Below are 111,971 nucleotides of genomic sequence, written 5' to 3'. Positions count from 1 at the left end.
GGAATCGTTCCTGCCCAGCGCGGCGACAAGGTTCAGGTCCGCGGCGGCCTCGACGGCCTGCACCGCCTCGGCGCCCATGCGCCCGTTCGCGCCCAGCACGGCGACTGCGAGTTGTTCGGTCATGCAATCAACCCTACCGCCGGGGCGGGCGCCGCCTTGAACCGGCGGCCGCGCATGACAACCCCCAGCAGGCCCGCTGCTCGGCGCTGGCGCGCCCTGCTACGGGAGGGCTATTCCCCCGCGCCGACCCACTCGACCGTGCCGTCAGTGAAAAACTGTTCTTTCCAGATGGGAACCTGCGCCTTGATCCGGTCCACCAGTTCCGAGCAGACCGCGAAGGCCTGGCCGCGGTGCGCGGCGGAGACGGCGCAGACCAGGGCGGGATCGCCGATCTCCAGCATCCCGATCCGGTGCGCCGCCCAGATCCGCACCGGCTGTGCTGTGCCGCTGCCGGGCTCTCCCCCGTTCCCGGTGTCAGCGCCGGCTGCCTGTTCGGCGACGAGTTGGGCGACGACGTCGGCCATCACCTGGTGCGCTGTCGGGTGCGCGCTGTAGCTGAGCCGCCGGACCGGTTTGCCGCCGTCGTGGTTCCGGACCACGCCGCTGAAGCTGACCACCGCGCCCGCGGTGTCGGATTCGACGGCGGCGATGGCCTGGTCCACGGCAATGGGCTCGGCGCTCAGGACCGCGTTCACCACGACAAAGTCCGGTTCAAAGGTTGAGTCAGTGGCCATGGCTGCCTTCCAGCTGGTCGCACAGGTGTCCGAGGATGGGATCCAGCACGCTGAGGCCGTCCATCACGCCCTTGGGGGATCCGGGGAGATTGACGATGAAGGTCTGGCCGGCCGCCCCCGCGTGGCCCCGGCTGAGCATCGCCATGGGGGTTTTGGCGGTCCCGGCGCCGCGGATGCCCTCCATGATGCCCGGAATTTCGCGGTCCAGCAGGGGCAGCGTCTGTTCCGGGGTGGCGTCGGTGGGGCTGAGGCCGGTGCCGCCGCTGGTGATAATGACCGCCGGCGCCTGGGTCAGGAGCGCGCGCAGGGCCGCGCCCACCGCTTCGCCGTCGGGGACCACAAGCGCCGGGTAGGGCTCAAAGCCGTGTTCGGTGAGCCAGTCGATGATGACGGGGCCGGTCAGGTCCTCATAGATCCCGGCCGCGGCCCGGGTGGAGGCGATCACGACGCCGGCCTTCCGCCCGGTGGCTTCGCCGTGCCGGTGTGGTTCGGGCATGCTCATAGTGTCCAGTCCCCGCTCTTGCCGCCGCTTTTGGCCAGCACCTTGATGTCGGTCAGCACCGCGTGTTTGTCCACGGCCTTGATCATGTCGTACACGCTGAGGGCGGCCACGGAGGCTGCGGTCAGCGCTTCCATCTCGACGCCGGTGATGCCGCGGGTCTTGACGGTGGCGAAAACCGTCACCGTGGTGGTGTCGAGCTCGAAGTCGACGGTGACCTTGGCGATCGGGAGCGGGTGGCACAGCGGGATCAGCTCCGGGGTCTTCTTCGCGGCCATAATGCCCGCGACCCGGGCCACGGAGAGGGCATCGCCCTTGGGCAGCTCCCCCGCGCCGAGAAGGGCCAGGACCTCGGCGGTGCTGCGGACGGTGGCGGTGGCCGTGGCCTCGCGGGTGCTCTCCGCCTTGTTGGACACGTCCACCATCTGGGCCGTGCCGTCCTGCCGGAGGTGGGTCAGGCGTGGGGTTCCCGTTGCCGGGTTATCTTCGTTCACAGCATCCATACTTCCACTTCGGCGCCCTCCGCGAGCGCGGACGTTCCTTCCGGGATCTGGATCAGCGCGTTGGAGCGGGCCAGGGCACTGACGAGGTGTGATCCTGCGCCGCCTTCCAGCCGGACGGTGCCGTCGGGGAGGGCCGTGCCGCGCCGCACCTGGTGCTTGCCCGGCGGGGACGCCAGCGCCTGGGCCAGCCGGGCCCTCACCACGGGACGCGGCGCGGGCGAGCCGAAGAGGTCGGCCAGGGCGGGCCGGAGGAACATTTCGAAGGAGACGAGGCAGCTCACGGGGTTGCCCGGAAACCCGAGGACCGGGACGCCGTCGAAGGTTCCGACCCCCTGCGGCCCGCCCGGTTGCATCGCGACGCCGAGGAAGTCGACGGCGTGGCCTTCCATCGCCTGCCGGACCACCTCGTAGGCGCCCTTGCTGACTCCGCCGGTGCTGACAATCAGGTCCACGTCCGCCGCATGCCTGCGCAGCAGGGCCGCGAGCTCCTCGGGGCGGTCCGTGGAGATCCCGGTCCGGGTGACGTCGAGGCCGGCCTGGCGCATGGACGATTCCAGCAAGGTGGCGTTGGAGTCGTAGATCTTGCCGGGGCCCAGCGGGCTGCCCGGTTCCACGACCTCATCGCCAGTGGTGACAAGGAGGATCCGCAGCGCTTGGTAGACGGGGACCTCGGTGAATCCCAGAGCGGCCAGGAGTCCCAACTGTCCGGGTCCCAGGAAGGTCCCGGCGGCAAGTGCCAGTGCCCCGCTACGGATGTCGCTGCCCGCGTCGCGGACAAAGTTCCGTGCCGGGGCGGCGGGCAGCCGGACCGTGGCCGGCGTGTCGTGCGCGGGGAAGACCGCTGGCAGGGCCTGTTCGATCGGGACGACGGCGTCCGCTCCGGGCGGCATCATGGCGCCGGTCATGATCGGGGCGGCGGTTCCGGGGGCCAGTTGGGGGGGTGTGGCACCGGCGGGAACGGGGGCGACGACGCGCAGTTCGGCACCGTCGTCGGGCACGTCGGCACTGCGGATCGCGTAGCCGTCCATCTGCGAATTCGGGAACGGGGGCAGGTCCAGCGGAGCCACGACGTCCGCCGCGAGTCCCCTGCCCAGCGCTGCGAGGAGCGGGAGCTGTTCAACCCGGTCCGGGGTGCGGAGCGGAGCCAGGAGCCGGCGGACGGACTCGCGGTGCGCTTCGACGGTGACGTGCCGTGTCTGGGTGCGGTGCATGCGTTGGTAACCCCTCGTCGTGAGCCGGTTACTGAAGGTGCCGGTCCGGCTCCCCGGTCCGGCGCCTTGCCCGGCTGCCTGGCCGGGCGTGTTGGCCCAGTGTATTAGGACTTCACGTCAACTCTAACCGTGTGAAAGCCCGTGGCCCCGCTGGGCACCACCGGCGCCCGGTCCTCCACCTGCGCGGCGCCGGCGAGGTCCGTGGCGCGGACCTGGACCTCGTACTGGCCGGGGGCCAGCGGCAGGGCCAGCTTCCACTGGTACCAGGTGTCCGTGGATATCCCGGGGGCCAGCTCGGCCTGCTGCCACGCCCCGCGGTTTACCCGGAGCTCCACCCGGCCGATCCCGGTGTGCTGGGCCCAGGCCACCCCGCCGAAGGCCACCGTGCCGGCGGGCACGGAGCGGCCGTTGCGGGGCACATCGATGCGGGAGGAGGTCTTGATGGGTCCCCTCTCGCTCCAGCCGCGGGGCGTCCAGTACCCGACGTCGTCCGCGAAGCGCGTCACCTTGAGCTCGGTGACCCACTTGGTCGCGGACACGTAGCCATAGAGCCCGGGCACGATGAGCCGGACCGGGAAGCCATGCTCCAGCGGCAGCGGCTCACCGTTCATCCCGACCGCCAGAAGCGCATCCCGGTTGTCCGTCAGCACCTCGAGCGGGGTGCCGGCGGTCCAGCCGTCAGCGCTGCGGGACAGCACCATGTCCGCGCCCTCCTGCGGGCCGGCGAGGGCCAGCAGGTCCCGGACCGGCCAGCCGAGCCAGCGGGCGTTGCCAATCAGGTCACCGCCCACCTCGTTGGAGACGCAGGCGATGGTGACGTGCCGCTCGACCAGGGGCTTGGCCAGCAGCGTGGCGAAGTCCAGCGAGACCTCGCGCTCCACGAGCCCGGTGACCTTCAGGGTCCACTGACCCGGGTCCAGCACCGGGACGCGCAGGGCGGTGTCGATCCGGTAGAAGTCCTTGTTGGGCGTCACCAGCGGGCCCACCCCGTCCAGCCGCACCTCGGCTCCGGCCGGGATGGGCGGCGCCGGTGACACCGGCGCGGGAAGCACGAGCTTGCTGCGCAGGTCACTCACGACGGCGGCGGCTCCCCGGAACGTCGCGGCGAGCACGCCGGGGGGCGGGGCGGGGGGGGCGGGTTCGCCCGGGAGCGCGGACGCGGGGGGGGGGGAGGCCCCCCCGCGCGGCGGCGCCCCCCGGGAGCGGCGCGGCGTGCACGCGGGGCCCCGCCGCGACGGCGGCCGTTCCGCCGAGCACCTGGAAGAAGCGGCGGCGGGAGGCAGGCTGCGCCGAGGTGGCAGGTTCTTGCGCCGCGGGGGCAGTGTGCTCGGCTGGCGGGGCTGTGCCGTCGGCCGGCGCGGCAGCGTCTCCCACTGCGGGTGCTGTGTCTTCAGCCGGCGGCGCTGTGTCCCCGGCCGGGAGTCCGGCGTCGGTTTGCCAGTCCTCCAGCCTGCGGATCAGCCAGCGCAGCAGGACCATGCCCACCACGGCGGCGAGCAGCGGAACGGGGATCGCGTTCCCGGTCAGTTCGCTGCGGCCCAGCACGGCAGCCAGTCCTGCCACCCCGAAGACGGCGATGATGGCCACCCCGGCGAAGCGGCGCCGCAGCTCCACGATTCCGGCCATGGCGGCCAGCGCGGCGATCACGAGCCCCATGCCGCCGAGCAGGGCGATCTTGTCCGCCGTGCCAAAGAGCGAAATGGCCCAGTCCTTGAGGCCCGGCGGGACCACATCGATCACGGCGCCCCCGACGGCGGTCACCGGCGAGAGTGAGGGACTCACCAGTCCTGCCGCGAGTTCCCCCAGCGCCAGCCCGGTACCGACGGCCACGACTCCGGCCGCGGCCGCCCAGGCAGAGGTTTGCCGGGTCGTCATCCGCGCGACCGGGGTCTGTGGGCCGGGATTTGCAAGGGTGCCCGGCTGCCCGTGCTGGGAGGTGTTCACGCTCCCAGCATAGATTCGCGCCGGCCCCGGCGGCACCGCCCGCCGGGGCCGGCGCAACACGGGACCGGGGCAATACGGCGCCCAACAGGAGTGATGCCGGCGCCGAGGTGGCGTAGCCTGACTCTATGAGTGTTCAGCTTGGTATGCCCCAGCCCCGCGCGGAGGACGGTTCCGGCGCGGGCACTTCCGCCGCGCAGGTGCCCGGGCGCCCGGCCGGGATGCCCGCCGGCCTCGTGGACCGCTACGGCCGCCGCGCCACCGATATGCGGCTTTCCCTGACGGACAAGTGCAATCTGCGCTGCACGTACTGCATGCCGGCCGAGGGCCTGGAGTGGTTGTCCAAGCAGGCTGTGATGTCGGCGGAGGAGATAGTCCGGATCGTGCGGATCGGCGTCGACATGCTGGGAGTTCGGGAACTGCGGCTCACCGGCGGTGAACCGCTGGTGCGGGCCGATCTGATGGACATCATTTCCGCCCTCCGCCACGCCCATCCCGACCTTCCGATTTCCATGACCACGAACGCCGTCGGCCTGGACAAAAAAGCCGCCGGGCTCAAGGCCGCCGGGCTCTCCCGGATCAACGTCTCGCTGGACTCGCTCCATGAGGAAACGTTCACCCAACTGACCCGCCGCCCCTTCCTGAACAAGGTCCTGGCCGGCGTGGATGCCGCCTGGGCCGCCGGCCTTGGCCCCGTGAAGCTCAACGCCGTGCTGATGCGCGGCATCAACGACGCCGAGTCCCCCGCGCTGCTGGCCTGGGCGCTGGACCGCGGCTACGAACTGCGCTTCATCGAGCAGATGCCGCTCGACGCCGACCACGGCTGGACCCGCCGGAACATGATCACCGCCGCGGAGATCCGTGAGCTGCTCTCCGTCGACTACGTGCTCAGCAGCGATCCGCGGGACCGCGACGGCGCCCCGGCCGAACGCTTCGAGGTCCGGGCCCGTGTGCCCGGCACGGCCGACGCCACCGGGCCGGTGCTCGGAACCGTGGGAATCATCGCGTCCGTGACCGAGCCGTTCTGCTCCGACTGCCGCCGCACCCGCATCACGGCCGAGGGCAAGATCATGAGCTGCCTGTTCTCCCGCGAGGAAGTGGACCTGCTGGGGCTGCTCCGCGAGGGCGCCAGCGACGAACAACTCGCGGAGCGCTGGCAGGACGCCATGTGGATCAAGCCCAAGGCCCACGGCATGGACCACGTCGGACTGGACGCCCCGGACTTCGTCCAGCCGGACCGCAGCATGAGCGCCATCGGAGGCTGAACCACCCGTGAACGTACGTTACTTCGCTGCCGCGCGCGCTGCCGCCGGCGCCGACGAGGAACACTTCGACCTCCCCGCCGACGCCACGGTCGATTCGCTGCTGGAGGCCATCCTCGCCGTCGAGCGCCCGGAACCCCCGGCCGGAACACCGCCGCTGGCGCGGCTCCTGTCCCGGAGCAGCTTCCTGCTCAACGAGGTGGCGGTGCGGAACCGTGCGGCGGCGCTGAAGCCGGACGACGTCGTCGACGTCCTTCCGCCGTTCGCCGGCGGATAGGCGAGGCGCCGGAACCCGGCCGCTCCCCCACCAGATGGGGGTACCGCCTACTCCGTGCCGCGCGTAGCTTGGAAGCATCCCTACAACCTGAGCCGGCGCCGGAAGGACCGATGGCGATGTACACCCTTCAGATAGAGCACGCGATCAAGGATTTTGGCATGTGGAAAGCCGCGTTCGACCGCGATCCGGTGAACCGCGCGGCGTCGGGGGTCACCGCGCACCGGATCAGCCGCCCGGTGGACGATCCGAACTACGTGGTGGTCGAACTCGACTTCGAAAGCCGCGACCAGGCCGAAGCGCTGCTGGCGAACCTTCAGGCGAACGTCTGGAATTCCTCCACCGTAGCCCCCGCCCTCCAGGGCGCCCCGAAAACCCGGATCCTCGAGTCGGCGGCGTAAGCCCCCAGCCAGAAACGTGCCGGGCGGGGGCTCACGCAGAGCCAGCTACGCCAGCGCCAGCGCCTCCCGCACGGTGTCCGCGACGGCGGCGGCGCCCGCAGCGCCCATGATGATCGTGTAGTGGTTGACGTCCGGGACCTCGCGCACTGTCAGCGCGGGCAGTTTGTCGGCCCAGGCATCCAGATACCCGGGTGCGTACAGGCCGCCGGGTTCGTCCAGCAGGCCGCGGGGCGCCCGCAGCACCAGGGTCTCCACCGCGAGTTCGTCCAGGGCCTTGAGGAGTGACGGACCGCGGCGCAGTTCGGCGGTGTCGTCCGCCATCGCCTGGTACCGGGTGGCCGGCCGGAGCAGCGGTTCCTCGCCGGTGAGGTCGTAGTCAACGTAGTCCTCCACCAGCGGGCTCCAGTCCGCGCTGAAGGCCGGATGCTGCTTCCAGTAGCTGCGGTACGCCTCCCGGCTGGGGAAGACGGCGTTCAGCCGCTCGGCCGCGGGTCCCAGCACCGCCGCGACAATCTGCTCGTCGCTGAGGTCCGCGGGCACCTGCAACGGCAGTCCGCCGTCCACCAGCACCAGGGACCGCACAAGCTGCGGGAACAGGTTGGCGAGCACCACGGAAACGAAAGCGCCCATCGAATGGCCAACCACAACCACCGGGCCCGTACTCAGCGCGGCAAGCACAGCAGCGAGGTCCTCGGCGTGGGAGGGCATGCCGTACGGCGCGGGCAGGGCGTTGCTGAGCCCCCGGCCGCGCAGGTCCGCGGCAATGATCCTGACGTCCGGCAGGGCTTCAGCCAGCTTCGGCCAGGCCTTGTGGGAGGCCGTCACCCCGTGGACCGCGAGGATGGTCGGCGCGGCCGGGTCCTCGGGGCCCCAGAGGGCGGTATGCAGGGTTCCGCCACGGACGTGGACCTCCGTGGTCCGGTACGTGGAGTTGCCGGCTGGATTGTTGGCGGCTGTGTTACTGGCTGTCTGGTTCACGGGGCTGTCCCTTCCTGGGTAGGGGTGGTGCCGGTAGCGGTGCTTCGCGTCGTGGCTCCCGGTGCGGGGGCGAGTGCGCGTTCGATGAACTGCATCATTTCTTCAAAGACTTCCTCCGGGACGTCCGGCCGGGCGCCCTGCGCGGGTTCGGCGCCTTCCTCGTCCCACAGCACCCAGCGCATGCCGATCAGCTCGCCGATGCCCATCAGCGCCCAGGCCGCCACGGTGGGATCCATGTCCCGGACTTCGCCGCTTAGCTGCGCGGCTTTGAGCCCTTCGATGTAGCCGTTGACGATCCGGGTGTAGTGCAGGCGCAGGGCCCCGGGCGAGACGAACTCGGCCTGCCGGATGATCCGGTACAGCGCGGGGTGTTCCGCCGTGAACTTGAAGAAGGCCCGGAAGCCGGCCCGTTCGGCGTCGAACCGGGTGCCGGCGGAGCGGGCGGCGTCGGTCATGGCGTGCCGGACCCGCCGGTTCAGGTCCTCGACCACCTCATCGAAGATGGTCTGTTTTCCCTCGAAGTACAGGTAGAAGGTGCCCAGGCCGACGCCGGCCTCCTCGGTGATTTTTACGATCGAGGCTTCGTGATAGCCCACGGAGGCGAACACGGTTTCGGCAGCCTGGAGCAGCTTGGCCCGGGTACGGGTGCCCCTCGCGGTGCGCGGCACGGCGCTCACCTCCGGCTCCCGTCAACGGGCAGGGACGCGGCCGCGCCGGCGGGGCGGGCAGCGGTCCCGTTCCCGGCGGGGCGTCCAGCATGCCCGCGCTCGTCCAGCTGCTGCCGCAACCGGGCGCGCAATACCTTGTTCAGCGCCGTGCGCGGCAGCGCGCCCACGGTCTCGATCCGTCCGGGAACCTTGAACCGCGCCAGCCGGGCCCCGCAGTGTTCCAGGAGTTCCTGCTCATCCGTGGCCATGCCGGGGCGGATCACCACAAATGCCACGCCGGTTTCGCCCCAGCGTTCGTCCGCCACGCCGACGACGGCGGCCTGGGCCACCGCCGGATGGGCCAGCAGCGCCGCCTCGACCTCGGCGGGGGCCACGTTTTCGCCACCGGAGATGTAGATGTCCTTGAGCCGGTCCACGACTTTGATGTAGCCCTCGGCGTCGCGCTCCACCAGGTCCCCGGTGCGCAGCCAGTCCCCGGCGAGGACGGCGGCCGTCGCGGCGGGATCGCGGAAGTAGCCCGCGAAGACCCCCGGTCCGCCCACCAGCAGCTCCCCGGAGGCGGCGCCCTCCAGGATTTCCCCGGTGACCGGATCGGCCACCGCGACGGCGACGTGCGGATACGGTTTGCCCGAGTATCCCACCATCCGCAGGGCATCCTCGTTGGCGAGGCAGAGCACGTTGGGCGAGGCCTCGGTCAAGCCGTAGCCCTGACTCAACGCCACACCCCTGCGGTGCCAGATGCGCAGCAGTGCCGCCGGCATGGGTGCCCCGCCCACCACGGCGTGCCGGAGGCTGCCCAGCTCGGCGGTGGCGAAGTCGGGGTGCTCGGCGAGCATCAGGTACTGGGTGGGGACGCCCATGAGCATGGTGACCCTTCGCTCCGCGATCAGCTGCAGGACCCGGCCGGGTTCGAAGCCCCGTTCCAGGACCACCGTGGCGCCGGTCCACCAGGCCAGCAGGGGCTGGATGTTCCAGCCGCCGACGTGAAACTGCGGCAGCACGGCCAGCACCACGTCGGTGCTGCCCAGATCCATCGTCCGGGACAGCGAGAGGTTGGTCCAGAAGCAGTTGGCGTGGGTCAGCACGGCGGCCTTGCTGGCCCCCTCGGTGCCGGACGTGAAGATCATCAGGAGCGGGTCGTCGTCGCGGACTTCCCGCGGCTGCTCAGGCCGGCGATCGTCAGGCCCACGATCGCCCGTCCGGCCGGCGCCCGGAGCGGGCACCGTGGCGGCCAGCGCACGTGACGGCGGCGGCACGGATTTTTCGACCCCGCCGGGACCCAGCGCGGCGGTCCGGGGCCGGTGCGCCAGCAGCGCGCACGCGCCTGCCGCGAGGGAATCCAGTTCGTCCTCGACGAGCAGCAGCTGGGGGTCAGCAAGTTCAAGCTGCGCTGCGAGTTCCCGGGGTGAAAGCCGCCAGGACAGCGGAACGAGGACCAGCCCCGCCTTGGCGCAGGCGAAGAAAACCACCACGTGATCCGAGCTGTTGCCGGTCAGGGTGGCGATCCGGTCCCCCGTCACGTAGCCGGCAGCCGCCAAGCCGGCCGCCAGGCAGGTCGCCCGGCGTTCCAGCTCGCCGTAGCTCAGCGTGCAGCCGCGGTCATCGACGGCGATCCGGTGCGGTGTGGCGTGGCTGCGGTCGGTGGTCCAGCGGCCCAGGGTGTGCAGTCCGTCAGCGGGTGTCATGCCGATTCCTCCAGGATCTCGCGGGACGCCTCAGTCCGGTCATGTCCAGTCCTGTCATGTGCCGTGCTGCCTTCCCCGGTGCGGGCTTCCCCGGCGCCCCGGAGCCGGTTGCGGCGCCGGGCGAGCCGCTGCGCGGTGCCCGTCAGGCCGCCCGGCAAGAACAGCACCACCAGGATGAACAGGGTGCCCAGGATGAACAAGGGTTCAGACAACGGTATCCGCAGGATGTCCGGCAGGGCGTCGATAGCGTCGGAGTTCGCGAGCGTTGTGAGGCGCTGGTCCAGGATGGTGTAGAAAACGCCGCCGATCACGGCGCCCCAGCGGGAGCCGACACCGCCCAGGACCACCATAACGAGCAGGGTGATGGTCAGATCGGCGGAGATGGCCCGCGGGACGGCTCCGCTCTGCAGGAGCAGGAACACCATCCCGATGATGCTGACCAGGACGGCTGAGACGACGAAGATCAGCAGCTTCACAAGGTAGGGCTGCAGGCCCAGGACGCGGACGCGGAGTTCGTTCTCCCGGACCGCGGCGGCGACGTGGCCGGCGCGGGAGGACTGCACCCAGGTGACCACGATGAACACCGCCACAAGCACTGCCAGGGCCAGCCAGTAGAGGTTGCGGGTATTGACCACGCCCACGAGGAAATCGGGCAGGTTCTCGGTGCGCAGCGAGAGGCCTTCGTCTCCGCCTGTGGTGCCGTCCGGGTTGCGCCCCACGATGACGGATCCGGCCTGGGCGAAGGCGAGGGTGACCATGGCAAAGGGGATGCCGCTGACCCGCAGGCTGATGCTGCCTACGACATGGGCCAGCACGATCACAACCAGCAGGGTCAGGCCCATCGCCGGAAGCAGCGGGATGTCCAGGTTCTGCAGGATGATGGCCAGCCCGTAGACGCCGGCGCCGAAGTACAGGGCATGGCCGAAGGAGAGGAGTCCGGCGACGCCCAGCAGCAGGTGGTACGTGAGGGCCGCGGCGGCCATCAGCATGCACATGGCCAGCAACTGCAGGGATCCCGGGGTGTAGGTGGGTCCGGGCAGCACTCCGGGCAGGGACAGGTTGAGCAATGGCAGCAGCACCAGGAGGACTATGCCGGCGAGCCCGGCGGCGGCGCCGACGATCGTCCGGCGGGTCGGGCGCGGCTTGCCGGACGGGGTGGAACGCTGGTCGGGCGCTGTCCGGCGGGGAGCGCCGTCGGCCGTGCCGGACGCCCCCGCGCCGGGGATGTCCTGGCTGTTGGCCCCCGTGCTGTTGGTGCCGGCGGCGTCGGTATCGGTGGTCATGAGGTTCTCCCGAGCAGGCCGGAGGGACGGAACAGCAGCACAAGCGCCAGGGCCAGCACCACAACGAAGTCGCCGGTGCCGCCCAGGTAGAAGTTGGCGAACTGCTGCAGGACAGCCACCGCGACGGCGGCAATGGCCGCCCCGGTCAGCGAGCCCAGTCCGCCGATCACGGTGACGATAAAGGCAAAGATGAGCAGGGAACCGCCCAGCATCGGCGAGACGTAACCGAAGTAGTGCGAGGCCAGGACCCCGCCCAGGCCCGCGGCGGCACCGCCGATGGTAAAGACCAAGGTGAAGGCCTTCCGGACGTCGATGCCGAGGGCCGTCACCATGGAGCGGTTCTCGACGCCGGCCCTGATGATCATGCCGTAGCGGGTGTTCTTCAGGAAGAACACCATGGCCAGCAGTACCAGGACGGCGGCGATGATGCAGACAAACCGGTCGTTGGGAACGCGGGCACCGAGGATCTCGGTGGTGTCCTTGAACCAGGCAGGTCCCTGGATGAACACCGGGTCAGTGCCCCAGATGCCATCAAACAGTGCCACCGCAGCGAGCGAGAGGCCCAGGGTGATGAGAAGCTGCTCGATGTGCCGCTGGTACAGCCGGCGGATCAGCACGAACTCGGTGAAGGCGGCGAAGGCGGCGCCTGCCGCGGCGCCGACCAGCAGGGAGAGCAGGAAGATCCCCCAGTCGTCGGAGCCGGTGCGGCGGGCGACTTCCCAGCCGGCGAACGCCCCGAGGGTCAGGAACGCGCCGTGGGCGAAGTTGAGCACACCCATCAGGCCGTAGATCAGGGACAGCCCGGCGGCCACCAGGAAGTACAGCGCTCCCAGGCCCAGACCGGTGAAAAGGAGCAGGACGACGGTACTCACAGGGCGGCGCCTTTCCCGGCGGGGGCCGCCTCTGTTGTCGCCGGAGTTTTGCCCGTGTTTTCCCGTGCGTTGTCCTGCGAGTTCTCCCGGGCAGGGCCTTCGGCGGCGACGCCCAGCAGCCGCTGGGTCAGCTCGGCGTCGTCGAGGAATCCCAGGGCGCTGCCGGTGTGGACCACCCGGCCTCCGGAGAGGACCACCGAGCCTTCCGCGAGCTGGCGCACGACGTGCAGATTCTGCTCGACCAAGAGGATGGGGACGGTCTTCGCTGCTTCGGCGAGGGTCTCGGCGACTTCGGCCACGATTTTCGGGGCCAGGCCCTTGGTGGGTTCGTCGACGAGCAGGATCTTGTTGGTGTTCAGCAGCGCCCGGGCCAGGGAAACCATCTGCTGCTGGCCGCCGGAGAGGGTCCCGGCCATCTGGGCGGACCGGGCAAGCAGGTCCGGAAAGAGGTCCTCGACCAGCTGGCGCCTGGGTGCGTCGTCGCGTTCGGCGAGCCGGAGGTTTTCCGCCACGGTGAGCTTGGAGAACACTTCGCGGTCCTCGGGTACGTAGCCCACACCGCTGCGGATGATCTTGAAGGTCGGCTCCTTCTCGATCCGCACGCCGTCGAGCTCCACGGCCCCGGTGCGGTCGATCAGGCCGATGATGGCCTTGATGGTGCTGGTCTTTCCGACGCCGTTGCGGCCCAGCAGCGCGGTGATGCCGGTGGCCGGGACGGTGAAGGAGACATCCTCCACCACCTGCTGTCCGGCGATATGGGCGCTGAGACCTTCGATCCTGAGGATGGGTCGGGTTTCCGCTGCGGCGGTCATACGGGTTCTCCCAGGTAGGCACTCTGTACGGTGGGGTCGGACATCACGGCCTCCGGGCTGTCCAGGGCGAGCAGGCTGCCATGATGCATCACGGCCACCCGGTCCACGAGGCCCAAGACCACGTCCATGTGGTGCTCCACCATCATCACGGTGCAGCCGCGGTCCCGGTGCATCCCCCGGATAATGGCGCTGAGGGACGGGACGTCCCCCGACGCCACCCCGGCCATCGGCTCGTCCAGAAGCACGACGGCGGGATTCGTCGCCAGAAGGACGGCGATCTCCACTTTGCGCTTCTCGCCATGCGAGAGGTCCCCCGCCGCCGTCGTGAGCTGGCCGGTAAGGCCGACCTCCTCGATGGTGCTGCGGGCTGTCCGGGTGGCCTCATCGGAGGCGGAGGGAAAGCGCAGGAGGCTGTTGCTCCCGCCAAGTTTCGCCTGTGCGGCAAGCCGGACATTTTCCAGCACGCTGAGGCGGGGAAACAGGTTGGAGGTCTGGAAGGTCCGGCCCAGCCCTGCCTTGGCCCGGCGGTGGATCGGCGCGGACGTAATCTCCCTGCCGTTCAGCGCGATGCTGCCCGTGGTGGGCCGCATGACACCGGAAATCAGGTTGAACAAGGTGGTCTTGCCGGCGCCGTTGGGGCCGATGACGCCGATCATCTCGCCGGTGCCGACAGTGAAGCTCACATCCTGGAGGATGCGGGCACCGCCGATCTGGAGACCGAGGCCGTCCACCGCGAGGGCGGGCAGGGCTGGGGAATTCATTCGGGTCCTTTGTGACTCGCTGGGGCCGTGGGGATGGTGCGCGGCGCTGTGCCGTGTTCCGGTGATAGCCGGTGTTCGGCGGCACAGCGCCCCGACGAGTTACTTCTTTTCCGGCGGTGCGACAGTGTCGCCCGCAACGACGTTGACGAGCTCGGGGCCCCAGCTGCCGTCCTTCTGGACGAGCTTCACCTGGTACATGTCCTGGATGAGGGCATGGTCCGAGGCGCGGACAGTCTGCTTGCCCTTGGGGCCGTCGAAGCTGAAGCCCTCGAGGGCCTTGACCATGGCGTCGGCGTCGGAGCCGCCTTCCTTGATGGCCTGGACGATCATCTGGCCGGCCACGAAGCCGTCAGGGGTGAAGAGGTCCGCCTTCTTGCCGGCTTTCTCGACCGAAGCGATCATCTTCTTCTCCACCTCGGTGCCCGAGGCGCCCGGGAAGTAGTGGTTCAGGAAGCTGATCTTGGAGGTCGCCTCGCCGTAGGCCCCGAAGGTGGCGGCGTCGCCAAGCCCGGTGACCACCGGTGCGACGTCGAAGGCGCCCTGCTGGCTCAGGGTCTGCCACATGGTGCCGGTGGTGGCCCCGGCCCACGCCACGAAGACCATGTCGGGCTTGGCATCGACGAGCTGGCGGGCAAAGGGGGTTAGTTCCTGTCCTTCCGGAACGAGGACTTCCTCAACGGTGGCGCCTTTGGCTCCCAGGACGGCCTTGACCGCGGCAACGTTGCCCTGGCCGAAGGCGTTGTCCTGCGCGAAGACAACCACCTTCTTGCCGTTGGTGTCGATGAAGGAGCCGGCGGTGGCCACATCCTGGAGGCTCTGGCGGCCCGAGCGGAAGGTGTACTTGTTGATTCCCTGGATGGCGTCAGTGGCCGCCGGTCCGGAGATGTACAGGACCTTGTTCTGGGCGGCCTGTTCGGCGAGCTTGAGCGCAATGCCCGAGGCGACCGTCCCGCCGATGATCTTGTAACCCTTGCCGATCATGTCCTTCGCGGCCGTCACGGCCTTGTCCGGATCCCCGCCGTCGTCGGCGTAGGTGAGGTTGATCTTGGCCCCGTTGACGGCCCCGGTCCCGTCGGTGGCGTGGTCGATGCCCGCCTGCAGGCCTTCGTAGTAGGTGGCGCCGTAGGCTGCCAGCGGTCCGGTTTTGGAGTAGATGATGCCGACATTAACAGGCTCGGCGGCCGTGGTGCTGCCCGACTCGGCCGGCGCTGCGGTGCCGGCAGAGGGGGCACAGGCGCTGAGGGCGAGCCCGGTGGCCATGACGGCGGCCATCAGGAACTTCTTTGTATCCTTCACGGGATGCCTTTCTTGAGAAATCCGCGGAATCTGAGCACAGGATCTGACTCGAACTGCACTGAACCTGAAAGGTGATTCAGATTACAGTCAATCTAAAGGCGCAGGTCAGGGCGTGTCAACGGATTTCAAAGGCGGCTTTGCAACGTTATGGCAACGGTTGGCCGCTCCGACGCTCCATCAGCACACGTGAGGGAGGGTCCGACGCTCTATCGCATCAACCGCGGGAGCGTGTGTCAGGCCGGGACGGTCGCATCCTCGTCCACACGACGGCAGACCGAGATCATCAGGGGCGTGAAGTCGGTCGCGGACCCCAGCCGGAGCCCGGCGCTGTGCGTCAGCACGCCGTCGTCCACCCGGAAGGTGTGCCGGGACGTGCCGCGGTCGCTGCGCCGTTCCATGGTGAGCGTGCCCTCCAGCCAGCTGGCGCGCGCGGGCGCCTCCGGGGGCAGCCCCATGCTGTTGACGTGGTACCAGAGGGTGTCCGGACGGTCGGGGTCCACGGTGAAGACGCCGTGGCCTTCGGAGCGGGCGCCGTCGGCCTCCGTGTGCCGGTAGCTGTGCGTGACGGCCAGCCCGGCGGCGGCACGAGCGAAGGTCACTTCGACGGCGGCGACCCGCGCCGGCCCCCAGGATGTGGCCTCCCACTGCGTGGTCCCGGTCCAGTGCCCCAGGAACGCTTCAAGCGCCTCGTGTGCACTGCCTGGCAGCGGCCGGTCCATGTCTTCCTTCCAGGGACCCCTTCTGAGGATTCCTTCCAGGGGCCTCCCGAGTGAGCCCATCCCCATCATCACGCGGCGCCGCTCGCCGTGTCTAGGTGCGGCCGCGGGCGTCAGAGGCCGAAGGTCTCGGATTCCTCGAAGGGGCCCACCACGGTGACGGTCCGCGGAGCGGCCGCCAGTTCGCGGGCGAGTTCCTGGACCTCGGCTGCCGTCACGGCTTTGATCTGGCGCAAAGTTTCGTCGATGTCCTGGTATTCACCGGAGACCAGTTCGGCGCGGCCCAGCCGGGACATCCGGGAGCCGGTGTCCTCCAGCGCCAGCACGATGCCGCCGCAGAGCTGCCCGACTGCCTTGCGGAGTTCCTCGTCCGAGATGCCGCCCTCGGCCAGCTTGTCGAGTTCGGCGCCGAGGAGCTCGAGGACCTGGCGGACCTTCGACGGCGTGCAGCCGGCGTACATGCCGAAGTAGCCGGCGTCGGCGTAAGAGGAGGCGAAAGAGTAGGTCGAGTAGACCAGGCCGCGCTTTTCCCGGACTTCCTGGAACAGCCTGGAGGACATGCCGCCGCCGAGCACCGCGTTGAGCACGCTCATGACGAAGCGGCGGTCGTCGGTGGCGACGATCGTGGGGCAGCCCATGATGATGTTGGCCTGTTCCACGGGACGCTTGACGACGTGCAGGCCGGCGGTGCCGGTGATATCGGCCCGGTCGGTGGAGCGGCGCTGCACCGGGGCGGCGTCGGGCTCGAGACTCCAGCCGGCGGAGTGCAGGGCATCCACCACCAGTCCGCAGACGACGTCGTGGTCCAGTCCCCCGGCGGCGGTGATGACCAGCTCGTCCGGACGGTAGTAGCGGCGGTAGTGGTCCCAGACGGAGTCGCGGGCGACGGCGCGGATGGCGTCCGGGGTGCCGCCGATCGGCCGGCCCAGCGGGTGGGTTCCCAGCACCGCGGCGACGAAGTGTTCGTGGGCCACGTCCGTGGGATCGTCGCTGTCCATCGCGATCTCCTCGAGGATGACGTCGCGTTCCTGCTCCATCTCCTGCGGGTCCAGCACGGCGCCGGTGATCATGTCCGCGATGACGTCGATCGCCATCGGCAGGTCGGTGTCCAGCACGCGGGCGAAGTAGCAGGTGCTTTCCTTCGCCGTCGCGGCGTTGGATTCCCCGCCCACCTCGTCAAAGGCCGAGGCGATCTCCAGCGCGGTGCGGCGCCTGGTGCCCTTGAACAGGAGGTGCTCCAGGAAGTGCGTGGAGCCGTGCTGCCCGGGAGCCTCGTCGCGTGAGCCCACGCCGACCCAGAAGCCGATGGTGGCCGAGCGTTGCCCGGGCATCGCCTCGGTCAGCACGCGGACGCCGCCGGGCAAAACCGAACGGCGCACCTCGGAACCGCCGTCGGCTCCGTGGATGAGGGTGTCAGCGTGCTGGTTCTGCTCAAGCGGCAGGGGGACGACAGTCATTAAGGCCTTTCAGTTAACACATGCCAAATCTGCCTGCCATCCTACCTGCCTTTAACGGCGGCGGGGCCGGTGGACGAATCCACCGGCCCCGCCGCTTGAGTCAGGAAAGACTACTCTGCGGACTCCAGGGAGACCTCAGCGTTGTCAGCGCTCTCGGCGCCTGCCTCTTCAGCCACAACGGGTGAGAGGGAGAGCTTGCCGCGGTCGTCGATCTTGGTGATTTCCACCTGGATCTTCTGGCCGACGGAGACGACGTCGTCGACGTTGTCCACGCGCTTGCCACCGGCGATCTTGCGCAGCTCGGAGATGTGCAGGAGGCCGTCCTTGCCCGGAGTCAGGGAAACGAAGGCGCCGAAGGTGGTGGTCTTGACGACCGTGCCCAGGTAACGCTCGCCGATTTCCGGGATCTGCGGGTTGGCGATGGCGTTGATCGCGGACCGTGCTGCGTCGGCAGACGGGCCGTTCGTGGCGCCAATGTAGACAGTTCCGTCGTCCTCGATCGAGATGTCGGCTCCGGTGTCTTCCTGGATCTGGTTGATCATCTTGCCCTTCGGGCCGATGACCTCGCCGATCTTGTCTACCGGGATCTTGACCGCGATGACGCGCGGCGCGAACTCGGAGAGCTCGTCCGGGGTGTCGATCGCGGAGGTCAGGACGTCCAGGATGTGCAGTCGGGCTTCGCGGGCCTGCTTCAGGGCGGCGGCCAGGACGGACGCCGGGATGCCGTCGAGCTTCGTGTCCAGCTGGATGGCCGTGACGAACTCGGAGGTACCGGCGACCTTGAAGTCCATGTCGCCGAAGGCATCTTCGGCGCCGAGGATATCGGTCAGGGCGGCGTAGCGGGTCTGGCCGTCAACCTGGTCGGAGACCAGGCCCATGGCGATACCGGCAACAGCGGCCTTCAGCGGCACACCTGCGTTGAGCAGGGACAGCGTGGAGGCGCAGACGGAACCCATCGACGTCGAACCGTTGGAGCTGAGAGCCTCAGACACCTGGCGGATGGCGTAGGGGAATTCCTCGCGGGACGGCAGCACCGGCATGATGGCGCGCTCTGCGAGGGCGCCGTGGCCGATTTCGCGGCGCTTCGGGGAGCCGACGCGGCCGGTCTCGCCGGTGGAGTACGGCGGGAAGTTGTAGTTGTGCATGTAGCGCTTGCGCGTCACGGGAGACAGCGAGTCGATCTGCTGTTCCATCTTGAGCATGTTCAGCGTGGTGACACCCATGATCTGGGTCTCGCCGCGTTCGAAGATGGCCGAGCCGTGGACGCGGGGCAGAACCTCAACCTCGGCGGTGAGCTGGCGGATGTCCGTCAGGCCGCGGCCGTCGATGCGGATCTGGTCCTTGAGGATGCGCTGGCGCACAACCTGCTTGGTGACGGAGCGGAAGGCTGCGGACAGCTCCTTCTCGCGGCCTTCGAACTGGCCGGCCAGGGAGGAGGTGACCTCGTCCTTGAGCTCGTCGGAAGCGGTGTCGCGCTCCTGCTTGTCGGCGATCTGGAAGACAGCGGCCAGCTTGTCGGCGGCAGCGGACTCAACAGCGGAGTAGACGTCGTCCTGGTAGTCCAGGAAGACCGGGAACTCGACGGTCGGCTTGGCGGCGCGGGCTGCCAGGTCGGACTGTGCTTCGCAGAGGGCCTTGATGAACGGCTTGGCAGCCTCGAGGCCTTCGGAAACAACCTCTTCGGTGGGGGCGGTGGCGCCCTGTTCCTTGATGAGGTTCCAGGAGTTGTCGGTGGCTTCGGCTTCGACCATCATGATGGCGACGTCGTCACCTGCAACGCGGCCGGCGACGACCATGTTGAAGACGGCGTTCTCCAGCTGGGAGTGCTTCGGGAACGCAACCCACTGCGAGCCGTGCTCGTCGGCGATGAGGGCAACGCGGACGCCGCCGATCGGGCCGGAGAAGGGCAGGCCGGAAAGCTGGGTGGACATCGAGGACGCGTTGATCGCGACGACGTCGTAGAGCTCGTCCGGGTTGATGGACAGCACGGTGACGACGATCTGGACCTCGTTGCGCAGGCCCTTGACGAAGGCGGGGCGCAGCGGGCGGTCCATCAGGCGGCAGGCCAGGATGGCTTCCGTGGAGGGACGGCCTTCGCGGCGGAAGAACGAGCCCGGGATGCGGCCGGCGGCGTACATACGCTCTTCGACGTCGACGGTCAGCGGGAAGAAGTCGAAACCTTCACGCGGGTGCTTGCCGGCGGTGGTTGCGGACAGCAGGGCGGTCTCTTCGTCGATGTAGACCATCGCTGCGCCGGCTGCCTGCTTGGCAAGGCGGCCGGTTTCGAAGCGGATTACGCGCTTGCCGAAGCGGCCATTGTCAATGACTGCTTCTGAGAACTGGATTTCGGGACCCTCCATAGAGAGTCACCTCCGTTTCATGGTTCACGGAGTCCAGCCGCATCAACCCAGCCCAGCATCTGTCTACTGGCCTGCACTGCACCCGGTCATCGATCGAGACCCACGGGCTAAGGCTTCGTTCCTTGAAGCCGTTCCCGGGGATCACTACCGAAGACCGCGAATGCGTGATGCGGTTGATCCTCCTGTTGAGTTTTTTGTTTGAAGAAGGCGGCCCTTTCCGGTCCGGAAGGGGCCGCCCCTTAAAGCTGACTAGCGGCGCAGGCCGAGGCGCTCGATGAGCTTACGGTAGCGGGTGATGTCAGTGTTCTTGAGGTAGGACAGCATGCGCTTGCGACGACCAACCATGGCCAGCAGACCGCGCTGGGTGTGGTAGTCGTGCTTGTGCACCTTCATGTGCTCAGTGAGATCCTTGATCCGCTGAGTCAGGACCGCAACCTGGACCTCCGGCGAACCGGTGTCGCCCTCGGACGTTGCGAAATCCTTGATGATGGACTGCTTTACAGCGGCTTCAAGTGCCACAATAACTCCTAGAGATGTGCCGTGAGGCCCGAATCAGTAACTCACTGCCGGGGGTGCCGCGCCGGATCCGCTCTCCAAAGAAGAGCCTTCCCGTACACAACAAGAGCCAGCCGCCACGGACTGCAGCCGGATCCAACGTTTAGTTTACCGGCACACCGCTAATCTTGTCGAAACGGCCAGCCCTGCTACTCCCCGGAAGGGATCCCTGCCAGCCGTTCCCTGATGGCCGCCATGCCGCGGTACAACTCGGTGAAGGACGTGCTGAGCGGGGACAGTCCGATCCGGATGCCCTGCGGCGCCCGGAAGTCGGGAATGACATCCTGGTCCCACAGCGCGGCGGTCATTTCCCGGAAGGCCGGGTGGTCCACCGTGATGTGGCTGCCGCGCAGCTCCGGATTCCGCGGCGTCGACAGCACGACGCCGGCCGGGGCCAGCCAGGCGTCGTGGAGTTCGACGGCGAACGCGGTCAGCAGGCGGGACTTCTCCCGGACCGCGGCCATGCCCACCTCCTCGAGCAGGTCCAGGGTGCCGCGCATGGCGAGCATCCCGAAGATCGCGGGGGTGCCGCTGAGGAACCCGCGGATTCCGGCGGCGGCTTCATAGCCGGGCCCCATTTCGAAGGCGTCCTTGCGTCCCATCCAGCCCCAGATGGGCTGCTGCAGCCCGGGCAGGTGGCGGGCGTTGACGTAGGCGAAAGCGGGCGAGCCCGGTCCCCCGTTGAGGTACTTGTAAGTGCAGCCGGCGGCGAAGTCGACGCCGGCGGCGTCCAGGGCGATCTCCACCGAACCGGCGGAGTGGCACAGGTCCCACACCACCAGGGCGCCGGCGTCGTGCACGGCCGCGGTGATCCCCGGCAGGTCTGCGAGGAACCCGGAGCGGTAGGCGATCTGGCTCAGGACCACGACGGCGGTGGCCGGGCCGGTGGCGGCCCGCACCTGCTCGACGGTCACACCGGAGGCGGGGTCGGCGTCGATCCAGCGCAGCGTGAGGCCTTCTTCGCGGGCGATGCCCTCGACGAGGTAGCGGTCGGTGGGGAAATTGTCCGTGTCCAGCACGATTTCGGTGCGGGCCGGGTCCGTGACGGCGGCCAGCGCGGCCCGGATCATCTTGTAGAGCACCACTGTGGTGGAATCGGCGATGATGGTCTGCCCGGGCGCGGCGCCAAGGACGGCCCGGCCGAGCTGGTCGCCGATTGCTTGCGGGAGTTCCAGCCATTCCTCGTCCCAGCCGCGGATCAGCCGGCCGCCCCAGCTGTCCTGGATGAAGCTGCTGATGTCTGTGACGGTGCGCTTGAGCGGGCGGCCCAGGGAGTTGCCGTCCAGGTAGGACAGCTCCGTGTCCGTGCCGATGAAGTGCTCCCGGTAGGCGCCGAGCGGGTCGGCGGCGTCCAGTTCCCGGGCTCGCTGCAGGAGTGCTGTGTTGTTGCCGGCGGTGGCCTGCGCCTGGGCGCCCGCGGTTTCCGGCTGCACGGCGCTCACTGGCCGATCTCCGTCCGGACGGCGAAAAGCTCGGGGAAGAAAGTCAGTTCCAGGGCCTTTTGCAGGAACGCCGCGCCGCTGGAGCCGCCGGTCCCGGACTTCATGCCGATGGTGCGCTGCACCGTGCGCAGGTGCCGGAACCGCCAAAGCTGGAAGTTGTCCTCGAGGTCCACGAGTTCCTCGCAGGCCTCGTAGGCGCCCCAGTTGTCAGCCGCGTTCTCGTAGATGTACTTGAACACCGGGACCAGCTCGGCGCAGAATTCGTGGGCCTGGGTGACGTCCCGTTCCAGCAGGGACGCGGGAACGTCGAAGCCCTGGCGCTTGAGGTAGGCGAGGAAGTCGTCGTAGATGCTCGGGGATTCGAGGAGCTCCAGCAGCATCGCGTGGGCCTCGGGGTCGGATTCGAACACCGGCAGCATTTTGCGGTTCTTGTTGCCGAGCAGGAATTCCACCGCACGGTACTGGCTGGACTGGAACCCGGAGGAGTTGCCCAGGAAGCCGCGGAACTGCGAGTACTCAGTGGGCGTCAGGGTGGCCAGCACGGACCACTGCTCGGTCAGGGTCTTCTGGATGTGCTTGACCCGGGCGATCGCCTTCAGCGCCGAGCCGAGATCGTCGGAGCGGAGCCAGGCGGCGGCGCTGCGGAGCTCGTGCAGGACCAGCTTGAGCCACAGCTCCGTGGTCTGGTGCTGGATGATGAACAGCATCTCGTCGTGGTGCTCCGGAGTACTGACCGGCTGCTGGGCGCTGAGGAGCGTCGGCAGCTGCAGGTAGGACGCGTAGCTCATCCGGGAACTGAAGTCCCGGACGATTTCCTTGTCCAGTTCCCGCGTATTCTTCTCAATGGTCACAGTCTTGCCTTCCTTGCCAAATGGCTGTGAGTCTCAGTGCCGACCGGCCGGCGAGCCGCCGGGACCGCTCCGAATCATCTCGGCGGTCCTGTCCGGCAGTTGCGCAGCTGTCCTGCCCAGTGTTTTGCGCGGTTCTTGAGCGCAGTTTCTTAGCGGGCGAACAGGATGTTGTGGGCCTGGACCACGTCCAGGCGCATCTGGTCCACCAAGGCCTCAGGGCCACGGTACGCCACCATCCCCCGCAGCCGGGCGACGAATTCCACCACAACTGTCTGGCCGTACAGATCAAAGTCCTCAACAGCTTCTTCCGGGCGGTCGATGACATGGGCTTCGACCTGCCGGCTGACGCCGTAGAACGTGGGGTTGGAACCGACGGAGATCGCGGCGGGCCAGCGCGTTCCGGCCTGGTCCACGAGCCAGCCGGCGTAGATGCCGTCCGCCGGGATGTAGCCGCTGGCGTCGGCGGCGAGGTTGGCCGTGGGGAAGCCGAGGTCGCGGCCGCGCGCGGCGCCGTGGACCACCTCGCCGCGCATCCGGTGCGCCCGCCCCAGGACGGCGGCGGCCGTGGCCACGTCGCCCTCGCTCAGAGCCTCGCGCACCCAGGTGGAGGAGCAGCGGCGGTCCGTGCCGCCGTCGTCGTGCACGTCGCCGTGCAGCGGGAAGCCTTCCGAGCCGAACTCGCTGATGACCAGCACCTCGAAGCCGAGCTTCCTGCCGAGCTCCTGCATGGTGTCCAGGTCCCCGGAGTTGCCCCGGCCGAACCGGGCGTCGTGGCCGATCACCACGTGGCTGGCCTTGAGGCTGCCGACCAGGATGTCGGCGACGAATTCTTCGGGTGTGAGGCTGGCCAGCTCGAGGGAGTACTTCATCACCAGCACGGCGTCGAGGCCCAGTTCGCCAAGCGCCACCAGCTTGTCCTCCAGGCCCATGATCAGTTCGGGGGCGGATTCGGGGCGGTGGACCTGCGCCGGATGCGGGTCGAAGGTGATGGCGACGGCCTTGGCGTGGTTCAGGCGGGCGACGCGGATGAGCTGCGAGAGCACCTGCTGGTGACCGCGGTGAACGCCATCGAAGTTTCCGAAGGTAACGACGGAAGGACCAAAGTCCGCCGGGACTTCGGACGGATCGTTCCAGATGTGGACCATCAACCTCGCCTTTTGCTTCCTGCCATGTGCTTCTCCGGAGAAACCTGCCCGCTCCGGAACTCTCCTAGATTACCCGCAAACGTGGCAGGTCTCCGACGGCGTTCCCGGCCCCCGGGGGCGTTCTTTCGCGTTCAGGATGCCCGGACTACGATGCAAGGGCAACAGTCCGGCGGCGCCTGCCCTGGCGCCGGTTCCAGCGAAGCCCGCACCGACATGCGGCTGAAGGAGTACCCCATGACCGAGCTCCACGACATCCTGCGGCAGATTCCGGTAGACCAGATTGCCGGCCTGCTCGGCACCGACCAGCAGACCGCCCAGGCCGCGGTGGAGGCCGCCGTGCCCACGCTGCTGGCCGGAATGCAGGTCAACGCGCAGGCTTCCGACGGCGCCGCGTCGCTGGAGTCCGCGCTCGGCCAGCACCAGGACGGGCTGCTGGAGGGCGGCGTCGACGTCGCGCAGGTGGACACGGCCGACGGTGAAAAGATCGTGAGCCACGTCTTCGGCGGGCAGCAGGACCAGGTGGCCAGCCAGCTGGCCGGGACGTCCCAGCTCGGCGGCGTCGGCGGCGACCTGATGAAGAAGCTGCTGCCGATCCTGGCGCCGATCGTGATGTCCTATCTTGCGAACAAGATCCTCGGCGGCCGCGGGCAGTCGGCTGAAGCGGGCGGGTCCGGCGGCGCCGGTGGGTCGGGCGGTCCGGGCGGCATTGACCTCGGCGGAATTCTGGGCGGGATCCTGGGTGGCGGCGCTGCTGCCGGCGGCGCCAGCGGCATGGGCGGGCTGGGCGATCTGCTGGGCGGGATCCTTGGCGGCGGCCAGCCGTCGTCTCAGGCAGCTGCGCCGGAGGCCGGACAGGACTCTCCGCTGGAACCGCAGGCCTTCCCGCAGGGCCAGCCCGCCGGCGGGGCGCCGCGTCCCGGTGAGCTGATCGACGTCGACTTCCCGGAGAGCCAGCCGGTGGAGCGTAAAAACGAGGAAGAGGGGCGCGACGGATCTGGCGGGCTCGGCGGGATCCTGGGCGGCCTGTTCGGTAAGAAGTAGGCCGCGCATCTCGGCGCGGTGGCCGGGCGCGCCGGCGGCGGGGTGACCGGGCGGGCCGGGCGGATGCCAGCTGAACCCTGGCGCTGGCCGCGGCCGGCGTTGCCGGGCGGTCCACCCAGGTCACGGATGTTCCCTACACCTTGGTGCCGCCGGCGGCCCGGTAGTTGCGCCAGTGCAACAGCACGGCGGCGAGGATCAACGGTACGTGGATGCCAGGGAGGTTCCTCGCGAACCACCGCGGCAGATAAATGTCGGTGACAGAGCCCGTCTCGTCGCCCAGGTCCTTCGCCACGGCGGTCAGCGGGCAATGAAATCCGTTGGCGGCAAAGACCAAGGTCTCAGTCGCCACAACGCCAGCGGCCAGGCCCACTTTCCTGTCGGTGCGGCCGCGGGCACCGGCATACAGGACGTAGACCATGCAGGCCTCGATGGTGAACCACGCAAAGGTATGTATTGTTTTCACGGCCCTGAGCAGGGAAGCGCGATCAGCCTCCCGCAGCCCATGCGGGACCTTGAGTTCAGCCATGGGTCCAGCGTAAGCACGTTCCGCCGTTGTTCGGTCAGAGGCCTTCGGCCCGCCCGGACCGCCCGTCCTTGGCGGGCAGCTGCGCGAGCCAGGCGTCAAGCTGCCGGGGATGACGGAAGAGGATCGCCGGCGGCATGGCAGGGTCGGCCTGGAGTCCCCGCATAACCTGGCGTTTCCTGGTGAACGACCGGAAATGCCAGCGGAGAATCGAGTCTTCGACGAAAAGCCGGGCCAGGGTTTCGTGATTGCCGTTGCAGACGGGTTCGCGGGTCAAGGCCCGCCGCAGCGATCGGCGTATCAGCCTGGCCAGCGAGAGCCAGCGCGGATAATCCAGGCCGACGACGAGCTCCGCCCGCGGCACAACAACGTCGCGCCAGACACCGTAGGCGCTGTCCAGCACCCAGCGGTCCTGGGCCGCAATCCCGGCGGCGATGTCCCGTTGCTCCTCCACGGTGCGCTGCTGCCACCCGGGCAGCCAGCCAATGTCATCGTCCGCCGAGAACTCAGGCAGCCCCGTGGCCTTGGCGTAGGCGCGGGCGGCGGACGACTTGCCGCTACCGGTTACTCCGTAGAAGAGGACCCGGGAGGGCGCAGCCGGGGGTGTGTGCGCTGGTGAAGCCCTGGGTGCTGGGGACCCGTCGGCGTCCGCAGCCGCTCCACGATTGTGGCCCGCGGATGAGCTCATAGGTCGTCCCTCCTGGGTTGGCGCCACAGCAGACCCGGACCGCAGCGCACGTTCGGCGATACGCTAACACCTCTTGCCCGGGCCGCGGGGTACGCCGGTGTGCGACACTGTTCCGATGCCTGAGTTCACGGTCCTTGCCGGCACGCCAGTTTCCGACTCCGAGGTGCTGGCGCTGTACCAGTCCGTGGGCTGGACTGCGTATACCCGCGAACCCGGCGTCCTCTCCCGCGCCATCCGCGGCTCTTCCTTCGTTGTCACTGCCCGGACTGGCGGCGGCGGGCTGGTTGGGCTGGCCCGCGCGGTCTCGGACGACGCCACCATCTGTTACGTGCAGGACATCTTGGTGGATCCGGCCTTCCAGAAATCAGGTGCCGGCCGCGCGCTGCTCGACGCCGTGCAGAAGCGTTACGAGCATGTCCGGCAACTGGTGCTGATCACCGACGACGAACCCGGACAACGTGCCTTCTATGAGGCCGTGGGTTTCACGGAAGGCTCGGATTTTCGTCCCGAACCGGTGAGGGTCTTTGCGCAGTTCCGCTAGTTGCGCAGTTGCCTCGCTTGCGCAGTTCCCTCGAAAGCGCGGTGGCGGCAGGCTTCAGCCCCAGCCGTCCAGACAAGTTGCCACGGGAGGTCTTCCGGAAATGACTGGTCGAGGGGCACCAGCCAGCCCTGATCGTCCATTTCCGCCACAGGCCATTCGTGCCGGGCAATGAATTCGTGCCAGTCCGGGAACGGGTCGGGAGGCAGGTCCGGCTCGGGGCCTTCGTCTTTGAGCGGGCCGGGGTCCGGGGGAATGCTTCGGTTCGGTCCGTCATCTATGCGGAGAATGCGGCCTGGCCAGTGGGGTGGTTCCCAGTCCTGGTGTTCGCTGCGATAGTGCCGTCCTGACGGTGAAATCCATCCCGGCGGATGGTCCTTGCTGGCGCCGGTGGGTGTCCAGGCGGAGGTGTGTTTGAGGCGGTGGTGTTTGCGGCAGGGCTGGCCGAGGTTGGAGATTCCGGTGGTGCCTCCGCCGGCCCAGGCCAGCAGGTGGTCTGCCTCGTTGTCGAGGGAGGGGTTGTTGCAGCCCGGGAAGGGACATTTTCCGTCCCGGAGCCGGAGCCATTGCCGCACGGACCTCGGGATGCGGTAGCTGGTCCGGCCGATTTCCAGCGGCGCCCCGTCCCGCGGGTCTATCAGAACCCGGTGGAACGAGTCGGCGCCGTCGGCGATCAGGCGTCTGGCCATGGACGGCGGGATCGGCCCGTACCCGTCCAGCATCGCCGGTTCATCCGTGAGGCCCAGGAGGGACATCACCGGGACGGTGACCAGGACCTGCGCCCGCGGGACCGGCACACCCCCGCAGATCCCCGGTTCGGCCATGCGGCCGGCACTGGCGCCGTCCACCGCGCCGGCTAGCCCCTCCCCGGCCGGGGTTCTTGTCCCGCTGGCTGGGGTTACTGTCACGCTGTCGGCAAGTCCGCTGCTCAGAAGCAGGCTGGCCGCGATGTCGGCTCGGAGCTGGGTCAAAGTCCGGGACTCGCCCGGGCCCTGCAGCGCCCGGGCCCCGGCGGTGGTCCTTTCCCAGATCCCCGCAGCGGTGTCCGCCGGGAGGTAGGAGTTGAGCCAGGCCATGCCGTCGCGGTCCGGGACGAACTCGACCCTCCGGTCCGCCGCACACTTCCTATGGCGTTTTTCGATGCTCACCGGGTGGTGGCGTTCCCGCCACACCCGTGCCTTGGCCCGGAACCGGCCCGGCACCAGCTCCCCGGCCGGACACCCCCGGGCCGGGTCCGATACGTCCGGGTCCAGGAAATGCGCCTCCAGCGCCGCCGCCCCGGCCGCGTCCAGCCCGGCGGTTTCGTCGACCATGATCCGGGCGTGCTGCCACGAAATCGCCCCGGCCTGCAAGGCCCCCAGGGTCAGCGGCAGCGCCGTCGTCAATTCCTGAGCGTCGGACAGGAGGGCGGAGGCAGAACGTTCGCTGACGGTGAGCACACATGCGACCTCGGCCACCACCGCCATGTCCCGGGCAGTACATTCCTGCGGAGACGCCGCCGGGGCCGCCAACGCCGCAGCGGCCGCCGCGTACTCCGCGGCCAGCCGCACCTTCAACGCCGCAGCCCGGGCCTCCAGCCGGCGGACCTCCGCGAACCCTTCCAGACAGGCATCCGCCACATCCCGCAACCGATCAGCCCCCGGCTGATCCTCGACATCCACACCCACACCCACACCAGCAAGAACAGCCAACGCGGCAGCAGACGTGGCAACGGCCTCCGCCGCCTCCCTGAGTTCAACACTCAACGCCGTCCTGTTGTCCACACTCAAATCATCCCGCGAAGCTACGACATTTTTCACCGATCGGGCTGTCACCTGATCTCAGGCACGCAGCATCCCGCGAAGACCTGCACCGCCCCCGGCCCGCGGGGTCACACTTCGGCCGGGGTGAGCAGTCCCGTGGGAAACTGGGGGCATGGACCGCCCAGTCGCCCCCACCTCCAGCTCCGCATACCCCCACAAGGAGCGGCCCGACGACTCGCAGCACGGCGCCGCACCAACCCACGAGCTTCCCTTCGAGCTGCGTCGTCCACTCGGACCCCGCGATCCCGGTGACGCGTGGGTTGAAGGCGACCGTGGCCGGTTCTGGGGGCGCTTCGGCTCGGCAGGGCTGCTGGTTCACGACCCCGCCAAGGGCATCCTGCTGCAGCACCGGGCGCTGTGGAGCGATCAGGGCGGAACGTGGGGACTCCCCGGCGGCGCCCTGCACCAAGGCGAACAGGCAGTCGACGGCGCCCTCCGCGAGGCGAAGGAAGAGGCCGCCGTGCCGCCGCAGAGCGTGCGGGTGCTGTTCACGTCGGTGTTCGACGTCGGCTACTGGACCTACACCACCGTTGCAGTCGACGTTGTGGAGTCGTTTGAACCGGAGATCAGCGACCCGGAAAGCCTGGAGCTGCAGTGGGTGCCGGTCGAGCATGTCGGCGACAAGGAGCTGCATCCCGGATTCTCAGCGGCGTGGCCGGGCCTGCGCCGCAGACTCTTGGGACTCGACGCCGGACCGGACTGAGCCCGCGACGCCGGTCCGGGCGGCAGTAGCGAACAGCAGTGTTCCGCTCTGAATCAGCCCAGATTAGGGTTCGGGTATGACTACCGAAAACCACACCCCGCCTCCTGTCCGGCAACTGCGGCTCGTCGTTGAGACGGAGGATTACGATGCCGCCCTGACCTTTTACCGTGACGTCCTCGGACTCGTGGAACGTGAGACGGTCCCCAGCGAGGGCGAAGCACGCATCACGATCCTGGACGCGGGCCGCGCCACCCTGGAACTCTCCAACCCGGCGCAGGTCAAATACATCGACCAAGTGGAAGCCGACGGTCAGCCGAGCGCCAGAATCCGGGTGGCCTTCGAGGTTGACGACGCGGAAGCGGCCACGCGGGACCTCGTGGAGGCCGGCGGCACCCTCATCGCGGAGCCGCGGGAAACACCGTGGCGCTCCGTGAACTCACGGCTGGACGGCGCGGCCGGGCTCCAGATCACGCTGTTCCAGGAACTGGACCGGCCAGCGGACCCGCCCACGGTCCAGCCTACGGACCAGGACGCGGGCTAAAGCGCTCAGGCCCGGTTCGGCGCCGGACGGCGGCGGTACAGCCAGATCAGGCCCAGGACCGGCAGCAGCAGCGGGATGAATGCGTAGCCCCGGCCAAACAGGGACCAGACGGTCTCGTGCGGGAAGTTGACCGAGTCGAACACGCTGAGCGCCCCGACCACCAGCACACCCACCAATTCCACGAGCACTGCCACGACGGAGACTCTGAACCAGGTGCGGCCGGACTTCGCGAGGGAAACGGTGGCCACGAGGTAGACGACGGCGGCGAACGCCGACAGCAGGTACGCCAACGGGGCCTCGGAGAACTTGGTGAGGATCTGGTATCCCGCCCGGGCCGTCGCCGAGATCGCGAAGACGGCGTACACGGCAATCAGCAGACGGCCGGGACCGGTGTTACGCGTATCCGGCGCCGCCGGCGCCGCCGAAGAATCGCCGGCCGAGGTCTCACCCGCCGGAACGGATCCAGCCGGAACGGAACCGGCCGAGCTGGCGCCTGGCGGAGCAACGCCCGGCGTCGTACCGGTGTCCTCAAGCGAAGGTTTCGCCGTCACGTTCTTTGCCTCTTCCATGTCAGTACCAAATCTGATTCATTCGGGCCGCCATCACCAGCGCGGTGACGCCGACGGCGGCCAGCACGAAGTTGCTCCAGCGGGTGCGTTCCAGGATGGCCCAGTAGACCGCCGCGACCGGCAACAGGAGGGCAGTCAGCAGGTACCCCCAGAACTCCCACGGCTCCCCCGCGATCGGCTCGCCGCCCGCGACCCGCACGATCGAACCGACCAGGTACACCAGCAGGGACAGTTCGACGGCGGCCACCGAGAGGATCGTTGTGTCGTTCGGCGCCTTCTTGAGGATGCCGGCGGTCAGGCAGATAACCGTGGAAACCAGCCCGACCACCATAATGATGTAGAAATACGCGTCCACTACTGCCCGGCCTGCTGTTCCGCCGTCGGCGGCTGCGGTGCCCGCTTCTCATTGTCCGGAGCGAAGACCAGCACCGGCTTGGCGTAGCTGCCGGCGTCGGCCAGCAGCGCCACCAGCGTCCCATCCGGCGAGAAGCCTGCGGCCGGCTTCTCCGGCGTGGCTGCGGAGGGCGTCCCGGCGGCCGCCCCCGCGGCGATCCTGCGGCCGAAGGAAATCTCGGTGGTTTCCTCGTCGGTGAGTTCGCGGTTGGGCATCAGCGCCCGGGCGGCGAGCGACATTTCCAGCACGTCCAGCTCTTCGGCGAGCTGTTCAAGGGTGTGGGCCTGGTCCAGGGTGTAGGGGCCCACCTGGGTCCGGCGCAGCGCCGTCAGGTGACCGCCGACGCCGAGCGCCTCGCCCAGGTCGCGGGCCAGCGCCCGGATGTACGTGCCAGAGGAGCACTCCACGGTGACATCCACATCGAGGACGTCCACGTCCAGAGCCTCGCCGCCACGCGCCGGACGGACCCCGTGGACCTCGAAGCGGTGGATGGTGACGGGACGTGCGGCCAGCTTGACCTCTTCGCCCGAGCGGACCCGCGCGTAGGCGCGTTCCCCGTTGACCTTGATAGCGCTGACGCTGCTGGGAACCTGTTCGATCTCCCCGGTCAAAGCTGCGACGCCGGCCCGGACCGCAGCCTCGGTGACCGAGGCAGCGCTGCGGGTGGCGGTGACCTCACCCTCGGCGTCGTCGGTGACAGTTGATTCGCCCAGCCGGATGGTGGCGGTGTAGGTCTTGGAGGTGCCCACGATGTAGGTGAGCAGCCGGGTGGCCTTGTTGATACCGACCACCAGGACGCCCGTGGCCATGGGGTCCAGCGTTCCGGCGTGGCCCACTTTTCGGGTACCGGCGATCCGCCGCATCCGTCCAACCACATCGTGGCTGGTCCAGCCTTGCGGCTTGTCCACTATTACCAGTCCAGAAAGCACGCTCCCCAGTATATCTGCGCCGGAGCCGCCCCCGGCGCGGGAGCTGCCCGCGACGGCTAGGATGGCAGACATGCCCGAGCTAGCCGCCCACGTCCGCGATGTTCCCATCAACCAGATCCGCGAGATCACCGAGGCGGCCTGGGGAACTCCCGGCGCGATCATCCTGAGTATCGGGGAACCGGGTTTCGCCGTGCCCCGCCATATCCTCGACGCCGGGATGGCCTGCCTGGACCGCGACGAAACCAATTACACCCCCAACGCCGGCATCCCGGCCCTGCGCGAGGCGTTCGCGGCCAGGTTCCGCGAACACAACGCGACGCCGGTCGGGGCGGACCGGGTGTACGTGGTCGACGGCGCCCAGCAGGGCCTGCACTTCACGATGAGCCTGCTGCTCTCCCCCGGCGATGAGATCCTGATCCCCAATCCGGGCTACCCCACGTTCGCGATGACCAGCAGCCTGCTGCACGCCGTCCCCGTCCGGTACCCGCTGTACCCCGAACACGATTTCCAGCCCCGGATCGCGGACATCGAGGAGCTCATCACGCCGCGGACCAAGGTGCTGATCCTCAACTCGCCGTCGAATCCGCTGGGTGCCGTCCTGGGCGAAGAGCTGACCCGTAGCCTCGTGGAACTGGCCGTCCGCCATGACCTGTGGATCATCTCCGACGAATGCTACGAGGCGTTCACCTACGACGTACCGCATGTGAGCCCAGCCCGTTTCGACAGCGACGTCCCCGGCGAAGCCCGCGTGTTCACCTCGCTCACGCTCTCCAAAACCTACGGCCTGACCGGGCTGCGCATCGGCGCCCTGATCTGCCCGCCCGGCCTGGAGCAGCAGATGAACAACGTGATGGAGGCGATCGTGTCCTGCGTTGCCTCCCCCTCGCAGTACGCGGCGCTTGCCGCCCTGACGGGCCCGCAGGACTACGTCAGCCACGCCCACGCGCACTACCGGGCCAACCGGGACGCCGCCTCGGCGGTGTTGGAGGCCAAGGCGATCCCGTTCCTCACCGCGCAGGGGGCCTTCTACCTCTGGGCCGATGTGTCCCACGTCAGCGGCGGGGATGTGCGCTCCTGGGTCCGGCGCTTCCTGGCCGATTCCGGGGTGTCCTTTGCCCCCGGCACCGCGTTCGGCTCGATCGGCGAGGGCTGGATCCGGATTGCGCTGTGTGGCAGCCAGGCTGAACTGGTGGAAGGCCTCGGCCGGCTCCCGGCCCGGCTGGGCTGAGGGCCGCGCGGGCTGAGGGCCGCGCGGGCTGAGCCGTGCGGGCTGAGACCTGCGCCAACGGGTCCCTGTCCCCTACCGCCGGGGGCGGGCAGCGCCTACCCTGAGCGCAACGCATGCTTTCCGCGCGCGTCCCGGGACGTCCGTTTCCGGGTTGGTGGTTCCGTGCCTGGTGTATCCGGGCCCGGTGAGGGAGGTTCACATGTGGTGGCAGGACTTGTTATGGGGCATCTGGAACGGGCTCACGGCGTGGATTGTGCTGATCGTCCACGTCTTCGGGCAATGGAGCGAGTTTCCGTTCTACAACTCGGCCCGTGCCGGAAACTGGTACGACTTCGGCTTCCTGCTGGGGGTCGGCTCGCCGTTCCTGGGCGGCCTGGGCGCCCAGGGTGCGCGGAGCAGGCGCCGCTGAAGCCGCTCACAGCATGATTTCTTCCTCGGGCGCCAGGTGCGCGGCGGGAGCCTGCGTGAAGGACATGGTGACGATGAAGTGGCCCTCGGAGCAGTTCTGCGCAATGATCGCCCCCGCTTCACCGGCCAGCTTCACGCCGAATTGAAGTTCCAGGCGCTCGGCGCCAACTTCCTTGAGGACCTCCGCCGCCGCGTTGGCCGCCGGCCGGATGGCGGAGAGCGCATCTTCCAGCCGCCGCCCGGCGTCCGTAATTCCCTGCTCGTTCCGCGCGGGCCGTTCGACGCCGAAGCTGTTGTCCGCGACCTCCACCAGGACGGTCCCGGATCCCACTTCGTAGCGCACTATCTCGGTCATAGCTTCCTCCGTCTCGCCGTTGGGCCCGTCACGGACGGCCTGCCGCCAACGTCCCGTCGAGCCACTGGCGCAGGGCCGCGGCGGGCGGCGCTCCCGCTTGGCGGGCAACTACTTTGCCGTCCCTGATCAGCAGGATGGTCGGGATCGCCTGGATGCCGAAACGCTGCGAGAGCGCCGGTGACGTGTCGACGTCGACCTTGACGAGTTTGACCTGGCCGGCGCGCTCCTGGGCCAGCTTGTCCAGCACCGGGCTGACCATGCGGCAGGGACCGCACCAGGCAGCCCAGAAGTCGACCAGCGCCGGCGTCGAGGACTGCTCGGCGATAACAGCAAAGTCGGCGTCACCGGCCGCGACGATCCAGGGCAGGTCCTTGCGGCAGTTGCCGCAGCGCGGATGACCGGCAGCCGATGCCGGAATCCGGTTGGTCTTCCCGCAGTGGGGGCACGTAATCAAGCCGGAGCCCACGGCCCACCGCCTTCCCGAGTCCCCGCAGTCATGGTTCCATGGGACTCCCCGGCGCGGAGGGGGCCTAGAGTCCAAAGACCCCCGGGGCCGGGTGCCTTAGTACTCGATGCGGCCCGGGTTCGCGCGCCAGGCCTGGAAAGGAACGTCCGACGCCGGGACGGACGCCTGCCGGACCGGCATGAGTTCCGGCCGGGTTCCGTTGAAGTACTCATAGAACAGCGCGTCGTCGAACCCTGCGGCGGCGGCCGCGTGGCGGTCCGCGGCGAAGTAGACCAGGTCCACCCGGGCCCACAGGGCCGCGGCGAGACACAGCGGACACGGTTCACAACTTGCGTAGAGCACGGCGCCGCTGAGATCGAAGTTGGCGACGGCGGCCGCGGCCGTGCGGATGGCCACCACTTCGGCGTGGGCGGTGGGATCGTTGTCCCGGGTCACCCGGTTGACGCCCGTGTGGACCCGACCGTCGGCCGTTACCACCAGTGCCCCGAACGGTCCGCCGCCGTCGGCCGCGCTCCCGGCGGCGAGCTGGATGGCCTGATCCAGGAATCGGTTGATGTCCGGGGCCGGGGGTGGTGTCAGCATGGTCCGATCATAGCCAGAACCGCCGTCAGCCGCGGAGGATCCCGGCCTGCCGGGAAGTCATCGACTTTGCGGCTCCCGCGGCCTAATATCCGCTGTAGGGGCCGCCTCGAAGAATCGGGCGGCCACTCCACCGGTCTCAATGGTCTCAGCGGTCTCAGTCGTCTGGATAAATCATCACTCGCCTCGGGAGCCAACCATGGGAATGGGATTGTCACTGCTAGCCACGGCCGTCACGGCCGCCGTGTTCCTCTCCGCTGGGACAGCTGCCGGCGCAGCCCCGGGCCATGCCACCGGCACAACGTCTGGCGGGACCACCGAAGCGAAGGCTCCGGTGGTGCTCACCGACAAGCTGGTGGGCCCGCTGCATGTCACTGCCGGCCGCCACGGTTCCGTGACGGTGAGCGAGTCCTTCGCCGGCCGGCTGACCCGTGTCGATTCCAAGGGCACCCGGCACGTCCTCTACGAAACCCCTGACTGGAGCGTTGCGGGCAATGCCCGCCAGGACGGCGAGACGTATTTCCTGGAGAGCAAGGGCGCCGGCCCCAACCCTGCAGCGCTGGCCGGCCACGTCCGCATCATCGGCGAAGACGGGAAGCAGCGGACCCTGGGCGATTTCGCCGCGCTGGAAACTGAAGAGAACGCCGACGGCGACACCCGGTACGGCTACCGCGACCTGCCCGATGGCTGCGCGGCGAAACTGCCTCCCACGATGCCCGAAACCTACGAGGGAGAAATCGATTCGCACCCGTACGGCATCGCGCTCACCGACGAGACCATTTACGTCGCTGACGCCGGGGCGAACAGCGTGGTCTCCGTTGACACCAGCAGCGGCGAGACCCAGACTGTCGCGGTGCTGCCGCCGCGGCCGTATGAAATTACCAAGGACGTCGCGGCCGCCAACGGCCTGCCGGACTGCGTGGTGGGATCGACCTACGATTTCGAGGCCGTCCCGACCGACGTCGCCGTGGGGCGTGACGGCTGGCTGTACGTGACCTCGCTCCCGGGCGGGCCGGAAGACCCGAGGATGGGCGCCCGCGGGGCGATCTACAAAGTGGACCCCGACGGCGACGAGGTGGAGCTGGTGGCCGATGACATCCTGACGCCCACCGGACTGGCCCTGGCCGACAACGGCGACATGTATGTTGCCTCGCTCTTCGGCGACGGCGTCCTCAAGATCGATCCGGACTCAGGCGAACAGACCCTGGTGCTGGCCGCCGTCTTCACGGCCGACGTCGATCTCCGCGGGGACACCCTATACGCCACGGTCAATTCCCTACCCGGAGCCAACGGTCCGCCCGACGGCAGGGTGGTGTACCTGGACCTCGGCGACGACTGACCCGGCTGAACTGTCCCCCACCGAAGACCCGACAGAAATGGCCGGTCCCCTGCAGGGGCCGGCCATTTCCGTACAGAAAGTCACTTGTATCAGTGACTGCGTTGTTGCTGGACTACTTGTTGCTGTCTTCGTCGACGTCGTCTTCGTCGATGAGGTCCAGGTCCTCTTCGTCGAAATCGTCCTCGTCGAGCTCCACGTCCTGCGGAGTATCGCTCTTGTAGGGGTCGGCGTCGCCGGCGTGCTTGGCGCTGGCAGCGAGTGCGGCCACCTCGGCGTCGCGCTTCTTCGCGGCCCGGAGCAGTTCCTCCAGGTTCGAGGCGTTGACCGGGATCTGGTCCGCCACGAACTCCAGGGTGGGGGTCAGCCGGACGGTGATGTTCCGGCCGACTTCCTGACGCAGCACGCCCTTGGCCTTCTCAAGCCCCTTGGCGGCCTCAGCCTGGACCAGCTGGTCGCCGAACACCGTGTAGTAGACGGTGGCGTGCTGAAGATCGTTGGTCACGCGCGCATCGGTAACAGTGACGCCCTCAAGCCGAGGATCCTTGACCCTCCGGCCCAGCGCCTCAGCAACAACAACCTTAATCCGCTGCGCCAACTTGGCAGCCCGTGCGGGATCAGCCATTTCCACTCCTAAAAAATTTTGGATGTACGACGGCGCCGGAACGGTGGTCGCACAACTGTTGAGTTTTGATGCCACGCCTTTAAGGCGAGTCTACGACGGACTACCGTTGGGTTTTTTCCGGCGGCCTGGGAGTGGCATCGGGCCTGTCGGAGCCGGTCGGTTTGCGATCGAAGATCGAAACCGTCCGGCGAAGGGGCGGGGCCGCCGGGAAAAACCCAACGGCCCCGCACCTGTAACGCTAAACCAACTTAGACGCGCGGCTTTTCGCGCATCTCGAAGGTCTCGATGATGTCACCTTCGGTGATGTCGTTGAACGAACCAAGCCCGATACCACACTCGAAGTCCGTGCGGACCTCAGTGGCGTCGTCCTTGAAGCGCTTGAGCGTCTCAACGGTGAGGTTGTCACCGATGATCTTGCCGTCGCGGCTGATGCGGGCCTTGGCGTTGCGTCGGATAACACCCGAGCGCACGATCGAGCCTGCAATGTTGCCGAACTTGGAGGAACGGAACACTTCGCGGACCTCGGCGGTGCCAAGCTGGTGCTCTTCGTACTCCGGCTTGAGCATGCCCTTGAGGGCTGCCTCAATGTCATCGATTGCTGCGTAGATGACGGAGTAGAAGCGCATGTCCACGCCTTCGCGGTCTGCCAGTTCGGCAACACGCTCGGCGGGCTTGACGTTGAAGCCGATGATGACGGCGCTGTCGACCGTCGCCAGGTTGACGTCGTTCTGCGTGATCGCACCGACACCGCGGTGGATAACGCGGAGCTGGACGCCCTCGCCGACATCGATCTTGAGCAGCGCGTCTTCGAGGGCTTCCACGGCACCGGACACGTCACCCTTGAGGATGAGGTTGAGGGTGTCGATCTTGCCATCGGCGACGGCCTGGTCGAAGTCTTCCAGGCTGATGCGCTTGCGGCGCTTGGCCAGGGCGGCGTTGCGGTCCGCAGCTTCACGCTTCTCGGCGATCTGGCGGGCGGTGCGCTCGTCAGCGGTCACGAAGAAGGTGTCGCCGGCGCGCGGGACGTTGGACAGACCCAGTACCTGAACCGGGCGGGACGGACCCGCCTGGGTGAGGGCGCTGCCGTCGTCGTCGAACATCGCACGGACGCGGCCGTGGGCCGTGCCTGCCACGATGGTGTCGCCGACGTTCAGGGTGCCGGACTGAACCAGGACGGTAGCAACCGCGCCGCGGCCCTTGTCCAGGTTGGCTTCAATCGCGATACCGCGGGCGTCCTTGTTCGGGTTGGCGCGCATGTCCAGGGCTGCGTCTGCGGTGAGCAGTACGGCCTCGAGCAGCTCGTCGATGTGCAGGTTCTGGCGGGCAGAGACCTCCACGAACATGGTGTCGCCACCGTACTCTTCCGGGACCAGTCCGTACTCGGTCAGCTGGCCGCGGACCTTCTCCGGGTTGGCGCCTTCCTTGTCGATCTTGTTCACGGCCACGACGATCGGCACGTTGGCCGCCTGGGCGTGGTTAAGGGCTTCAATGGTCTGCGGCATTACGCCGTCGTCCGCTGCAACCACCAGGATGGCGATGTCGGTGACCTTCGCACCACGGGCACGCATGGCGGTGAACGCCTCGTGGCCCGGAGTATCGATGAAGGTGATCTTGCGATCGGTACCCTCGTGGGCGTGTGTGACCTGGTATGCACCGATGTGCTGCGTGATGCCGCCGTGCTCGCCCGCCATAACGTCGGACTTGCGGATGGCATCGAGCAGGCGGGTCTTACCGTGGTCGACGTGACCCATGACGGTGACAACCGGAGGACGTGCCTCAAGTTCCTCGTCGCCTTCGGCTTCCAGTTCGGCTTCGAAGTCGATGTCGAAGCCGGACAGGAGCTCGCGCTCCTCATCCTCCGGGGACACGACCTGGAGCTTGTAGCCAAGCTCCTCGCCGAGCAGGGCGAAGGTCTCTTCATCCAGCGACTGCGTGGCCGTAGCCATTTCGCCGAGGTGGAAGAGCACGGTCACCAGTGCAGCGGGGTTCGCCTCGATCTTGTCGGCAAAGTCCGTGATGGACGAGCCACGGCGAAGCCGGACTACGGTGTTGCCGTCGCCGCGGGGTACGCTCACGCCACCCAGCGACGGAGCACTCATCTGCTCGAGTTCCTGACGCTTGGCTCGCTTCGACTTGCGCTGCTTGCCACGTCCTGCGCCGCCCTTGCCGAAAGCACCCTGGGTGCCACCGCGACCGCGGCCACCCTTGCCGAAGCCGCCGCCGGCCGGAGCGCCGCCACCGGCACCGGGAGCACCGGTTCCTGGAGCGCCACCCGGACGCCCCGGACCACGTGCGCCGCCGCCGGGACGGCCTGCACCAGCCGGTGCGGGACGTTCGGTGCGGTTGGGCATCATGCCGGGAGTCGGACGGTTTCCGCCGGCGCCTGCCGGACGGCCGGCGCCGGGAGCGCCAGCCGGACGGGGAGCACCCGGGCGTGCACCCGGAGCGCCGCCGGTGCGGGGAGCACCCGGACGGGGACCGCCGGCGCCTGCTGCGGGACGCGGGCCGCCGGGGCGTTCACCCTCGGTGCGGCTTCCGCCCGGACGCGGCATGCCCTGGGAAGGAGCGAACGGGTTGTTGCCCGGACGCGAGGGACGATCGTTGTCGCCGCCGCGGCCGCGGGGCATGCCCTGGGACGTGGCGAACGGGTTGTTGCCGGGACGGGGACCGCCCGGGCGGGGTGCCGAGCCCTGGCGTGCCGGAGCAGCCGGGGTTTCAGCCTTGGGAGCCGGACGTGCGCCGGGCTTGACGCCCGTCGACGGCGCGGCCGGAGCCTGCGCAGCCGGAGTCTGGGCAGCGGGGGCTGCCGGTGCAGCGGGAGCCGCCGGGGCGGCACTGGGCGCCGGAGCAGCTGCTGCCGGAGCCGGAGCTTCAGTCTTGGCCTCTGCACCTGCCGGCGCTGCCGGGGCCGGCGCGGGCGCCGGACGGGTTGCCGAGGGGCTGGCGGGTGCCTTGGGGGCGGACGCGGGCGCTTCGGACTTCGAAGCCGCTGCTGCGTCGGGGTATGCGTTGCGGAGTTTCCTCACAACGGGGGCCTCAATGGTGGAAGAGGCGGAGCGAACGAATTCGCCCAGTTCCTGCAGTTTGGTTACTGCATCTTTGGAAGTAATACCGAGCTCTTTAGCAAGCTCATGTACGCGGACCTTGGCCACATTTCTCCTGTCTCGGTCCGCACCGAGCCAGGCACGAACCGTCTACTTCTTACTGCGGGCCTCCGCCGCGAGTGCAGCTGAAAGGCCCATTGCAGAGCGCAACAAAGTTGTCATCGTTGCGCACTCATCGCTGGGAACTCATCGGGTTTCCATCAGTTTTCTGACCCGCTTTCAGGTTGGACGGTTGTTGCTGCGGCCACCGGGGTGTCCACGGCTTGCGTGCCTGCCAGGATCCGGCGTTCGACGTCGGCTGTTCCGGCGGCGCCATTGAGGGCGCGACCGAACGCTCGACGTTTGACCGCCAGTGCCAGGCACTTTTCGCTGGGGTGCAGCCATGCACCCCGGCCAGCCATCCGGCGTCGTTCATCCACTACGACGGCGGATGAACCGCTGACGTCGGCGACGAGCCGGAGTAGCTCCGACCGCGGACCTTTTTTCCGGCATCCAATGCAGGTGCGCTGCGGCTGATTCTCGAGGTGTTGCACATGTGCCACTTACGAGTATCTTCCTGCCAGTACATATCTGCCGGCCCCGGGCTTCCGGAGCTTGCCTGGCCAAGGGTTGCGGACAACACCTTCGCCGGACTGAACCCGGACGCGTTGAGGACACGCGGATACCGGCCGTTAGGCGCGGTCATGTCTATTCTAGCCCCTCAAGCGCCCGGTCCCCGAACTTGCGGGGACTCGGACGCTGACGGGCGGGCCTGAGTTGCGGCCCTTGTGCCGGTTCCCGCGTGCGCGGGACCGATTTGTCTGGAGCTATTTGTCGCGGCCGGTTGCGGCGTCGGACACGATGTCAATCCGCCAGCCGGTGAGCTTGGCGGCGAGACGGGCGTTCTGGCCTTCCTTGCCGATCGCGAGCGAGAGCTGGTAGTCCGGGACCACCACGCGCGCGGAGCGGGTTGCTTCGTCCGTGATGGTGACCGAATTCACCCGCGACGGGGACAGCGCGCTGGCGATGAACGTCGCCGGATCGTCGCTGTAGTCCACAATGTCGATCTTCTCGTCGTTGAGTTCGTTCATGACCGCGCGGACACGGGAGCCCATTTCACCGATGCAGGCGCCCTTGGCGTTGATGCCGGGGTTGTTGGCCTTGACGGCCATCTTGGTGCGGTGTCCGGCCTCACGGGCCAGGGCGACGATCTCCACGGAGCGGTCCGCGATTTCCGGAACTTCCATTTCGAAGAGCTTCCGCACAAGACCCGGGTGGGACCGGGACAGCGTGATGGACGGGCCCTTGGTGCCGCGGTGCACATCGATCACGAACGCGCGGAGCCGGTTTCCGTGGGTGTACTTCTCCCCCGGGACCTGCTCGGGCGGCGGGAGCAGTGCCTCCACCGTGCCCAGGTTGACCTGGATCATGTGCGGGTTGTTGCCCTGCTGGATGGTGCCGGCCACCAGCTCGCCCTCGCGGCCCTTGAACTGGCCCAGCACGTTGTCGTCCTCGGCGTCGCGCAGGCGCTGCAGGATGATCTGCCGCGCGGTGCTGGCGGCAATGCGGCCGAAACCGGCGGGGGTGTCTTCGAATTCGCCCACCGGGGCGCCGTCGTCGTCGATCTCGGTGGCCCAGATGGTCACGTGCCCGCTCTTGCGGTCCAGCTCGGCCCGGGCCTTCTCGAAGGCTCCCGGCGTCTTGTGGTAGGCCACCAGGAGGGCCTGCTCGATGGTCGGAATCAGGAGATCCAGCGGGATTTCACGCTCACGCTCCAGGAGTCTCAGTGCGCTCATGTCAATATCCATTAGGCCTCCTCAGAAGGTCCGTTGTCTGCGTTCTTCAGGCCGGCCTCTTCGAGGTGGCTGAACTCTATCTCGACTTTTCCACTGCGGATCCTGTCGAAAGGAAGCTTGATGGGCTCGCCCTGCTTGGGCTTCATGCCCTTCTTCACGGTGATTTCCGGGACCAGCGTGACGCCGTCGGCGTCGACGGCCTGGACCCGGCCGGTGACGTTTTCACCCTGCAGGACGTTGACCTTGACCATCCGGCCGCGGGCGCGGTGCCAGTGCCGTTCTTCGGTCAGGGGCCGGCCGACGCCGGGCGAGGAGACTTCAAGCTCGTACGGGCGTGAGTCGGTGCTGGGATCGTTGTCCAGGGTGTCGGAGAGGGTCTTGGAGATCTCGGCGATGACGTCGAGGCCGACGCCGCCGGTTTCCTCCTGGGGCAGGTCCACCACTACGTGGACTACCCGGTTGGCCCCGGCGACATGAATGGAAACGTCCTCCAGATACAGCCGGTTTGCGAGAACTTCGGGTTCCAGGAGGGCATGCAACCGCTCGGCCTCGAAGTTGTGGGCGGGTGCGGCTTCAGCCTTCCCCGTTCCGGTCCGGTCTGTTGAAGTCGTGGCTTCTGCGTTGGTCATGATGCCGGCCGCCTCCCGTTAGATGATGTTGTGTGTACTAGCCTAGCCATTTTCCGGGCGCCGTGGTGCACCGAGTTCCCGGCCTGCATGCCAACCATGACAAAATGGTCTGTTGTGAAAGACGACACCGGGGAAAAGCGGCGGCGGGAGCTCATTCCCCGCGTCGCGCTCCTGGCCTGCCTTGCCCTGGTGGTGGTCAGCCTGGGCATGGCACTGCGCCCCGGGAGCCCCCCGGAGCCTGCCGAACCGCCGTTTTCCGAACAGGCGAGGTCCGCCGCGCTAACTGAGACACTGCGGCTGCGGGCTGCCGGCGAGCAGCTCGCCCGCTCCACCGCGGGCGACGAAAAAGCCGCCGCGGCAGGGACTGTGAGTTTGCTGACAAACCAGGCCCGGGCCCTCCTGGTGCCGGGCCAAAGCGCGCCGGCCTCCCCTCCGGCGCCGCGCTCCCCGTCCGCTGGTACATCTGCTTCCCCGTCCGTTTCCCCCACCTCTTCCCCGGCTGTCGCTCAGCCGCCTGCTACGGCCGCCGCGCTGGCTACGGAACTTGCGGCCAGCGCCTCGCAACGGTTCGCCGACGCTGCCGGGTCCGACGGCGGCATGGCCAGGCTGCTGGCCGCCGTGGGGACCGCCCAGCTGCTCCAGGCGTCATCGCTCGCCGCGGCCGCAGGGGCACCGGCCCCTGCCGGACCCGACCCCGGCGCCGGGGCCCCGGGAGTCGACGGCCTGTCCGGCGCTTGCCAGGACGCCACGGGGTCGCCGTCGTCCTCCCCGGCGGAACCTTCGGCTGACCAGGACTCCGCCGCCGCTACGCTGCACGGCGCGCTGGCGGCCACCGTGCGGACCGAGCTGGAAGCCGTGTACGGCTACCAGGTGGCCCTGACCAGGATGGACGGCGCTGCGGCTGCCTCGGCGTCGCGGCAGCTCACCAGGCACGAAGCCCTCGCCACGGATGCTGAAGACCTGAGCAGGGTGCACTGCGCCCCGGTGCCGCCCCGCGAGGCCGGCTACACCATGACCCCGGAGTTCCTCGCCTCCCCCGCCGCCGGCCTCGGAGGCCTGGAAGCCACGGCGTTGCCCGTCTACGGCGACCTGGTGGCCCTGAGCGAGGGCCCGACCCGTCAGTGGGCGATCTCCGGCCTGGTGGGTACGGCCCGTCGGTCTGCCCTCTGGGGCGCGGAGACCGGCGCCCTGCCCGGCCTGGCAGCAGACCCGCAAGGGTTCCCGGAACTGCCCGCCCCGTCGCCCACTCCCAGCCCCTAGCCTGCTGGTTTTCCCCTCACCGGGGAAGCCGGGGCTTACTTTGCTTAGCCTCCTCATGCTGGCCAGCAGTGAGTTCCGGTGCTTTGCTGTAGTCATGGACAGCCAAACCGCCCCCATCCAGCATGAGAATGAACCCCACCGTAACGACATCGCGCACCGGCTCAACTGGCTGCGGGCGGGCGTGCTGGGCGCCAATGACGGCATCGTGTCCGTCGCCGCCATCGTGGTGGGCGTCGCCGGTGTGACCACTGATTCCGGGCCCATCCTCGTCGCCGGTGCGGCCGGCGTCGTAGGCGGTTCAATCTCGATGGCCCTGGGCGAGTACGTCTCCGTGAGCAGCCAGAAGGACAGCCAGAAGGCCCTGATCGAAAAGGAACGCCGGGAACTGGCCGAACAGCCCGAGGAGGAGCTCGAGGAACTCGCCGCGATCTATCAGGGCAAGGGCCTCAGCGCCGACACGGCCCGCACCGTGGCCAAGGAACTCACCGCCCACGATGCCCTGGGCGCCCACCTTTCCGCGGAGCTGCACATCGACGAGACCGATATTGTCAGCCCGTGGCATGCCGCGTTCGCCTCCGCTGCGGCGTTCCTCATCGGCGCGATCCTGCCCATGCTGGCCATCCTGCTGCCGCCGGAGGACATCCGCGTACCGCTGACGTTTGTGGCCGTGCTGATCGCACTGGCCCTGACCGGAGCCATCGGCGCCTGGATCGGCGGCGGTTCCAAGACGAAAGCGGCCGTCCGCGTGGTGATCGGCGGAGCCGCGGCGCTCATCGCGACCTTCCTGATCGGCAGCTGGCTCGGCGCCAGCGGCATCACCGTCTAACAAGGGCCAGCCACTACGCTGGATCCGATGAGCCAGCCTGCAGACATCCCCCTTCCGCCCGACCTCGGCCGCCGCTACGGCGCCAGCTCCACCGGCCGCGACTGGCTGTCCTCGCTGCCCCGGCTGGTCGGGCGCTGCCTGAAGCAGTGGCAGCTTGAGCTGGACCTCGCGCCCGGCGCTCTGCCGTGGAACGGTCACGGGGCCATCGTGGTCCCGGTGCGGCGCCGTGCCGACGCCGACCGGGCCGATGCAGTCGGCAACGCCGCCGACGGTAAAGCAGCCGTTCTGAAGATCGCCTATCCGCACGACGAAGCCCTCGTGGAACCCCATGCCCTGGCCCTCTGGAACGGGCACGGCGCGGTCCGGCTTCTGGCCCACGACGCCGATGCGGGCGCGCTGCTGCTGGAACGCCTGGCCGCCGACCATTCCCTCCAGGACGTGCCCATGGACGAGGCCGTCCCGGTCTGGGGCGCTCTGGTCCGCCGGCTGAGCCTCGCCCCGGACGGGCGGCCGGAATGGCGGGAGTTCAGCCACATCGCGGCGCGGGCTGAGCAATGGAGTGACGAACTGCCGGAGAGCTGGGAACGGCTGGGCCGGCCCTTCCCGCGCTGGCTGCTGGAAGCCGCGCTGGAGGTCTGCCAGACCCGCGGAGCCGTCGGCCGCCGCTCCGGGAAGGATGTGCTAGTCCATACCGATCTGCACTACCTGAATATCCTGGCCCGGCCCGGCCGCGAACTGAACATGCCGGCCCGGTCCGGCAGGAACAACCCCGACGGCGGCCATGACCACACCGACAGCTGGGCCGCCATCGATCCGCAGCCCATGATCGGCGAGGCGGAGTTCGCAGTGGCACCGTTGCTGTGGAACCGGATCGGTGAGCTGTCCCGGGCGGACCCGGAACGGGGCCTGCAGGAGCGCTGCCGCGACTTCAGCATGGCCGCAGGGCTCGACGCCGAGGTGGCCCGGCAATGGAGCCTGGCCCGCGAGGTGGAAAATGCCCTCTGGTACGCCGCGAAGCCACGCCACGGGGGCGACCTTGCCCGGTCGCTCTGGGTGGCCAGCACGCTGGCCGGCCGGACCCTTCCGGAGCTTCCCGCGCCGCACGAACTGCCGGCGCCCGGAGAAGCTGCCAGCTAGCCGGCGGACCCGCGGACCGCTGCCAGGGCGTTCCGGACGGCGTCGACGGCGACTGCCACATCGGCGTCGTCCGTGCTCCAGTTGCTGACCGAAATCCGCAGGATGTCGCGGTCCTGCCAGCGCGATCCGGACATCCAGACCCTGCCGTCGGCGATGATCCGGGCGGTGACCGCGCGGGTGGTGGCGTCGTCGCCGAAGGCCAGCGAGACCTGGGTGTAGTCGACGTCGTTGAGCACCTCGACGCCGTCCAGCGCGGACAGCCGCTCCGCCAGCTGCCGGGCGTGCCGCACCAGCCCGCGGACCTGGGCGACCACGCCGTCCCTGCCCAGCGATTTCAGCGCGGCCCAGACCGGCACCCCGCGGGCCCGGCGGGACAACTCAGGTACGGATTCGAAGGGGTCCGGCGCGCCATCCGCGTCCTGGATCAGGTAACTCGTGTGCAGGCCCATGGCCGCGCGCAGGGCCCGGGCATCCCGGACCACCGCGATCCCGCAGTCATAGGGGACGTTGAGGGTCTTGTGCGCGTCAGTCCCCCACGAATCGGCGCCCTGCATCCCGGCGGTCAGGGCGGCGAGCTCCGGGACGGCCGCGGCCCAGAGCCCGAACGCGCCGTCCACATGGACCCAGGCGCCGCGGGCCTTTGCGACGGCGATTGCCTCCAGGAACGGATCAAAGGCTCCGGAGTGCAGGTTGCCGGCCTGCAGGCAGACCAGCAGCCGGGCCGGGCCGGAACCGGCGGCTGACGCCTGCTCGACGGCGCTGCCCAGGGCCCGGTCCAGCTCCCGCGGGTCGATGCGGCCCTGCCGGTCCACGGGGACCACCGTGGGCCGCCCCAGCCCCAGATACCGCAGGGCAAGGTCGATCGAGTCGTGCCGTTCCCGCCCCACGAAGCACTCGATCCGCGGGGCGCCGAAGAGGCCGTCGCCGTCGAAGTCCCACCCGGCGTCGGCCATCAGGCGCCAGCGCCCGGCCGCCAGCCCGGCAAAGTTCGCCATCGTCGCGCCGGTGGCGAACCCGACGTCGGACTCTGCCGGAAGCCCCAGCAGTTGCAGCAGCCACGCTCCGGCGGCCTCTTCGACGGCGGCCGCGGCTGGGGACGCGTAGCGGAGCACCGCGTTCTGGTCCCACGCGCTGACCAGCCAGTCCGCGGCCAACGCGGCCGGCAGGGTGCCGCCGATGACCCAGCCGAAGAACCGTCCGGAGGGCATGGCCATGAGCCCCGGTTCGGCCTTCGCAGCCAGATAGTCCACCACCTCCGCTGGCGGCATTCCGCCTTGGGGCAGCGGACCTCCGAAGGCGGACGCGAGGTCCGCCGCGGTCACCCGGGGGCCGACGTGCCGTGTTACCTGGCTCTCCAGCCACCGGCGTGCGTGCCGGGCGGCGGACTCCAGGGCGTCGCTGTAGCGTTCTTCAGGAGCTGACATAGCTGCATGCTACGCCCGGGGCGAGGGGACGGGGAGGGGTGTCAGGCGAAGTTGTCGTACCAGATGTCGGAGCCCAGCTTGACGATCAGCGCCGCCACCACGGCGAGGAACACAATGCGGATGAATTTGTTTCCCTGCGTCACGGCCGTCCGGGCGCCGAGGTAGCCGCCTGCCATGTTCGCAACGCCAAGGACCAGCCCAAGACCCCACAGCACGGCACCGTGCGGCACGAAGAACAACAGCGCCCCGGCGTTCGTGGCCATGTTCACGATCTTCGCCTTGGCACTGGCTTCGAGGAAGGCATAGCCCATGGCCGAGACCAGCGCGATGACCAGGAAGGACCCGGTGCCGGGGCCGATCAGTCCGTCGTAGAAGCCGATCACACCGCCGATCAAGCATGCCAGCACATAGTGCCGGTGGCCGTTGTGCCGCAGCTTGGTCAGCTCCCCCACGTTGGGCCGGAACGCGGTGAACAGCGCGACGGCGACCAGCGCCACCACGATGATGGGTTTGAACACGCTGGCCGGGAGGTTGGCCGCGAGCACGGCCCCGCCAAAGCTCCCGGCCATGGCAATGACGGCCATGGGCAGCGCTGTGCGCAGATCCGGCCGCACCCGCCCGTAATACGTAACGGCGCTGGTGGCGGTGCCGAAAATCGACCCCATCTTGTTCGTCGCCAGCGCCTGCACCGGGCTGATGCCCGGCACCAGCAGCATCGCCGGGAGCTGGATCAGTCCCCCGCCGCCGACGACGGCATCGACCCAGCCCGCGGCGAAGCCGGCGACCACGATCAGGATGAGGGTGCTGAGCTCGATCGATTCGAGTCCGGAAACCACGCCTGGAAGGGCGGGTTAGTGGTTGCGGACGGCGTCGACCACGTAGTCGACAGCCTTCTCAACGGCGATGTTTTCAGCGTTGCCGCTGCGGCGGTCCTTGATCTCGACCACGCCGTCCACCAGGCCGCGCCCGACGGCGAGGATGGTCGGCACGCCCACCAGTTCCGCATCGCCGAACTTCACACCCGGAGACACCTTGGGACGGTCGTCGTAGATCACGTCGAGACCGGCGGCTTCAAGTTCGAGGGCCAGCTTCTCGGCGGCGGCGAAGATTTCCTCGCCGCGGCCCACGGCCACAACGTGGACATCGGCCGGCGCGACGGCGCGGGGCCAGACGAGGCCCTTGTCGTCGTGGTTGGATTCGGCCAGGGCCGCGACGGCGCGGGTGACGCCGACGCCGTAGGATCCCATGGTCACCACCACCTGCTTGCCGTTCTGGTCCAGGACTTTCAGCTCCAGGGCTTCGGCATACTTGCGGCCGAGCTGGAAGATGTGGCCCATTTCGATGCCGCGGGCGGTTTCCAGCGGGCCGGAGCCGTCCGGGGCTTCGTCGCCGGCGCGCACCTCGGTGCACTCGATGACGCCGTCCCAGCCGAAGTCGCGTCCTGCGACCAGGCCGAAGACGTGCTTGCCGGCCTCGTTGGCGCCGGTGACCCATGCGGTACCGCTGACCACCCGGGGATCCACCAGGTACAGCAGCTTGGCGGCCCCTTCGGTGCCGAGCAGCGGAGCGTCGAGGGACAGGCCCGGTCCGAGGTAGCCCTTGACGATGAGGGGCTGCTTCTTGAGGTCCTCCTCGCCGGCGGCTTCGAGGGTGATCTCACCGGCGATCGGCAGGAAGGATCCGATGTTCGCTTCCACGCGCTTGAGGTCCACGCCGCGGTCGCCCGGAACGCCGATGACGACGATCTGGCGTTCGCCGGTGGGCAGGGTGACGGCGAGGACGACGTTCTTGAGCGTGTCAGCGGCAGTCCAGGCGCCGCCGTCGGCCTCTGCCCGGGGCACCAGGACGTTGGCGGCATCGACGAGCGTCTCGATGGTGGGGGTATCCGGGGTGTCCCGGACCTCGGCGGCCGGGGCGTTGCTGAAGTCGATGTCCGCGGGGACCACGGTGGTGACGGCCTCGACGTTGGCCGCGTACCCGCCGGCGGAGCGGACGAAGGTGTCCTCGCCGATCTCGGTGGGGTGCAGAAATTCCTCGCTCTTGGACCCGCCCATGGCACCGGCGGTGGCGGAGACGGGAACAACCTCGAGGCCCAGGCGCTCGAAGATCTTTAGGTAGGCGCCGCGGTGCGCCTCGTAGCTGGCGTCCAGGCCGGCGTCGTCGACGTCGAAGGAGTAGGAATCCTTCATGATGAATTCGCGGCCGCGCAGCAGGCCCGCCCGGGGACGTGCCTCGTCGCGGTACTTGTTCTGGATCTGGTAGATGCTCAGCGGCAGGTCCTTGTACGAGGAGTACAGGTCCTTGACCAGCAGGGTGAACATTTCCTCGTGCGTGGGCGCCAGCAGGTAATCATTGCCCTTGCGGTCCTTGAGCCGGAAGATGCCCTCGCCGTACTCGGTCCAGCGGTTGGTGGCCTCGTAGGGTTCCTTAGGCAGCAGGGCCGGGAAGTGGACTTCCTGCGCGCCGATGGCGGACATTTCCTCGCGGATGACCGTCTCCACCTTGCGCAGCACGCTCAGGCCCAGCGGAAGCCAAGTGTAGATGCCCGGGGCGGCACGGCGGATGTACCCGGCGCGGACCAGGAGCCGGTGGCTGGCCACTTCGGCGTCGGCGGGATCTTCACGCAGGGTGCGCAGGAACAGCTTGGAGAGTCGAAGGACCACTGGGTATCTATCCGTTTCTGGGAAGGTGCTGGGCAACAGTAAAAACCGGGCAACCGGGCAACCGGCACAAGAGTCTAGGTACTAATCTACCGTCAGCCCGGACGCAGAAGAGCCACGCCATAACTGACGGAAGCCCCTGGCCGTCTCCGGCTGGTCATCCTGTCATGGCGTGGCTCCGCGGCCCCAGCACCGCCAAAGTCCTGGCTGTGAGTTCCGTTGTGTTGCCCTCCAGGGCGTCTGCACCCCCGGCTGTTGCTCCCGGGGAAACACGTGCCCAAGCGACACGGCTAGATCGAACCTATGTGACGCGCGACACGAAAACAAGAGTCCGCACCCAGATATTTTCCGTGTGGCCAGTGTTACCACCGGGATAGAAGAGCACTGAAGTTAAAACCGTGCCGGAGTTAGAACAGTACGGTGGCGAACGTGCCGACCTGGCGGAAACCCACCCGGTCATACGTCGCCCTCGCCCTGGTGTTGAAGTTGTTCACGTAGAGGCTGGTGACCGGCGCCCGGGTTTGGGCCAGGACCACGACGGCGGCCATGTATCCGGCGCTGAGGCCCTGGCCCCGGAGGGAGGGGTTCATCCACACGCCCTGGACCTGCGTCACCTCCGGGGTGACCGCGCCAAGTTCCGCTTTGAAGACCACCTCGCCGGCGGCGTCGAGGTGGACCAGGGAATGCCCCTCACGGATGAGCCCCTTGACCCGGCGGCTGTAGTACTCCCGGCCGCCCAGGTAGGGGGAATAGCCCACTTCCTCTTCGAACATCGCCGCACACGCGGGCAGTATTTTATCGAAGTCCGCCAGCTGGCCAAAGCCCAGCTGCGGATTCGGAGCCACGGCGGGCGGCCCGGCAATCGTCAGCAGCGGCTGGTCCTCGCGGATTTCATGGGCCGCCTGGCCGAACTGTTCCAGCCCCTCGTACAGGGCAAGCACCGAGTCGGCAGGACCAAAGATGGAGGCGTACCGGCGGCCCGAGCGGTGCGCGGCGAGTGCAACCGCGCCGGCAAGCTCCGGGCCCAGCTGTACCGGCACCAGGTTCGCGCCGGCCCAGCAGGCCCCGAGGAGGGTGCCGCCGTCGAACACGCCAAGGATGCTGGCGCCGCCGGCGGTGGGAGCCGCCGAACCGGCCGACTCCAGATGGGACAGGATAAAGACATTGGCCACGGCGTCCTGCCGGGCCAGGTCCCGCAGCTGGGAGGTGTCCGATCCCCCCAGGGTCCGGACGGCGACGCCGGTTCCGGCGCCGTCCTTACGAGACGCTAACCACGGGGCTACCCTTGACAGCATCTTCGCCATCGGCCTCCCCCATCTCTTCGGCGATACGCATGGCCTCTTCGATCAGTGTCTCAACAATCTGGCTTTCGGGAACAGTCTTGATGACCTCGCCCTTCACAAAGATCTGGCCCTTGCCGTTGCCCGACGCGACGCCCAGATCGGCTTCGCGGGCTTCGCCCGGCCCGTTCACGACGCAGCCCATCACGGCAACGCGCAGCGGGATCTCCATGCCTTCCAGCCCGGCGGTGACCTGCTCGGCGAGCGTGTACACGTCCACCTGGGCGCGGCCGCAGGACGGGCAGGAGACGATCTCGAGCTTGCGCGGGCGCAGGTTGAGCGACTGCAGGATCTGGTTTCCCACCTTGATCTCCTCCACCGGCGGCGCGGAGAGGGACACGCGGATGGTGTCACCGATGCCGCGGGAGAGCAGTGCACCGAAAGCCGTGGCCGACTTGATGGTGCCCTGGAACGCGGGACCGGCCTCCGTGACGCCAAGGTGCAGCGGCCAGTCGCCCTGTTCGGCGAGCATCTCGTAGGCGGCAACCATAATCACGGGATCGTTGTGCTTGACCGAGATCTTGAAGTCGTTGAAGCCGTGCTCTTCGAACAGCGAGGCCTCCCAGACGGCAGATTCCACGAGGGCTTCCGGGGTGGCCTTGCCGTACTTCTTCAGGATGCCGGGCTCCAGCGATCCGGCGTTGATGCCGATCCGGATCGAGGTGCCGTGGTCCTTCGCCGCGCGCGCGATCTCCTTGACCTGGTCATCGAACTTGCGGATGTTGCCGGGGTTCACGCGGACGGCGGCACAGCCTGCCTCGATGGCGGCAAAGACGTACTTCGGCTGGAAGTGGATGTCCGCGATCACCGGGATCTGGGACTTCTTGGCGATGATCGGCAGCGCCTCGGCGTCGTCCGCAGACGGGCAGGCGACGCGCACGATGTCGCAGCCGGACGCTGTGAGCTCGGCGATCTGCTGCAAGGTGGCGTTGATGTCCGTGGTGGGCGTGGTGGTCATCGACTGCACGCTGATGGGCGAATCGGAACCGACGCCCACCGAGCCCACCTTGATCTGGCGGGTTTTGCGGCGGGGCGCAAGGACGGGGGGCGGTGCTGCAGGCATTCCCAGGCTGACCGAGGTCACATGGACTCCTTGTATCGAAGTAGGTGTAGCGAAGTAGGTCTGGCGGGGCTGGTCAGGCGGCGTGGCCGGCCAGGAGGCCGGTCACAGGTGCCCACACCATGGTGCGGGTACCTGAGATGGCACCGGCGGAGGCGAAGGGATCCTGCTTGAGGACCTCGTTCAGGGCCTGCTCGTCGGCGGCCTTGAAGATGAGCAGGGCACCGGCGCCGTCGCCGTAGGGGCCGCTGGCGAGCAGCGTTCCCTCCTGGGCAAGTCCTGCGGTCCATTCGCGGTGCGCGGGGCGGGTGGCGTCGCGGGCTTCGGAGGATTCGGCGTCGTAGACGTACTCAACAGCAAAAACAGTCATATGGATACACTATCGCTCCGCCGGGCAGGTACCCATCCGGGCGCCTGCCGCGGTCAGCCCAGGAAGAGCACTTTGGCCAGGGCTGCGACGCCGGCGGCCCACAACAGGGAGGTGAGGGTGCCGATGATGAACCGCTCCGCGGCAACCGGCGTCTCCTTCAGCTCGGCAAAGCGGCCCAGTCCCTTGATGGCAACCACGTAGGCGATGGCCACCGGTTCGCCGGCGAGAATGGCGAGGCAGACCGCCAGCCGCTCCAGCACACCGATGATCGCGCCGCCGCGCAAAATCCGCACGCTGCTGACCGAGACGGTCGCCGAGCCTGCCGCCGAAGCCGCAGGGCCGGCGTCGGAACTGCCGCTGCCGGAAGTAGCGGTGCCGGAAGTAGCGGTGATGGAAGCGCCGGCGGTCGGGTGGTCGACGGTGACATCCGCCGCGGGGTCATTGGCCGGGTCGGCGGCGCCGGCGTCGGCCCTGTCGTCGATGGTGCGGGCGAGCCGGAAGACCAGGGCGGTTACGGGCCAGCCGACGAAGCCGGCAGTGAGCAGGGTCAGCGTGATCCAGAGCGCGTCCACCGGTCTCCTTCTGTACTGTCCCGGGGGCGGGAATCCGGGTGCCGGCCCACGCCCGCATCCCGGGCCTGGTCCGCAGGTTGCTCGCCAGCGTCGCCGGTGCCGGTGATTGCTTCATGGGCGAAGGACAGCAGCATTTCCGCCGCCGGCCTCGCGGCCCATTCTTCCTGCCAGCCGGAGCGCAGCAGCGCACGGCTCACCGATTGTTCGGTAATTCCCAGTTCCTTGGCAGCGATTTTCTGCGTGCCGTGTGTGCCGGAGTGGCCGTGCTGCACCGAGCGCAGCACATCCACGACCTTCCATTGGGCGGCAGTCCGGTCCTGGACGAGCCGCCCGATCAGCCGCAGCACCGCCTCGGCATTGGCGCAGGCGCGGGCGCCGGCAGATCCTGCGGGCGACGGCGCGGCCGCTCCGCGGCGCAGTCCTCCGGAGACAATGGCCAGCGGCACATGCGCTGATCCGGACTTGGCGTTCTCGACGGCCACCCGCGCGGCCACGAAGGCCGGCCCGGAGCCTTCCCTCGGGCTGGCAGGCAGGGGCCGGTCCACCGCCCCCACCCCGATGCCCACGTACCAGCGTCCGCTTCTCAGGGCGTGCAGTGCAATGTCGACCACTTCGTCCGGGCGCTCCACGACGCCTTGGACCTCGTCTCCCACGGAACGCTCGAAGCGCCCGGCCGTGGACAGCCCGGTCAGCTCCGCCAGGAGGCCCGGGACACGGTCCACGTCGGCGCTGCTGCCGCGCTGGTCGATGGTCATCACGTACATAGCCCCACCCTAAAGGGCTGATCTTAGATAATCAATCACTTTCAATTGATTACTAAAAATAAGTCACAATAGGCTGATATTGAGAAATCAGCACAATCCGGTTGGCCCGGGAGGGCGCCTGCGCAGGACCGCCGAAGCCGCCAGGTCAGCCGAAGAGGTTGACGGGCTTGACGATGTCCGCGTAAATCAGCAGGGCGCCCATGCCCATCAGCAGCACCGCCACCACGTAGGTCACCGGGAGCAGCTTGGCGATATCGAAGGCGCCGGGGTCCGGGCGGCCGAAAAGCTTGGCGATCCTGCGGCGGGCCCCTTCGTACAGCGCGCCGGCCACGTGGCCGCCGTCGAGCGGCAGCAGCGGAATGAGGTTGAAGACGGCCAGGGCGAAGTTGAGGCCGGCCAGGAGCCCCACCAGGGTCGCCACCCGGGACTGCATGGGAACCTGTTCCATGGCGGCGACCTCGCCGGCAACCCGCCCCACCCCCACCACACTGATGGGTCCGTTGGGGTCGCGGGGCGCCTCGCTGAACGCGGCCTCCGCGACGCCGGCCACCCGGGCCGGCAGGTTCAGGACGACGCCGGTGATCTGCTTGATGTTTTCGCCCGCCATCGGCAGGACCGTCGACGCCGGCTGCGGCACCAGGGCGGTCTGCGCGCCGATGCCCAGGAAGCCGACGTCCTGGTACTGGAGGGTGCCGTCGTCGTTCTTGGCCTGGCGTCCGTCGTCGCCCACTACGGGACGCGCGGAGAGGACCGGCGTGACAGTGGTGGTGACCGGGACGCCGTCGCGCTCCACGGTGATTCTGACCTGCTTGTCCGCGGACGCGCGGATCCAGCCGGTGAGTTCTTCCCAGCTGGTGACGGCCTTGCCGTCGAAGGAGGTGATGACGTCGTTGGGCAACAGGCCCGCGGCGGCGGCGGGCGTGAGCTTGCAGTCGGCGGAGTCCGGGTCCACGGTTTCGCCGGCGGCCACCTGGCATTTGGAGACGTCGGCGATGGTGGTGGTCTGAGTGGCGATGCCGAAGCCCATCAGCAGCACGGCCGTCAGCGCGAGTCCGATCAGCATGTTCATGGCCGGCCCGCCCAGCATCACAACGATCTTCTTCCAGACCGGCAGCTTGTAGAAGACGCGGTTGCCGTCGGCGGGGCCGACTTCCTCGTGGGCCAGCGAGCGGGCGTCCGAGGCCAGGGACTGGAACATGCCGGTGCTGGAGGGGCGCACCGTGCCGTCGTCCTTGTTCGGCGGGTACATGCCGATCATGGAGACGAAGCCGCCCAGCGGAATGGCCTTGAAACCGTATTCGGTCTCGCCCTTCTTGCGGGACCAGAGCGTGGGCCCGAAGCCGATCATGTATTTGGTGACCCGGACCTTGAAGAGCTTGGCCGGCAGCAGGTGGCCCACCTCGTGCAGGGCAATGGACACGGCGATGCCGCTCGCCACAAAGACGACACCGAGGATAAAGAGGAGGACGGGGCTCATGCTTGACTCTGCTGCTTCCTAGAAACTGGCAAACTAGACACTTCTGACGGCTAAACGTTCGTGGGTGCGGGCGCGTGCCCATCTTTCAGCATCCAGCACGGAGTCCACCGTCAGCCCGGAGGATCCTGAGTGTTCGCTGAGGACTGCTTCGATGGTATCGACGATGTCGGTGAACCGGATCCGGCCGGCATGGAACGCCATGACGGCTTCCTCGTTCGCGGCGTTGAAGACTGCCGGGAAGGTGCTCCCCTGCCGGGCGGCGTCCTTCGCCAGTCCGACGGCGGGGAACGCCCCGGTGTCCAGCGGTTCGAAGGTCCAGCTGGTGGCCTGGGTCCAGTCGCACGACCGGGCCGAGCCGGGGACGCGGTCCGGCCAGCCCATGCCCAGGGCGATGGGCAGGCGCATATCCGGGGGTGAGGCCTGGGCGATCGTGGAGCCATCGATGAACTGGACCATCGAGTGGACCACGGACTGCGGGTGGACCACAACGTCGATCCGGTCCAGGGGGATGTCGAAGAGCAGGTGCGCCTCAATCACTTCAAGGCCCTTGTTGACCAGGCTGGCGGAATTGGTGGTGACCATCAGCCCCATGTCCCAGGTGGGGTGGGCCAGGGCATCCTGCGGGGAAACATCGTGCAGCTCCTCGCGGGTCATGCCGCGGAAGGGACCGCCGGACGCCGTGAGGATAAGCCGGTCCACCTCGGCCGCGGAACCGGAGCGCAGGCACTGGGCGATGGCCGAGTGTTCCGAATCCACCGGGACGATCTGCCCCTCCCGGGCCGCGGCCTTGACCAGCGCGCCGCCGACAATCAGGGATTCCTTGTTGGCCAGGGCCAGGGTGGCGCCGGACTTAAGTGCGGCCAGGGTGGGCGCCAGGCCGATCGAGCCGGTGATGCCGTTGAGCACCACGTCGGCCTCGATCTCCGCGATCCGGGTGGAGGCGTCCGGCCCGGTGATGATCTCGGGACCGTAGCCGGTCACGCCGGCCGCGGCGGCGGCGGCGTCGATCATTGCCTTGAGGGCGTCCGCGTCTCCGGACGCGACGCCGACGGCCCCGGCGCGGGTGTGGACGGCCTGCCGGGCCAGGAGGTCGAGGTTGCCGCCGCCCGCGCTGAGCGCCACCACCTCGAAGAGGTGCGGGGCACCGTCGACGACGTCAATCGCCTGCGTGCCGATGGAACCGGTGGACCCGAGGAGGACAATCTTGCGCGGCTGCATGATTCAAGTATCCCGCACGCGGCAGGTGCCCCGGTGTGCCAGTCGAGGTGGCATGTCGCGGCAGTGTCGGCACGGACACTGCCGCGACGTGCCAACTCGACGCCCGCCGTTGACGCCGCGGACCGCTGGCGTAACGTGGGATTCGTGGAGTGGACCGCCTGGTTCGACGCGCCGGAGTACGAGTTCGCCCGGCAGGTGCTCCAGCGCGGCGTCGCCGCCGTGTTCCTGGTCGCTTTCCTGTCCACGCATAACCAGTTCCCGGCCCTTCTCGGCGAGCGCGGGCTGTTGCCTGTGCCGGATTTCGTGGCCCGCTCAGGCCGCCTCCGCCGGCCCACCCTGTTCAGCTGGCGGTACTCGGACCGGCTGTTGCGCGCGGTGTGCTGGGCCGGGATGGCGGTTGCCGCCACGCTTGTCCTGGGCCTGCCGCAGCTTGGCCCGCCGTGGGTTCCCATGCTGGCGTTCCTGGCGCTGTGGCTGTTGTACATGTCGATCGTCAATGTGGGGCAAACGTTCTATGGCTTCGGCTGGGAGATGCTGTTGCTGGAGGCCGGGTTCATTGTGGCCTTCCTCGGCTCCGACCAGACTCCCCCGCCGCGGACCATCCTGATCCTGCTGGCCTGGCTGGTGTTCCGCCTCGAGTTTGGCGCGGGCATGATCAAGATCCGCGGCGGCCGGGAGTGGCGTGACCTGACGGCCCTGTACTACCACCACGAGACCCAGCCGATGCCCGGGCCGCTCAGCCGGCAGGCCCACCTGCTGCCCAAGGCGTGGCACCGGCTGGAGGTCCTCGGCAACCATGTCGCCCAGCTGGTGGTGCCGTTCTTCCTCTTCGCCCCGCAGCCGCTGGCCAGTATGGCCGCGGGGATCATCATCTTCACCCAGCTCTGGCTGGTGGCGAGCGGGAACTTCGCCTGGCTCAACTGGATGGCGATCCTGCTTGCCTTCGCCGCGGTCAGCGACCCGGTGGCGCACGCCCTCGTCCCGGCCATCCCGCTGGACTGGCATGCTGCGGCGGGTGCGGGAGCCGCGGACGGCGGGGCGGCCGGCGCTGCGGACCCGGCTGCGGCGGCGGCTGCGGCGGGCAGCCAGGCGCCGGTCGCGTGGCTCGTGGTGGTACTGGTGGCCACGGTGTTACTCGTTGTGCTCAGCTACCGGCCCGTCGAGAACCTGTTCTCCCACTACCAGCTGATGAATGCCAGTTTCAACCGCTGGCAGCTCGGGAACACCTACGGCGCCTTCGGCACTGTCACCAAGCAGCGGATCGAAATCGCCGTGGAAGGAACCCTCTCCGCGGAGCCCGACGACACCGCGGAGTGGCGGGAATACGGCTTCCGCGGCAAGCCCGGTGACGTCCGCCGCATCCCGCGCCAGTGGGCGCCCTACCACCTGCGCCTCGACTGGCTGATGTGGTTCCTGCCGCTGCGCACCGTCCACGAGGAGTGGTTCTACGCCTTCCTGGCCCGGCTCCTGGAGGCCGACCGCCCCACCCTTCGCCTATTGCGCCATGACCCGTTCGACGGCGCCCGGCCCCGCTGGGTGCGTGCCCGCAGCTACCTGTACCGCTTCGCCACCCGGGCTGAGTTCCGCGCCACGGGCCAGCGCTGGATCCGGGTTCCGCTGCACGAATCCATCCCTCCGCTGTCCCTGCCGCCGGAGGACTGAGCCACCAAAGGAATGAGCCGCCTGAAGGGCTGAGCCGCCGGAGGACGGGTCCCGGCCGAAAAAGCTCTGTCCCGTTCGACACAAATGGCCGGAACGGTGGTCACCATTCCGGCCATCTGTGTCGAATCAGCGGTGCATCCGCGCCTACACGGACAACTCGTCTTTCACCGGCGCGGCCTCCAGCGAGGCCTGCCGGCGGCGAAGCCACCACGAGCCCACGAAGATCAGGGCCATGGAGACATACACGATCACCGCGAACGGCGAGGAGAACAGCGCCGCGGGATCGTTCTGCGACAGCTGCAGCGAGCGCCGCAGCTGCACCTCGAACATCGGCCCGAGGATCATCGCCACCACCATGGGCGCCACGGGATAGCCGTAGCGGCGCATGAAGTAGCCCAGGATGCCCACCACCAGCAGGATCCCCACGTCGGCCGCCGCGAAGTTGACCGAGAACGCGCCCAGTGCCGCGAAGACCAGAATGCCCGCGTACAGGTAGGGCCGCGGGATCTGCAGGATTTTCACCCACAGGCCCACGAGGGGCAGGTTCAACACCAGCAGCATCAGGTTTCCGACGTACAGGGAGGCGATCAGGGTCCACACCAGCGCGCCCTGGTTTTCGAAGAGCAGGGGCCCGGGCTGGATCTGGTAGCGCTGGAACGCCGTCAGCATCATGGCCGCCGTCGCCGTCGTCGGGATACCGAGCGTCAGCAGCGGGACCAGGACGCCGGCGGCCGCGGCGTTGTTCGCCGCTTCCGGACCGGCCACGCCCTCGATGGCACCCTTGCCGAACTCTGCCTTGTTCCGGCCCTTGGCCAGTTTCCGTTCCGCGGCGTAGGACAGGAACGTGGAGACGTCCGCGCCGCCGGCCGGCACCGTGCCGATCGGGAAGCCGATGAAGGTGCCCCGCAGCCACGGCTTCCAGGACCGCTTCCAGTCCTCCTTGGACAGCCAGGCGTTCTTGCCTTTGCTGACCGGGATGACCTCGACCGGCCCGTGCCGCAGCTTGGAGGCCACGTACAGGGCCTCACCGAGGGCAAAGAGCCCCACAGCCACCAGGACCATGTCGATGCCGTCCACCAGGGTGGGGTTGTCGAAGGTGAAGCGCTGCTGGGCGGTGCTGTCGTCGATGCCGATCATCCCGATGAACAGCCCCAGGGACAGCGACGCAAGGCCGCGCAGTACGGAGGCGCCCAGCAGTGCACCGACGGTGAGGAACGCCACCACCATAAGCGCCACATAGTCCACGGGTCCCAGGCCGACGGCCAGTTGCGCGACCACCGGCGCCAGGAAGGACAGCAGCACCGTCGCGATGGTGCCGGCGACGAACGAGCCGATCGCCGCCGTCGCCAGTGCCGCGGCGCCCCGGCCCGCCTTGGCCATCTTGTTGCCCTCGAGCGCGGTGACGATCGAGGACGACTCCCCCGGTGTGTTGAGCAGGATGGAGGTGGTGGAGCCGCCGTACATGCCGCCGTAGTAGATGCCGGCGAACACGATGAGGGCGGCCGCGGGGTCCAGCGCGTAAGTGATGGGCATCAGCAGCGCGACGGTCATCGCCGGACCGATGCCGGGCAGCACGCCGACGGCGGTGCCGACGAAGACGCCGCCCAGGGCGTACAGCAGGTAGACCGGCTGCAGCGCCGTCGAGAAGCCCTCCAGGAGCATCATGAAGCTATCCATTGAAGAACGGCACCCCCTCAAGCAGCGGGCCCGGCGGCAGGGATACGCCCAGCAGCCCGCCGAAGACGTACTGGAGAACGAGCGCCAGCACCACGGAAATGATGACCGCCTTCCAGAGCGGCTTGGCCTCAAGCGACCAGGCCGCCCCGCTGAACAGCACGGCGGCGGCAACGGGCCAGCCCGCAGGTTCGATCAGGAAGATGTGGAGCACCACAAAGCCCACGAGTTTCGCCAGGGCCACCCAGTCGGTTTTGGCGGTGACGTCGAGGTCTTCGCTTTCCTCGGCCTGGCCCACCTTGCCGCGGAACACCTGGGCGACGATTCCGGTGCCCACAATCACCAGCATGCTGCACACGATGTACGGGAAGGCCCGCGGGCCGATGCCGGTTTCCGACGGCGGGATCGGGATGGACCCCGCCGTCAGGAGGCCGGCCACGCCCACGCTGACGAACACCAGGGCGAAGAGGATCTCCCCCGTGGGCCGCCTGGCGGGGGTGCTGACTTGGACGGACATTGTTACTTGACCAGGCCGATCTCAGTCAGTGTGGTCTTGACCTTGGCGATGTCCTCCGTGAGGAAGGTCTTGAACTCGTCGCCGGCGAGGAAGGCGTCGGACCAGTTGTTCTTGGCCAGGGTGGCCTTCCAGGCTTCGGTGCCGTGCAGTTTGGTGACTACTTCGGTCAGCTTCGCCTTTTGTGCGTCGTCGATGGAGCCGGGGGCCACCACGCCGCGCCAGTTGGTCAGCACAACGTCGACGCCCTGGTCTTTCAGGGGCTTGACGCCCGGCAGGGCCGGCGCCTCGGACGTGCCGGAGACGGCGAGCGCCCGCACCTTGCCGGCCTTGACCTGCTCGGCGTACTCCCCCACGCCGGAGATGCCGGCCTGGACCTTGTTGCCGAGCAGCGCGGCAATCGATTCGCCGCCGCCGGAGTAGCCGATGTAGTTCAGTTTGTCGGATTCGACGCCCTGGGACTTGAGGATCTGGCCGGCCAGGATGTGGTCCGCTCCGCCGGCCGAGCCGCCGGTGATCGATACGCCCTTGCCGTTGGCCTTGATGTCATCCACGAGGTCCTTCACGGACTGGTACTTGGACGACGCCGGGACCACCAGGACCAGCGGCTCCTCGGTCAGGCGCGCAATGGGGGTGGTGTCCTCCAGCCGGGTCTTGGCGGCGTTGGTCTCCACGGCGCCCACCATGACGTAGCCCATCACCATGAGGGTGTTGGCGTCCTTCTCGGTGGCCAGCTTGGCGAGGCCGTTCGTTCCGCCGCCGCCGCCGATATTGCTGACCTGGGCGGAGGTGACCAGTTTGTTGGACTGCAGGTCCTGCTGCATGGCACGGCCGGTCTGGTCCCAGCCGCCGCCCGGGTTGGCCGGAACGATGATGCTCAGCTTCTTGATCTGGTCCGCGGAACCGTTCTGGCCGGACGCGCCGCTTGCGCCCCCCGCACAGGCGGACAGGGCGAGGACGACGCCGGCCGCCCCGGCCACGAGAGCGGCCCGGCGGGTGAAGTTGGGCCGGGTGAAATTGGAGTGGGAGGTCATGGTTTCTCCTAGTAGAAATGTGATGCACGTCATCGGAATCACTTCCCAGAGACTAGGAGCGGACCGGGGCGGGGGCCAGAATTTGGCCATAGAGGTAGTAGTGGTCATATTGGTCACAGCCTGGAGCCCCGGTTTGGGTCCGGAGGCGGCGGCCGGATGGGAAACTTGTGACATGGTTCACAGGATTCCCTTACGCTTCCAGCTGGTGGCGCTGCAGCTCGGTATTGTGCTGGCCGTCCTGACGGCAGTGGGGGCCGTGACCATCCGCATGCAGGAGCAGCAACTCCGGGACGCGTACAAAGGCCGGCTGATCGGAGTGGCGGAAAGTGTGGCCCGGCTGCCCTCCGTGGTGGATGCCCTCGGCACGCCTCAGCCGGCGCAGACCATCCAGCCCATCGCCGAAGTCATCCGCCAGGCCTCGAATGTCACCTACGTGGTGGTGACGGACCGCGACGGCGTCCGCCAGTCGCACCCGAACCCGGCGGAAATCGGCCGGCCCGTGTCCACCGACCCGTCGGTGCCGCTCTCCGGCGAGATCTACGTCGGCACCCAGACAGGGACGCTGGGTGAGTCGTGGCGGGTCAAGGTTCCCATCTTTGCCCCCGACGGGACCGTGATCGGCTCGGCCTCGGTCGGCGTGCTGGAACGGACCCTGGCCGAGGACCTCTACGAGGATCTGCCACAGCTGTTCGGCTGGCTCCTCGGAGCGGCACTCCTCGGGTCGCTGGGGGCGATGTACATCTCCAAACTCGTGTGGCGGCGGATCTACAAGCTGGAGCCGGAGGACATCGCCGCCCTGCTGGAGACCCGCGACGCAATGCTCCACGGCCTGGGCGAGGGGCTCGTCGCCGTCGACGCCGACGGGAAGGTGGCGCTCGTCAACGACGAGGCGCGCCGGCTGCTGGGCGTCGGCGAGGAAATCACCGGACAGCCGGCCAGCGAATGCCTGGAACCCGGGATCCGCGCGCTCCTCGCCGCCGGATCGTCCACCGAAGAACTGGTGCTCTCCGGCGAACGGATCCTGCTGGGCAAAGTGAACGACGCCACGGTGGACGGCCGGGAAGTCGGCAAAGTCCTCATTCTCCGCGACCGGACCGAACTCCACACGATCCTCCGCGACCGCGACGGAGCCCTGGACGTGACCCAGGCGCTGCGGGCCCAGGCCCACGAATTCGCCAACAAACTGCATGTGATCTCGGGCCTCCTGGAGCTCGGCGAGCAGGCCAAGGCCGTGGAATACCTGGGCCGCAGCCACAGCGACGCCGCCTTCGTCAACCGACCGCTGGCCGCAGGAGTCACCGATCACGACGTCCGGGCGCTGCTGATTGCCAAGTCCACGGTCTGCGCGGAGCGCGGCGTGGAAATTCTGGTGGACCCGGATTCGGTGTGCACCCCGGACGGGACCGGCGACGTCATCACGGTGCTGGGGAACCTGATCGACAACGCGGTGGACGCCGCGGGCTACGACAGCACCGTTGCGGTCCGGCTTGAGGAAACTGCCGACGGCGAACGCACCATCACGGTTGAGGACGACGGGCCCGGTGTCCCCGAGCCGGAGCGGGCCGCCGTCTTCGAGGCCGGCGTCACCACCAAGCAGGCCGAGGGCATCAACAGCCGGGGCTTCGGCCTGGCCCTGGTCCAGCGCGTGGCGCGGCGCCGGGGCGGCGCGGCGTCGGTGTCGCCGTCCGCGCTGGGCGGAGCCTGCTTTACGGTGGTACTCCGGACAAAAGAGGCGGAACTGCAGAAACTATGAGCTCGATTCGCACCCTCATCATTGACGATGACGTGGCAGTGGCAGGGATCCACCACGGGTTTCTGCTGGCCCGCGGCGGCTTCGACGTCGTCAGCCTGGCCCACACCGGGCAGCAGGGCCTCGACCTGGCGGCGGAGCTGCGGCCCGAACTGGTCCTGCTGGACATCCACCTTCCGGACATGTCCGGCCTGGATGTGCTGCAGCAGCTCCGCGGCCGCCAGCAGCCCCTGGACGTCCTGGTCATCACGGCGTCGCGGGAGCTGGACACGGTCCGCGGCGCCATGGCCGGCGGCGTCCTGCACTATCTGGTCAAGCCCTTCACGTCCCAGGCCCTGAACGAGCGGCTCGACGAGTACCTGCTTCTCCGCCGGGAACTTGCCGCGGGCGGGGCGGCCGGGCCGCTAGACCAGGACAGCATCGACCGGCTCGTTGCGCCGACCCGCCGGGCCTCCGCAGCGGACCCGGTTGCCGGGCCGGCGGCAGTGCCGGCGGCCGTCGCGCCGGTGAGGTTGCCGAAGGGCCTTTCACGGCCGACGCTGGACGCCGTCATCGAGGCGCTCAAGTCAAGCCCGGAGGACGTCTCGGCAGCCGGGATGGCCCTTCAGCTCGGACTGTCGAGGGTCAGCGCCCGCCGCTACCTCGAGTACCTGGTCATCCACGGCTTCGCAAGGCTCACGCCCCGCTACGGTGCTGCCGGGCGGCCGGAAAACCGGTATCTCTGGAAACGCTGAGCATGTCCGGCGTTCGCGACCGGCACGGAGCATGCTCATTCGTCGCTGCGGAACACCACGCAGGGTCGGGCCGGGGAGCACCATTCGACGCAATTGGCCGCTATTCGCCTCATCAAAGTGGCCATTCGTGGGGAATCGACGACGGTTCCGGCCTGGGAACCTAGCGCCGGAACGTTCCCGAAGCTAGTGCCCGGCGCGCCGCAGAGTGGATGCGGCGTGCTTGAGGATGGGCCCGTCGATCATCTTGCCGTTGAACTGGAAGACGCCCGAGCCTGCCGCGGCGGCGGCGGCCAGTAATTCCGTGGCCGCGGCAACCTCGGCCTCGGACGGCGCATAGGCCCCGCGGACCACAGCCACCTGGTTCGGGTGGATGCATGCCTTGGAACCGAACCCGGAGGCGACGCCGTCGCGGGCTTCGACGGCGAGGCCGGCGAGGTCCGGGATGTTGACGTAGACCGAATCGACGGCTTCCTTGCCGAATGCGCGCGCGGCCAGCAGCACGGTGGAGCGGGCGTGGAGCGCGACCGCACGGTAGGCGCCGTCGTCCGTCCTGCTGGAGGTGCCGCCGAGCGAGGCCAGCAGATCCTCGGCGCCCCACATCAGCGCGACCACATTGGGTTCGGCCGCGATGGCGGCGGCGTTGACCACGCCCAGCGCCGTCTCGCAGAGCGCGATGACGCTGTAGCCCTCAAGCTCCTTGAGCTGGGCGGCACTTTCGGCCTTGGCCAGCATGATGTGCCGGTAGGGGGTGTGTTTGAGGCAGTGCAGGTCCTTCTCGAACTCTTCCGTGCCGGCTGGGTTGATCCGGACGATCGTGCGGCTCGGGTCCAGTTCGGGGACATCCCCGGTGGCGCCCAGCTGGGCGAGGATTGCGCCGCGGGCCCGCTGTTTGTCCGCCGGCGCGACGGCGTCCTCGAGGTCCACGATCACGGCGTCGGCGCGCTCGGCGGCCTTCTGGTACCGCTCGGGGCGGTCGGCGGGGCAGAACAGCAGGGCGGGGCCCATCAGGAAGCTCATGATTCTATTCTGCCCTTTTGTGCGCGCTGCGGGCCTCGGAATGCGCGTCCCGGGTCCACATCAGGCAGCTGCGGGTGGCGAGGGCCACCACCTTGCCGTCCTGGTTCCGGCCGGTGTGCTTCATGGTCACGATCCCCTGGCCGGGCCGCGAGGAGGACAGCCGCTTTCCGGTCACCACGGTCTCCGTGTACAAGGTGTCGCCGTGGTACATCGGGTGCGGGAAGGACACATCCGTGAGCCCCAGCTGCGCGATGATGGTGCCCTGGGTCAGCTGCGGGACGGACTGTCCCACCACCGTGGCCAGGGTGAACATGGAGTTCACCAGGCGCTGGCCGAAGGGCTGCTCCGCGCTCCACGCGGCGTCAAGGTGCAGCGCCTGCGTGTTCATGGTCATGGTGGTGAAGAGGACGTTATCCGCCTCCGTGACCGTCCGGCCGGGCCGGTGCGCGTAGACCACGTCCTCCTCGAGCTCGTCGAAGTAAAGTCCGCGCTGCTCAATGACGCGCGGTTCGATGACGCGCGGTTCAGCCGCATGCTGGGAATCAGTTGTCATACCGTCAGTTCCTGGTCTTCCTCGAAGAGCTCGGCGCCGGTGGCCGCAGCCACGTCCTCGGCGGTCACGTTGGGGGCGAGTTCGCGCAGCACCAGCCGGGACTGTCCGGCTTCGGTCACGACGTCGATCACCGCGAGGTCCGTGATGATCCGGTCCACACAGGCCTTGCCCGTCAACGGCAGCGTGCACTCCTCCACGATCTTGGGCCGGCCGTTCCGGTCCACGTGTTCCATCATCACGATCACCTTCTTCGCGCCGAACACCAGGTCCATGGCGCCGCCCATGCCTTTGACCATCTTGCCGGGGATCATCCAGTTGGCCAGGTCGCCGTTCCGGGCCACTTCCATCGCGCCGAGCACCGCGACGTCCACATGCCCGCCGCGGATCATCCCGAAGGAGGCGGCGGAGTCGAAGAACGCGGCCCCCTTGTTGACCGTAACGGTTTCCTTGCCGGCATTGATGAGGTCCGGATCCACCGCGTCTTCGGCCGGATACGGCCCGACGCCGAGAATCCCGTTTTCGGAGTGCAGCACCACTTCGACGCCGGCGGGGATGTAGTTGGGAATGAGCGTGGGCATGCCGATGCCGAGGTTGACGTACTGCCCGTTGTGCAGCTCCCGCGCCACCCGCGCGGCCAGTTCGTTGCGCGTCCACCCCTTGCTCTCCACACCGGCGGGGTGCTCGACGGCGGCGGGCCGGTATTCGTGGCGGATCGCCTCGGGCCGGGGCGGGGCGCCGGGCAGGCTGTTGGATTCCATGGCCTAGGCTCCTGACGGGTAGGTTGTGGGGGCTGCAGTGGAGGTAGCGGCAGGTGCGCCTCCGGAGGACGACGCTGCAGACAGGGCCACCGTCCGCTTCTCAATCCGCTTCTCGACGTCCGGCGCGAGCACAATGCGCTGGACGAAGATGCCGGGAATGTGGACGTGTTCGGGGTCCAGTTCGCCAGGCTCCACGAGCTCCTCCACCTCGGCGATGGTGATCTTCCCGGCCATGGCGCAGAGCGGGTTGAAGTTCATCGCGGTGGCGTGGAAGACCAGGTTGCCGTGGCGGTCGCCCTTCCAGGCGTGCACCAGGCCGAAGTCGGGGGTCAGCGATTCCTCGAGGACATAGTCGGCGCCGTGGAAGCTGCGCACCTCCTTCGCCGCCGAAGCGATCGCGATGGTGCCGTCGGCGTCGTACTTCTGCGGCAGGCCGCCGTCGGAGACCTGGGTGCCGACGCCGGCCGGGGTGTAGAACGCCGGGATCCCCGCCCCGCCGGCACGCAGCTTTTCGGCCAGCGTGCCCTGCGGGGTGAGGACCACCTCGAGTTCGCCGGCGAGGTACTGCCGGGAGAACTCCTTGTTCTCCCCCACGTAGGAGCTGATGGTGCGGCGGATCCGGCCGTCCTTCAGCAGGATCCCCAGCCCCCAGTCGTCGACGCCGCAGTTGTTGCTGACGGTCTCCAGGTTCGTGGACCCGCGCTGATGCAGGGCCTCGATCAAGGTCACCGGGATGCCGCACAGGCCGAACCCGCCGACGGCGAGCGAGGCGCCGTCGTGGATGTCCGCCACGGCCTCGGCGGCGCTGGCAACAACTTTGTTGATCATCGTTGATCCTTCCCTCGGCGGTTGCGGCCAGCGGGCGGTTAGAGCCCCAGTTCGCGGGCGATCAGCATCAGCTGGACCTCCGTGGTGCCCTCGCCGACTTCAAGGATCTTGGAGTCGCGGTAGTGGCGCGCCACGGTGAATTCGTTGATGAAGCCATAGCCGCCGAACACCTGGGTGGCGTCCCGCGCGTTGTCCATGGCTGCCTCGCCTGCGACCATCTTAGCGATGGCCGCCTGCGTCTTGAACGGCTTGCCGGCGAGCATCCGGGCGGCCGCATCGTAGTAGGCCAGCCGTGCGGTGTGGGCGCGGGCTTCCATGCGGGCGATCTTGAAGGCGATGGCCTGGTACTTGCCGATGTTCTGTCCGAACGCGCTGCGTTCCTTGGCGTATTTCACCGACTGGTCCACGCAGCCCTGCGCGGCACCAACGGCCAGCGCCGCGATCGCGATCCGGCCCTCGTCCAGGATGGACAGGAAGTTCGCGTAGCCGCGGCCCTGCGTGCCGAGGAGGTTTGCCTCCGGGACATGGACGTTGTCGAGCGTCAGCGGGTGGGTGTCCGAGGCGTTCCAGCCGACTTTGTTGTAGGCCTTCTCCGCCTTGAAGCCCGGGGTGTCGGTGGGCACCAGGATGGTGGAGATTTCCTTCTTGACGCTGCCGTCCGAGCGTTCCTCCTGGCCGGTCACCGCGGTGACGGTGACAAGCCGGGTGATGTCGGTGCCGGAGTTGGTGATGAACTCCTTGTTGCCGTTGATGACCCACTCCCCGCCGCCCAGCTTGGCGGTGGTTTTGGTGCCGCCGGCATCCGAGCCGGCTTCCGGCTCGGTCAGGCCGAAGCCTGCGAGCGCCTTGCCGGAGGCCAGCAGCGGCAGCCACTCCTCTTTCTGGGCGGCGTTGCCGAAGCGGTGGATCGGCATGGCGCCGAGGGAGACGCCGGCCTCCAGGGTGATCGCGACGGACTGGTCCACGCGGCCCAGCTGTTCGAGGGCGAGGGCCAGGGCGAAGTAGTCGCCACCCATGCCGCCGAATTCCTCCGGGAAGGGCAGGCCGAAGAGGCCCATGTCCGCCATCTGGGAGACCACCTCGTAGGGGAAGCTGTGCTCCTCGTCGTGCTTGGCGGAGACCGGAGCCACCACTTCGTCGGCGAACTGGCGGACGGTGTCGCTGAGGTCCTGGTAATCCTCGCTGAGTTCAAAATCCGGCATGGTGACTCCTTTGTCTGTGGTGCTGTCTGTGGTGCTGTCTGGGAATTGTGGTCTGGTGTTGGAGCTATTCCGCCGCGCCCATGGCGATGACGGCTTCTTCGATGGTGTCCTCGGCTTTCGAGGGTTCGGCCGAGAGAACAGCGGGGTGGATGGTGGCGAGGACCTGGTCTGCCTTGACCAGGTCGCCGGAGGCGATGCTGATGTGCACGGTCCCGTCCAGCGGCGCCGTGAGCTGGTGTTCCATCTTCATGGCCTCCACCGCGAGCAGGACCTGGCCGGCGGTGACGGCGTCCCCGTTGCTGACGGACACGGACACCACCGTGCCCGGCATCGGCGAGCGCACCGCGGGGTCCGCGGCGCCTTCCTCGCGTTCGACGGCGGCCAGCACCCGGGCAAGCCGGGTCTCACGGGTGAGCACTTCGAGCTTGCAGGACCAGCCGTCGTTCCCGAGGAAAAGTTCGGTGGGGACGCCCGGCGTCGGCTTGTCCCAGGTCGGTGTAACGGGACCGGTGTAGACGGGCGCAAGACGGTAGATCCGGGCTGTGCCGTCCAGGGTCAGCACCATATCGTTGCGCCGCCGGAACTGCAGGGACGCCCGGCGCTGCGGGCCGTCGCCGACCGCCACGGTCACTTCAGCCGAGGTTGCGCTGCCGTGAACGTAAACGGAGGCCACGCCGCCGCCTGGTGTTCCTAGACTGACCATTCGTGGAGCCTGAGCGCCGAGACGCCAGCCGTCCCGCCGCCGCCACGGTCCGTCAACGGCAGCGGTGTTGTGCTCCTCCATGGCCAGGGCATACACAGCGGCGGCGACCAGTTCGAAGTCGTCCACACGCCGGAAGCCGAAATCGGGCATCTTCCGCTCGATCAGGCCGGTATCGAGCCGCCCGGCCCGGACGTCGGCATCGTTGATCAGCAGGCGCAGGTATTCGACGTTGGTGTCGACGCCCAGCGCCGTGTGCCCGGCGAGCGCCTCGTCCAATGTATCGAGGGCTGCCGTGCGGTCCTCACCCCACGCGATGACCTTGGAGATCATCGGGTCATAGCTCGACGAGATCTCAAGGCCCTCCGCAAGGGCGGAGTCCACCCGGACGCGGCCCTGGCTGGCCACGACCTCGGTCCGTTCGGGGGCGCTTGGCCGTGGTGCGGGGCCGGGTAGCTCGTCCAGCAGGAGGACATGTCCGGTGGACGGCATGAAGTTCTTCTCCGGCACCTCGGCGTAGACGCGCGCCTCCACCGAGTGTCCGGTGAGGACGACGTCGTCCTGCCGGACGGTGAGTTCCTCGCCTGTGGCGATGCGGACCTGCCATTCGACCAGATCGACACCGGTGACCATTTCGGTAACGGGGTGTTCGACCTGCAGGCGGGTGTTCATCTCCATGAAGAAGAATTCGTCCGGGGCGTTGTCGGAGACGAGGAATTCCACGGTGCCGGCGCCGCTGTAGTTGACGCTTCGGGCGGCGTTGCAGGCGGCCTCGCCCAGACGCGCCCGGATTGCCGCGCCGTCGGGCAGGGATTCCAGCAGCGGGGACGGGGCTTCCTCGATGACCTTCTGGTGGCGGCGCTGCAGTGAGCACTCGCGCTCCCCCAAATGGATGACGTTGCCGTGGTTGTCCGCGAGGACCTGGACCTCGATGTGCCGCGGCGTGAGCACAAGCCGTTCCAGGAACAGGGTGTCGTCGCCGAAGGCGCTGGCCGCGACCCGGCGGGCGGTCGCCAGGGTGGCTTCGAGGTCCTCGGGGCGTTCGACGATGTGCATGCCCTTCCCGCCGCCGCCGGCGGAGGGCTTGATCAGCAGCGGGAAGCCGACGCCGGCCGCGGCCTCCATCAGCTGGGCGTCCGTCATGCCGGGTTCGGCGATGCCCGGAACCACGGGAACGCCGTAGCCGGTGACGTGGTTTTTGGAGCGGATTTTGTCGCCCATGACGTTGAGGGATTCGACGCCGGGACCGATGAAGGTGATCTCGGCCTTTTCCAGGGCCCGGGCGAAGTCGACGTTCTCGCTCAGGAAGCCGTAGCCCGGGTGGACGGCTTCGGCGCCGGTGTCGCGGCAGGCCTGGATGATGGCCTCGACCTTGAGGTAGCTCTCGGCCGCCGCGGCGGGGCCGATCCGCACGGCGACGTCGGCCTCGCGCACGTGGCGAGCTCCGGCGTCGGCGTCGGAATAGACGGCCACCGAACGGATGCCCAGCGCGCGAAGGGTGCGGATGACGCGGCAGGCGATCTCGCCGCGGTTCGCGACGAGCACGGTGCCGAAGAGGGGTTTGGCGCCCTGCAGCTGCTGGGGAGTGGAGGTTGTAGTCACTTCTGGCTCACATCCGGAAAAGGCCGAAGGAGGTCTCCGGCAGCGGGGTGCGGGAGACGACGTCGAGCGCCAGTCCCAGGACGGTGCGGGTGTCCGCGGGGTCGATCACGCCGTCATCCCAGAGGCGGGCGGTGGAATAGTAGGGGCTGCCCTGGTCCTCGTACTGCTGCTTGATCGGGGCTTTGAACGCGTCCTCGTCCGCGGCGGACCATTCCTCGCCGCGGGCCTCGTACTGGTCCCGCTTCACGGTGGCGAGCACGCTGGAGGCCTGGTTCCCGCCCATCACGGAGATCCGGCTGGCCGGCCACATCCACAGGAACCGCGGCGAGTAGGCCCGGCCGCACATGGAGTAGTTGCCCGCGCCGAAGGACCCGCCGATCACCACGGTCAGTTTGGGGACCCGGGCGGTGGCGACGGCTGTGACCATCTTGGCGCCGTTTTTGGCGATGCCGCCCTGCTCGTAGTCCTTGCCGACCATAAAGCCGGAGAGGTTCTGCAGGAAGATCAGCGGGATGCCGCGCTGGTCGCAGAGTTCAATGAAGTGGGCTCCCTTGAGCGAGGATTCGCTGAAGAGCACGCCGTTGTTGGCAACGATCCCCACCGGGTGGCCGTGCAGCTTCGCGAAGCCCGTGACCAGGGTGGCGCCGTAGTTCTTCTTGAATTCGTGGAAGCGGCTGCCGTCCACCAGCCGGGCGATGACCTCTCGCACGTCGTACTGCGCGTTGACGTCGGTGGGGACGGCGCCGTACAGCTCCTCCGGATCCGCCAGGGGTTCCACCACCGTGTCGATGTCCCAGGCGGGGGCGGACGGTCGGGGAAGGGTGGAGACGATGTCTCGGACGATCTGGAGGGCATGCTCATCGTTCTCGGCCAGGTGGTCGGTGACCCCGGAGATCTTCGAGTGCACGTCGCCGCCGCCGAGTTCCTCCGCCGTGACGATCTCTCCGATCGCGGCTTTCACCAGCGGCGGACCGCCCAGGAAGATGGTGCCCTGGTTGCGGACAATCACGGTCTCGTCGCTCATCGCGGGGACGTAGGCGCCGCCTGCGGTGCAGGAGCCCATCACGGAGGCGATCTGCGGGATCTTCGCCGCGGACATTTGGGCCTGGTTGAAGAAGATCCGGCCGAAGTGTTCCTTGTCCGGGAAGACCTCGTCCTGCTTGGGCAGGAAGGCTCCGCCCGAGTCCACGAGGTAGATACAGGGCAGCCGGTTCTCGAGGGCGATTTCCTGGGCCCGGAGGTGCTTCTTCACCGTCATCGGGTAATAGGTGCCGCCCTTGACCGTGGCGTCGTTGGAAATGACCAGCACCTGGCGGCCGTGGACCAGGCCGATCCCGGCGATAACGCCTGCACCGGGCGAATCGTCGTTGTACATGCCGTTCGCGGCCAGCGGCGCGATCTCCAGGAACGGGCTGCCGTCATCGAGCAGCTGGTCGATACGTTCGCGCGGCAGGAGTTTGCCGCGGGCCACATGGCGTTCCCGGGACTTTTCGGGCCCGCCCAGGGCTGCCGTGGCGAGGCGTTCCTTCAGCTCGCGGGCCAGTCCCAGCTGGGCCTCGCGGTTCGCGGCGAAGGCGGCGCTCGTGGCGTCCACCTGGCTGGCGATTGTCTCCATTGACTGCTTCCGTTCCGGGCCTTCATGCTGGGGGCCTCAAATGCGCCCGTTCCAGCCATTTCGGTTAGTACCGCATAACTGAGATTTAGGTTAGTCTCTATTAACTGTGATGTCCAACACAGCACCCCGCGCGGCGCCGCGCGGGCCGCTGGTTCATAAGACGAGGAATGTGCCGGTGACCGACCCCAGCCAGACGAACCAGACCGCCGCGCCGCCTGCGGCCTTACTGCCGCCGACGCCGCTGCCGCCCACCACGCAGCGCGGCCAGGCCAAGGAGAACCGCCGCCAGGCGCTGCTGTCCTCCGCGGCCGCCCTGTTCGCCGTCGACGGCTTCAACCGTGTGTCCCTGGAGGACCTGGGCGCCGCGGCCGGTGTCAGCGGGCCCGCGGTCTACCGGCATTTCGCGGGCAAGCAGGCCGTCCTGGGGGCGCTGCTGCTGAGCGTCAGCCAGGATTTGCTCGACGGCGGCCGGCGGGTGGTTGCCGATTCCGACGACGCCGCCGTTGCGCTGCGACACCTGGTCGAGTTCCACGTGGACTTCGCGCTCAACAATCCCGACGTCATCCGGGTGCAGGACCAGGACTTCAGCAACCTCGCCGACGACGACCAGGCCGAGGTCCGCACCCTGCAACGGAACTATGTGGAGCTGTGGGTCGACGTCCTGGCCGGGCTGCACACCGGCACCGAAGATGCCGAACTCCGGATGCGTGCCCACGCCACGTTCGGCCTGATCAACTCCACCCCGCACTCGGTGCGCAGCCACGGGCGGCGGATCGCGGTCAAACGTGCCCGGCCCCTGCTGCAGAGTATGGCGCTGGCGGCCCTCATGGCCCCGGCCGCCCCCGGCCTGTCCGGCTGAGCCAGGGCCCCGCGCCCCCGTTCCCTTCCATGGCGCACGCCTGCAAACAGGCAACACGGCTCTCGGGCTTTGGCAGGCGTGGCCAATTGGCTTACTTTTCATTCCAATTCAACCGGCAAGAGGGGGTTCGAGTGGCGGCCTTACGCGACCCGGACTTCTGGGGGGATGATGGCCGTGTCGGCGTCATTACCCAAGGGGACTGGACCAATCGCCTAATTCTGGTTTATCCGGACTCCCTCGGGACTTGGACCTTCATAGCAAGCTCTTCTGCGGAAGAAGAGATGCTGGATTTCTACCCGATATCGGACCAAGCCGCTGGAGAAGTCATTGCCGAACTCGGCATCGTCTGGCTGGCCCGCAACCAGCAAGAGAACCAACTTGAAGAACTGATCTTCGACCAGCGGTCTCATCTGGGCGAGGACACATCCATACGAGGAATGCTGGCTGAAGCAATCAAGAGGCTGTTCAGGAAAAAATAGACAGGCGGGGCGTCAAGCATGCCAACCTGTTGCGGCACCCACGGATTGAAGCCTCGTGAGCCGCTTCCGCCAGGCTTTCCAAGGCTGGGCACGAGCATTGCTTGCTGTGGCCGACTTGCGGCCCGGGGGCACTTTGGCGCGGACACGCCGGGGAGCAAGCCGACGACGTCGAACATCGCGCCCAAAGTGCCCCCGGACGGCAACACGCAGTCGCCAAGTACTCCAGACAAACAGAGCTGCCGGCCGCCCCCGGGTGGGGACGGCCGGCAGCTCTGGGAGCGTAAACGCTAGACCATGGCGAGCGCCATGCCCGGATCGGACAGGATGGCGCCGAGGTCCTGAAGGAAGCGTGAACCCTGCTCGCCATCCACCAGGCGGTGGTCGAAGGACAGGCTGAGCGTCATGACCTGGCGCAGTGCCACTTCGTCCTGGTACTCCCAGGGCATCTTCCGTACCGCACCGAGGGCCAAAATCGCCGCCTCGCCCGGGTTGAGGATGGGTGTGCCGGCATCGATGCCGAAGACGCCGATGTTGGTGATGGAGATGGTGCCCCCGGAGAGCTCGGCCGGAGCGGTCTTGCCGGCGCGCGCCGTGTCCGTCAGCTCGGTCAGGGCCGTGGAGAGTTCCAGCAGGGACATCCGGTCGGCGTCCTTGATGTTCGGTACGGTCAGGCCGCGCGGCGTGGCGGCCGCGATGCCCAGGTTCACGTAGTTGTACTGCACGATCTCCTGCGTGGCCTCGTCCCAGCGGGTGTTGAGCGTGGGGTGGTTGCGCAGGGCGATGAGCACGGCCTTCGCCACGATGGTCAGCGGCGTGAGCTTGTAGCCGGCAAACGCGCGGCTGGCCTTGAGCTTCGCCAGCAGTTCCATGGTGGGGGTGACGTCGACGGTGAGGAACTCCGTGACGTGCGGTGCGGTGAAGGCGCTGGAAATCATGGCGGCAGCAGTGAACTTCCGGACGCCCTTGATCGGCGTCCGGGTTTCCCGCTCGCCCTGCGCCGGAGCCTGCGTGGACACACCGGCCAGGTCCTGCGGCGCCACCGGCAGGTCTCCCCCGCCCACAAAGTTGCGCACATCATCGCGGGTAATGAGCCCGTGCTCACCGGTACCGGTGACGGCCGCGAGGTCGACGCCGAGATCCTTGGCCAGCTTGCGCACCGGCGGCGTGGAGCGCGGGCGCTCCGCGGACACAGGCGCGGCAGGCAGTGCCTCCGCAACCGCCGGGGCGGACGCGACCGGCTCGACGACCGGCGCGACCGGTTCAACCACCGGGGCGGGCGCGGCGACGGCAACGGCCGGGGCGGCGAAGCTGCGGGCGCGGCGGGACGGCCGGCCGGAATTCTCCAGGACGGCGCCGTAGCCAACGAGGTTCGGTTCACGCTTGGCCGGCGCGTCCGCGCCGGCACCTCCGGCAGTTTCAGAACCGGCGGGACCGCCGTCGTCGCCCTCTACTTCAAAGGAAACGATCGGCTTGCCCACCTCGACGACGGTGCCGGGCTGTTCGTGCAGGGCCGCGACCACACCGGCGAACGGCGAGGGCAGTTCGACGACGGCCTTGGCCGTTTCGACCTCGGCGATGATCTGATTAAGCGCGACGGTGTCCCCCACCGCGACCTTCCATGCGACGATTTCCGATTCAGTGAGACCCTCGCCGAGGTCCGGCAGCCTGAATTCCTTGATCATGGTGGCGCTCATCCTTCCAGCCCGCTCAGGGAGTTGGGGCGGCCCAGAGCACGGTCCACGCCGTCCAGGATCCGGTCCAGACCCGGGAGGTGGTGCATCTCAAGCTTCGAATAGGGGTACGGGACGTCGAAGCCGGTGACCCGGACCGGGGCAGCCTCGAGGTGGTAGAAACAACGTTCGGTGATGCTGGCGGCAACCTCGGCGCCGATGCCGCCGGTCTGGGAAGCTTCATGGGTGATGACCAGGCGGCCGGTCTTCCGGACCGAAGCCTCCAGGGTGGCGAAGTCCAGCGGGGCGAGCGAGCGCAGGTCGATAACCTCGATCGACACACCCTCGTCCGCGGCGGCGAGGGCGGCGTCCTTCGCGGTCTTGACCAGCGGGCCGTAGGCCACCAGAGTCACATCCGTACCTTCGGTGACCACACGGGCCTTCTCCAGGGACAGGGCAGCGCTGAGCTCAAGGGTCTCGTCCACCTCGCCCTTGTCGTGGTAGCGGCGCTTGGGCTCGAAGTACAGCACCGGATCATCCGAGGCGATGGCCTGCTGGATCATCGTGTAGGCGTCCTGGGGGTTGGAGACGCTGATGACGCGGAGCCCCGAGGTGTGTGTGAAGTAGGCCTCCGGCGATTCGGAGTGGTGTTCCGGGGAGCCGATGCCGCCGCCGAAGGGCACACGGATGGTGATGGGCATCTTGACCGCACCCTGGGTGCGGTAATGCATCTTGGCGACCTGGCTGACGATCTGGTCGAAGGCCGGGTAGATGAAACCGTCGAACTGGATCTCCACCACCGGGCGGTAGCCGCGGTACGCGAGTCCCACGGCGGTGCCCATGATGCCGGACTCGGCAAGCGGCGTGTCCACCACACGGTGCTTCCCGAAGTCTTTCTGCAGGCCGTCGGTGACGCGGAAAACACCGCCGAGGGCGCCGATGTCCTCGCCCATGAGGATCACCTTGGGATCGTTTTCCAGGGACTTGCGGAGGCCCGAATTGATGGCTCGGGCGAAGGTCATCTTCGTCATCAGCGTGCACCTTCTTCAGAAGCGGCTTCTGCGGGATCGCCGAAGGAAGCCAGGTAACGGGAATAGTGGTCCTGCTGGCGCTCCAGCGAGGAATTGGGGGTGCTGTAGACGTGCTTGAAGATGTCCATCGGCTGTGGCTCGGGCATGTTGATGGTGCCCGCCCGCAGCGCCTTGGCCACGGCGTCGGCCTTGGCGGCGACGGCGGTTTCGAGGTCCTCGGTGAGCAGCCCCTTGCGTTCCAGCAGCGACTTCAGCCGGGCGATCGGGTCCTTGGCCGCCCAGTCCTCGAGCTCGTTGGCGTCGCGGTAGCGGGTGGGATCGTCCGCCGTCGTGTGCGGGCCCATGCGGTAGGTGACGGCCTCGATGAAGGTGGGGCCGCCGCCGTGGCGGGCGCGGTCGATGGCGATGCGGGTTGCGGCCATGACGGCCAGGACATCGTTGCCGTCCACCCGCATGCTGGGGATGCCAAAGCCGGCGGCGCGGTCCGCGATCTGAATGTGGGACTGCAGCCGAACCGGCTCGGAAATTGCCCAGTGGTTGTTCTGGCAGAAGAAGACCACCGGGGCCTGGAAGCTGGCGGCGAACACCAGTGCCTCGTTGACGTCGCCTTCGCTGGTGGCGCCGTCGCCGAAGTAGGCCACGGCCACCGAATCGGCGCCGTCGTTCTGGATTCCCATCGCGTAGCCGGTGGCGTGCAGGGTCTGGGCGCCGATGATGATTTGCTGTGTTGCGACGTTGACCGTGTACGGATCCCAGCCGGCCAGGGCATTGCCCCGCCAGGCCTTGACGATGTCTTCCGGGTTGACCCCGCGGCAGTACGCGACGCCGTTGTCGCGGTAGCTGGGGAAGACGAAATCGTCGTCGCGGAGGGCCCGGGCCGAGCCGATCTGGGAGGCTTCCTGGCCCAGCAGCGGCGGCCAGAGCGCAAGTTCACCCTGGCGCTGCAGCGCGGTGGCCTCGGCATCGATCCGGCGGATGACCACCATGTCTTCGTAGAGCGCACCGAGTTGTTCGTCGGTGACATCCTGGAGCCAGGGATCGAACTCGGGATGGCTGACCCGTTCTCCCCCGGGAGTGACGAGCTGGACAAGATCCCCGCCCGTCCGCCTGTTTGATTCTGCACTGTTCCCGGGGCCGCCGGCGGCAATGCCGCCCTTGCCCGCGTCGTCGGTAAACACAGTTGTCCGCACCTTCTGACGTCGTCTGACCGGTGCTCGCAGGACTCGTGATCCCGGTGCGCGCCGGCCGCCCGGGCGCCGTTGCCCCGGATAGTTGTGACCCTACTCACAATGCCCATTGGGTACAACCACCTGCGAAGAAGTTGAGCATTCTGCACTGTCTGGTGGCTTGGCACCGTGCTAATCTTGCGCATTATGCAACGCTTGGATGGCACCGACACCCGCCTGCTTTCGGCCATGGCGCGCGATCCCCGGCGGACGGTCGTGGCGCTGGCGCAGAAGCTGGGGCTGTCGCGGAATACCGTGCAGGCCCGGATGGCGCAGCTGGAGAAGAAACACGTCTTCCTGTCCTTCGAACGCCGCATCAATCCGGCCTCGCTGGGCTACCCGCTGATGGCCTTCATCTCCGTGCACGTCCAGCAGCAGAAGCTCGGCCAGCTGGCGGCGGAACTGGCCGATATTCCGGAGATCCTGGAGGGCTACGGCCTGACCGGCTCGGCGGACCTGCTGCTGCGCGTGGTGGCGCTCGACGCCGAGGACCTCTTCCGGATCAACGGCAAAATCCTGGCCTGCGACGGCGTGGACCGGACGGACACCGCCCTGGCCATGAGTGAAATGATCCCCTTCCGGATCCAGCCCTTGCTCGAGCGTGGCTCCGCCGAAGGCTGACGTAGAGCCGGGCTGACGTCAGCCCGGAGCCGTGGCCCGGGGCCGGGCACGGCTCCAGGCAAGGCTGCGGGCAGGGCGCCGGCCACGGCAGCGGCCACAGCGTTCACAGCCAGACGGCAGGAGCCCCCGTGCGGTTGCGCGGGGGCTCCTGCTGTTTGGCAGCCGGTGTGGACCACCAGGGGTCGGTGCTTAGTGTTCGGTGGCCTTTTCGGCGCCCACACCCGTGAGGGAGCGGACTTCCATTTCGGCCTGCTTGGTGATGTCTTCCACATTCTTATCCAGCACCGAACCGAGCCAGCCCAGGAAGAATGCGAGCGGGATGGAGACGATGCCGGGGTTGCTGAGCGGGAAGATCGCGAAGTTGGCGCCCGGGATCATGGACGTCTTGGCGCCCGAGACCACCGGGGACAGCGCGATCAGGATGATCGCCGAGCCGAGCCCGCCGTACATGCTCCAGATGGCACCCTGCGTGGTGAACTTGCGCCAGTACAGCGAGTACACGATGGTGGGCAGGTTGGCCGATGCCGCCACCGCGAAGGCGAGGGCCACCAGGAACGCCACGTTCTGTCCGTTGGCGAAAATGCCGCCGATGATGGCCAGCACGCCGATGACGACCACGGTACGCCGCGCCACTTTGACCTCGGTGGCAGCGTCAGCCTTGCCCTTGGCAATGACGCTGGCGTAGATATCGTGCGCGAACGAGGCCGCCGCGGTGATCGTGAGGCCGGCGACGACGGCCAGGATGGTGGCGAACGCCACCGCCGAGATGAAGCCGAGCAGCAGCGGCCCGCCGAGGTGGAACGCCAACAGCGGTGCGGCGGAGTTGACGCCGCCCGGGGCACTCTTGATCGTGTCAGCGCCAACCAGCGCCGCAGCACCGAAGCCCAGGACCAGGGTGAACAGGTAGAACAGGCCGATCAGCCAGATGGACCAGACCACGGACTTGCGGGCTTCCTTGGCGGTCGGAACCGTGTAGAAGCGCATCAGCACGTGGGGCAGGGCCGCGGTGCCAAGCACCAGGGCCAGGGCCAGAGACATGAAGTCGATCTTGGAGGTTTCAGTCTTGCCGTACTGCAGGCCCGGGTTAAGGAGGTTCTGGTTGCCGGAGGCTTCCACCGCGCCGCCCAGCAGGGAGGAAAGGTTGAAGCCGTAGATGGCGAGGACCCAGAGGGTCATCACGGCAGCGCCGGCGATCAGCAGCACGGCCTTGATGATCTGGACCCAGGTGGTGCCCTTCATGCCGCCGATCAGTACGTACATGATCATCAGGGCGCCGACCACGATGATGACCAGGGCCTGTCCGCCCCAGTCGCTGATGCCCAGGAGCAGGGAGATCAGGGTGCCGGCTCCGGCCATCTGGGCCAGGAGATAGAAGAAGCAGACCACGAGGGTGGAGATGGCCGCCGCAATGCGCACGGGGCGCTGCTTGAGCCGGAAGGAGAGGACATCGGCCATGGTGAACTTGCCGGTGTTGCGCAGCAGTTCGGCCACGAGCAGCAGGGCGACGAGCCAGGCGACCAGGAAGCCGATGGAGTACATAAAGCCGTCGTAGCCGTTGATGGCGATGGCGCCGGTGATTCCCAGGAACGAGGCCGCCGAGAGGTAGTCCCCTGCGATGGCGGTGCCGTTCTGGGATCCGGTGAAGGACCGTCCGGCGGCGTAGTAGTCGGCGGCCGTCTTGTTGTTTTTGCTTGCCTTGATCACGATGATCATCGTGATCGCCACGAACAGGGCGAAGATGCCCATGTTAAGCAGCGTGGTTTCCTTGAGATCCGCAACGTTCACTGCGGGGACCATAAACATCATTTCTATACCCCGCTGATCTGGTTGCCGTGCTTGTCGAATTCGTGGCCCTCGATTTCGTGGCGGATTTCCGCTGCGATCGGGTCAAGCTTCCGGTTCGAGTAGTTGACGTACCAGCCGGTGATTGCGAACGTGGTCACGAACTGAAGCAGGCCCATGATCAGGCCGACGTTGATGTTGCCCCAGACCTTGGTGGACATGAATTCCACCGCGTAGTCGGCCAGCAGGACATAAGCGAAATACCAGAGCAGGAATGCAATGGTCATCGGAAAGACAAAGCTGCGGTGACGCTTGCGCAGTTCCTGGAACCGCGGCGTCGATTGGACTTCCTTGAAGTCCACGTCCGCCGTAGCGTCCGTTTCTTGGGCTTCGTGACCCATCGTTCCTCCTCATTGAGACTGGCGAGTCCACACCGGCTTGCTTTGACCTGCTCCGAACAGCCCACGGGCCAATGTGACTGCTATCACTGTCTCCCGTGATGCGGCCAACAAACAGAACCGCCCGGCCCTGCGTCGCTCAGCGGTCGGGATGCTGCGGTCAGCGGTGCCTCCAAGAGGGTCCCGCGTCCGTTCTGCCCCCACTCGGCAGGGGCCGCGATACGCTGGGCCCATGCCCGACTCTCCCCTGTTCACCGCCGCCGCCGTCGCCGTGATCGCGGCGGCGATCGCCGTCGTCGTCGCCGTTGGGCTCAAGGTTCTCCGCTCCTTCCGGGAGCTCGGCACCGACGCGGAGCGGGCCACGTACAAGACGCTGCACGCGGCCTCGCGGGCCGGCCAGCATCTGCGGACCGGGCTCAACCCGGCCGGCGCCGCCAAAGCCAGCCGGCAGCTGCGCAGCCTGCTGGGCTGCGACGCGCTGGCCATCACCGACACGTCCGGTGTCCTCGCCTGGGACGGGGCCGGGGAGGAGCTCAAGCCGCTGCTCATGGAGCTGTCGGCAGGAGTGCTCGACGGCGGCCACACCGCGGTGATCCCGGCCGGCGAGGTGCAGGAACTGGCGCAGGGCGCCGACGCCGTCGCCACCCGCACGGACGTGGAACGCGCCGCGGTGATCGCCCCGATCAAGGCGGGGACCAGGGTGGTGGGCGTGGTGGCAGCCTTCGCCCCGGCGGTGGGGGCCGGCCTGGTCCGGGCCACCAGCGAGGTGGCCGACTGGGTCGCGACGCAGGTGGAACTCGCGGAACTCGACGCGTCGCGCACGCTGCTGATGGAGGCCGAGGTGCGCGCCCTCCGGGCCCAGATCAGTCCGCACTTCATCTACAACTCCCTGAACGCGATCGCCTCGTTCATTAACACGGACCCGGTCCGGGCGCGCGAGCTGGTGGTGGAGTTCGCGGACTTCACCCGGTATTCCTTCCGCCGGCACGGTGACTTCACCACCCTGGCCGAGGAACTGCGCTGCATCGACCGGTACCTGCTGCTGGAACGCGCCCGGTTCGGCGACCGCGTGCAGGTGAGCCTGCGGATCGCCCCCGAAGTGCTCAGCACCGTGATCCCGTTCCTGAGCCTGCAGCCCCTGGTGGAAAACGCGGTCCGGCACGGCCTCGAGGCGAAGGAGGGGCCGGGCCACATCTCCATCACGGCCAACGATTCCGGTGCGTTCGCTGAGGTGACCATCGAGGACGACGGTGTGGGCATGGACCCGGAGCAGCTGCGGGCGGTCCTCGCCGGGCACGGCGACGGCGAACACGTCGGGCTGCGCAACGTCGATGCCCGGCTGCGGCAGGTCTACGGCGACGACAACGGGCTGGTGATCGAGACCGCGCCCGGGGAAGGCACACTGATCACGATGCGCGTCCCCAAGTCGCAGCCCCGCCACGATGCCTGAGCCTGCGGCCGGCTGAAGTGCCTGCCGCAGTAGTCTTGATCCATGATTAACGTCCTCGTCGCCGATGACGAGCTTCCCGCCGTTGAGGAACTGGCCTTCCTGCTCGGCCGGGACGACCGGATCGGCACCATCTACCGCGCGTCCTCCGGGACCGAGGCCCTGCGGGCCCTCGAGGCCGAGGCTGTCGACGCCGTCTTCCTGGACATCCACATGCCGGCACTCTCCGGCCTGGACATCGCGCGCGTCATCTCGCGCAGCAGCAGGCCGCCCGCGGTGGTTTTCGTCACGGCCGATGAGGACTGCGCCCTGGAGGCCTTCGAGCTGGCGGCCGTCGACTATCTGCTGAAACCCGTCCGCGCCGAGCGGCTGGCGAAGTCGATCGGCAGGATCAGCGAACTGCTCAAGGACGGCGCCCCGCGGCCGGAGATGATCACCGTGGACCTCGGCGGCACCACCAAGATGATCCGCCGCGAGGACGTCACCTATGTCCAGGCCCAGGGTGACTACGCCAGGCTGCACACCGCGGATGCCAGCTACCTCATCCGCGTTCCGCTGGCTGACCTGGAACAGCAGTGGGCCGAAGCAGGTTTCATCCGCATCCACCGGTCCTACCTCATCGCGCTCCAACACGTCAGCCACATGAAGCTCACCGCTGCCCGGCCCAGTGTCACCGTGACGGGTGCCGAACTGCCGATCAGCCGGCGGCACCTGCCGTCCGTACGCGAGAAGCTTGAGTCGACCCGGATCCGGCCGCAGGCATGACCCGCGTCCGCGTCACCGCGCCCCGCGGCATGAAGGCGGGCAGCACCACGGCAGGCAGCGCGACACCGGGCAACGGCACGGGCGGCAGCGCCCTGACGGCCGCACGGTCGGCCGCCGCGTCGCGCGAGGCCGCCGAGGAATCCGACGCCGGCCAGGTGTTCGTCCGCTCGCTGATCCGTTCCCAGCTGCGGCTCGGGGTGGTGGTGGCCGCGGGGTTCCTGCTGATCCTGGCCGCGTTCCCGCTCATGCTGGGGCTGGTTCCCGGGCTCGCGGAGTCCACAATCATGGGCCTGCCCTTCGACTGGGTGCTGCTGGGCGCCGGGATCTACCCGGTGGTCGGGCTCAGCGCCTGGCTGTACCTCCGGACTGCTGCCCGGAACGAATCCCGTTACCGGGATCTTGTCGGGGACAAGTGAGGCGCCCGTGAACCCGGCCGTCGCCATCGCGGCGTTCGCCGCCGTCTCGCTGGCCACGGCCGGCATCGGTTTCTACGGGCTGCGGATCTCGCGCACCACCGGGGACTTCTACGTGGCGTCCCGGACGGTCCGGCCCTGGTGGAACGCCTCGGCGATCGGCGGGGAATACCTGTCGGCGGCGAGCTTCCTCGGCGTGGCCGGACTCATCCTGCTCTCCGGCACGGACGCCCTCTGGTTTCCGGTGGGATACACCGCGGGGTACCTGATGCTGCTGCTCTTCGTTGCCGCGCCGCTCCGCCGTTCCGGCGCCTACACGATTCCCGACTTCACCGAGGCGCGGCTCGATTCGCGGGTGGTCCGCAGCGTCACGAGCGTCGTCGTCGTGATTGTCGGCTGGCTCTATATCGTCCCGCAGCTCCACGGCGCGGCGCTGGCCATCCGGATCACCACCGGGCTGCCGGCGTGGGTGGGGATGGTGGCGGTAGTCGTGGTCGTCTGCGTCACCGTCGTCGCGGGCGGCATGCGGTCCATTACCTTCGTTCAGGCGTTCCAGTACTGGCTGAAATTGACGGCGCTGGCGGTGCCGATCCTGTTCATCGTCTTCGTCCTTGCGGACTCCGGAACTGCTGCGGTGGCGGAGGCGTCCGCGAACCCCACCGGCGCGGCCCCGGCGGGCCTGTACCAGAACATCTCCCTGCTCGTGGCGCTGCTCTTCGGGACCCTGGGTCTGCCGCATGTGCTGGTGCGCTTCTACACGAACCCGGACGGGCAGTCGGCCCGCCGGACCACCCTGATAGTCCTGGGCCTGTTGTCGGTCTTCTACCTGTTCCCGACGGCATACGGGCTGATCGGCCGGGTCTTCGCCCCGCACCTGGCGCAGAGCGGGCAGGCCGATGCGCTGGTTCTGCTGCTGCCCGGGGAGCTGATTGGCGGGATGGCCGGTGACCTGCTGTCCGCGCTGGTGGTGGCCGGAGCGTTTGCCGCGTTCCTGTCCACGACCTCCGGGCTGGTGGTCTCGCTTGCCGGGGTGATCAGCCAGGACCTGTTCGGCGGCAGTGTGCAGGGCTTCCGGCGGGCGGCCGTGATTTCGGCGGTGGTCCCGCTGGGCATCGCGTCGATGACGGGTTCGCTCGCGCTGGCCGGGAGTGTGGGGATGGTGTTTGCGTTTACCGCGTCGACGATTTGTCCGGTGCTCCTGCTGGGCATCTGGTGGCGCGGACTGACCGACGCCGGGGCGATCGCCGGCATGGTGACCGGCGCGGTGCTGTGCGGCGGGGCGATGTTGGCCGGAGCCTGGCTGAGTCCAGGCGGAACCCCGGCGTGGCTGGCGCAGCCCGCTGCCTGGACGGTGCCGGCGGCGTTTGCCGTGATGGTCCTGGTCTCCCGAGCCACCCGCGGCCGCGTGCCGCGGACCATCACCCGGCTGATGACCCGGCTGCACACGCCGGAACGGCCGTTGGTCACCGAGCGCTGAGGGCGCTCAGTCGATGGCGGCCATCAGCTCAACGACGCGGTCCAGGAAGGCGTCCACCTGGTTTTCCTCGTAACCGTCCTTGCCGACGGCGGGCCGGAACACGGCGCGGCGGACATTGTCCACGCTCAGCGGCTTGTCCTCTTCGAGGTAGCCGATCAGGTCGTGGCAGAGGTCATCCACGTCGGTAGTGTTGTAGCTGCGCGCCTTGGCCTTGGCCGGACGCCGGAAACGCTCGCCGTCGGGGCGGTGCAGCCGTCCGCGGAGCAGGCCGGCCAGCCGGCCGATTTCGCGGAGCCAGGCGTCCTCGCCACGTTCGGCCACCAGTTCGTCGCGCTCCCGCAAGGCGAGGGCATCCTCCAGGCGGTCCAGGGCGGCGTCCACGGCGGATGCGGAGTAGCCGCCCTTAACGGGGTCAAAGGACACGGCCCTGACGTCTGCGCTTTTGACCGGACGGGCGGCGGAACCGGGCGATTCGAACGAAACCCGCGCCCGCTGCATGAACTGGTCCACTTGCTTGGCGTTGTAGCCGTACTGATTCCGCTGCACGCGGTCAAAGGAAGCAGGAATCTGCCGTTGAATGTCCACTGTTACTTTTGTTTCCTTCAATGCCGTTCGGCTGGTTTGCCCGGCACCATTCTAGGGCCGGGGGCGGAGGCGGAAGTCCCTCACGCGCCGGCGAAGATTGAGTAGAGGATAAAGGCCACCGGGGACGCGAAGACGATTGAGTCCAGGCGGTCCATAACCCCGCCGTGGCCGGGCAGGATGCTGCTCATATCCTTGATCCCGAGTTCGCGCTTCACCATGGATTCCGAGAGGTCCCCTGCGGTGGCCGCAGCCACCATACCCACGGCCAGCACCACGCCCACCCACCAGGGCTTGTCCAGCAGGAAAACGGCGGCGAGCACACCGACTGCCGTAGCCCCGCCCATGGATCCGGCGAAACCCTCCCAGCTTTTTTTGGGGCTGATCTTCGGCGCCATCGGATGCTTGCCGAGCGAGGCGCCGACAAGATATCCGAAGGTGTCGTTGGCCACCACCAGCAGCAGCAGGGTGGCGATCTGCCACGCTCCCGGCGGAATAACGCCGTCGGGCCACAGCCCCACCGGGGTCTCCCCCACGAACGTGTGCAGCGGCAGCACCGCGAAGCTGATCAGGAACGGGACCCAGGCCAGCGTGAAGACGCCGGCGAAAATGCTGCGCGCGGATCCGGCGGCGCCCTCAAGGGACCGCCAGATCAGCGCGGCGACGCTGCTGAGCATCATCACGAACAGGAGGCTTTCGAGGCCGCCGAAGTAGGCCGCGGCCGGCATCGCAATCGTGCCCGTCATCACCGGGATGATCGGCAGCCTGGTGCCCGAGGCCTCCAGGGCCCGGAAAACTTCCCAGACACCGAAGATCGCGAAGGTGGTGACAATGAGCACGAACCCCAGCGGCAGGAACAATAATCCGCCGAGCACGAAGATGAGCATGCCGAGGCCCACAGCGGTGGCGGCGGGAAGATTCCTGCCTGCCTTCGGCGTCGGGTTCCTCCGCTGCTTCCCCCGTACCCGGAGGTGCGCTCCGGGGTCCCCCTGTTCCTGCGCCATCAGACCTCGAGCAGCTCGGCTTCCTTGCGCTTGAGAAGCTCGTCGATGCCGTCGACGTGGGCTTTGGTGATGGCGTCCAGTTCCTTCTCGGCGCGGCTGCCCTCGTCCTCGCCGGCTTCGCCGTCCTTGACCAGCTTGTCCAGGGTTTCCTTCGCCTTGCGGCGGATGTTGCGGATGGACACCTTGGCGTCCTCACCCTTGGACTTGACGATCTTGACGTATTCCTTGCGGCGCTCGGCCGTCAGGTCCGGGATGGTGATCCGGATGACGTTGCCGTCGTTGGAGGGGTTGGCTCCCACTTCGGAGTCGCTCAAGGCACGCTCGATGTCGCGCAGGGCGGTCTTGTCGAACGGCGTGATGAGGATGGTGCGGGCGTCCGGGATGGCAAAGGAGGCCAGCTGCTGCAACGGCGTGGGTGAGCCGTAGTAGTCCACCAGCACTTTGTTGTAGAGGCCCGGGTTGGCACGGCCGGTGCGGATCGAGGCGAAGTCTTCCTTGGCTACTTCAACCGCCTTGTCCATCTTGTCCCCGGCTTCGAGCAAGGTTTCTTCGATCACGATCTCTCCTCAGAAATTGGTGCATCCGCCGCTGGCGGGGTGCTGCACGGTCTTAATGGCGTTCCGCCTGCTGGCCCCGGGCTTCGAGGTGCGGAAATGTCCTGAAAACATCCTAGCCGTTGCTAGGGGGTGACGACGGTGCCCAGGTCCTCGCCGAGGATGGCCCGGGTGACGTTGCCCTCGCCCTCCATGCCAAACACCACCATGGTGAGGTTGTTGTCCTTGCACATGGTCATGGCGGTCTGGTCCATCACGCGGATGTCGCGGCGCAGCGCGTCGTCATAGCTGAGGTGGTGCAGCTTCTCGGCCGTGGGGTCCTTCTTCGGGTCTGCGGTGTACACGCCGTCCACCCCGCTCTTCGCCATCAGGACGACGTCGGCGTGGACCTCCATGGCGCGCTGCGCGGCCACGGTGTCAGTGGAGAAGTACGGCAGACCGGCGCCAGCGCCGAAGATGACCACACGGCCCTTTTCCATGTGGCGGATGGCGCGGCGCGGAATGTACGCCTCTGCCACCTGGCCCATGGTGATGGCGCTCTGCACACGGGTTTCGACGCCGGCCTGTTCCAGGAAGTCCTGGAGGGCCAGGCAGTTCATGACCGTGCCGAGCATGCCCATGTAGTCGGCGCGGGAACGGTCCATGCCGCTCTGCGACAGTTCGGCGCCGCGGAAGAAGTTACCGCCGCCGACGACGATCGCGACCTCCACGTCGGGGACCGCCGCGGCGATCTGCTTGGCAACGCCCCGGACGGTATCAGGGTCGACGCCCAGCTTCCCGCCGCCGAAGACCTCGCCGGAAAGCTTCAACAGGACTCGACGCCGGCTCTTCTTTGGCTGGGCTGAAGTAGTGACGGTTTCCATGGTGCCTTCCCGTTGGTGAACTCTGCAAAAGGTTATCGTGCCGGGGGCCAAAGGAGTCATTCGGCCCGGACCCGGATTTATCCGGATCTTCCGGGACTGCCCGGAGGTTGCCGGATCTGCCCGGATTCTTTCGGGAGGGTGTCCCGGTTGCATGCAAAAGGGGTGGCCACCGCAGTGACCACCCCCTCAGCGTGTCTGACTAGTGTCTGACTAGGAACCGACGCGGAAACGCGTGAATGCGGTGCCCTTGACGCCGGCCTCTTCGAGGACCTGAGCGACAGACTTCTTGGCATCCTTGGCGAATGCCTGGTCGAGGAGGACCTCGCCCTTGTAGAAGCCCGTGACGCGGCCTTCCACGATCTTGGTCATCGCTGCTTCGGGCTTGCCTTCAGCCTTGGCGGTCTCCTCGGCGATGCGACGCTCGGACTCGACGAGCTCGGCCGGAACATCCTCGCGGGAGAGGTAGTTCGGGGACATCGCAGCGATGTGGACGGCGACGTCGTGGGCTGCGGTGGCAGCTGCTTCGCCTTCGCCGTCAACAGCGAACAGGACGCCGACCTGGGCCGGGAGATCCTTGGAGGTCTTGTGCAGGTATGCGTCGACCGTGGCGCCCTCGATGCGGGAGATGCGGCGGACAACAACCTTCTCGCCCAGAACGGCGCCTTCTTCGACGACGACCTCGGAGAGCGGCTTGCCGTCGACCTCGGTGGCCAGCAGGGTCTCGAGATCGGCTGCGCCGGACTCGACTGCAATGGCCAGGACCCGGTCGGCGAGCTGGATGAACTTGTCAGCCTTCGCGACGAAGTCGGTCTCGCAGTTGACTTCGATCATCACGCCAACGCCGCCGTCGACCTTGGCAGCAACCAGGCCTTCTGCGGTGGAGCGGCCTTCGCGCTTGGTAGCGCCCTTGAGGCCCTTGATGCGGATGATTTCGATGGCCTTCTCGGCGTCACCGTTGGCTTCGTCAAGAGCCTTCTTGACATCCATCATGCCGGCGCCCGTGCGCTCGCGCAGAGCCTTGATATCAGCGGCAGTGTAGTTCGCCATGTGAACCCCTCTGTCTAGAAATTTTATGTGGTGTACGGACTGACAGGACGGCAGCTCACCCTGTGAGCGGCCATCCTGTCAGTTCCCCTGCGCCGCGGAGAGCGTGCGGGGAGATCCGGATTTATTTGTCAGCTGAGCTGGCAGTCAGGGTGTCTGACTACTTGGCTTCGCCGGCGGCGTCGTCGGCAGCCGGAGCTTCCTCGGCAGCGGCGGGTGCTTCTTCTGCAGCCGGAGTGGCTTCTGCGGCCGGAGCAGCAGCAGCTTCTTCGGCCTTGCTGCCTTCGAGGAGCTCGCGCTCCCACTCGGCCAGCGGCTCTTCCGGTGCTTCCGTGGTGCCGGTGGCGCGCTGGTTGCGGGCGATGAGGCCCTCAGCAACGGCGTCAGCAACAACGCGGGTCAGCAGGTTGACGGAGCGGATGGCGTCGTCGTTGCCCGGGATCGGGAAGTCGACTTCGTCCGGATCGCAGTTGGTGTCCAGGATGGCAACAACCGGGATGTTCAGCTTCTTGGCTTCGTCGACAGCAAGGTGTTCCTTCTTGGTGTCAACGATCCACAGCGCGGACGGCGCCTTGGTCAGGTTGCGGATACCACCGAGGTTGGTTTCCAGCTTGGTGAGTTCGCGGCGAAGGAGCAGCAGTTCCTTCTTGGTGTACGCGGAACCGGCGACGTCGTCGAAGTCGATCTCTTCGAGTTCCTTCATGCGCTGGATGCGCTTGGAGACCGTCTGGAAGTTGGTCAGCATACCGCCGAGCCAACGCTGGTTGACGTACGGCTGGCCAACGCGTGTGGCCTGCTCGGCGATGGATTCCTGCGCCTGCTTCTTGGTGCCGACGAAGAGAACGGTGCCGCCGTGTGCAACGGTGGCCTTCACGAACTCGTAGGCACGGTCGATGTAGGACAGCGACTGCTGCAGGTCAATGATGTAGATGCCGTTGCGCTCCGTGAAGATGAAACGCTTCATCTTCGGGTTCCAACGGCGGGTCTGGTGTCCAAAGTGGACGCCGCTGTCAAGCAGCTGGCGCATAGTTACGACGGGCATGCCGACGCTCCTTCCGGCAGGTCATTCATGAGAGAGCCCAAGGGCTGTCTTACCCTGCCAATAGTTGACGGTTGATTAGCAACACCCAGGCGGGCGGTGCTCCTGGCATCCACTGCGCTTCTTATCCCGGCCATGGGCCGGGACCGAAAGAGGCGCAGTCCTCCGCACCCTGAAGATTTGAAGCTTCGAATGAGGAGGGCTGGATACGCGTAGTCAGCTGCTGCTCCCCCGCACCCCTGAATGAGGTGTGCCGGCTGGGACAACTACTTTGCTCGCATAAAGATGTTCGCCAAAATACGTTGATCAAGCGTGAGGGCACAGCAAACTGCTCCACCAAGTGTACTACAGGGGCGGTGCCGAAATGGACGGTTTCCGGGGGCTGCGGAGGGGCCCCGGAGCGGCTGCGGAGGTCCTGGAGCAACCGTCTGGGGCACATTCTCTGCCGGGCTTATCCACATAGCCACGGGCGGGTCTAGCAGCAACACGGCGGTAGCTGGAGGCTGGGTGTATGAAGATTCCGGCGAACCGTGCCGCCGTTGTTCCCGCACTGCTTGTCATGCTCGTCCTCGGGGTGGGGTCAGCGGGCGCTGGCCCGGCCCTGGGGTCCGGCACCGCTGTCCGCCAGGGGTCCGGCATCACGTCGGGCCCGGGCTCCGGTATGGAGGCCGGCCCGATCTCCGGCATGACGCCGGGCCCGGGTCCCGGCATGGCTGCCGGCGAGTGGAGCTGGCCGCTGAATCCCCGGCCGGCCGTCGTGCGCGCCTTTGATCCGCCGGCGAGGCCATGGCTGAGCGGTCACCGCGGCGTCGATCTCCAGGCCGGGTTCGACGGCGCTCCAGTCACCTCACCGGCGGCCGGAACCGTGAGCTTTGTCGGCGTCGTGGTGGACCGCCCCGTCATCACCATCGACCACGGAAATGGATTGCGCAGCAGCTTCGAGGCAGTGCGCAGCGATCTCACGTCGGGCGACGCCGTCGCGGAAAGAGATGTCCTGGGATGGATCCAGCCCGGCCACTGCAGACCGGGACCCTGCGTGCACTGGGGCGTCCGCCGCGGCGCGGACTATCTCAATCCCCTGGCCTTCGTGACGAACCTGCGGCCCTCCGTCCTGCTGCCGCCCGTGGATCCCGCACCCGGATAAAGTACGGCGGAGATGCGAGGAGAGGGGCCGCAGGCAAGGGCGCGGCGGAGATGCGGGACGAAAGGCCGTAGGCCAGGCCGGGCACCGCAGGCCAGGCCAGCGCCGCGGGCGGGGCCGCCGCGGCAAGCCAGACCCGGCGCCGCGGGCTAGACGATCGCGGAGATGCCGGTGATCGCCCGGCCGGTGACGAGCGTGTTGATCTCGTGCGTTCCTTCGTAGGAGTAGATGGCCTCGGCGTCCGAGAAGACCTTGGCCATCTCGTAGTCGGTCACGATCCCGTTGCCGCCGAGGATGCTGCGACCGAGGGCTACACTCTCACGCATCCGAGCCGTGGTGAAGGCCTTGGCCAGGGCGGACTGCTCGTCCTTGGCCTGGCCGAGGTCCTCCAGCTGGGAAAGCCGGACCATCATGCCCATCGAGCTGACAGCATTTCCGAGGATCTGGACAAGCTGGTGCTGCACCAGCTGGAAGGAGGCGATCGGGCGCCCGAACTGGCTGCGTTCCACGGCGTACCGGCGGGCGACGTCGAAGGCGGCGAGCTGCTGGCCGACTGCCTGCCACGCAACGGCCAGCCGGGTGACCTTGAGGACTTTGTTCGTGTCGCGGAAGCTGTTGGCGTTGGCGAGCTTGAAGAAGTCCGGCACCACCACGTTGTCGAGGGTGATGTCCGCGTTCTGCACGGTGCGCAGGGAGATCTTGTTCTCGATCTTGGTGGCGCGGTAGCCCTCGGTCTTGGTGTCGACGAGGAATCCCTTGACCTGGTTGTCGGCGAGGTCCCGGGCGTAGATGACTACCCAGTCCGAGAAGGTGGCGTTTCCGATCCAGCGCTTGGCGCCATTGAGGATCCAGCTGTCGCCCTCCTTGCGCGCCGTGGTGCGGGTGCCGCCGGCGACGTCTGATCCGCCGAGCGGTTCGGTGAGGCCGAAGGCGCCGATCTTCTTGAGTGAGTAGATGTCCGGCAGCCACGCTTCCTGCTGCTCCTGGGAGGCGAGTGCCTCGATGGAGCCGGTGAAGAGTCCGTCGTGGACACCCATAAAGGTGGCGATTGACGTGTCGGCGCGGGTTGCTTCGGCGTGCATGATTCCCGCGAAGACGTTGGAGTAACCCTGCCTCCGGACCGGGCTGACCAAGTCGATCTCGGCAAGTTTCGGGATCAGGTCCATCGGGAACTCGGCGCGGTTCCAGCAGTCGACGGCGATCGGCTTGACCTCGCGGGCAAGGAACTCGCGGACCTCCGCGAGTCGGTCCTGCTCCTTGCCGCTGAGCAGCTGCTCGAAAGCGAAGAAGTCGCCGTCGGCGTACGGGAGGTTGTTGATGTCGATGTCAGCTTTGGACATGGTGTTCCTTCACGGGTGATCAGCGGCGACCAAATGATGCCGGCTTCGCGCCAGCTATGTTACTCACCAGTAACTTACCGCAGCGCGGAAGTCCCCGCAAGTGACGGACGCCATCGGGACATACGTCGCCGGAGGGTTCCTCCCCCGCTGCGGGTATGCAGCGCCAGAGGGAAGAGAGAAAAGCGCCGGGGAATTGGGAAAGGTTCCGGGAACATGAAAGGAGCCGGGCCGACGTCGAAACATCGGCCCGGCTCCCGTGGACGCGGCTCCCGGTCCGGGTTCCGCGTGGTGGTAGGGCTACTCGGACTTGAACCGAGGACCTTAGGATTATGAGTCCCGCGCTCTAACCAGCTGAGCTATAGCCCCGTGGGCCCGGAAACCGGCCCGGCCAAGGCCGGACGGTTTCCGGGCGAAAATCACTCTAACAATAGTAGTGGCCCGGTTCAGACCGCGAGGTCGTCGTAGCTTGCGCCGCGGTAGAGATCCTCGAACGCGTGCAGGGTGCGCTCGATGCTGTGGTTCTCCACCATCCCCCGGCTGGCCTTGCCCATCGCAGCGCGCTCGTCCGCCGGAAGCGACAGGACGCGGACCATTTTGGCCGCGAGGTCGTCGCTGTCGTTGGGCGTGAACAGATAGCCGTTTTCGCCGTCGCGCACCAGGTGCGGGAGCGCCATGGCGTCCGCCAGCAGCACCGGCGTGGACGCGGACATCGCTTCCAGCGTCACCAGCGACTGCAGTTCGGCCGTGCCCGGCATGCAGAAAAGGTCGGCGGCGATATAGGCCCTGCGGAGTTCGGCGTCGCTCGCCAGTCCCAGGAACTTGACCCGGTCCTGGAGACCGAGCCTCGCCACCTGCTCCTCGAGCGCCGGCCGGACCTCGCCGCCGCCGACGATCTCGAGATGGACGTCCAGCTCCTTGGGAGTTTTGGCAACGGCGTCGATCAGCACGTCAACGTGCTTCTCCTCAGCGAGCCGGCCGGCGAACAGCACCGTGGGGCTGGTGTGCGGGGCCACTTCCTCACCCGGCTTGAGTTCGTAGGCCGCCGAGTCAATACCGTTGGAGAGCGGCAGGACCTGGCGGAGGAAGGCGTGCTGGTGCATCGCCTTGGCGGCCAGCGGCGTGGGCGTGGTGACGACGTCGGCCTGGCCCATGACCTTGCCCATGTCCTTCCAGGAAATGCGCCCCACGATGTCCTTGAACCATTGCGGGAAAGGAAGGAAGGGGTTCAGGTTCTCGGGCATAAAGTGGTTGGTCGCCACAATCCGGATGCCGCGCTTGACGGCCTCGTAGAGCACGTGCTCGCCGATCATGTAGTGGCTCTGGATGTGCACCACGTCCGGCTGGATCCGGTCGAACAGCAGGCTGATTTCCTTCTTGATCTCCCACGGGAAGGTGATCCGGAAGTACTCGTGCGTGGGAACTGAGTGGGAGCGGATCCGGTGGACGGTGCCTTCGTCGCTGAACTCGGTATAGCTCTTGCCCTTGTCCGGGCGGCAGGCCAGGACGTGCACATTGTGTCCGCGCGCCGTCATGCCCTTGGCCAGGCGGTAGCCGAACATCGCAGCGCCGTTGACGTGGGGCGGGTAGGTGTCCGCGGCAATCAGGATGGTGAGCGGGTGCTGGTGGTCAGGCATGGTCACGTGGAGAGCTCCTGGTGGTCACGGTGCGGGCAGCTGGATCTGAAAGTGGCCGGCTGGCCGTCGGCGCAGGCGTATCGGGCCTACTGCTGCAGTCGGGTCTTGTCCTGGGCCGCCCGCCCCGCAGCCTTCCGCGCGTCCTTCTTGCGCTTGGTGACTTCGGGGTGGTGCCTGGACAAGGCGATCACTCCCACGATAGCAAGCAAACCGGCCGCGCCCATCGCAATTGCCGTCACGGCGTGGACATCAGGGCGCAGTTCGCCGAGGATCGTGATGCCGATCCCGATGCCCACGATCGGGTCGATCACGGTCAGCCCCGCTATCACAAGATCCGGCGGGCCACCGGAGTAGGCGTTCTGGACGAACCACGAGCCAAGGACGCCGGCAGCCACAATCGCGACCACCGAATACCACGGCACATTCAGCACCCCCAGGCCGTTGGGATCCAGCAGGTGCTTGCCGATGATCCGGGTCAGGACGGCCACAAAGCCGAACAGGATACCCGCGCCAAGGATGTAGATGAAGGCGCTCATCCGGTGCCGGAACACCAGGGCGAGCGTCCCGAACAGCCCGACGGCCAGGGCCAGCAGCAGCACCACGGTCAGTTCGTCGGAGGCGCTGACCTGGTGGTTCTCCTGGGTTACGTTGACCGCCAGGATCACGAACAGGGCCGAGCCGGTGACACAGGCGGTGATGGCCACTACCGTGGCCCGGTTGATGCTCAGCCCCTGGTCCTTGGCGTTGACGATCGTGGTGATAACGAGGGCGATCGCTCCGATCGGCTGGATCACGGTCAGCGGTGCCATCACCAAGGCGACGGAGTTCAGGGCCATGCCCGCACAGAGGAGAAGCAGACCGAACACCCAGCGGGGATTGCGGAGCAGCCGGACCATGCCGTGGTTGCTGAGCGCCAGTCCCCCGGTATCCGCCTTGACTGCACTGCCCTGGCGCTGGGCGCCGAACGCGAGGCAGAACGCGCCAAGGACGGCCAGCAATACCGCGAACCACATCATCAGCGGGTGCCGCCGTCGACGTCGGGCATGCTGTCTTTGAGCTTTTTACCCTTGCGGATGATGGCCCAAAAGTAGTTGTAGGCCGCAATCCAGTGCCCCACCAGGCCCAGCCCCAGGAAGATCCAGGCCGCCACGAAGTACGCTTCGGCGCCCGGGACAGGAAGTTTCGAGAGGACCAGCAGCGGCGTGCCGACCAGCAGGAGCGCTGTCCGGATCTTGCCGATTTTGCTGACGGGCAGGTCGGGGTGGCCGTGGAAGTAGTGGAGCGAGAGGGCAAGCAGGATGGCGTCCGGGATGAGGAGCGCTGCGAGGTACCACCACTCGACGACGCCGGCGACCACCAGCGTGACGGCAACCGCGATCAGCGACAGCCGGTCGGCGATGGGATCCATGATCCGGCCGAGGTTGGACATTTGGTTGAAGCGGCGGGCCACGTAGCCGTCCACCCAGTCGGTGCTGCCCATGATGGCCAGGACCAGGGCCGCGTAGCCGTATTCCTGAACCCCAAGGACGAGCCAGACGAACAGCGGGACGCCGAGGAACCTCACCACGGTCAGGACGTTGGGGACGGTGAATACCCTGTCGTGGTGGATCTGGGCCTGACCAGGCCGGGAACCTGCGCCGATGAACCTCATCCAGTCCCCCTTTCCGTGGCCGGCAACGATCGGAGCGGGCTGCTTAGCCCTTGATGAATTTGCGCAGGAGGAACACGAGGGCAGTTGCTGAGGCGGTGAGCGCGACGAGCGGCTTCCACCGCTGGCTCAGCTGGCCGGCCACGCCGGTGCCTTCCCCGGTGGTGCCGGCGGGGGTCGCCGGACGGTTCGCGGTGCGGGCAGCCGCGGACCGGAGGTTGGCCACCTTGTTGCTGAGCTGTTCCTTGCCCTCCTGCAGCTTCACCTGGGCCGCGGCCAGCAGCACCTGGGCTTGGGTTTTGACGTCAAGTTCCTCGTTGAGTTCATCGCGGACGCCGGTGAGGTGCGTGCGGCGCTGGTCCACCCGGCGTCGCAGTTCCGCTTCTGTGGGCGGCGGACCGAAGTCCGGCTCGGCGGCCTTCTTGGCTTCTTTCTCAGCCTTGGCCTTGGCGGCGGCCTCCGCTTTGGCGGCTTGGGCCGCTTTGTAGACGTCGGACTCCGGGTCCAGCACGGCAGGATCGAAGGCGGAGCCCTGTTTGGCGATGCCGAGGTCGTACTTGATGCCACGGATGGTGTCCTCGGGAACCAACGGCATGGCCTTCTTGAACTTGCTGACGCCCACCAGGCCCGCGATCGCGGCGATCACCAGGAAGACACCGCAGACAAGCAGGGCAGCGAGCCAGGCAGGCATGATCGTGGCGAGGCCCATGATGGCGGCAACGATGAGGCCGACGACCAGGAAGGCGACAAAGGCCAGCGCGACGGCGAGGAACGCGCTTGCGATGCCGACCGCGATGCCCTTGCGCTTGAGCTCCACATTGGCGAGGGCAATCTCGTCATTGAGCTGCCGCGGAGCCAGCTTGAAGATCAGTTTGAGGGTTCTGGGGAGCGCGGAAATGCGCAGCCCCTCGCTTGTCCCGCCGCTGTGACGTCCGCTCATCGGTCCCGCCTAACTGGTTACATCCGTGATTCCCGCCTTCGCGCGGCTTGCCGGTCTGCGCAGCTTCACGCACACCCCGGTGTCAAAACTACCATTCAGGCTCCCGGCCGGGACGCGGCTGCGGGCTGTGGCGCGCCCCGGCCGCACACGGGAACGGCTGCCGCGCGCCCTAGGATTGACCTCTGTGACTACACCCACCAATCCCGGCGATTCCCTGAGCCGCCGCCGCAAGCTCCTCTACATTCTGATGCTCGGCGCCCTGACCGCTTTGGGACCCTTCACGGTGGACCTCTACCTTCCGGCCTTCCCGGCGCTGGAGGAGAGCCTGGGCGTCTCCGAGGCGGCCGTGCAGCTGACGCTGACCGGCACCACCATCGGTTTTGCCCTTGGCCAGCTTGTGGTGGGCCCGCTCAGCGACAAGTTCGGCCGCAGAATCCCGCTGATCCTGGCGACGGCGGTGCACATCTTTGCTTCCCTCGGGGCGGCGCTCTCGACCGACATCACCACTTTGGGCGCCTTCCGGGTGCTGATGGGCATCGGCGCTGCGGGAGGCGGCGTGGTGGCCATGGCCATGGTGCGCGACCTGTTCAGCGGATTCGCCATGGTGCGGATGTTCTCCCGGATGGCCCTGGTAAACGGTCTGGCGCCGATCCTCGCGCCGGTGATCGGCTCGCAGCTGCTGCTGTTCATGCCGTGGCCGGGGATCTTCTTCTTCCTGGCCGGCTACGGCATGTGTGTGCTGATTGCCGCGGTGTTCGTGGTGCGCGAGACACTGCCCCGGGAACTCCGCGGAAAAACCGGGATGACCGCCCGCCAGCGCTACGGCGTCCTGTTCGCCGACCGGATCTTCGTTGGGCTGTTGCTGGTGGGCGGAATGAATTTCGCCGGACTGTTCACCTACCTTTCCGCGTCGCCGTTCCTCTTCCAGGACGTCTACGGCTTCACCCCGCAGCAGTATGGCCTCCTCTTCGGCGTAAACTCCCTCGGCATCGTCGCCGGGGTGCAGACCAGCTCGCGGATCATCCGGAAGGTCCCGCCGCAGTGGATCCTGGCCTTCTCCACGGCATGGATGTTCCTGATGGCCGTGCTGATCGTCATCTTCGACCAGCTGGGTTTCGGACTCTGGGGTGTCATGGTGCCGCTTTGGTTCTACATCCTCGGCGCCGGCTTCACGTTCCCCTGCGTCCAGGTGCTGGCGTTGGCCAAGCACGGCGCGCAGGCCGGCACCGCTGCTTCCCTGCTCGGTGCCGCGACCTTCCTGATGGCCGGCCTCATCTCGCCGGTAGTGGGCTGGTTCGGCGTCTCCTCCGCCACGCCGATGGGCGCCGTCCAGGCCGCGTGTATCTTCCTGGCCGCTGCGGCGCTCTGGCTGGTTGTCCGGCCCCGCACCGTCCCCGCGATCCAGTAGCCCGGGCACGCGGCAGCTTCGCCCACTGGACATGTCCAGTGGCCGCGGCCAAGAGTGAGCGTATGGGCCCTATGTCCACCCGCTGACCCCAACAGTGGACATGCCCCTTGGCGAGGACAGCACCCCGCCAGCCTCCCCCGTTGGACATGTCCAGTGGCCGCGGCCACGAGTGGGCATATGGGCCCTATGTCCACCCGCTGACCCCAACAGTGGACATGTCCCTTGGCGAGGACAGCACCCCGCCAGCTTCCCCCGTTGGGCATGTCCAGTGGCCGCGGCCACGAGTGGGCATATGGGCCTTATGTCCACCCGCCGGCGCCGGCAGGGGGCATGTCCCCCGGAGGCGGAGCAGGAGGCTGGCGCCGGCCGGCCCTGTTCCCGCCCACCCGCGGGCGATAAAGTTGTAGATGTGCCCCACTGGCAGGATCATCCGCCCCTACCGGCCACGTGGCAGCGGTGTGATGCCGGAATCCTGCCCCTGTGGTGGGATCGTTTGTGCAGCCAGACCAGCCAGCAGTCCGCGGCCCTCTTCGCGGCAGGACTGTTCACCGAGGACCGGCGGCGCCCGATCGCCCAGTGGTACAACCCGGCCTACGACTCGGCGCTCCTGGTCGCCCCCGAGACCTCCCCCGAGTGGCCGGTGCAGCGCTTCGGCATCTTTTACGCCCCGCCCGGCGGCGGGTTCACCCAGATCCATTCCGCCCCGCACGAGTGGCACCCGCGCGAGCCCCGCAAGTCACCCACGGAGTTTGACGCCTTCCAGGGGGCCGTGGCGGAAGCCGAGCGGTTCCTGCAGGTGGAGATGTACTTCGTCTAAGGACGGGATGAGCCGCCGTAAGAGGGCAAAAAAAGGTCCCGCAGCCAGTGATTCACCAGCTGCGGGACCTGTCCGCTCCTCCTGCTGGACTTGAACCAGCAACCCTTCGATTAACAGTCGAATGCTCTGCCAATTGAGCTAAGGAGGAATGAAGCAGGTACGACATTAGCAAAGGTTTCGCCGCTTAGGAAATCGGTGCCGGCTTGATCCCGGCCGACGCCCTAGATACCCCCGCCGGGTATAAAAAAGTCCCCGTCCCGGTGACCCGGAACGGGGACTGCGCGCTCCTCCTGCTGGACTTGAACCAGCAACCCTTCGATTAACAGTCGAATGCTCTGCCAATTGAGCTAAGGAGGAATGAAGCGGATATAAGCCTAGCAAACACCCGGCCGGGAAGTGAAATTGACACCGAGCGGGCGCCCCGAATGGGACCGGCCGGGACACCCCCGGAGCCGTCACGCCTCCGAGCGCAGCGACCGCCGTTGCATCTCCAGCTGCATAAGCTCGCGGTTCAGCCGCTGGAACTCCTCCGGGGCGGAAGTCGCGTCCAGCCGCTGCAGCTGTCCCATCTTTTCAGCCTTGACCCTGGTGATCTGCAGCTCGAACAGCCGTGCCAGGATGTCCCGGCAGTAGCGCAGGACGCCGTCGGCGGTGCTCGCCGGCAGCGGCACCACGGACAGCTCGGACACCAGCGGGCGCAACGGCTCCGGCACCTCGTGCAGCAGCTGCTCCACCCAGCGCACGGGGTCACCCGTGAGCGCCAGCCCGTTGGCCCGGATGGCCTCGTGGATGGCCAGGTACGCCGGCGTCGAGAACCTCGCCTCGGAGAAACGCTGCCAGGTCTCGCCTTCCAGCATTCCGGGCTGTTGCAGGGCAACCTCCAGCGCCTGCCGTTCCATGGCGGCCACGGGGTCGCGCGGGTCCGGCCGGTTGAAGGACGGCAGGGCGGGCGACGGCGGCAACGGCGCAACTCCCGGCGCGGATCCCGCGCCGTATCCGGAGCCGCGGCCCGGGCTGCTGCCCTGCCCCTGGTGGCCGGACACGGCGCTGCCCGACGGCGGCTGGGCCGCACGCTTGGCGGCCGCACCCACGGCGCGGCTGACTTCCTCCACCGGCATACCCAGCCAGCCCGACAGTTCCCGGGCATAGGCGGGGCGGATGCCGGCGTCGCGGATCTGGGCGACCACCGGGGCGGATTCCCGCAGGGCCGCGATCCGGCCCTCAACGGTGTCCAGGTTGTGCCGTTTCAGGGCTGCGCGGATGGCGAATTCAAACAGCGGGCGCCGGGTGCCGATCAGGTCACGGACCGCGGCGTCGCCCTTGGACTGGCGCAGCTCACAGGGGTCGGCGCCGTTGGGTTCCACGGCCACGTACGTCTGTGCGACGAAGCGCTGGTCTTCCTCGAAGGCGCGCAGGGCCGCCTTCTGGCCGGCGGCGTCGCCGTCGAAGGTGAAGATAACCTCGCCGCCGCTGCCGTCATCGGAGAGCAGTCGGCGGGCAACCTTGATGTGCTCGGTGCCGAATGCCGTACCGCAGGTGGCGACCGCCGTCGGAATCCCGGCAAGGTGGCACGCCATCACGTCGGTATAGCCTTCCACCACGACGAGCTGGCGGTCCTTGGCGATGTTGCGTTTGGCGAGGTCGATCCCGTAAAGGACCTGCGACTTCTTGTAGAGCGCCGTCTCCGGGGTGTTGAGGTACTTGGGGCCTTGGTCGTCCTCGTAGAGCTTGCGGGCACCGAAGCCGATGGTCTCCCCCGCGATGTCCCGGATGGGCCAGATCAGCCGGCCGCGGAAGCGGTCGTAGATCCCCCGGCCGCCTTCGGAGAACATCCCCGTCAGTTTCAGCTCAGGGTCGGTGTAGCCCTTGCCGCGGAGGTGCTTGAGGAGGGAGTCCCAGCCCTGCGGGGCATAGCCGACGCCGAATTGGTCCGCCGCCGCGCGGTCGAAGCCGCGGGCGTGCAGGAAGTTGCGGCCCTCGGTGGCGGCCGGGGTCAGCAGCTGGGCGCGGAAGAATTCGTCGGCCACCTTGTGGGCATCAAGCAGGCGCTGCCGCCGGCCGACTTCTTCACGGTTGGGCCCGGAGCCGCCGTCCTCGTAGCGGAGTTCGAAGCCGATCCGGGCGGCCAGTTTTTCCACGGCCTCGTGGAACGTCGTGTGGTCCAGTTTCTGCACGAAGGAGATGACGTCGCCATCCTCGCCGCAGCCGAAGCAGTGGTACCTGCCCACCTGGGGCCGGACGGTGAACGAGGGTGAACGCTCGTCGTGGAAGGGACACAGACCCTTGTAGGAGCCCAGGCCGGCGCCCTTGAGCGTCACGTAGCCGTCGACGACTTCCTTGATGTCCGTGCGCTGGCGTACTTCGTCGATGTCTTCACGTTTGATCAGGCCGGCCACAGTGCCATCCTAGTACCCGGGTACGACGCCGGAAGGCCGGTTATGGCTCCCGTCACCACAGCGACGGCAGGCTTCCGACGAGCCGCTCATACATGGCCAGCGCGGAGCCGTCCGTCAGCGACGCGACCTGGTCGATCACCACACGCAGCCGCGCGCCGTCGTCGGAGGCGTCGAGCCAGTCGGCCGCGAACATCGGCTCCAGATGGCGGTCTCCGGTGGCGCTCAGGGCGGTGACGAGGGCGTGCAGGACTTCGCGCTGGCGTTCGTAGATGGGCTGCCGGTGCTCGGTGGTCATCACGAAGGTGGTGGCCAGGCCCTTCATCACGGCGATTTCCATCACGGTCTCGTCCGGAACGATCAGCTCCGCGTTGTAGCGGGTCAGGTTTTCCGGGCCGTACACCTCGCGGGTGGACGCCAGGGCGCTCTGACAGAACCGGCCGATCAGCTGGCTGGTCATGTCCTTGAGCGCGGCCATGGACTTGCGGCTGCCGTCGGCCTCGCGGACCCAGACGCTGGTGGCTTCCAGCCGGGCGAGGGCGGCATCGATCGCGGCGGGGTCGTTGTGCGGCAGGTACCACTGTTTGGCGTAGCCCACCACGCGGGCCCGGTGGTCCGGATTGTCCATCCAGCGGAGCTGGAAATGGCCGGCCACAATCGCGTCCTCGACGTCGTGCACGGAGTAGGAGATGTCGTCCGCGAGGTCCATGACCTGCGCCTCGAGGCAGGACCGGCGCTCGGGGGCGTCCTCGCGGATCCAGTCGAAGATCGGCAGGTCGTCCTCGTAGGCGCCGAACTTGCTGGTCCGCTCGCCGTGGATGACGGGCGCGTTCGCGGCTGACCAGGGGTATTTCGCCGCGGCATCGAGGCTGGCCCGCGTCAGGTTCAGCCCGGCGGGCCGCCCGTCCAGGGCAACAACTTTGGGTTCCAGCCGGGTCAGCAGGCGCAACGTCTGGGCGTTTCCTTCGAAGCCGCCGATCGCATGGGCGACCTCGTTGAGGGCCGATTCGCCGTTGTGGCCGAAGGGCGGGTGGCCGAGGTCGTGGCTGAGGCAGGCGGTGTCCACAACGTCAGGATCGCAACCCAGGGCACGGCCCAGTTCGCGGCCCACCTGGGCCACCTCGAGGCTGTGCGTCAGGCGGGTACGGACGAAGTCGTCGGTGTCCGGGGCCACCACCTGCGTCTTGGCCCCGAGCCGGCGGAGGGCCGAGGAGTGCAGCACGCGGGCGCGGTCACGTTCGAAGTCGGAGCGGTAGGTGGACTTGGGCGGCTCTTCCACCCAGCGGGCGGAGTCACGGGCCACATAGCCGTCCAGCACCGGTGCCGTGGTCCTGGTTTCAGCCACCGGACACGTCCAGTTCCGCGTGGCAGATCTCGCGGGACTGCTCGGCGTCCATCTTGCGGTCCAGCAGCCAGTCCTTGGGCAGGGCGGGCTTCTTGGGCGAACCCGCGCGGCCGCGCGGGCCTTCCGCGTCAACGCCGGGGTACGGCGAATCAAGGTCCAGCTGGTCAAGCGTCGCACGGAGCACTTCGAGGCTGGTCACCATGGCCAGTTTGGTCCGCAGTTCACTGCCGACCACGTAGCCCTTGAAGTACCAGGCCATGTGTTTGCGGATCTCGCGGAGCGCTTTACCTTCGTCGTTGCCGAAGGTTTCCACCATCAGTTCGGCGTGGCGGTACACGCCTTCCGCCACCTGCCCCAGGTCCGGTTTGTGGCGGGCATCGCTGCCTTCGAAAGCGGCCATAAGATCGCCGAACAGCCACGGGCGGCCCTGGCAGCCGCGGCCCACCACCACACCGTCGACGCCCGTCTCGCGGACCATGCGGATGGCGTCCTCGGCGGACCAGATATCGCCGTTGCCAAGTACCGGGATGTCCGGCAGCGCTTCACGCAGGCGCGCGATCGCGGACCAGTCGGCCTGGCCGGAGTAGAACTGGGCGGCCGTGCGCCCGTGGAGGGCGACGGCGGCGACGCCGGAATCGCGGGCGATCCGGCCGGCGTCGAGGTAGGTGAGGTGGTCCTCGTCAATGCCCTTGCGCATCTTGATGGTCAGCGGGACGTTGCCCTTGGACGCTTCCTTGACGGCCGTCTGCACGATCGAGGTGAACAGGTCGATCTTCCAGGGCAGCGCGGAGCCGCCGCCGCGCCGGGTCACCTTGGGCACGGGGCACCCGAAGTTGAGGTCGATGTGGTCCGCGCGGTCTTCCTCGACGAGCATCCGGACGGCCTGGCCGACGGTGACGGGGTCCACGCCGTAGAGCTGGACGGACCGGACTTTCTCGTCGTCATCGTGCGAAATGATGCGCAGGGACTCCGGCGTGCGCTCCACGAGGGCACGGGACGTGACCATCTCCGCGACGTACAGGCCGCCGCCGTATTCACGGCAGAGCCTGCGGAACGCGGAGTTGGTGATGCCCGCCATCGGCGCCAGGATCACGGGGGTGTCCACCGTGAGGGGTCCAAGCTTCAGGGGCGGGAGTTCCAGCTTGAGGGCGGGAGGGGTCGCTACAACAGTCACCCGTTCATTGTCTCAAATCCGGGCAAATCGGCAGGATCCGCGCCGGCCATGTGGAAAATCCGGCGTCAGTCCCGTTCGGCCGCACGGCGCCCGCGGCGACCCTCCGGTGCGGTGTCGGAGGCCCCGCGGCGCCCCGCCGACGCCGTTTCGAAAGCCTCGTCGGGCGCGCCGGCGTCGATGTCCCGCCGCCGGCCGGCGTCGTGGGTGAGTGCACTGTTTTCCAGGGCCCGGCTCCGGGAAGACAGGGGGCCGGTTGTCTTCGCGCCGGTTGCCGTGAAGCCCGCGGCCTTCATTCCCGTTGCCTTGACCACGAGCACGGCGATCAGCGTGGTGACCGGGATGGCCAGGACCAGCCCGACGGAGCCGACGAGGGTGCGGATGACTTCCTCGGAGAGCTCGGCGCTGGTGAGCGCATCACCGAGTGGCCGCTCGTAGAGCATCACCAGGATCAGTATCGGCAGGGCCGCACCGGCATAGGCGAACGCGATGGTGTACACGGTTGAGGCGATGTGGTCCCGGCCGATCCGCATGGCTGAGCTGAAGAGCTGGCGGGCGGACGTTTCCGGGGCCAGTTCCCAGAGCTCCCACACTGCCGAGGACTGCGTGATGGTGACGTCGTTGAGGACGCCCAGGCCGGAAATGATGAGGCCGCAGAGGATGATGCCGGAGATGGAGATGTTGTCCGAGATGTTCGCGAGGGTGGCGGAATCGTGGCTGCCGACGCCGGCGAGGTTGGCGGCATCGGTGGCCCAAGCGGCGAGCAGCGCGGTAATCGCCAGGCCGAACATCGTGCCAAGCAGCGCCGTCGAGGTCCGGGCGGAGAAGCCGTGGGCGAAATACAGCACCCCGATCATGATCACGGTGGACCCCACGAGCGCCAGCAGGAGCGGCGGCTTGCCCTCCACCAGTCCCGGGAGCATAAAGGACACCAGCACCCAGTAGGCGCCGACCAGCCCGATCAGCGCGCGCAGTCCACGCCAGCGCGCCACGGCGATCACGACGACGGCGTAGAGCACCGCGAGGAAAATGATCGGCAGGGTCCGGACAAAGTCGACAAAGACATAGGCCGGGGTGCCCTGCGCGGCGGCGCCCTGGGCCTTGGAGAGATTCAGGTAGCGGATGTTGTCGCCGGCCTTCACGCCGTGGGATTTTGCGACGTCGGGGTTGATGACCACCTTGACGGGGTTGCCGCCCCGGTCCGGGTCCGTGAACGCAAAGGTGCACTCGGACCCCTGTTGCGGCGCCGCGTCGGCCCCGGGCTGGCCCTGCTGGACGGCGTCCATGCAGCTGCCGGTGACCACGCGCTGGATCTTTCCGGTGTCGAACGTCACTCCCGGCGCGGCCGCGTAGGGGCTGGCGAGCGTGATCCCCTCTTTGCTGCCCGAGGGCCACAGAAGCGCCATCGCCACGAGCGTGAGCAGGGTCAGCGGGATCAGGATGGCGGCCAGGATGAGGTTGGCCCGCTTCCGGGCGGCGAGCGCCTGGGGCGTCGGTTCCGTATGCCCTTGCGGGGTGTGTGAATGTCCGGCGCCCATCAGCAGTTCAACCTCATGCCGAAGACTTTACGGGGTCCCGCGGCCATGTTTTGACGCATGGCATGCCGGGGCGCCCGCCGCGGCGGGCGCCCCGGCGTCGGGCGCATGGCGGCTACGCGGGCTGAATGTTCTGGTTCACGTGGAAGAGGTTCTGCGGATCGTATTTGGCTTTGACCTCGCTCAGGCGGCTGTAGTTCGGCCCGTAGTTTTCCGCGACCCGGCTCAGGTCGTCGCCGTCCATGAAGTTGATGTAGCCCGCAGCCTCGGAGTAGGGCTGCAGCGCCGCCGCGTAGCCCCGCACCCAGGCAATGTTGGCTTCACTGTCCCCGGGATCCTCCCAGTGGCACGCGATGACCGGGGAGAACGTGGCGTTCCGGTTGGGGAACGCTGTGTCCGCGGCTCCCACGCGGTGCACGGCGCCGTCGATCGGGTAGAGGTGAACGGCGGTCTGCACGGTGGGCACGCGGCGCCCGAACTCGAGGTGGGCGCTGATGGCACCGTCGCTGAGTTCGGGCAGGAAGGCCGCTTTCCAGTACGCCAGCAGCCCCTTGGGGTACATTCCGTCGAAGGCCGAGTTCAGGGCGGGATAAGGCATCGGACCCACCATGGATCCTGCCACCGGTGCGACGTCGAGGAACGGCTGCCAGCGTGCCGGCCCTTCGGACAGGTCACCGGTCCACATGCCGACCACAATGCAAACGGGTTTCCCGTGCCACTGCTCCGGGAGGAATGGCACCGGCGGCCCTTGATGGAACGCGAGGAAGGCGCCGAACTCCTCCGGGGCGGCGGCCAGGTACCCGCGGTAGAACTTCGCCACGGCTTCGGCGTGCTCCAGCGGGTAGATGACGATGCCGGCGTGGACCATGTCCACGGGATGCACCCGGAATTCCAGCGACGTAACGACGCCGAAATTCCCGCCGCCGCCGCGCAGCGCCCACAACAGGTCGTCGTTCTCGGTTTCGCTGGCTGTCACGAATTTCCCGTCGGCGGTGACGACGTCGGCCGAGAGGAGGTTGTCGCAACTGAGCCCGTATTTCCTGGCCAGATAGCCGATGCCCCCGCCCAGGGTCAGCCCCGCGACCCCGGTGGAGCCGACGATCCCGCCTGTGGTCGCCAGCCCGAAGGCGTGCGTGGCGTGGTTGAAGTCGGCCCAGGTTGCCCCGGCCTCGGAGCGGGCGGTCATGTTTGCCGGATCCACCCGGACGCCGGAAGTCTCGGCGAAGTCGATGACCAGCGCGTCGTCCGCGGTGCCAAAGCCGGGGCCGCTGTGGCCCCCGCCGCGGACGGCCAGGTCCAGGGAGTTGTCCCGGGCGAAGTTGACACTGGCGATGACGTCCGCCACCTGCGACACGCGGACCACGGCTGCCGGCCGCTTGTCGATCATGCCGTTGTGTACCGCCCGCGCGGCGTCGTAGTCCGCGTCGCCAGGCGTGATGACCTGCCCGCGGACTTGTTCGCGCAGGCTATCGAAGATCGTTCCGTTCATTTCTGTACCGTCGATTTCGTCGTGGTTCCGACCCGGACGGCGATCTTTGTGCTCCCAGCCGGCATGGCGTCCGGAGGTTTACGAGCACTGGCTTACTCCTCCGCCCCGGACGCGTCAAGAGGAGCCGGCCCGCGGTCGGAGGGCAGCGCCGCTCGACGGCGGTTGCGCCCGCCCCATCTTCCGGAGGCACCGCTCCGAATGTTCAATAGGCATGATGGAATGGACGGACGAGACGTGGAGGACACAGCGTGGCCAGACGCAAGATAGACGACCGTGAGCCCGCAGCGGCGGGCGCCGGGGCAGGTGCCAGGGCCGCATTGAGCATTGCCGGGGCCACCGGGGAAACCCGGGGGGTCGCCCTGGTGCTGCATGGCGGCCGCGCGGACAGCTACGAACCCGTCCGCGGGACGCACCTCAGCCCCGCCCGGATGCTGCCCTTCGCCCGGTCCCTCCGGCGCGGGGGTGGACAGGACGGGCTGGCCGTCTGGACCCTCCGGAACCGGTACCGGGGCTGGAACGGAAAGGACATGTCCCCCGTCGAGGACGCACGCTGGGCACTTTCCCACATCAGCCGCGACCACCCCGGCGTGCCGATCTATCTTCTCGGCCATTCGATGGGCGGCCTGACCGCACTCTGCGTGGCGGACCACCCTCAGGTGGAGGCCGTCGTCGCGCTCGCCCCCTGGCTCAACGGCGACACCCCGGTGAACCGCGTGGCCGGCCGCCGGATCCTGATAGTCCATGGCACCGAGGACCGCTGGACCAGGCCCGCGAACTCGCTCGCCTACGCACGCCGGGCCGGCGGCGTCGCGGAGTCCGTGGACTACGTCGCCCTCAAAGGGGCGGGGCACTTCATGTTCCGGCGGGTGGGCCTGTGGAACTCACTCGCGACCGGCTTCATCCTTGATGCCTTCGCCGCCAGTTCAGGCGGGAACGTCCGAGGCAGCGCCGACGCGTTCCGCAGCCTGGTGCCCGCGTCCGGCGCCAGTCTTCCGGTGGTGCTGTGATGCCGGGCTTCCCGCTGGGGGCTTTCCTGGCCAGCCTGCCGTGGGTTGCGGCCGGGATAGCGGCCCTGCTGGCCGTCACGTTCGCCGTCGCCGTCCGCCAGAGCCGGCATTCCGTCATGGACACCGTCTGGGGCCTCGGCTTCGTCGTCGTTGCCGCCATCTCCTGGTTCCTTTCGGCCGGACACGGCGACGACGGCCGCCGCCTGCTGCTGCTGGCGCTCGTGGCCGTGTGGGGCATCCGGCTGGCCCTCCACATCGGCCTCCGGGCCCGGGGCGGTCACGAGGACCCCCGGTACGTGGACATGCTCTCTTCCGCGCCCGGCTCCCGCAACATTTACGCGCTGCGCAAGGTGTACCTGCCGCAGGGCGTGATCCTGTTTTTCGTTTCGCTCACCGTCCAGGTGGGGATGTTCAGCACCGGAAACCTCGGCTGGCTGGCCTGGCTTGGCGTGGTGCTCTGGGTGGTCGGTTTTGTCTTCGAGACGGTCGGTGACTGGCAGCTGTCTCAGTTCAAGGCCGATCCGACGAGGCGCGGCACTGTGCTCGATACGGGTCTCTGGCGTTACACCCGCCACCCGAACTACTTCGGCGACGCCGCCGTCTGGGCCGGGATCTTCCTGGTTGCCGCTGATTCCTGGCCGGGCGTGCTTACCATCCTCTCCCCCGCCCTGATGATCTGGCTGCTCGCCGGCAAATCCGGGAAGCCGCTTACCGAAAAGGCCATGTCCGCCCGCCCCGGCTATAAGGAATACGTGGAATCCACCTCGGGCTTCCTGCCGCTGCCGCCGCGCCGGGCTGGCCGGCAGAAGCCGCGCCAGCAGAAGCCGGGACGGCAGCAGCCGGGCGGGCGCTGACATGCCCTGGCGCCCCCGGCCGAACGACCCCTTCTACCGGTTCATAGTCCGCACCGGGCTGGCGTTGCGCTGGCTGTTCCGGATCCGGGTCATCGTGACCGGACAGGAGCACCTCCCGACGCCGGAGCCGTCCAGCGCACCTCACAGCAACGCCCGGCGCCGCCTGCCCCGCAGTTCTTCCGTCGGCTCTTCCCGCAGTTCGGCCGTCGGCTCTTCCCGCGGTTCGTCCCACGGCTCTTCCCGTCCCGTGGTTCCGGGGCGGGGCGCCGTCTTCGCGATTACGCACTTCGGCTACCTCGACTTCGCGTTCGCCGAACTGCTGCTGTGGCGGCATTCCAGGGCCCAGTTGCGCTTCCTTGTCACGCAGGGGGCGGCCGACCACTGGCTTGCCGGGCCCGCCGTCAGCGCCGCCGGGCACGTGGTGGTGGGCTATGAGAGCGGATCCCACGCCTACGACGCCGCCGTCGCCAGGCTCCGCGCCGGCGAGTACATCGCGATCCTGCCCGAAGCCGGTGTCAGCCGCAGTTTCCGTGTGCGCGAATGCAAGACCGGCGCCGTGCGGATGGCGGCAGAGGCCGGAGTGCCGGTCATTCCGGTCTCCGTCTGGGGCGCGCACCGGCTGATGACCCGCCGCCACGGGTTCTCCCCGGCCCGCGCCTGGCGCGCCCCGGTACGGATCCACGTCGGCGAACCGGTAATTGTTGCCCCCTCCCCTGACGCCCCGGCGGCCACCGAATCACTGCGCGCAACCCTCCAGGCCGGAATCGATGCCTGCATCGCTGACTTCCCCCTGAAACCGGCTCCGGGCGCATGGTGGATGCCTGCGGAACTGGGCGGCGGGGCGCCCAGCGACGAGGAACGGCAGCGCCTGGACGAGGCCGAAGGCCCGCGGCGCGCAGGGGGCCGGCGCCGATAAGTGGCTACCCTGCCCTTAGCGCCACCGGTCTTAAAAGCCACAGACCTTAAACGCCACTGACCCGCAGTAGTCCACTACTGCGGGTCAGTTGGGTTGAGTCCTACGCGGGGTCCGAGACGATGAGCGTTTCGGCGCCCTGGACGCGCGCCTTGCCGGTCTCCAGCAGGGGCTCGACGACGGTGCGCAGCGCCTCCATCGAGTCGTCCAGTTCCAGCATCACGGGGTGCTGGAACGCAATCAGTGCCAGCAGGTCCCGGACGGCGGCCTGGGCCTCGTCCACGGTGAGTTTCGGATCGTGGCCCAGGAACACGTCGGTCGGCTGGCCGGACGCGGATGTCGCACCGTCCGCAGGGGCCCCGGCGGCGTGGTCCCCCGCGGCGAGCTCGGCGTAGCTGATGGCGAAGGCCTCGAGCCGGCCCTTCCTGCTGGCCGCCACCCCCTCGCCGAAGGCGCTGACCTTCGGCGCCCGGAGCACAATCGCGCCGTGGGCACCGCTGAGCTCGTCCAGGAACAACCGCTGGACCGTCGCGATGCTGAGCTCACCGGGGCTGTCCCAGCCGTGAACAGCCGTGTAGTAGCGGCCCACGACGTCGCTGAGCTCCACCGAGCCGGTAGCCAGGTCCTCGACCTGCTCAGAGGCGGCGGCCTCGGAACCGTCACCGAAGACGGGCAACCGGAGCGCCCCCGGCTCCACGACCACCAGCCGGGACCGCTGGATCGGGGCCAGGCCCGCGGCCTCGGCGAAGGCCGCGCCGGGGGTGCCCGGTTCCACCTTGGTCCGAAGCCGGGAGACGCCCGACGGCGACTGCGCGGCTTCGTGCCGCAGCATGGTCAGCAGGGTGGAGCCGACGCCGGTGCGGCGGTGGTGCCGGTCCACCTCGATGTAGGCCCAGAGCCGTTCCGGGTGCAGCGTGGCCTCGTGGACAACGCCGGCCGCGACCGGGATGGCCACGCCGTCGACGATGTCTTCGGCAACGATGCAGCGGCGCCACGGCGAGTTGCCCGAAGGCGCCAGGGTGCCGCGGAACTGCCGGGCCTGTTCGGTTTCGGGGCCGCCCCAGATTTCCAGCAGGGCGAGGTCGTCGCCGTCGCGCCATTCACGGTATGCAATCGCCATGATCAGGCGCCGATCAGCCGTGCGGCCAGGTAGCCCTCCACCTTGTCCAGGGAGACGCGTTCCTGGCTCATGGTGTCGCGTTCGCGGATGGTGACGGCCTGGTCGTCCAGGGTCTCGAAGTCCACGGTGATGCAGAACGGGGTGCCAATCTCGTCCTGGCGGCGGTAGCGGCGGCCGATGGCGCCGGCGTCGTCGAACTCGATGTTCCAGCTCTTGCGCAGCTGGGCGGCGAGGTCCTTGGCCTTCGGGGACAGGTCCTCGTTGCGGCTCAGCGGCAGCACGGCCGCCTTGACCGGCGCCAGGCGCGGATCGAGCTTGAGCACCGTGCGGATGTCGACGCCGCCCTTGGCGTTGGGGGCCTCATCCTCGGTGTACGCATCGATCATGAACGCCATGAAGGACCGGGTGAGGCCGGCCGCGGGCTCGATCACGTACGGGGTGTAGCGCTCGTTGGTGGCCTGGTTGAAGTAGCTCAGGTCCTGGCCGGACGCCTTGGCGTGCGTGGACAGGTCAAAGTCCGTGCGGTTGGCGATGCCCTCGAGCTCGCCCCACTCGGAGCCGTGGAACCCGAAGCGGTATTCGATGTCCGTGGTGCCTTTGGAGTAGTGGCTGAGCTTTTCCAGCGGGTGCTCGAAGAAGCGCAGGTTCTCTTCCCGGATGCCGAGGCCCGTGTACCAGGACATACGTTCCTTCATCCAGTACTGGTGCCACTGCTCGTCGGTGCCGGGCTCGACAAAGAATTCCATCTCCATCTGCTCGAACTCACGGGTGCGGAAAATGAAGTTGCCCGGGGTGATCTCGTTGCGGAAGGACTTGCCGATCTGGCCGATGCCGAACGGGGGCTTCTTGCGGGAGGTGGTGAGGACGTTGCTGAAGTTAACGAAGATGCCCTGGGCCGTTTCGGGGCGCAGGTAGTGCAGGCCTTCTTCGTTGGCCACCGGGCCGAGGTAGGTCTTGAGGAGGCCGGAGAATTCCTGGGGTTCGGTCCACTCGCCGCGGGTGCCGCAGTTGGCGCAGGCGATGTCCTTGAGGCCGTTCTCGGCCGGACGGCCCTTCTTCTCCTCGTATTCTTCCTCGAGGTGGTCGGCGCGGTAGCGCTTGTGGCAGGAGAGGCACTCCACCAGCGGGTCGGAGAACACGTCGACGTGCCCGGACGCCTCCCAGACCTGGCGGGGCAGGATGACCGAGGAGTCCAGGCCGACCACGTCCTCGCGGCCGCGGACCACGGACTGCCACCACTGGCGCTTGATGTTTTCCTTGAGCTCGGCACCGAGGGGCCCGTAGTCCCAGGCAGAACGCGAGCCACCATAGATTTCACCGGCCTGGAATACGAAACCCCTGCGCTTGGCGAGGGAAATGATCTGGTCGAGGACGGATTTTGCTGCCATGGGAACTCCACTTTCTACAGGGCCGCTGGGTGCGGTCCGCGGTCTCAGCCCCGGGACCCCGGCTGGTTGCCGGACGGGGCACTACAAAAACGCAAAACTTATCCGCCCAACAGCACACACAACAAGGTGTGGTGCTGAATGATGGCGGTGCAGGAAGCTGCGCCTCCTAGCCTACCGGCCTGCCGGCTCCGAGCGCCGCCAGTTTCCGGCCGGCCCATGTCGGGATGGCCGCCCGGCGTCGTGCGGGTTATCGCTGCAGTGTCACCGTTTGAGGGGCACGACGGCGGGCACGCTGCGGCGTCACCGCTTGAGCGCCCCCTTGGGCCAGGGCAGGCTCGCGAGCACGATCGCGGCGAGCGTCAGCAGGGTTCCAAGGACGGTGGGCAGCGCCACCACGGTGCCGGGCGCCGGGAAGGCAAGGTCCAGTCCCAGGGAGCCCAGCAGCTGGCCCGCGATCATGCCCAGGCCCGTCACCAGCACACCCAGGCTGCGGACCAGCAGGGCCCCGACGCCGATAAACACACAGCCCAGCGGCCCGCCCAGGTAATACCACCACTCCCCCGGCAACGGGTTGCCCGGTCCCGTAACGGCGGTCTTGATCAGCCAGGCGGTCCAGAGCATGACCGACCCCGCGATGAAATTCATCAGGGTCGCCGCGATGGGCGTGCCGTAGTGCACCGCGGCGGTGCCGTTCATGGCCTGCTGGAAGCTCATGAGGAACCCGGCCAGCACCGGAAGGAGCACCGGAACCAGCAGTTCCCCGGGGCCCGGCCCGGTGCCGGAGAACCGCGGCGAGACGGCCCAGGCGACGGCGGCGACAGTCAGGATGCTGCCGATCACCCGGATCCCGGTGATGGATCTTTTTCCGGCCGGGCCGATCCCCA

Annotated in this window: 108 protein-coding genes, 3 tRNA genes and 1 pseudogene (2 of these 112 cut by a window edge); 29 read left to right on the top strand and 83 right to left on the bottom strand. The window is 67.9% G+C overall.

The genetic code is table 11. From position 1 onward, the window contains the following. The 7 genes and pseudogenes from dapB to FS787_RS18225 form a co-directional block, all read right to left on the bottom strand. On the bottom strand, positions 1-123 hold the beginning of the coding sequence (gene dapB, locus FS787_RS16240) for a 4-hydroxy-tetrahydrodipicolinate reductase (protein ID WP_144674000.1). Its footprint begins 636 nt before the window's first position; 123 of the gene's 759 nt are visible here — the first part of the coding sequence; it begins with the start codon at positions 121-123; its stop codon lies off the left edge, out of view. Between the two features lie 107 nt (positions 124-230). Continuing rightward, positions 231-734: a molybdenum cofactor biosynthesis protein MoaE gene (locus FS787_RS16235; RefSeq protein WP_144673998.1), complete on the bottom strand. Its 504-nt coding sequence runs from the start codon at positions 732-734 to the stop codon at positions 231-233. Next, positions 724-1,236 (bottom strand): MogA/MoaB family molybdenum cofactor biosynthesis protein, encoded by a 513-nt coding sequence (locus FS787_RS16230; RefSeq protein ID WP_144673996.1) that lies wholly within the window; start codon positions 1,234-1,236, stop codon positions 724-726. The genes FS787_RS16235 and FS787_RS16230 overlap by 11 nt, the downstream gene beginning before the upstream one ends. Continuing rightward, positions 1,233-1,736 (bottom strand): cyclic pyranopterin monophosphate synthase MoaC, encoded by a 504-nt coding sequence (gene moaC, locus FS787_RS16225; protein ID WP_144673994.1) that lies wholly within the window; start codon positions 1,734-1,736, stop codon positions 1,233-1,235. Before moaC ends, FS787_RS16230 begins: the two co-directional genes overlap by 4 nt. Then, positions 1,724-2,947, bottom strand: a complete 1,224-nt coding sequence (glp, locus tag FS787_RS16220; protein ID WP_144673992.1) for a gephyrin-like molybdotransferase Glp — start codon at positions 2,945-2,947, stop codon at positions 1,724-1,726. The genes moaC and glp overlap by 13 nt, the downstream gene beginning before the upstream one ends. A 104-nt stretch (positions 2,948-3,051) precedes the next feature. Beyond that, positions 3,052-4,062 (bottom strand): annotated as a pseudogene (locus tag FS787_RS16215) (molybdopterin-dependent oxidoreductase); the annotation flags it as partial. Continuing rightward, a complete protein-coding gene (locus FS787_RS18225; RefSeq protein ID WP_260982599.1) occupies positions 4,016-4,891 on the bottom strand; it encodes a hypothetical protein in 876 nt (291 codons plus the stop codon). The gene FS787_RS18225 and the pseudogene FS787_RS16215, both read right to left, overlap by 47 nt. Positions 4,892-5,016: 125 nt before the next feature. Between FS787_RS18225 and moaA the strand changes: the two genes are divergently transcribed. From moaA to FS787_RS16200, 3 genes are all read left to right on the top strand, one after another. Continuing rightward, the gene (moaA, locus tag FS787_RS16210; protein WP_186329223.1) at positions 5,017-6,153 is read left to right on the top strand and encodes a GTP 3',8-cyclase MoaA; all 1,137 of its coding nucleotides are present in this window, start codon (positions 5,017-5,019) and stop codon (positions 6,151-6,153) included. A 7-nt stretch (positions 6,154-6,160) separates the two neighbouring features. After that, positions 6,161-6,427: a MoaD/ThiS family protein gene (locus FS787_RS16205; protein ID WP_144673988.1), complete on the top strand. Its 267-nt coding sequence runs from the start codon at positions 6,161-6,163 to the stop codon at positions 6,425-6,427. Positions 6,428-6,543: 116 nt separating this feature from the next. After that, a complete protein-coding gene (locus FS787_RS16200) occupies positions 6,544-6,825 on the top strand; it encodes a hypothetical protein (RefSeq protein ID WP_144673986.1) in 282 nt (93 codons plus the stop codon). Between the two features lie 45 nt (positions 6,826-6,870). Here the strand turns inward: FS787_RS16200 and FS787_RS16195 are convergent, their stop codons facing one another. From FS787_RS16195 to FS787_RS16125, 15 genes are all read right to left on the bottom strand, one after another. Further along, complete coding sequence (locus tag FS787_RS16195; RefSeq protein ID WP_144673984.1) at positions 6,871-7,803, bottom strand: alpha/beta hydrolase; 933 nt, start codon at positions 7,801-7,803, stop codon at positions 6,871-6,873. Then, complete coding sequence (locus FS787_RS16190; RefSeq protein ID WP_144673982.1) at positions 7,800-8,480, bottom strand: TetR/AcrR family transcriptional regulator; 681 nt, start codon at positions 8,478-8,480, stop codon at positions 7,800-7,802. The genes FS787_RS16195 and FS787_RS16190 overlap by 4 nt, the downstream gene beginning before the upstream one ends. Continuing rightward, positions 8,477-10,156, bottom strand: a complete 1,680-nt coding sequence (locus FS787_RS16185) for a class I adenylate-forming enzyme family protein (protein WP_144673980.1) — start codon at positions 10,154-10,156, stop codon at positions 8,477-8,479. Before FS787_RS16185 ends, FS787_RS16190 begins: the two co-directional genes overlap by 4 nt. Beyond that, on the bottom strand, positions 10,153-11,439 hold the full coding sequence (locus FS787_RS16180; protein WP_260982598.1) for a branched-chain amino acid ABC transporter permease: 1,287 nt from the start codon (positions 11,437-11,439) through the stop codon (positions 10,153-10,155). The genes FS787_RS16185 and FS787_RS16180 overlap by 4 nt, the downstream gene beginning before the upstream one ends. Continuing rightward, a complete protein-coding gene (locus FS787_RS16175) occupies positions 11,436-12,311 on the bottom strand; it encodes a branched-chain amino acid ABC transporter permease (RefSeq protein ID WP_144673978.1) in 876 nt (291 codons plus the stop codon). Before FS787_RS16175 ends, FS787_RS16180 begins: the two co-directional genes overlap by 4 nt. Next, a complete protein-coding gene (locus FS787_RS16170; protein WP_144673976.1) occupies positions 12,308-13,123 on the bottom strand; it encodes an ABC transporter ATP-binding protein in 816 nt (271 codons plus the stop codon). Before FS787_RS16170 ends, FS787_RS16175 begins: the two co-directional genes overlap by 4 nt. Continuing rightward, complete coding sequence (locus tag FS787_RS16165; protein ID WP_144673974.1) at positions 13,120-13,884, bottom strand: ABC transporter ATP-binding protein; 765 nt, start codon at positions 13,882-13,884, stop codon at positions 13,120-13,122. Before FS787_RS16165 ends, FS787_RS16170 begins: the two co-directional genes overlap by 4 nt. Positions 13,885-13,983: 99 nt before the next feature. After that, positions 13,984-15,180 (bottom strand): substrate-binding domain-containing protein, encoded by a 1,197-nt coding sequence (locus tag FS787_RS16160; RefSeq protein ID WP_144673972.1) that lies wholly within the window; start codon positions 15,178-15,180, stop codon positions 13,984-13,986. Between the two features lie 233 nt (positions 15,181-15,413). Then, on the bottom strand, positions 15,414-15,899 hold the full coding sequence (locus FS787_RS16155; protein WP_144673970.1) for a DUF1579 domain-containing protein: 486 nt from the start codon (positions 15,897-15,899) through the stop codon (positions 15,414-15,416). Positions 15,900-16,009: 110 nt separating this feature from the next. Next, on the bottom strand, positions 16,010-17,353 hold the full coding sequence (locus FS787_RS16150) for a pitrilysin family protein (RefSeq protein ID WP_056432463.1): 1,344 nt from the start codon (positions 17,351-17,353) through the stop codon (positions 16,010-16,012). Between the two features lie 110 nt (positions 17,354-17,463). Then, positions 17,464-19,713, bottom strand: coding sequence for a polyribonucleotide nucleotidyltransferase (locus tag FS787_RS16145; protein WP_144673968.1), 2,250 nt, complete (start codon positions 19,711-19,713; stop codon positions 17,464-17,466). Positions 19,714-19,962: 249 nt separating this feature from the next. Then, positions 19,963-20,232 (bottom strand): 30S ribosomal protein S15, encoded by a 270-nt coding sequence (rpsO, locus tag FS787_RS16140; protein ID WP_144673966.1) that lies wholly within the window; start codon positions 20,230-20,232, stop codon positions 19,963-19,965. Positions 20,233-20,417: 185 nt separating this feature from the next. After that, entirely contained in the window at positions 20,418-21,701 is a 1,284-nt protein-coding gene (locus FS787_RS16135) for a kynureninase (RefSeq protein ID WP_395940363.1), read from the bottom strand. Between the two features lie 5 nt (positions 21,702-21,706). Then, positions 21,707-22,561, bottom strand: coding sequence for a tryptophan 2,3-dioxygenase (kynA, locus tag FS787_RS16130; protein WP_144673964.1), 855 nt, complete (start codon positions 22,559-22,561; stop codon positions 21,707-21,709). A gap of 149 nt (positions 22,562-22,710) precedes the next feature. Further along, positions 22,711-23,706 carry a bifunctional riboflavin kinase/FAD synthetase gene (locus tag FS787_RS16125; protein WP_144673962.1) on the bottom strand — a complete coding sequence of 332 codons (996 nt, stop codon included), beginning with the start codon at positions 23,704-23,706 and terminating at the stop codon, positions 22,711-22,713. A gap of 234 nt (positions 23,707-23,940) precedes the next feature. Between FS787_RS16125 and FS787_RS16120 the strand changes: the two genes are divergently transcribed. After that, positions 23,941-24,747, top strand: coding sequence for a DUF937 domain-containing protein (locus tag FS787_RS16120; RefSeq protein WP_144673960.1), 807 nt, complete (start codon positions 23,941-23,943; stop codon positions 24,745-24,747). 133 nt (positions 24,748-24,880) lie between these two features. Here FS787_RS16120 and FS787_RS16115 read toward each other — a convergent pair whose 3' ends face one another. After that, positions 24,881-25,273 carry a hypothetical protein gene (locus FS787_RS16115; protein ID WP_144673958.1) on the bottom strand — a complete coding sequence of 131 codons (393 nt, stop codon included), beginning with the start codon at positions 25,271-25,273 and terminating at the stop codon, positions 24,881-24,883. Between the two features lie 34 nt (positions 25,274-25,307). Continuing rightward, a complete protein-coding gene (locus FS787_RS16110; RefSeq protein ID WP_186329222.1) occupies positions 25,308-25,958 on the bottom strand; it encodes an adenylate kinase in 651 nt (216 codons plus the stop codon). A gap of 115 nt (positions 25,959-26,073) precedes the next feature. Here FS787_RS16110 and FS787_RS16105 point away from each other — a divergent pair, with 115 nt between their 5' ends. Next, positions 26,074-26,499 (top strand): N-acetyltransferase, encoded by a 426-nt coding sequence (locus FS787_RS16105; protein WP_144673956.1) that lies wholly within the window; start codon positions 26,074-26,076, stop codon positions 26,497-26,499. Here the strand turns inward: FS787_RS16105 and FS787_RS16100 are convergent. After that, a complete protein-coding gene (locus FS787_RS16100) occupies positions 26,496-28,241 on the bottom strand; it encodes an HNH endonuclease signature motif containing protein (protein WP_144673954.1) in 1,746 nt (581 codons plus the stop codon). The two genes, FS787_RS16105 and FS787_RS16100, sit on opposite strands and share 4 nt — an antisense overlap. Before the next feature lie 169 nt (positions 28,242-28,410). Between FS787_RS16100 and FS787_RS16095 the strand changes: the two genes are divergently transcribed. Together FS787_RS16095 and FS787_RS16090 are read left to right on the top strand one after the other, a co-directional pair. Further along, positions 28,411-29,001, top strand: a complete 591-nt coding sequence (locus FS787_RS16095; RefSeq protein ID WP_144673952.1) for an NUDIX hydrolase — start codon at positions 28,411-28,413, stop codon at positions 28,999-29,001. Between the two features lie 76 nt (positions 29,002-29,077). Continuing rightward, positions 29,078-29,542, top strand: coding sequence for a VOC family protein (locus tag FS787_RS16090; RefSeq protein ID WP_144673950.1), 465 nt, complete (start codon positions 29,078-29,080; stop codon positions 29,540-29,542). Positions 29,543-29,547: 5 nt separating this feature from the next. Here the strand turns inward: FS787_RS16090 and FS787_RS16085 are convergent, their stop codons facing one another. Genes FS787_RS16085 through truB form a run of 3 tightly spaced genes read right to left on the bottom strand, consistent with a single transcriptional unit; the run spans position 29,548 to position 31,434 of the window. Further along, the gene (locus FS787_RS16085; RefSeq protein ID WP_260982597.1) at positions 29,548-30,111 is read right to left on the bottom strand and encodes a hypothetical protein; all 564 of its coding nucleotides are present in this window, start codon (positions 30,109-30,111) and stop codon (positions 29,548-29,550) included. 1 nt (position 30,112) lies between these two features. Next, the gene (locus FS787_RS16080) at positions 30,113-30,466 is read right to left on the bottom strand and encodes a hypothetical protein (RefSeq protein WP_144673948.1); all 354 of its coding nucleotides are present in this window, start codon (positions 30,464-30,466) and stop codon (positions 30,113-30,115) included. Next, entirely contained in the window at positions 30,466-31,434 is a 969-nt protein-coding gene (gene truB / locus FS787_RS16075) for a tRNA pseudouridine(55) synthase TruB (RefSeq protein WP_144673946.1), read from the bottom strand. The genes FS787_RS16080 and truB overlap by 1 nt, the downstream gene beginning before the upstream one ends. A 70-nt stretch (positions 31,435-31,504) precedes the next feature. Here truB and FS787_RS16070 point away from each other — a divergent pair, with 70 nt between their 5' ends. Beyond that, positions 31,505-32,662, top strand: coding sequence for a pyridoxal phosphate-dependent aminotransferase (locus tag FS787_RS16070; RefSeq protein WP_186329221.1), 1,158 nt, complete (start codon positions 31,505-31,507; stop codon positions 32,660-32,662). Between the two features lie 199 nt (positions 32,663-32,861). Then, entirely contained in the window at positions 32,862-33,071 is a 210-nt protein-coding gene (locus tag FS787_RS16065) for a hypothetical protein (protein WP_056432501.1), read from the top strand. A 6-nt stretch (positions 33,072-33,077) separates the two neighbouring features. Here the strand turns inward: FS787_RS16065 and FS787_RS16060 are convergent, their stop codons facing one another. From FS787_RS16060 to FS787_RS16050, 3 genes are all read right to left on the bottom strand, one after another. Then, the gene (locus FS787_RS16060; protein ID WP_144673941.1) at positions 33,078-33,425 is read right to left on the bottom strand and encodes a CU044_2847 family protein; all 348 of its coding nucleotides are present in this window, start codon (positions 33,423-33,425) and stop codon (positions 33,078-33,080) included. Positions 33,426-33,453: 28 nt separating this feature from the next. Further along, on the bottom strand, positions 33,454-33,891 hold the full coding sequence (trxA, locus tag FS787_RS16055) for a thioredoxin (RefSeq protein ID WP_144673939.1): 438 nt from the start codon (positions 33,889-33,891) through the stop codon (positions 33,454-33,456). A 96-nt stretch (positions 33,892-33,987) separates the two neighbouring features. Then, on the bottom strand, positions 33,988-34,473 hold the full coding sequence (locus FS787_RS16050; RefSeq protein WP_144673937.1) for a nucleoside deaminase: 486 nt from the start codon (positions 34,471-34,473) through the stop codon (positions 33,988-33,990). A 202-nt stretch (positions 34,474-34,675) separates the two neighbouring features. Between FS787_RS16050 and FS787_RS16045 the strand changes: the two genes are divergently transcribed. Continuing rightward, a complete protein-coding gene (locus FS787_RS16045; protein ID WP_260982604.1) occupies positions 34,676-35,809 on the top strand; it encodes a ScyD/ScyE family protein in 1,134 nt (377 codons plus the stop codon). Positions 35,810-35,921: 112 nt separating this feature from the next. Here FS787_RS16045 and rbfA read toward each other — a convergent pair whose 3' ends face one another. The 5 genes from rbfA to rimP all read right to left on the bottom strand — a co-directional run bounded on the left by rbfA (position 35,922) and on the right by rimP (position 41,939). Beyond that, the gene (gene rbfA, locus FS787_RS16040) at positions 35,922-36,431 is read right to left on the bottom strand and encodes a 30S ribosome-binding factor RbfA (RefSeq protein WP_056432514.1); all 510 of its coding nucleotides are present in this window, start codon (positions 36,429-36,431) and stop codon (positions 35,922-35,924) included. A 248-nt stretch (positions 36,432-36,679) separates the two neighbouring features. Then, entirely contained in the window at positions 36,680-39,583 is a 2,904-nt protein-coding gene (gene infB / locus FS787_RS16035; RefSeq protein WP_144673933.1) for a translation initiation factor IF-2, read from the bottom strand. A 152-nt stretch (positions 39,584-39,735) separates the two neighbouring features. Continuing rightward, positions 39,736-40,068, bottom strand: a complete 333-nt coding sequence (locus tag FS787_RS16030; protein WP_260982596.1) for a YlxR family protein — start codon at positions 40,066-40,068, stop codon at positions 39,736-39,738. A gap of 273 nt (positions 40,069-40,341) precedes the next feature. Further along, positions 40,342-41,322, bottom strand: a complete 981-nt coding sequence (gene nusA, locus FS787_RS16025; RefSeq protein ID WP_144673929.1) for a transcription termination factor NusA — start codon at positions 41,320-41,322, stop codon at positions 40,342-40,344. After that, positions 41,322-41,939, bottom strand: a complete 618-nt coding sequence (gene rimP / locus FS787_RS16020; RefSeq protein ID WP_144673927.1) for a ribosome maturation factor RimP — start codon at positions 41,937-41,939, stop codon at positions 41,322-41,324. Before rimP ends, nusA begins: the two co-directional genes overlap by 1 nt. Before the next feature lie 114 nt (positions 41,940-42,053). On the opposite strand from rimP, the gene FS787_RS16015 reads away from it, so the two are divergent. From FS787_RS16015 to FS787_RS16005, 3 genes are all read left to right on the top strand, one after another. Further along, positions 42,054-43,199: a ferritin-like domain-containing protein gene (locus FS787_RS16015; RefSeq protein ID WP_144673925.1), complete on the top strand. Its 1,146-nt coding sequence runs from the start codon at positions 42,054-42,056 to the stop codon at positions 43,197-43,199. Between the two features lie 94 nt (positions 43,200-43,293). Continuing rightward, entirely contained in the window at positions 43,294-44,025 is a 732-nt protein-coding gene (locus FS787_RS16010; RefSeq protein ID WP_144673923.1) for a VIT family protein, read from the top strand. A gap of 27 nt (positions 44,026-44,052) precedes the next feature. Further along, a complete protein-coding gene (locus tag FS787_RS16005; RefSeq protein ID WP_144673921.1) occupies positions 44,053-45,162 on the top strand; it encodes an aminoglycoside phosphotransferase family protein in 1,110 nt (369 codons plus the stop codon). Here the strand turns inward: FS787_RS16005 and FS787_RS16000 are convergent. The 10 genes from FS787_RS16000 to dxr form a co-directional block, all read right to left on the bottom strand. After that, entirely contained in the window at positions 45,159-46,586 is a 1,428-nt protein-coding gene (locus FS787_RS16000; RefSeq protein WP_144673919.1) for a pyridoxal-dependent decarboxylase, read from the bottom strand. The genes FS787_RS16005 and FS787_RS16000 overlap by 4 nt on opposite strands. A 41-nt stretch (positions 46,587-46,627) precedes the next feature. Continuing rightward, positions 46,628-47,422, bottom strand: coding sequence for a TSUP family transporter (locus FS787_RS15995; RefSeq protein WP_144673916.1), 795 nt, complete (start codon positions 47,420-47,422; stop codon positions 46,628-46,630). Between the two features lie 15 nt (positions 47,423-47,437). Continuing rightward, positions 47,438-49,249: a proline--tRNA ligase gene (locus tag FS787_RS15990; RefSeq protein ID WP_144673915.1), complete on the bottom strand. Its 1,812-nt coding sequence runs from the start codon at positions 49,247-49,249 to the stop codon at positions 47,438-47,440. Positions 49,250-49,653: 404 nt separating this feature from the next. Next, positions 49,654-50,541, bottom strand: a complete 888-nt coding sequence (locus FS787_RS15985; RefSeq protein WP_144674127.1) for a GNAT family N-acetyltransferase — start codon at positions 50,539-50,541, stop codon at positions 49,654-49,656. Then, complete coding sequence (ispG, locus tag FS787_RS15980) at positions 50,504-51,670, bottom strand: flavodoxin-dependent (E)-4-hydroxy-3-methylbut-2-enyl-diphosphate synthase (RefSeq protein ID WP_056432543.1); 1,167 nt, start codon at positions 51,668-51,670, stop codon at positions 50,504-50,506. Before ispG ends, FS787_RS15985 begins: the two co-directional genes overlap by 38 nt. Positions 51,671-51,722: 52 nt before the next feature. Continuing rightward, entirely contained in the window at positions 51,723-52,016 is a 294-nt protein-coding gene (locus FS787_RS15975) for a YciI family protein (RefSeq protein WP_056432544.1), read from the bottom strand. A gap of 53 nt (positions 52,017-52,069) precedes the next feature. After that, positions 52,070-52,588: a hypothetical protein gene (locus FS787_RS15970; protein ID WP_144673914.1), complete on the bottom strand. Its 519-nt coding sequence runs from the start codon at positions 52,586-52,588 to the stop codon at positions 52,070-52,072. Further along, a complete protein-coding gene (locus FS787_RS15965) occupies positions 52,564-53,352 on the bottom strand; it encodes a MarR family transcriptional regulator (RefSeq protein WP_313959661.1) in 789 nt (262 codons plus the stop codon). The genes FS787_RS15970 and FS787_RS15965 overlap by 25 nt, the downstream gene beginning before the upstream one ends. 145 nt (positions 53,353-53,497) lie before the next feature. Continuing rightward, a complete protein-coding gene (locus FS787_RS15960; protein WP_144673913.1) occupies positions 53,498-54,829 on the bottom strand; it encodes an RIP metalloprotease in 1,332 nt (443 codons plus the stop codon). Between the two features lie 33 nt (positions 54,830-54,862). Further along, entirely contained in the window at positions 54,863-56,047 is a 1,185-nt protein-coding gene (gene dxr / locus FS787_RS15955; RefSeq protein ID WP_144673912.1) for a 1-deoxy-D-xylulose-5-phosphate reductoisomerase, read from the bottom strand. Positions 56,048-56,191: 144 nt separating this feature from the next. On the opposite strand from dxr, the gene FS787_RS15950 reads away from it, so the two are divergent. Continuing rightward, positions 56,192-57,709 carry a lipase maturation factor family protein gene (locus tag FS787_RS15950; RefSeq protein ID WP_144674125.1) on the top strand — a complete coding sequence of 506 codons (1,518 nt, stop codon included), beginning with the start codon at positions 56,192-56,194 and terminating at the stop codon, positions 57,707-57,709. 144 nt (positions 57,710-57,853) lie between these two features. Here FS787_RS15950 and FS787_RS15945 read toward each other — a convergent pair whose 3' ends face one another. The 3 genes from FS787_RS15945 to FS787_RS15935 are packed head-to-tail and all read right to left on the bottom strand — an operon-like array spanning position 57,854 to position 60,931. After that, the gene (locus tag FS787_RS15945) at positions 57,854-59,386 is read right to left on the bottom strand and encodes a tripartite tricarboxylate transporter permease (protein WP_144673911.1); all 1,533 of its coding nucleotides are present in this window, start codon (positions 59,384-59,386) and stop codon (positions 57,854-57,856) included. Then, positions 59,379-59,900 carry a tripartite tricarboxylate transporter TctB family protein gene (locus FS787_RS15940; protein WP_144673910.1) on the bottom strand — a complete coding sequence of 174 codons (522 nt, stop codon included), beginning with the start codon at positions 59,898-59,900 and terminating at the stop codon, positions 59,379-59,381. The genes FS787_RS15945 and FS787_RS15940 overlap by 8 nt, the downstream gene beginning before the upstream one ends. 2 nt (positions 59,901-59,902) lie before the next feature. Continuing rightward, entirely contained in the window at positions 59,903-60,931 is a 1,029-nt protein-coding gene (locus FS787_RS15935) for a tripartite tricarboxylate transporter substrate binding protein (protein ID WP_144673909.1), read from the bottom strand. 172 nt (positions 60,932-61,103) lie between these two features. Between FS787_RS15935 and FS787_RS15930 the strand changes: the two genes are divergently transcribed. Both FS787_RS15930 and FS787_RS15925 read left to right on the top strand, forming a co-directional pair. After that, entirely contained in the window at positions 61,104-62,684 is a 1,581-nt protein-coding gene (locus FS787_RS15930; protein WP_144673908.1) for a sensor histidine kinase, read from the top strand. Further along, positions 62,681-63,415: a response regulator gene (locus FS787_RS15925; protein WP_144673906.1), complete on the top strand. Its 735-nt coding sequence runs from the start codon at positions 62,681-62,683 to the stop codon at positions 63,413-63,415. Before FS787_RS15930 ends, FS787_RS15925 begins: the two co-directional genes overlap by 4 nt. A 183-nt stretch (positions 63,416-63,598) precedes the next feature. Here FS787_RS15925 and FS787_RS15920 read toward each other — a convergent pair whose 3' ends face one another. The 7 genes from FS787_RS15920 to FS787_RS15890 all read right to left on the bottom strand — a co-directional run bounded on the left by FS787_RS15920 (position 63,599) and on the right by FS787_RS15890 (position 71,690). Continuing rightward, positions 63,599-64,432: a CoA ester lyase gene (locus FS787_RS15920; RefSeq protein ID WP_144673904.1), complete on the bottom strand. Its 834-nt coding sequence runs from the start codon at positions 64,430-64,432 to the stop codon at positions 63,599-63,601. Between the two features lie 4 nt (positions 64,433-64,436). Then, positions 64,437-64,985: a MaoC family dehydratase gene (locus tag FS787_RS15915; protein WP_144673902.1), complete on the bottom strand. Its 549-nt coding sequence runs from the start codon at positions 64,983-64,985 to the stop codon at positions 64,437-64,439. After that, positions 64,982-65,743: a CoA transferase subunit B gene (locus tag FS787_RS15910; protein WP_144673900.1), complete on the bottom strand. Its 762-nt coding sequence runs from the start codon at positions 65,741-65,743 to the stop codon at positions 64,982-64,984. Before FS787_RS15910 ends, FS787_RS15915 begins: the two co-directional genes overlap by 4 nt. 3 nt (positions 65,744-65,746) lie before the next feature. Continuing rightward, the gene (locus FS787_RS15905) at positions 65,747-66,571 is read right to left on the bottom strand and encodes a CoA transferase subunit A (RefSeq protein ID WP_144673898.1); all 825 of its coding nucleotides are present in this window, start codon (positions 66,569-66,571) and stop codon (positions 65,747-65,749) included. Between the two features lie 38 nt (positions 66,572-66,609). Beyond that, positions 66,610-67,773, bottom strand: a complete 1,164-nt coding sequence (locus FS787_RS15900; protein ID WP_144673895.1) for an acyl-CoA dehydrogenase family protein — start codon at positions 67,771-67,773, stop codon at positions 66,610-66,612. 64 nt (positions 67,774-67,837) lie between these two features. Further along, entirely contained in the window at positions 67,838-70,075 is a 2,238-nt protein-coding gene (locus FS787_RS15895) for a biotin carboxylase N-terminal domain-containing protein (RefSeq protein WP_144673893.1), read from the bottom strand. A 7-nt stretch (positions 70,076-70,082) separates the two neighbouring features. After that, positions 70,083-71,690, bottom strand: a complete 1,608-nt coding sequence (locus tag FS787_RS15890) for a carboxyl transferase domain-containing protein (protein WP_144673891.1) — start codon at positions 71,688-71,690, stop codon at positions 70,083-70,085. A gap of 169 nt (positions 71,691-71,859) precedes the next feature. Between FS787_RS15890 and FS787_RS15885 the strand changes: the two genes are divergently transcribed. Next, positions 71,860-72,549 (top strand): TetR/AcrR family transcriptional regulator, encoded by a 690-nt coding sequence (locus FS787_RS15885; protein ID WP_260982603.1) that lies wholly within the window; start codon positions 71,860-71,862, stop codon positions 72,547-72,549. An 86-nt stretch (positions 72,550-72,635) separates the two neighbouring features. Beyond that, the gene (locus FS787_RS15880) at positions 72,636-73,028 is read left to right on the top strand and encodes a hypothetical protein (RefSeq protein WP_144673887.1); all 393 of its coding nucleotides are present in this window, start codon (positions 72,636-72,638) and stop codon (positions 73,026-73,028) included. Between the two features lie 287 nt (positions 73,029-73,315). Here the strand turns inward: FS787_RS15880 and FS787_RS15875 are convergent, their stop codons facing one another. Genes FS787_RS15875 through pdhA form a run of 3 tightly spaced genes read right to left on the bottom strand, consistent with a single transcriptional unit; the run spans position 73,316 to position 76,907 of the window. Then, a complete protein-coding gene (locus tag FS787_RS15875; RefSeq protein ID WP_144673885.1) occupies positions 73,316-74,722 on the bottom strand; it encodes a dihydrolipoamide acetyltransferase family protein in 1,407 nt (468 codons plus the stop codon). Beyond that, positions 74,719-75,729 (bottom strand): alpha-ketoacid dehydrogenase subunit beta, encoded by a 1,011-nt coding sequence (locus tag FS787_RS15870; RefSeq protein WP_144673883.1) that lies wholly within the window; start codon positions 75,727-75,729, stop codon positions 74,719-74,721. The genes FS787_RS15875 and FS787_RS15870 overlap by 4 nt, the downstream gene beginning before the upstream one ends. Then, on the bottom strand, positions 75,729-76,907 hold the full coding sequence (gene pdhA, locus FS787_RS15865; RefSeq protein ID WP_144673881.1) for a pyruvate dehydrogenase (acetyl-transferring) E1 component subunit alpha: 1,179 nt from the start codon (positions 76,905-76,907) through the stop codon (positions 75,729-75,731). The genes FS787_RS15870 and pdhA overlap by 1 nt, the downstream gene beginning before the upstream one ends. 195 nt (positions 76,908-77,102) lie before the next feature. On the opposite strand from pdhA, the gene FS787_RS15860 reads away from it, so the two are divergent. Further along, a complete protein-coding gene (locus FS787_RS15860) occupies positions 77,103-77,576 on the top strand; it encodes an Lrp/AsnC family transcriptional regulator (RefSeq protein WP_144673879.1) in 474 nt (157 codons plus the stop codon). Positions 77,577-77,765: 189 nt separating this feature from the next. On the opposite strand, the gene FS787_RS15855 is transcribed toward FS787_RS15860, so the two are convergent. Continuing rightward, positions 77,766-79,382, bottom strand: a complete 1,617-nt coding sequence (locus FS787_RS15855) for a cation acetate symporter (RefSeq protein ID WP_186329220.1) — start codon at positions 79,380-79,382, stop codon at positions 77,766-77,768. A gap of 2 nt (positions 79,383-79,384) precedes the next feature. Further along, entirely contained in the window at positions 79,385-79,759 is a 375-nt protein-coding gene (locus FS787_RS15850; RefSeq protein WP_144673877.1) for a DUF485 domain-containing protein, read from the bottom strand. 229 nt (positions 79,760-79,988) lie between these two features. Here FS787_RS15850 and FS787_RS15845 point away from each other — a divergent pair, with 229 nt between their 5' ends. From FS787_RS15845 to FS787_RS15830, 4 genes are read left to right on the top strand one after another with little or no spacing between them, the layout of a single operon-like run. Continuing rightward, positions 79,989-81,206: a sensor histidine kinase gene (locus FS787_RS15845; RefSeq protein WP_144673875.1), complete on the top strand. Its 1,218-nt coding sequence runs from the start codon at positions 79,989-79,991 to the stop codon at positions 81,204-81,206. A gap of 42 nt (positions 81,207-81,248) precedes the next feature. Then, positions 81,249-81,968: a LytTR family DNA-binding domain-containing protein gene (locus FS787_RS15840; RefSeq protein ID WP_144673873.1), complete on the top strand. Its 720-nt coding sequence runs from the start codon at positions 81,249-81,251 to the stop codon at positions 81,966-81,968. After that, positions 81,965-82,384 carry a hypothetical protein gene (locus FS787_RS15835; protein ID WP_260982595.1) on the top strand — a complete coding sequence of 140 codons (420 nt, stop codon included), beginning with the start codon at positions 81,965-81,967 and terminating at the stop codon, positions 82,382-82,384. Before FS787_RS15840 ends, FS787_RS15835 begins: the two co-directional genes overlap by 4 nt. Positions 82,385-82,391: 7 nt before the next feature. Next, positions 82,392-83,858 (top strand): cation acetate symporter, encoded by a 1,467-nt coding sequence (locus tag FS787_RS15830; RefSeq protein WP_144673871.1) that lies wholly within the window; start codon positions 82,392-82,394, stop codon positions 83,856-83,858. Positions 83,859-83,864: 6 nt separating this feature from the next. On the opposite strand, the gene FS787_RS15825 is transcribed toward FS787_RS15830, so the two are convergent. The 6 genes from FS787_RS15825 to rpsB all read right to left on the bottom strand — a co-directional run bounded on the left by FS787_RS15825 (position 83,865) and on the right by rpsB (position 88,947). Continuing rightward, positions 83,865-84,443: a DivIVA domain-containing protein gene (locus FS787_RS15825; RefSeq protein WP_144673869.1), complete on the bottom strand. Its 579-nt coding sequence runs from the start codon at positions 84,441-84,443 to the stop codon at positions 83,865-83,867. An 80-nt stretch (positions 84,444-84,523) separates the two neighbouring features. Continuing rightward, on the bottom strand, positions 84,524-85,444 hold the full coding sequence (locus tag FS787_RS15820; RefSeq protein WP_144673867.1) for a phosphatidate cytidylyltransferase: 921 nt from the start codon (positions 85,442-85,444) through the stop codon (positions 84,524-84,526). Beyond that, positions 85,444-86,001, bottom strand: coding sequence for a ribosome recycling factor (gene frr / locus FS787_RS15815; RefSeq protein ID WP_144673865.1), 558 nt, complete (start codon positions 85,999-86,001; stop codon positions 85,444-85,446). The genes FS787_RS15820 and frr overlap by 1 nt, the downstream gene beginning before the upstream one ends. 122 nt (positions 86,002-86,123) lie before the next feature. Continuing rightward, entirely contained in the window at positions 86,124-86,861 is a 738-nt protein-coding gene (gene pyrH, locus FS787_RS15810) for a UMP kinase (RefSeq protein ID WP_056432622.1), read from the bottom strand. 210 nt (positions 86,862-87,071) lie between these two features. Beyond that, positions 87,072-87,908, bottom strand: coding sequence for a translation elongation factor Ts (gene tsf / locus FS787_RS15805; RefSeq protein WP_144673863.1), 837 nt, complete (start codon positions 87,906-87,908; stop codon positions 87,072-87,074). Between the two features lie 157 nt (positions 87,909-88,065). Beyond that, a complete protein-coding gene (gene rpsB, locus FS787_RS15800) occupies positions 88,066-88,947 on the bottom strand; it encodes a 30S ribosomal protein S2 (protein WP_144673861.1) in 882 nt (293 codons plus the stop codon). Between the two features lie 508 nt (positions 88,948-89,455). Here rpsB and FS787_RS15795 point away from each other — a divergent pair. Beyond that, positions 89,456-90,088, top strand: a complete 633-nt coding sequence (locus FS787_RS15795) for a M23 family metallopeptidase (RefSeq protein WP_260982594.1) — start codon at positions 89,456-89,458, stop codon at positions 90,086-90,088. 146 nt (positions 90,089-90,234) lie between these two features. Here FS787_RS15795 and FS787_RS15790 read toward each other — a convergent pair whose 3' ends face one another. The 6 genes from FS787_RS15790 to FS787_RS15765 all read right to left on the bottom strand — a co-directional run bounded on the left by FS787_RS15790 (position 90,235) and on the right by FS787_RS15765 (position 95,647). Next, positions 90,235-91,425 carry an acyl-CoA dehydrogenase family protein gene (locus FS787_RS15790; RefSeq protein WP_056432634.1) on the bottom strand — a complete coding sequence of 397 codons (1,191 nt, stop codon included), beginning with the start codon at positions 91,423-91,425 and terminating at the stop codon, positions 90,235-90,237. A gap of 289 nt (positions 91,426-91,714) precedes the next feature. Then, positions 91,715-91,791: transfer RNA gene (locus FS787_RS15785), tRNA-Ile, on the bottom strand. Between the two features lie 77 nt (positions 91,792-91,868). After that, positions 91,869-93,065: a glycosyltransferase gene (locus FS787_RS15780; protein WP_144673859.1), complete on the bottom strand. Its 1,197-nt coding sequence runs from the start codon at positions 93,063-93,065 to the stop codon at positions 91,869-91,871. 80 nt (positions 93,066-93,145) lie between these two features. Continuing rightward, on the bottom strand, positions 93,146-94,075 hold the full coding sequence (locus FS787_RS15775) for a DMT family transporter (protein WP_144673857.1): 930 nt from the start codon (positions 94,073-94,075) through the stop codon (positions 93,146-93,148). Then, entirely contained in the window at positions 94,075-94,710 is a 636-nt protein-coding gene (locus FS787_RS15770; RefSeq protein ID WP_144673855.1) for a CDP-alcohol phosphatidyltransferase family protein, read from the bottom strand. Before FS787_RS15770 ends, FS787_RS15775 begins: the two co-directional genes overlap by 1 nt. Positions 94,711-94,753: 43 nt before the next feature. Beyond that, on the bottom strand, positions 94,754-95,647 hold the full coding sequence (locus FS787_RS15765; protein WP_144673853.1) for a phage holin family protein: 894 nt from the start codon (positions 95,645-95,647) through the stop codon (positions 94,754-94,756). Positions 95,648-95,831: 184 nt separating this feature from the next. On the opposite strand from FS787_RS15765, the gene FS787_RS15760 reads away from it, so the two are divergent. Beyond that, positions 95,832-97,055, top strand: a complete 1,224-nt coding sequence (locus FS787_RS15760) for a multidrug effflux MFS transporter (protein ID WP_144673851.1) — start codon at positions 95,832-95,834, stop codon at positions 97,053-97,055. A 409-nt stretch (positions 97,056-97,464) separates the two neighbouring features. Then, a complete protein-coding gene (locus FS787_RS15755) occupies positions 97,465-97,872 on the top strand; it encodes a hypothetical protein (protein ID WP_144673849.1) in 408 nt (135 codons plus the stop codon). Between the two features lie 75 nt (positions 97,873-97,947). Here the strand turns inward: FS787_RS15755 and FS787_RS15750 are convergent. The 7 genes from FS787_RS15750 to FS787_RS15720 form a co-directional block, all read right to left on the bottom strand. Further along, positions 97,948-98,020 (bottom strand) — tRNA-Asn (locus FS787_RS15750). Between the two features lie 136 nt (positions 98,021-98,156). Then, positions 98,157-98,229: transfer RNA gene (locus FS787_RS15745), tRNA-Asn, on the bottom strand. Between the two features lie 98 nt (positions 98,230-98,327). After that, positions 98,328-100,268 carry a DNA primase gene (gene dnaG, locus FS787_RS15740; RefSeq protein WP_144673847.1) on the bottom strand — a complete coding sequence of 647 codons (1,941 nt, stop codon included), beginning with the start codon at positions 100,266-100,268 and terminating at the stop codon, positions 98,328-98,330. A 52-nt stretch (positions 100,269-100,320) separates the two neighbouring features. Further along, positions 100,321-101,610, bottom strand: a complete 1,290-nt coding sequence (locus FS787_RS15735) for a deoxyguanosinetriphosphate triphosphohydrolase (protein WP_144673845.1) — start codon at positions 101,608-101,610, stop codon at positions 100,321-100,323. Beyond that, a complete protein-coding gene (gene dusB, locus FS787_RS15730) occupies positions 101,603-102,784 on the bottom strand; it encodes a tRNA dihydrouridine synthase DusB (RefSeq protein ID WP_144673843.1) in 1,182 nt (393 codons plus the stop codon). Before dusB ends, FS787_RS15735 begins: the two co-directional genes overlap by 8 nt. Before the next feature lie 65 nt (positions 102,785-102,849). Beyond that, positions 102,850-104,319, bottom strand: coding sequence for a YibE/F family protein (locus FS787_RS15725; protein WP_144673841.1), 1,470 nt, complete (start codon positions 104,317-104,319; stop codon positions 102,850-102,852). A 112-nt stretch (positions 104,320-104,431) separates the two neighbouring features. Next, entirely contained in the window at positions 104,432-105,805 is a 1,374-nt protein-coding gene (locus FS787_RS15720) for an FAD-binding oxidoreductase (protein WP_144673839.1), read from the bottom strand. Between the two features lie 248 nt (positions 105,806-106,053). On the opposite strand from FS787_RS15720, the gene FS787_RS15715 reads away from it, so the two are divergent. From FS787_RS15715 to FS787_RS15705, 3 genes are read left to right on the top strand one after another with little or no spacing between them, the layout of a single operon-like run. Continuing rightward, positions 106,054-106,812: a serine aminopeptidase domain-containing protein gene (locus FS787_RS15715; protein WP_144673837.1), complete on the top strand. Its 759-nt coding sequence runs from the start codon at positions 106,054-106,056 to the stop codon at positions 106,810-106,812. Next, a complete protein-coding gene (locus tag FS787_RS15710; RefSeq protein ID WP_144673835.1) occupies positions 106,812-107,666 on the top strand; it encodes a DUF1295 domain-containing protein in 855 nt (284 codons plus the stop codon). Before FS787_RS15715 ends, FS787_RS15710 begins: the two co-directional genes overlap by 1 nt. 1 nt (position 107,667) lies before the next feature. Beyond that, a complete protein-coding gene (locus FS787_RS15705) occupies positions 107,668-108,582 on the top strand; it encodes a 1-acyl-sn-glycerol-3-phosphate acyltransferase (RefSeq protein WP_144673833.1) in 915 nt (304 codons plus the stop codon). A 100-nt stretch (positions 108,583-108,682) separates the two neighbouring features. On the opposite strand, the gene FS787_RS15700 is transcribed toward FS787_RS15705, so the two are convergent. From FS787_RS15700 to FS787_RS15690, 3 genes are all read right to left on the bottom strand, one after another. Further along, positions 108,683-109,699 (bottom strand): GNAT family N-acetyltransferase, encoded by a 1,017-nt coding sequence (locus tag FS787_RS15700; protein ID WP_144673831.1) that lies wholly within the window; start codon positions 109,697-109,699, stop codon positions 108,683-108,685. A gap of 2 nt (positions 109,700-109,701) precedes the next feature. Next, positions 109,702-111,087: a glycine--tRNA ligase gene (locus FS787_RS15695; RefSeq protein WP_144673829.1), complete on the bottom strand. Its 1,386-nt coding sequence runs from the start codon at positions 111,085-111,087 to the stop codon at positions 109,702-109,704. Positions 111,088-111,387: 300 nt separating this feature from the next. Further along, a protein-coding gene (locus FS787_RS15690) for a DMT family transporter (protein WP_144673827.1) crosses the window boundary here: on the bottom strand, positions 111,388-111,971 show its 3' portion. The gene runs 385 nt beyond the window's last position; the window shows 584 of its 969 coding nt (coding positions 386-969); its start codon lies off the right edge, out of view; the stop codon is at positions 111,388-111,390.

Origin of the sequence: Arthrobacter sp. U41, from assembly GCF_007679325.1 — a bacterium.
Taxonomy (GTDB): Bacteria; Actinomycetota; Actinomycetes; order Actinomycetales; family Micrococcaceae; genus Arthrobacter.
Note: the sequence above shows the minus strand (reverse complement) of the source record. Positions and strands in the feature narration are given on the sequence as shown.

What these genes read in the sequence shown, in the direction of transcription:
- FS787_RS16235 (WP_144673998.1), bottom strand. Translation starts at nt 734, where the DNA reads ATGGCCACTGACTCAACCTTTGAACCGGACTTTGTCGTGGTGAACGCG.
- FS787_RS16230 (WP_144673996.1), bottom strand. Translation starts at nt 1,236, where the DNA reads ATGAGCATGCCCGAACCACACCGGCACGGCGAAGCCACCGGGCGGAAG.
- moaC (WP_144673994.1), bottom strand. Translation starts at nt 1,736, where the DNA reads ATGGATGCTGTGAACGAAGATAACCCGGCAACGGGAACCCCACGCCTG.
- glp (WP_144673992.1), bottom strand. Translation starts at nt 2,947, where the DNA reads ATGCACCGCACCCAGACACGGCACGTCACCGTCGAAGCGCACCGCGAG.
- moaA (WP_186329223.1), top strand. Translation starts at nt 5,017, where the DNA reads ATGAGTGTTCAGCTTGGTATGCCCCAGCCCCGCGCGGAGGACGGTTCC.
- FS787_RS16200 (WP_144673986.1), top strand. Translation starts at nt 6,544, where the DNA reads ATGTACACCCTTCAGATAGAGCACGCGATCAAGGATTTTGGCATGTGG.
- FS787_RS16185 (WP_144673980.1), bottom strand. Translation starts at nt 10,156, where the DNA reads ATGACACCCGCTGACGGACTGCACACCCTGGGCCGCTGGACCACCGAC.
- FS787_RS16180 (WP_260982598.1), bottom strand. Translation starts at nt 11,439, where the DNA reads ATGACCACCGATACCGACGCCGCCGGCACCAACAGCACGGGGGCCAAC.
- FS787_RS16170 (WP_144673976.1), bottom strand. Translation starts at nt 13,123, where the DNA reads ATGACCGCCGCAGCGGAAACCCGACCCATCCTCAGGATCGAAGGTCTC.
- FS787_RS16165 (WP_144673974.1), bottom strand. Translation starts at nt 13,884, where the DNA reads ATGAATTCCCCAGCCCTGCCCGCCCTCGCGGTGGACGGCCTCGGTCTC.
- FS787_RS16155 (WP_144673970.1), bottom strand. Translation starts at nt 15,899, where the DNA reads ATGGACCGGCCGCTGCCAGGCAGTGCACACGAGGCGCTTGAAGCGTTC.
- FS787_RS16150 (WP_056432463.1), bottom strand. Translation starts at nt 17,353, where the DNA reads ATGACTGTCGTCCCCCTGCCGCTTGAGCAGAACCAGCACGCTGACACC.
- FS787_RS16145 (WP_144673968.1), bottom strand. Translation starts at nt 19,713, where the DNA reads ATGGAGGGTCCCGAAATCCAGTTCTCAGAAGCAGTCATTGACAATGGC.
- FS787_RS16125 (WP_144673962.1), bottom strand. Translation starts at nt 23,706, where the DNA reads ATGGTCCACATCTGGAACGATCCGTCCGAAGTCCCGGCGGACTTTGGT.
- FS787_RS16120 (WP_144673960.1), top strand. Translation starts at nt 23,941, where the DNA reads ATGACCGAGCTCCACGACATCCTGCGGCAGATTCCGGTAGACCAGATT.
- FS787_RS16115 (WP_144673958.1), bottom strand. Translation starts at nt 25,273, where the DNA reads ATGGCTGAACTCAAGGTCCCGCATGGGCTGCGGGAGGCTGATCGCGCT.
- FS787_RS16110 (WP_186329222.1), bottom strand. Translation starts at nt 25,958, where the DNA reads ATGAGCTCATCCGCGGGCCACAATCGTGGAGCGGCTGCGGACGCCGAC.
- FS787_RS16105 (WP_144673956.1), top strand. Translation starts at nt 26,074, where the DNA reads ATGCCTGAGTTCACGGTCCTTGCCGGCACGCCAGTTTCCGACTCCGAG.
- FS787_RS16095 (WP_144673952.1), top strand. Translation starts at nt 28,411, where the DNA reads ATGGACCGCCCAGTCGCCCCCACCTCCAGCTCCGCATACCCCCACAAG.
- FS787_RS16090 (WP_144673950.1), top strand. Translation starts at nt 29,078, where the DNA reads ATGACTACCGAAAACCACACCCCGCCTCCTGTCCGGCAACTGCGGCTC.
- FS787_RS16085 (WP_260982597.1), bottom strand. Translation starts at nt 30,111, where the DNA reads ATGGAAGAGGCAAAGAACGTGACGGCGAAACCTTCGCTTGAGGACACC.
- FS787_RS16070 (WP_186329221.1), top strand. Translation starts at nt 31,505, where the DNA reads ATGCCCGAGCTAGCCGCCCACGTCCGCGATGTTCCCATCAACCAGATC.
- FS787_RS16065 (WP_056432501.1), top strand. Translation starts at nt 32,862, where the DNA reads ATGTGGTGGCAGGACTTGTTATGGGGCATCTGGAACGGGCTCACGGCG.
- FS787_RS16060 (WP_144673941.1), bottom strand. Translation starts at nt 33,425, where the DNA reads ATGACCGAGATAGTGCGCTACGAAGTGGGATCCGGGACCGTCCTGGTG.
- FS787_RS16050 (WP_144673937.1), bottom strand. Translation starts at nt 34,473, where the DNA reads ATGCTGACACCACCCCCGGCCCCGGACATCAACCGATTCCTGGATCAG.
- FS787_RS16045 (WP_260982604.1), top strand. Translation starts at nt 34,676, where the DNA reads ATGGGATTGTCACTGCTAGCCACGGCCGTCACGGCCGCCGTGTTCCTC.
- rbfA (WP_056432514.1), bottom strand. Translation starts at nt 36,431, where the DNA reads ATGGCTGATCCCGCACGGGCTGCCAAGTTGGCGCAGCGGATTAAGGTT.
- nusA (WP_144673929.1), bottom strand. Translation starts at nt 41,322, where the DNA reads ATGGATATTGACATGAGCGCACTGAGACTCCTGGAGCGTGAGCGTGAA.
- rimP (WP_144673927.1), bottom strand. Translation starts at nt 41,939, where the DNA reads ATGACCAACGCAGAAGCCACGACTTCAACAGACCGGACCGGAACGGGG.
- FS787_RS16010 (WP_144673923.1), top strand. Translation starts at nt 43,294, where the DNA reads ATGGACAGCCAAACCGCCCCCATCCAGCATGAGAATGAACCCCACCGT.
- FS787_RS16005 (WP_144673921.1), top strand. Translation starts at nt 44,053, where the DNA reads ATGAGCCAGCCTGCAGACATCCCCCTTCCGCCCGACCTCGGCCGCCGC.
- FS787_RS16000 (WP_144673919.1), bottom strand. Translation starts at nt 46,586, where the DNA reads ATGTCAGCTCCTGAAGAACGCTACAGCGACGCCCTGGAGTCCGCCGCC.
- FS787_RS15985 (WP_144674127.1), bottom strand. Translation starts at nt 50,541, where the DNA reads ATGCTGTCAAGGGTAGCCCCGTGGTTAGCGTCTCGTAAGGACGGCGCC.
- FS787_RS15975 (WP_056432544.1), bottom strand. Translation starts at nt 52,016, where the DNA reads ATGACTGTTTTTGCTGTTGAGTACGTCTACGACGCCGAATCCTCCGAA.
- FS787_RS15965 (WP_313959661.1), bottom strand. Translation starts at nt 53,352, where the DNA reads ATGTACGTGATGACCATCGACCAGCGCGGCAGCAGCGCCGACGTGGAC.
- FS787_RS15960 (WP_144673913.1), bottom strand. Translation starts at nt 54,829, where the DNA reads ATGAGCCCCGTCCTCCTCTTTATCCTCGGTGTCGTCTTTGTGGCGAGC.
- dxr (WP_144673912.1), bottom strand. Translation starts at nt 56,047, where the DNA reads ATGCAGCCGCGCAAGATTGTCCTCCTCGGGTCCACCGGTTCCATCGGC.
- FS787_RS15945 (WP_144673911.1), bottom strand. Translation starts at nt 59,386, where the DNA reads ATGGATAGCTTCATGATGCTCCTGGAGGGCTTCTCGACGGCGCTGCAG.
- FS787_RS15940 (WP_144673910.1), bottom strand. Translation starts at nt 59,900, where the DNA reads ATGTCCGTCCAAGTCAGCACCCCCGCCAGGCGGCCCACGGGGGAGATC.
- FS787_RS15935 (WP_144673909.1), bottom strand. Translation starts at nt 60,931, where the DNA reads ATGACCTCCCACTCCAATTTCACCCGGCCCAACTTCACCCGCCGGGCC.
- FS787_RS15930 (WP_144673908.1), top strand. Translation starts at nt 61,104, where the DNA reads ATGGTTCACAGGATTCCCTTACGCTTCCAGCTGGTGGCGCTGCAGCTC.
- FS787_RS15925 (WP_144673906.1), top strand. Translation starts at nt 62,681, where the DNA reads ATGAGCTCGATTCGCACCCTCATCATTGACGATGACGTGGCAGTGGCA.
- FS787_RS15920 (WP_144673904.1), bottom strand. Translation starts at nt 64,432, where the DNA reads ATGAGCTTCCTGATGGGCCCCGCCCTGCTGTTCTGCCCCGCCGACCGC.
- FS787_RS15915 (WP_144673902.1), bottom strand. Translation starts at nt 64,985, where the DNA reads ATGACAACTGATTCCCAGCATGCGGCTGAACCGCGCGTCATCGAACCG.
- FS787_RS15910 (WP_144673900.1), bottom strand. Translation starts at nt 65,743, where the DNA reads ATGGAATCCAACAGCCTGCCCGGCGCCCCGCCCCGGCCCGAGGCGATC.
- FS787_RS15905 (WP_144673898.1), bottom strand. Translation starts at nt 66,571, where the DNA reads ATGATCAACAAAGTTGTTGCCAGCGCCGCCGAGGCCGTGGCGGACATC.
- FS787_RS15900 (WP_144673895.1), bottom strand. Translation starts at nt 67,773, where the DNA reads ATGCCGGATTTTGAACTCAGCGAGGATTACCAGGACCTCAGCGACACC.
- FS787_RS15890 (WP_144673891.1), bottom strand. Translation starts at nt 71,690, where the DNA reads ATGGAGACAATCGCCAGCCAGGTGGACGCCACGAGCGCCGCCTTCGCC.
- FS787_RS15875 (WP_144673885.1), bottom strand. Translation starts at nt 74,722, where the DNA reads ATGAGCGCCACCATGATCAAGGAATTCAGGCTGCCGGACCTCGGCGAG.
- FS787_RS15870 (WP_144673883.1), bottom strand. Translation starts at nt 75,729, where the DNA reads ATGACGAAGATGACCTTCGCCCGAGCCATCAATTCGGGCCTCCGCAAG.
- FS787_RS15860 (WP_144673879.1), top strand. Translation starts at nt 77,103, where the DNA reads ATGCAACGCTTGGATGGCACCGACACCCGCCTGCTTTCGGCCATGGCG.
- FS787_RS15855 (WP_186329220.1), bottom strand. Translation starts at nt 79,382, where the DNA reads ATGATGTTTATGGTCCCCGCAGTGAACGTTGCGGATCTCAAGGAAACC.
- FS787_RS15850 (WP_144673877.1), bottom strand. Translation starts at nt 79,759, where the DNA reads ATGGGTCACGAAGCCCAAGAAACGGACGCTACGGCGGACGTGGACTTC.
- FS787_RS15845 (WP_144673875.1), top strand. Translation starts at nt 79,989, where the DNA reads ATGCCCGACTCTCCCCTGTTCACCGCCGCCGCCGTCGCCGTGATCGCG.
- FS787_RS15840 (WP_144673873.1), top strand. Translation starts at nt 81,249, where the DNA reads ATGATTAACGTCCTCGTCGCCGATGACGAGCTTCCCGCCGTTGAGGAA.
- FS787_RS15835 (WP_260982595.1), top strand. Translation starts at nt 81,965, where the DNA reads ATGACCCGCGTCCGCGTCACCGCGCCCCGCGGCATGAAGGCGGGCAGC.
- FS787_RS15820 (WP_144673867.1), bottom strand. Translation starts at nt 85,444, where the DNA reads ATGGCGCAGGAACAGGGGGACCCCGGAGCGCACCTCCGGGTACGGGGG.
- pyrH (WP_056432622.1), bottom strand. Translation starts at nt 86,861, where the DNA reads ATGGAAACCGTCACTACTTCAGCCCAGCCAAAGAAGAGCCGGCGTCGA.
- tsf (WP_144673863.1), bottom strand. Translation starts at nt 87,908, where the DNA reads ATGGCGAACTACACTGCCGCTGATATCAAGGCTCTGCGCGAGCGCACG.
- rpsB (WP_144673861.1), bottom strand. Translation starts at nt 88,947, where the DNA reads ATGCCCGTCGTAACTATGCGCCAGCTGCTTGACAGCGGCGTCCACTTT.
- FS787_RS15795 (WP_260982594.1), top strand. Translation starts at nt 89,456, where the DNA reads ATGAAGATTCCGGCGAACCGTGCCGCCGTTGTTCCCGCACTGCTTGTC.
- FS787_RS15790 (WP_056432634.1), bottom strand. Translation starts at nt 91,425, where the DNA reads ATGTCCAAAGCTGACATCGACATCAACAACCTCCCGTACGCCGACGGC.
- FS787_RS15775 (WP_144673857.1), bottom strand. Translation starts at nt 94,075, where the DNA reads ATGATGTGGTTCGCGGTATTGCTGGCCGTCCTTGGCGCGTTCTGCCTC.
- FS787_RS15770 (WP_144673855.1), bottom strand. Translation starts at nt 94,710, where the DNA reads ATGAGGTTCATCGGCGCAGGTTCCCGGCCTGGTCAGGCCCAGATCCAC.
- FS787_RS15765 (WP_144673853.1), bottom strand. Translation starts at nt 95,647, where the DNA reads ATGAGCGGACGTCACAGCGGCGGGACAAGCGAGGGGCTGCGCATTTCC.
- FS787_RS15725 (WP_144673841.1), bottom strand. Translation starts at nt 104,319, where the DNA reads ATGGGCGCCGGACATTCACACACCCCGCAAGGGCATACGGAACCGACG.
- FS787_RS15720 (WP_144673839.1), bottom strand. Translation starts at nt 105,805, where the DNA reads ATGAACGGAACGATCTTCGATAGCCTGCGCGAACAAGTCCGCGGGCAG.
- FS787_RS15710 (WP_144673835.1), top strand. Translation starts at nt 106,812, where the DNA reads ATGCCGGGCTTCCCGCTGGGGGCTTTCCTGGCCAGCCTGCCGTGGGTT.
- FS787_RS15705 (WP_144673833.1), top strand. Translation starts at nt 107,668, where the DNA reads ATGCCCTGGCGCCCCCGGCCGAACGACCCCTTCTACCGGTTCATAGTC.
- FS787_RS15700 (WP_144673831.1), bottom strand. Translation starts at nt 109,699, where the DNA reads ATGGCGATTGCATACCGTGAATGGCGCGACGGCGACGACCTCGCCCTG.
- FS787_RS15695 (WP_144673829.1), bottom strand. Translation starts at nt 111,087, where the DNA reads ATGGCAGCAAAATCCGTCCTCGACCAGATCATTTCCCTCGCCAAGCGC.